Origin of the sequence: Azospirillum palustre (assembly GCF_002573965.1) — a bacterium.
GTDB classification, from domain to species: Bacteria; Pseudomonadota; Alphaproteobacteria; order Azospirillales; family Azospirillaceae; genus Azospirillum; species Azospirillum palustre.
In genome coordinates, this window is sequence record NZ_PDKW01000043.1 from 2348845 (window position 1) to 2462086 (window position 113242).

The window sequence follows — 113242 nt, forward strand, 5'->3', positions numbered from 1 at the left end:
TCGACGCCCAGGCTGTCCGGCGTGACGGTCTCCAGCGGCTTCTTCTTCGCCTTCATGATGTTCGGCAGCGAAGCATAGCGCGGCTCGTTCAGGCGCAGGTCGGCGGTGACCACCGCCGGCAGCTTCAGCTCCACCGTCTCCAGCCCGCCGTCGATCTCGCGGGTCACGGCGACCGTGCCGTCACCGGCGGCGATCTTCGAGGCGAAGGTGCCCTGGCCCCAGCCGAGCAGCGCCGCCAGCATCTGGCCGGTCTGGTTGCAGTCGTCGTCGATGGCCTGCTTGCCGAGGATGACGAGGCCGGGAGCCTCGGCGCCGAGTTCATCAAGGCCTCGGGCACCAAGAAGCCGGTCGTCGGCTTCATCGCCGGCCGCACGGCTCCTCCGGGACGCCGCATGGGCCATGCCGGCGCGGTGATTTCCGGCGGCAACGACACCGCCGACTTCAAGATCGACTTCATGAAGTCGGTCGGCATCGCCGTCGCCGACAGCCCCGCCAGCCTGGGCTCCACCATGCTGAAGGTGTTCAAGGGCTGATCGCCTGCGGGCGTCACGGCGACGTGACGCCCGCGGCCTGATGCCTTTGAAAAGAGGACGCCTTTCGAAGAGGTTGACGGGCGGGACGCTGCGGTGCCCCGCCCGACGCCCCTTCGGCCTATCCTCTTGGACGGTTGGTCCTGGGAACCCATATGCAAGCGTCGGCGGTGCGCACGGCATCCCACCTCGCATCCCACCGGCTCCCCTCGCCGGTTCTTGCACATGGGTATCCATCGATCTCCCGCCCCCTTCATCACTCGCGATCATCTCCCACAGGGAATCGGGCTCACGGCCCGAGGTGAAACCATGTCGGCAAATCTGGAACAGACCTCGTTCCTCTTCGGCTCGAACGCCGGTTACGTCGCCGAGCTCTACGCCAGCTACCTGTCCAACCCGGCCGCCGTCGATCCCAGCTGGAACAGCTTCTTCCAGGATCTGGACGAGGATTCGCGCGCCGTCCTGGACGAGCTGCGCGGCGCGTCCTGGACCGTGTCCGATCTGGAGGACCCCAAGGCCAAGCGCGACCCGGTCGCCGAGAGCTTCATCGTCGCCACCCCCAACGGCGCCGCCACGAACGGCGCCGCCGCGGCGATGAACGGCCCCGGCAACGGCGCCATGCTGTCCCATACCCAGCAGGTCTACGGCGGCATCAGCCCGCAGCAGCTGCGCGCCGCCACGCTGGACAGCATCCGCGCCCTGATGCTGATCCGCGTCTTCCGCGTCCGCGGCCATATGAACGCGCATTTCGACCCGCTGGGCCTGGAGAAGCGCGAGCCGCACCCGGAGCTGGATCCGGCGACCTACGGCTTCGGCCCGGACGACCTCGACCGTCCGATCTTCCTGAACTACTCGCTCGGGCTGGAAACGGCGACGCTGCGCCAGATCCTCGACATCCTGCACAAGACCTATTGCGGGACGATCGGCGTCGAGTTCATGCACATCCAGGATCCGGAAGAGAAGGCCTGGATCCAGGAGCGCATCGAGGGCGGCCGCAACCACACCGACTTCACGGTGAACGGCAAGCGCGCCATCCTGGAGCGGCTGACCGCGGCCGAGGGCTTCGAGAAGTTCCTGCAGCTGAAATACACCGGCACCAAGCGCTTCGGCCTTGAGGGCGGCGAGTCGATGATCCCCGCGCTGGAGCAGATCCTGAAGCGCGGCGGCCAGCTCGGCCTCAAGGAGGCCGTCGTCGGCATGGCCCACCGCGGCCGTCTGAACATGCTGACCAACTTCATGGGCAAGCCCTTCTCCGCCGTCTTCTCGGAGTTCCAGGGCAACCCGTCGAGCCCCGAGGACGTCCAGGGCTCCGGCGACGTGAAGTACCATCTCGGCACCTCGTCGGACCGCGACTTCAACGGCAACATCGTCCACCTGTCGCTGACCGCCAACCCGTCCCACCTGGAATGGGTCAACCCGGTCGTGCTGGGCAAGGTGCGCGCCAAGCAGCAGCAGCGCCGCGACCTTGAGCGCGAGCAGGTGATGGGCGTGCTGATCCACGGCGACGCCGCCTTCGCCGGCCAGGGCATCGTGGCCGAGACGCTGGGCCTGTCGGAGCTGCGCGGCTACCGCACCGGCGGCACCATGCACTTCATCATCAACAACCAGATCGGCTTCACCACCAACCCGACCTATTCGCGGTCGGGCGTGTACTGCTCCGACATGGCCAAGATGGTGCAGGCGCCGATCTTCCACGTGAACGGCGACGATCCCGAAGCCGTCGTCCATGTCAGCCGCATCGCCATCGAGTTCCGCCAGAAGTTCAAGCGGGACGTCGTGATCGACATGGTCTGCTACCGCCGCCACGGCCACAACGAGGGCGACGAGCCGGGCTTCACCCAGCCGATCATGTACAAGAACATCCGCTCCCACGCGACCACGCGCGAGCTGTATGCCAAGCAGCTGGTGGCGGAGAACGTGATCACCCAGTCCGAGGGCGACCAGATCACCCAGGACTTCATGAAGAAGCTGGAGGCCGAGTTCGAGGCGTCCAGCACCTACAAGCCGAACAAGGCCGACTGGCTGGAAGGCAAGTGGGCCGGGCTGGAGGCGCAGGGCGCCAACACCGCCCACCGCGGCGAGACCGGCGTGGAGCTCGACAAGCTGAAGCAGATCGGCTTCAAGCTCTGCGAGTATCCGAAGGACTTCGCGATCAATTCCAAGATCGCGCGCCAGCTGGAAGCCAAGAAGAAGACGCTGGAGACCGGCGAAGGCATCGACTGGGCGACCGCCGAGGCGCTGGCCTACGCCACGCTGGTCGCCGAGGGCACCGGCGTCCGCCTGTCGGGCCAGGATTCCGGCCGCGGCACCTTCTCGCACCGCCATGCGGTGATGTACGACCAGAACACCGAAGAGAAGTACGTCCCGCTCTGCCACGTCAGCCCGGACCAGGCGACCTTCGAGGTCCATGACAGCCCGCTGTCGGAAGCCGCCGTCGTCGGCTACGAATACGGCTATTCGCTGGCCGAGCCGCACAATCTGGTGCTGTGGGAAGCGCAGTTCGGCGATTTCGCCAACACCGCGCAGACCATCATCGACCAGTTCATCTCGTCGGGCGAGTCCAAGTGGCTGCGCATGTCCGGCCTGGTGCTGCTGCTGCCGCACGGCTACGAGGGCCAGGGCCCGGAACACTCGTCCGCCCGTCCGGAACGCTTCCTGCAGATGTGCGCCGAGGACAACTGGCAGATCTGCAACGTGACGACGCCGGCCAACCTGTTCCACGTCTTCCGCCGCCAGATCCGCCGCAGCTTCCGCAAGCCGCTGGTGCTGTTCACGCCGAAGTCGCTGCTGCGCCACAAGCTGTGCATCTCCGACCTGTCGGAGATGGGCCCGGGCAGCACGTTCCACCGCGTGCTGGGCGAGACCGCCAACGATCTGGCCGCCAACGACAAGATCCGCCGCATCGTCGTCTGCTCCGGCAAGGTCTATTACGACCTGCTGCAGGAGCGCATGAGCCGCGGCATCAAGGACGTCGTCATCCTGCGCCTGGAACAGCTCTACCCGTTCCCGAAGGATGCGCTGGCGGCCGAGTTCGCCAAGTATCCGAACGCCGAGCTGGTCTGGTGCCAGGAAGAGCCGGAGAACCAGGGCGCCTGGTTCTTCGCCGACCGCCGCCTGGAAGCCGTGCTGAAGGACGTCGGCCACAAGGCCGGCCGCCCGTCCTATGTCGGCCGCCCGGCCACCGCCTCGCCGGCGACCGGCCTGCTGAAGCGCCACAACAAGGAGCAGGCCAAGCTCCTGGATGAAGCCCTGACGGTCCGCTGACCCTCACCCAAGCGAACAAGAAGACGAACGAGGAATAAGAAATGGCTACCGAAATCAAGGTCCCCACGCTGGGTGAGTCCGTCTCCGAGGCGACGGTCGCCCGCTGGCTGAAGAAGGCCGGCGAGGCCGTCGCCATGGACGAGGCGCTGGTCGAGCTGGAGACCGACAAGGTCACGCTCGAGGTGAACGCCCCGGCCGCCGGCGTGCTGGCCGAGATCGTCGCCGCGGAAGGTGCGAACGTCGAGGTCGGCGCCCTGCTGGGCGTCCTCACCGAAGGCGCCGGCGCTGCCGCCGCCCCGGCCGCCGCCGCTCCGGCCGCTGCTCCGGCTCCCGCCGCCGCCCCGGCCCCGGCTGCCGCCCCCGCTGCTGCCGCCGCTCCGGGCAACATCGCCGCCTCCGGCCCGGCCGCCCGCAAGCTGGCCGACGAGAAGGGCGTCGACACGTCCGCCATCGCCGGTTCGGGCAAGGACGGCCGCATCACCAAGGGCGACGTCATCGCCGCCCCGGTTGCCGCTCCCGCCGCCAAGCCGGCCGCCCCGGCTCCGGCCCCGAAGGTCCAGTGGGCCGCCGGCACCCAGGGCGACCGTCCGCGGGCATCTCAGGAAGAGCGCGTCCGCATGACCCGCCTGCGCCAGCGCATCGCCGAGCGTCTGAAGGAGGCCCAGAACAGCGCCGCCATGCTGACCACCTTCAACGAGGTGGACATGTCGGCGGCGATGGCTCTGCGCGCCGAGTACAAGGACTATTTCGAAAAGCGCCACAAGGTGCGGCTCGGCTTCATGTCCTTCTTCGTCAAGGCCGCCGTCCAGGCCCTGAAGGAAATCCCGGCCGTCAACGCCGAGATCGACGGCACCGACATCGTCTACAAGAACTACTATGACATCGGTGTCGCCGTCGGCACGCCGCAGGGTCTGGTGGTTCCGGTGGTGCGCAACGCCGACCAGCTGGACTTCGCCGGCGTCGAGGGCACCATCGCAGCACTCGGCAAGAAGGGCCGCGACGGCAAGCTGTCGATGGACGAGCTGACCGGGGGCACCTTCACCATCTCCAACGGTGGTGTCTACGGCTCGCTGATGTCGACCCCGATCATCAACCCGCCGCAGTCGGCTATCCTCGGCATGCACAAGACGATGGACCGCGCGGTCGTCGTCGGCGGCAAGATCGAGGTCCGCCCGATGATGTATCTGGCGCTGTCCTACGATCACCGCATCATCGACGGCAAGGAAGCGGTCACCTTCCTCGTCCGCATCAAGGAGCTGATCGAGGATCCGCGCCGCCTGCTGCTGGACGTCTGATCCGACATACCGGGCTTAACGAGGCAAGGGAGGGCAACTGCCCTCCCTTGACCCACCCGTCCAAGGGCTTCCGCCCTTGGAACCCTGAAGGGGCGCCGCAAGGCGCCCTTTTTCTTTTTGCACTCCCTCTCCCGCCCCGGGAGAGGGAAGGGGCCCAAGCGAAGCTTGGGAAGGGTGAGGGGTGATCCAAGGATCGGAAATCCATGTCCGGATCGCCCCTCACCCTCCCCACTTCGTGGGTCCCCTCCCTCTCCCGGGGCGGGAGAGGGAACTCCCGAAAGGTTCGCGCAAACAACAGTTCGCGGAGCGCTCAAATCCTCTTGCCAGAGATATGGTATCTGGTATACCGTATCGATAATGTCAGTGCGACGGCGGCTTCCGGGCCATCGCCGCACCGGCTCCCCCGGTGCCCAATCCAAGAGGGGGCGGGCACCAAGGAGATCGACATGGACGAGAGGACAGCAGCGGGTTCGCCCGCGGTTGTGGATTGCGAACAGCTGGTGGCGGCGATCGGCGATGCCGTCATCGTGTCCGATCCGGCCGGCGCCATCGCCCTGTGGAATGCGGCGGCGGAGCGGATGTTCGGCTTCACCGCCGACGAGGCGATGGGCAAGTCGCTCGACATCATCATTCCGGAACGCCAGCGCCAGCGTCATTGGGATGGGTATGAAAACACCATGGCCACCGGCGAGACCCGCTACGGCCATGACCTGCTTCGGGTTCCGGCGGTCCACAAGGACGGGCACAGCCTGTCGATCGCCTTCACCGTCGCGCTTTTGCGCGGGACCGACGGTGCGGTGACCGGGATCGCCGCCGTGGTGCGGGACGAAACCGCCCGCTGGACCGAAGAGCGGACATTGCGCCGCCGCCTCACCGACCTCGAAGCCGCCGCCAAAGCCGGCGTCGCTGCCGCCGGCTGAGCGCGAGCGGACCACGGGAGCAGGCCCCGAAGATCGAATCGGGGCCGGTCTCCGAAGATCAAATCCAGCAGACAAACTGAAACAACGCGAAATAAGGGAGTGTTGCAGTCATGACCAAGCCGCTCGAAGGCATCAAGATCATCGACTTCACCCACGTGCAGGCCGGCCCCGCCTGCACCCAGCTTCTGGCCTGGTACGGCGCGGACGTGATCAAGGTCGAACGTCCGGGCGCCGGCGACGTCACCCGCAGCCAGCTGCGCGACATCCCGGATGCCGACGCGCTGTACTTCACCATGCTCAACAGCAACAAGCGCTCCCTGACGCTGGACACCAAGACCGCCGAGGGCAAGGAAGTCCTGACCCGTCTGATCAAGGAATCCGACGTGCTGGTCGAGAATTTCGGCCCCGGCGCGCTGGATCGCATGGGCTTCAGCTGGGACAAGATCAAGGAATTGAACCCCGGCATGATCGTCGCCTCGGTCAAGGGCTTCAGCGACGGCCACCATTACCAGGACCTGAAGGTCTATGAGAACGTCGCCCAGTGCGCCGGCGGTGCCGCCTCCACCACCGGCTTCTGGGATGGCCCGCCGACCGTGTCCGCCGCCGCTCTCGGCGACAGCAACACCGGCATGCACCTCGCCATCGGCATCCTGACCGCGCTCATGGCCCGCACCAAGACCGGCAAGGGCCAGAAGGTCGCCGTGTCGATGCAGGACAGCGTGCTGAACCTCTGCCGCGTCAAGCTGCGCGACCAGCAGCGCCTGGACCGCGTCGGCTACCTGGAGGAATACCCGCAGTACCCGCACGGCAAGTTCACCGACGTGGTTCCGCGCGGCGGCAATGCCGGCGGCGGCGGCCAGCCGGGCTGGGTGCTGAAGTGCAAGGGCTGGGAGACCGATCCCAACGCCTACATCTACTTCACCATCCAGGGCCATGCCTGGGCGCCGATCTGCAAGGCTCTGGGCCGCGAGGAGTGGATCGACGATCCGGCCTACAACACGGCTCTCGCCCGTCAGGACAAGATCTTCGACATCTTCGCGATCATCGAGGATTGGCTGAAGGACAAGACCAAGTTCGAGGCCGTCGACATCCTGCGCAAGTACGACATCCCGTGTGCGCCGGTGCTGTCGATGAAGGAGATCGCCGAGGACCCGTCGCTGCGCGCCAGCGGCACCGTCGTCGAGGTCGACCACAAGCAGCGCGGCAAGTACCTGACCGTCGGCAGCCCGATCAAGTTCTCGGACATGACGGTCGAGGTCACCGGCTCGCCGCTGCTCGGCGAGCACACGGACGAGGTCCTGGCCCAGCTCGGCTACAGCAAGGACCAGATCGCCGCCATGCACGGCGCCAAGGTGGTCTGAGGCCGGGTCTGAAGGCCGATTGCCCCCGGCACTCCCCTCTCCCTCCGGGGAGAGGGTTGGGGCGAGGGGGCACCCGGCAGACTTGCGAAAACAAAAACGGCGCCCCATCCGGGCGCCGTTTCCTTTTTCCCCAACCGTCCAATCCTGCCGTCAAATCTTCCGGCCGCGCTCCAGATCGTCCAGGATCTCGTCCGCCCGGCTGGTCAGGGTGTGGGCGAGCCGGTCAAACTGCCCGTTGCCGGTCATGCGGGCGCGCCGGGCGGCTTCCACCCCCAGCCGGGCCAGTTCCTGCGCCATCTTGCGATAGTCCGGAACCATGGTCCACACCGCGTCCGCCGTAGCCACGTGCGGTGCCGCGCCACGACGTTTCGGATGATCCTTCGAAGCCACAGCCATCCCATCCACCGGTGCCAGTGAAGGGGAAATCCTGGCATACCAGCCCGCCCGAACCAACTGACGCTTACGGCAGGTCGGCCACAGCTTTTGGCTGTGCATTGCCTTGCCGAATCGGATAGGACTCCGCCGGCCGTCCCTTCGGGAGCCGGTCAGTCGATCAGCAGGTCCAGCGTCGAGCGCACCACCTGCACGATCTCGCCGCCCTGGGGCGAGATGGCCTGACCGCGGGCATTCACGATGATCGCCAGCTCATGCTCCGTCGTGGGAGCGAAGCGGGCGATCTCCTGCACCAGATCGTCGGCCAGAATGGCGTCGCGCGTCACCCCGGCCTGGGCGGCGGCCTTGTCGCGCCAGCCGTTCAGCGCCGCGGCGATGGCGGCCTCGATCTGCTGCGATTCCTCCTTGCGGCGGAGGTCGGTGAACAGCACCAGCACGCGCCACGCCCCGTCGGCATAGGCGGTTTCGATGCGCTGGACCTCGACCGTCCGCAGGAAGCTGGACAGCTCCGCCTGCGCCTCTTCGGCGGCGGCGTCGGGAATGCTGAAGGTGCGGATCTCGGTGCTCATCGCCCAATCCTGTTGTAAGGGGCCAACCCTGCGGCAAGGCCGTCCTCCATGGTCGGAGCCTACACACAAACGGCGCGTTCGGCAAACCGGGACCCTGCGGCGGAGGTGTTCCGGGACCTTGGGGATACCCCCAATTACCGCGTGTCGATTCACCTCCCCCGCGCGTTGTGGGAGGAGCCGCAGCACGCCCGGAGACGCCCGATGCCCCATCTCGACCCGCAGGAGCCCCCGTCCCAGTCTCAGCCGGACCAGCAATCCGTTTCCCCCCACGCCGGGGAAGCCAGCGCCGCGGAGACGCCGCGGCGCGGCAGGCGGCGCTGGGGAGTGCTGGGGACGGTGCTGATCGCGCCGCTGATGCTGGCCGGGCTGGCGGCGCTGGGGGTGCTGTGGACCGGGTCCATGCTCTACGACCAGCCCTTCGCCTGGTACAATCTGAACCGCATCAACACGGTGGCCGAGCGGGCCGCCCGCCTCCCCGATTCGGTGATGGTGGTGGCGCTGGGCGACACCGCGCTGCGCGACGCCACGCTGGACGAGCGCAGCATGGCGAAGGTCGCCGCCGAGCGTGGCGTGCCCAACCTGGAATTCCTGCGCATCGTCCACCGGCAGGCCCAGTTCGCCGATTTCGAACCGCTGCTCGACCGGCTGATCGCCGTCAAGCCGACGCTGATCCTGATCGACCGCAACCTGCTGACCGCCAGCCGCGGTCCGGTCGACGAACTCCAGCGCTACGGCAACGGCCTGATGCGCCTCTATCGTGGCCAGACCTATGTGCAGGATCAGGTGGCCCTGCAATACCGGCGCGGCTGCGGCCCGACGCCATCGGCCTGGCTGACCGGCGGAGCGCCCGGGGCCGTCGCCGGCTCCAGCGCCACCGAGCGGCAGGTCCGCGCCTTCATCGACCGCGCCTGGGCCGCCGGCATCCGCGTCGCCCTGATCGAGGTGCACAGCCGCCCGGCCCGGCAGGCGCCCAGCCTGATCTCCAGCGCCTCGGCCGCCGAGCCGTCAGCCCAGCCCTCCGCCGCCTCGCTGCCCTTGTGGAACTACGGCAGCACCGCAGCCGTGGAGCCCGAGGACTATGAGGACGCCGCCCCCACCGCCGCCTGCGATCAGGCCAGCGACACCGGCCGCAAGGCCTTCTCGGTCTGGCTGACCGGCGGCATCGCCGGGGCGCTGCGCGGCGCCCAGCCCGACCGCATGCCCGGCCGCGCCCCGGTGACGGAGGCCGCCTCCCTGCCCTGAGCGCCGCTCCCAAAATGACGCAGTGCAAACGTCGCCGTTCTTTCCGCCTTCCGGTTAAACCACTTTTTGTTTATGGTTTTGCCGTCGGGCGAGTCGCAACAGGAGACGGATGCATGGCTTCCATCATGATCAAGAAGGCCGGCGAAGGGCTGGTCTCGCAGGCCCACCGCAACGCCGACGTCGGCCCGACCAGCGGCAGCTCGGTCGTCTATGAAATCCAGAACGTGCCGGGCGGCGTCAGCGTCGACGACGTGATCGCCGCCTTCAAGACCTACCAGCCGGCCGACAAGGTGTACGAGATCGACTGGTCCGCCCTGTCAAAGTAACCAGGGGAGGGGGCAGCCAGCGCCCCCTTCCTCACTCTTCAAGCCTGCAAGGCCGGATAGCGCTTGGCCCACACCTCCAGCTGGGCGACATGCTCGGCCTCTTCGGCGGCGAACTCCTCGGCCATCATGCGGACCTCGGCGTCGGTGGTGGTCTTCGCCACCTCGGCATAGAAGGCCTGCCCGCGCCGCTCGCTGTCGAGCGCCAGCTCCAGCGCGTATTCCACCGTCATCAGATAGTGCGAGCCTTCCATCGAGGCCGCTTCCGGGCTGTCGCCGTCCGGCCACTGGAAGTCTTCCGGCGCCAGATCGGGGATCTTGCGAAAGCCCGACCGTTCCCGCGCCTCGGCCAGATGCAGGCGCGAGAATTTCGCCATCTGGCCGAAGAAGGCCGCGACCTCCTGGTTGCCATAGGTCTTCATCGCCTCCGACAGGTCGGAGAAGCGGTTGGCGGCGTCCTCCTCCAGCGCACAGGCGTGGGCGAGGAACAGGGCGGCGTCGTGGATATCGGTCATGGGTCCCTTTGAGGTGCGAAAAAGCCCGACGACAGCAAAACCATACAGTTTTTAAGGCCATCGGTCGCGACCGCTCTCCCGCTGCCCCACCCCTGCGACCTTTTGGCGCGTGCCGCGCCTGCCGGCACCCGAAAAGCATTGCCTTTCACGCCGGTTCGCGGCAGCAGACTCCCCCCATGAGCAAGCCCGCCTTCCCCGCCCTGCCAATCGATCCCGTCCTGCCCGCCCTCTTGGAGGCGCTGGACAGCCGCGGCACCGCCGTGCTCCAGGCCCCGCCGGGTGCGGGCAAGACCACCCGCGTGCCGCTGGCCCTGCTGGAGGCCGGTTGGCTGAAGGGCCGCAAGATCCTGGTGCTGGAGCCGCGGCGTCTCGCCGCCCGCGCCGCCGCCCGCCGGATGGCGTCGATGCTGGGGGAGGCGGTGGGCGAGACCGTCGGCTACCGCGTCCGCCTGGATACCAAGGTCGGCCCGAGGACGCGGATCGAGGTGGTGACCGACGGCCTGTTCCTGCGCCAGCTTCAGGAGGATCCGGAGCTTCCCGCCGTCGGCGCCGTCCTGTTCGACGAGTTCCACGAGCGCGGCATCGACAGCGACCTCGCCCTGGCCCTGGTGCAGGAGGCGCGCGGCGCGCTGCGCGACGATCTGCGCCTCGTCGTGATGTCGGCGACGCTCGACGCCGCCCCGGTCGCCGCCCTTCTCGCGGACACGCAAGGCCCCGCCCAGATGGTGACCAGCGAGGGCCGCGCCCACCCGGTCGAGACCCGCCACCTCGACGCCCCAGCGCAAGGCACCCGCATCGAGGACGCGGTGGCCGCCGCCGTCCGCCGCGCGCTGCGCGAGGAGCCCGGCAACGCCCTGGTCTTCCTGCCCGGCGTCGGCGAGATCCGCCGCGTCCAGTCCCTGCTCGACCAGTCCGACCTCGGCCCGAACACCGTCATCGCCCCGCTCTATGGCGACCTGTCGGCCGAGGCGCAGGACCGCGCCATCGGCCCCACCCCGCCCGGCCAGCGCAAGATCGTGCTGGCGACCTCCATCGCCGAGACCAGCCTGACCATCGAGGGCATCCGCATCGTGGTGGACAGCGGGCTGATGCGGGTTCCGCGCTTCGACCCGCGCGGCGGCATGACCCGTCTGGCGACGGTGAAGGTCAGCCAGGCCTCGGCCGAGCAGCGCCGTGGCCGCGCCGGCCGTCTGGAGCCCGGCGTCTGCTACCGCCTGTGGCCGGAGGCGACGCACAAGGCGCTGGCCCCCTTCACCACGCCGGAGATCGCCGACGCCGACCTCGCCCCGCTGGCGCTGGAGCTTGCGGTGTGGGGTGTCTCCGACCCCGCCGGCCTGTCCTGGCTCGACCAGCCGCCGGCCGCGGCGATGGCCCAGGCGCGCGAGCTGCTGACCGGCCTCGGCGGTCTCGACAAATCGGGCGCCATCACCCCGCACGGCCGCCGCATGGCCGGCTTCGGCGTGCATCCGCGTCTGGCCCACATGATGCTGGCCGGCAAGGCGATGGGCCAGGGCGCGCTCGCCTGTCTGGTCGCGGCCCTGCTGGGCGAGCGCGACATCGTCCGCAGCCAGCCCGGTTTCCGCGACGCCGACCTGCGCCTGCGCGTCGACCTGCTGCGCGGCGAAGAGCGCGGTGGTCAGGGTGCGGCGCGCGGCCTCAGCGTCGACCGCGGCGGGGCGCAGCAGGCGGTGAAGCAGGCCCGGCAGTGGCGCCGCCAGCTTGGCGTGCGCGACGACGACGCGATGGACTCGCAGGCCGTCGGCCTGCTGGTGGCGCTCGCCTATCCCGACCGCATCGGCCAGCGCCGCCCCGGCGGCCAACCGGGCGGAGTCGCGGCGCAGTACCGCCTGTCGGGCGGGCGCGGCGCCTATTTCCAGCAGGCCGAGCCGCTGTCGGCCGAGGAGTGGCTCGCCATCGCCGACCTCGACGGCGCCGCCCGCGAATCGCGCATCTTCCTGGCCGCCCCGGTCACGCTGGCCGATCTGGAGGAGAGCTTCGCCGACGACATCCGCACGGAGACCATCGTCGCCTGGGACGCGCGCGAGCAGACGGTGCTGGCGCGCCGCCGCCGCATGCTGTTCGCCCTGATCCTGAAGGACGAGAAGCTGGCCAAGCCGCCGGCGGACGCGATGACCGCCGCGATGATCGAGGGCATCCGCGCGCTGGGCCCGACCTGCCTGCCCTGGACCGACGAGCTGCGCAAATGGCGCACCCGCGTGATGTTCCTGCGCACCCGCGAGGGCGACGCCAACGGCTGGCCCGACCTGTCCGACGCCGCCCTGATGGACGGTCTGGAGGAGTGGCTGGCCCCCTTCCTCGACGGCGTGTCGCGCCGCGCCCATCTGGAGCGCATCGACCTGTCGAGCGCGCTGCGCGCCCTTCTGCCCTGGGACCTCAAGACCCGCCTGGACGCCGAGGCCCCGACCCACGTCGAGGTGCCGAGCGGCTCCCGCATCCCCATCGACTATGACGGCGAGGAGCCGGTGCTGGCGGTGCGCTTGCAGGAGATGTTCGGTCTGGCCGAGACTCCGCGCATCGCCGGCGGCCGGGTGCCCCTGCTGCTGCACCTGCTGTCCCCCGCCCGCCGCCCGGTGCAGGTCACCCGCGACCTCGCGAGCTTCTGGGCTAACGCCTACAAGGCGGTGAAGGCGGATTTGAAGGGCCAGTACCCGAAACACTACTGGCCCGACAACCCGCTGGAAGCCGAACCGACCGCGCGGGCGAAGCCGAGGGGGCGGTAACGGCCCACCCCGCACCGCAACGCCCCCAATCCCCTCTCCCCCCTGGGGAGAGGGTCAGGGTGAGGGGGCAGCAAAGGCGCCAGCCTTTGCCAGGGGATTGCGAAGGGGCAGCATGCCCCTTGGCGGCGCGCCGAAGCGCGCCCGTCACCCTCTCCCGCCCCGGGAGAGGGAGGGGACCCGCGCCGAAGGCGTGGGGAGGGTGAGGGGCACCCCGAGAGTCCCGAACCGCATGGCCTCTTGCGCGTCCCTGCCCGCGCGAAGGCAAATGTGATGGCCGCATCCCCTCGCCCAGCGCATACTGAAAGCGCTTCACCGGCCACTGCGTTGAAGACACCAAAAGACGCCAGGGAACCCGAGAATGCGGACCTTGCATGATTTGCGCGACGAGATGCTGGCGGTCGCCCGTGGCACCCGCCCGGTTCCCCCAGTGCAGTCCGTCACCGATGGCGAGGCGGTCTCCGGCCTTCTCGGCCTGTTGACCCCGGCCAACCGGACATTGATGCAACTGATCGCTACCGAACGACCGGAGACGGTGTCCCGCCTCGCTCAACTTGCCAACCGAGCCCAGCCCAACGTCTCGCGCGCTCTGCAAGACTTAGCGAAGCACGGTCTGGTGCGGCTGGTCCGCGACGGCATGAGCATCCGGCCGGAACTGGTCGCGGCGGAGATAGACGTGGATCTGGTGTGCGGAGATTGCCGGGTGGTGCCGATGGTAGTGGGGGCGGAGTAGGCCCCCCCGTGTTAGCGGGAGATATGTCGCCAAGAAGCTGAAGCGAGCTGCTGTTTGTTGGGAGAGGTCCAGGCTTGCAGAGGCTACATATGTTAGATATGGCAGAAGTTGATTGAAAGCGTGTTCCATATCTGCCATGTTCTACTTTTGTTCGGGAGGAAGGGATGACGACGTGGTATCGTGCTCGCTTCCTATTCTGTTCATTTGGGCCGCTTTATCTGTTGCTCTGTATAGGTCTAGCAGTGCAGCACGAATGGATGAAGCAGGGCTTAAAAGGAAACGATGTTATCGTGATGTTAATCGCAGGAATATTTTTTATCCTGTCATTTTTTGTATTCTTAAATTTGCGTAATGGCTTTTCCGCAGCATCACCTTCTAGATATTCAGTAAAACCTTTGGAATCGCTTGATGGAAGCGTGCTAAGTTACATGCTTTCCTATATTCCACCTCTTATGATTGATGATTTAAGCTCAGTCGCCAAGGTTGCGCCAGCAATTGTTTTTTATGCTGTCCTGATCCTTATCATGATTCGAACGGACACCATGTATGTCAATCCCTACTTTTTATTATTCAAATATAGGATTTTCCGGGTTGAGCTACCAAACAGTCGCTCCATAACGGTCATTACGCAGAAACAGGAGATCTTCCCTGAAGAAACTGTTACACTGCACGAAATTCAGCCGTCAAAGTTATACTTCTCTTCGTAATTTGAGAGATGCCATGCCGCTGATAGACGACGCTTTTGCAGCTCTGACCGATATGCGTGTGGCCTTGGACGAACAGGGACGAATCGGTTGCCATGTATTTATTTTTTCGCCCCGCACACGAGATCGACGAAATGATTGGCATAAAATTGCTATGCAAGGGGCGGTGGCAGATCGAATCGCATCTTCCGCTCGAGATGCGTTGCTCAAGTTGGAAAGCCGCGCAACCGATGATCAAGTACTTCAGGAGTTTGATTTTGACGCAATGGCCGACGGCAGTATAGGAATCATATCTCTTACTGACGTACCTGCTATAGCAGCTTGGCTTAACGAAATTCCAGGCGATGATTGGCCTGTTAGATTCGATGGTGATGAGAAAGTAGTAGAGAGAGCACGCTTCTACATCACGCGGCTCAATTTCTCTGATGGTCGCCCTCTTACGCTTGTTCGTGGCTCTCGCGGATTAACGGTCACTCTGCGAGAAAAAGGCATGGTTTCAGCTATTTTCAGTCGCGAGCAAAATGAGATGGTAGCGATCGATGGAGCTGTTGTGAATTTTGATGGTGCCATTGATTTCCTCGCTTGGGAAGGCATGGTATTTATATTGAACTTTCGGACATTTGAGTCCGTCACCAATATTCGTGACGTTACAATTCGAAAGGCCGCCGAAGCATTAGACGCTTTAGCCGTTCGTTTTGGCTTGGGAGAAAATGTGCAAGCCTTGAAAAGCGAAATTGGAAAACGCACTCTATTGGCAAAGAGATTAGCTGCTGCACATCGACACGGAATTATCAATCACATTGATCCACAACGTCTTGTTAATCGGGCCGCAGAAAAACAGCTTCGGCTACGCTGCCATCTGAACGATGGAAACGTACAATTTGAAATAAATCACAACAACCATGGGGAAATTCAAGACTTTGTAGATATCCTTACTGATTTCTTTCTTCAATCCCCTGTCACGGGTCGCGAATGGGAAGCAGTCGTAAAACGGGCGCCTAAAAATAGACGTTAATCTACTGAATTTATACAATCAGAAACCAATATGAACTTCAAACATCGACTAAAAGATGATTTCTTCAAAACCATAGAATAACTGGTAGATTCAAGACAATAGCATGGCCTGTAACTGTATTCGAATCGATTGATGACAACGCGCTGACTTGCGCCATCACCGAAGCCCGTTTGCAGGCTGCGGTTGGTCAAACGATTCACCTGCGCGACATCGCAGACGGGCTCGACAACTGGGGCACCCCCCCAAACACCCAGCCCCATTACAACATTAACCCAAGCCCCAACTCCTATTTCCACCCAACCCTTACCCCCCTCCCCGATCCATGCTACGCTACGCCCTCCCCCACCCGCGGAGGGCACCGCATGCCCCGACAGTGGCGATCCGCCACCTCCGCCCGCTCCGCCGAAGCCGCCCAGCGGCCCGTCCTCCCTCCGTGCGTCCTCCCCCTTCGCGCCCGCCCGCATGGAACACTGAACACACCCCGCAAAACCGTTCCATCCTGTTCCACACGTTCCACGCCCCGCCGGCCCCGCCACCCCGCCCGCCCGCGATGGAACAGTGAACACCCCGCCGAAAAGCGTTCCATCCCGTTCCATCCGCCCCACTTCGCCCCTCGCCGCAACCGCCCGTACGCGCTGCGTGCCCCCCGCCGACACACCATCATTGCGCCCATCCCCTGTCCGCCCTATGTTCCCGGCAAACTCTCGCTTGTTTGGGCCCCGATGACTGACCTCTCGCACATCCGCAATTTCTCGATCATCGCCCACATCGACCATGGCAAGTCGACCCTTGCCGACCGGTTGATCCAGCAGTGCGGCGGCCTCGACGCGCGCGAGATGCGCGAGCAGGTGCTCGACAGCATGGACATCGAGCGCGAGCGCGGCATCACCATCAAGGCCCAGACCGTCCGCCTGCTCTACAAGGCGGAGGACGGCAAGCAGTACACGCTGAACCTGATGGACACCCCCGGCCACGTCGACTTCGCCTATGAGGTCAGCCGGTCCTTGGCCGCCTGCGAGGGCTCGATCCTGGTGGTCGATGCCTCCCAGGGGGTCGAGGCGCAGACGCTCGCCAACGTCTATCAGGCGATCGACAACAACCACGAGATCATCCCGGTCCTCAACAAGATCGACCTGCCCGCCGCCGAACCGGAGCGGATCAAGCAGCAGATCGAGGACGTGATCGGGCTCGACGCCTCGGACGCGGTGGAGATCTCGGCCAAGTCCGGCCTCAACATCGGTGCTGTGCTGGAGGCGGTGGTCAAGCGCCTGCCGCCGCCCAAGGGCGATGCCGACGCGCCGCTGAAGGCCCTGCTGGTCGACAGCTGGTACGACCCCTATCTCGGCGTCGTCATTCTGGTGCGCGTCGTCGACGGCGTGCTGAAGGTGAACCAGAAGGTCCGCTTCATGGCCGCCGGCTCGGCCCACGATGTCGACCGCGTCGGCGTCTTCACCCCGAAGGCGCTGCTGACCGGCGAGCTGCGGCCGGGCGAGATGGGCTTCATCACCGCCGCGATCAAGGACATCACCCAGACCAAGGTCGGCGACACCATCACCGACGAGCGCAAGCCGGCCGCCGAAGCGCTGGAAGGCTTCAAGCCGTCGATTCCCGTGGTGTGGTGCGGCCTGTTCCCGGTCGACGCCGCCGATTTCGAGCGGCTGCGCGACAGCCTGGGCAAGCTGAAGCTGAACGACGCCAGCTTCCATTACGAGGCGGAGACGTCGGCGGCGCTGGGCTTCGGCTTCCGCTGCGGCTTCCTCGGCCTCCTGCATCTGGAGATCATCCAGGAGCGGCTGGAGCGCGAGTTCAACCTCGACCTCATCACCACCGCCCCCTCGGTGGTCTACAAGCTGACGATGACCGACGGGACGGTGCGCGACCTGCACAACCCGGCCGACATGCCCGACGTGATGCGGATCGACCACATCGACGAGCCGTGGATCAAGGCGACGATCATGCTGCCCGACGAGTATCTCGGCGGCGTTCTCCAGCTGTGCACCGAGCGGCGCGGCCAGCAGATCGAGCTGACCTATGCCGGCGCCCGCGCCATGCTGGTCTATCGCCTGCCGCTGAACGAGGTGGTGTTCGACTTCTACGACCGGTTGAAATCGATCAGCCGCGGCTATGCCAGCTTCGACTACCAGATGGACAGCTATGAGGAAGGCGACCTCGTGAAGCTGTCGATCCTGGTGAATGCCGAGCCGGTGGACGCCCTGTCGATGATCGTCCACCGCAGCCAGTCCGAACGCCGCGGCCGCCAGCTGTGCGAACGGCTGAAGGAGCTGATCCCGCGCCAGCTGTTCAAGATCGCGGTGCAGGCCGCCATCGGCGGCAAGATCATCGCCCGCGAGAGCATCAGCGCCATGCGCAAGGACGTGACCGCCAAGTGCTACGGCGGCGACATCAGCCGCAAGCGCAAGCTGCTGGACAAGCAGAAGGAAGGCAAGAAGCGCATGCGCCAGTTCGGGCAGGTCGAAATCCCGCAGAGCGCCTTCATCGCCGCGCTCAAGATGGGCGACGAGTAAGGAAAACGGACAAGGCGGGCTTCGGCCCGCCTTTTTTGTGCAGACCGGCAATTCCGTACAACTTGCGCAACAAAACGGCCGTTCGGGTGTCATCACACCCAGGACGGTGCCGCTCCCGCGCGGCGCCTCCCCTGTTGTGGTTCAATCCGGGAGGATGACATGCGCAAGTTTCTCGCCGCCGCGGTTCCGGCCCTGATGCTGATGGCCGTTGCCGCGCCCGGCCACGCCCAGACCAGCGGGTCGGCCAAGTCCAACGCCGTCGCCAACGGCACGATGGACACCGGCGCCCGCGACGTCCAGGCCAGCCGGGACATGATCGGCAAGCGGGTGGTCCACCGCCATGGCGGCCCCGTCGCCGGCACCATCCAGAACGTCACCACCGGCGCCGACGGCCAGACCATGGTCGAGCTGAAGCTGGCCAAGTCCGGCCAGTCGGTCATGCTGCCCCCGGCCTCCTTCGAGCGGCGCGGCAAACAGGTCGTCGTCATGCAGGACCAGATGGAGCTTCAGCAGCTCGCCCAGTACAGCAGCCAAGCCAACACCGGCTACGGCAGCTCGACCGGCGGCGCCATGGGCGGCCAGATGGGGAGCGGCTCGATGGGCGGCTCGATGAACGGCGGCATGGGCTCCGGTTCGATGAACCAGGGCACGATGAACCAGGGTTCGATGGGCAATGGCTCGATGGGCACCGAGACCATGAATCAGGGCACGATGGGCAACGGCACGATGAACCGCGGCACCATGGCCCCGGCCCAGCCCGGCATGGGCCAGTAAGCCGGGCCTGTAAGCCAGTGCCGGAGGCGGAGGGCCCGAACGGCCCCCGCCTCCGCACAGGCGCGTCTCAGACCTCGATCACCGTCAGTTCGCCGGCCTGCGGCACCGGCATCGCCGCCTTGACCGCCGCGGCGTCCAGCCCGGCGGCGAACAGGCAGACCAACTTGGCGTAGCTGGCTTCCGGCGTCATGTCATAGGCGCCGACCGCCCCCACGGCGCCGAGGCCAGTGGCATAGGCGCCGGGCAGCACCGCGCCGCGCTGCACCTGGGTGTTGTCCATCAGCACGACCCCGGCCCTCACCGCCGCCGACAGCGTGTCGAGGAAGTCCGGATCGGTCGAGCCGTTGCCCTCGCCGTAGGCCAGCACGATCACCCCCTTCGCCGCCGGGCTGGTGCCGGTCAGCATCGCCGACACCGTGCTGGCGCGGATGCCGGGATAGAGCCACAGCATGACGACGGAGAAGGCCGCCAGCGCCGCCGGAAGGGCGTCCAGCGCCGCCATCCGCCTGGCCCGGTTGTCCGGCTCGGCCAGCGAAACGCCGGTGTCCGGCATCGGCAGCCAATGCGGCTCGTTGCGGGCGATCACGCTGCCGATGGTGGCGAGCGGCGGGAAGTTGGGGGAATCGAAGCCGGCGAAGCGGTTGGCATCGACCTTCGACGACCGATTGCCGCGCAGCAGCCTGGTATCGAAATAGACGCAGACCTCCGGCACCGGCAGGGTGCCGGCCGCCACGATGGCGCCGACCAGATTGGCCGGCGCATCGCTCAGCGTGAAGGACAGCGGCACCTGCGATCCGCTGAACACCACCGGCTTCGACAGGCCGGGCAGCAGGAAGGACAGGGCCGACGCGCTGTAGGCCATGCTGTCGGTGCCGTGCAGCACGACGAAGCCGTCATACCGGTCATAGACCGACAGCAGCCGCCGGGCGATGGCGCCCCAGTCCGCCGGCGTCATGTTGGAACTGTCGAGCGTGCGGTCGAACCAGTCCATGGTCCAGGTCAGGTCCGGATAATCCCTCACCCGGTGGTCCGACAGGCCGGGCACCGACAGGGCCAGCTTTTCGAACTCCATGCCCGGCACCGGCGCCAGCGCCCCGTTGGGATTGGTCACGCACCCGATGGTGCCCCCGGTGTACAGCACATAGACCCGCCCCATCGCCCACTCCTGCCCGCATAGTTATCGGCGGCAGGATAGGCTGCGGCCCGCCTACTTCTCAAGACGCTGGCGGCCCGGAGTTGCCAGCGGCGACCGCACCGACGACGGCGCATGCTCCGCGGTCAGCCGATAACCCAACGCGGGCACACCCGACGGCAGCGGGTTGTAGGCAAAGCGGAAGCGCCGCGGTTCCGGCACGGCCGGGGTCGGGATGGCGGGCGGCTCCAGGCGGGCGGCACCGAGAACCGTGCCGGTCCAGGCGGCGAACAGCGACATGATCGGAAACTCCAAAGGGGTCGGAGGCCGACAATGGGGGGTGCGCCAATCCCTTGGAAACGAATAGGCATTATGGTGTCATCACGATTCGTAATGACCGCACCGTTGCGGACGGGCCGGCGCTCTGCTTGAATAAGCGGCAACTTCCGGTTCCCAAAATGCCCGCCAATCTCGACACCGACCTGCTGCGCGCCTTCGTCGCCGTGGCCGACAGCGCCAGCTTCACCCGTGCCGGCGAAAGGCTGGGCCGCACCCAGGCGGCGGTCAGCCAGCAGGTGCGCCGGCTGGAGGACACGGTGGGCAAGCGCGTGTTCGAACGCGACACCCACGGCGTGCGCATGACCCGCGACGGCGAGGTGCTGCTGGCCTATGCCCGGCGCATGCTGACCCTGAACGACGAGGTGCTGGCGCTGATGCACCGCAGCCCGACGGTGGCGAGCGTGCGCATCGGCACGCCCGACGATTACGCCACCATGCTGCTGCCGGAGGTCCTGGCCCGCTTCAACGCCGCCTATCCCGACGTGATGGTCGAGGTCGTCTGCGACAACAGCCCCGATCTGGTGGCGGAGATCGAGAAGGGCCGCTACGACCTGGCGCTGATCACCCGCAAGGCCGGCGAGGCGGGCGGCGAGCTGGTGCGGCAGGAGCCGGTGTCCTGGGTCGCCCCGCCGCTCGACCCCGCATCGCCGCTGCCGGGCTACCGTCCGGTGGAAAGCCTGGACCCGCTGCCGCTGGCGCTGTTCCCCAAGGGCTGCGTCGTGCGCGACATCGCCGTCGCCGCCCTGGACGGGATTGGGCGCGACTGGCGCGTCGCCTTCACCAGCAAGAGCGTCGTCGCCGTCCATGGCGCGGTGATGGGCGGGCTGGGGGTGACGGCGATGGAGGCCTGCACCGTCCCGCCCAGCCTGCGCCGCATCGGTGCGGCGGAGGGCTTTCCCGACCTGCCGGACGTCGACATCGCCCTGCACCGCGCCCGCGGCACGGCGCCGAAGCCGGTGCGGCTGCTGGCCGACGCGATCCACGACCTCGTCGGCGGCCAGTTGCTGGGCCGCCGGAAGCCGCCGCTTGCCTCACAGGTGACTGCCCCACAGGTGACTGCCAAGGAAGCCGCCCAATGATCGCCGTGCCGACCCGTTGCCTCCTTCCGGCGCTCGCCCTTCTCCTCGCCTGTGCCGGCATCGTTGCAGCAACCCCGCCGGCCTGGGCGCAGAGCCCCGTCGCCATCGGCGCCCCGCTGACCGGCGAGGTGGTGCTGAACCGCGACATCGAGGTGCGGATCGGCCCCAGCGAGGATGCCCGCATCGTCATGACGCTGAAGCAGGGCAAGGCGCTCAACGCTCTCGGCACGCCGCGCGGCACCTATTGGACGGAGATCGCCATCGGCGGCCAGCCCATCGGCTATGTCCCTGCCGACTCGCTGGACCCGGCGCTGATGGTCACCGGCCGGCCGGCAATCGGCGGCGAAGGGCCTCGGCCGTCCAAGCCCACCGCCAACCAGCCGGCGGATGCCCCTCCATCCCACCGCAGCGCCGCGGTCGTGCCGCGCGCGGCCTGGGACAAGGCGGCGCAGACCCCGGCGGAGGGCTATGTCGTCGCCGCCGGCCCGATTCCCGCGACCGAGATCCTGGCCAACCGCAAGCGGCGCAGCTTCACCCTGCGCAAGGGCGACGTGGTGGCGCTGATCGGTGCCGCCGATGGCGAGGCCACGCTGGCCCTGCCCGCCGGCACCCGCGCCCTGGCCCCGGTCCAGGGGCTGGTCGGGGTGGCCGCCCCCTATCCGCTGCCGGGGATGCCGCCGGTCGAGCCGGGCATGCTCTACGGCATCAAGCTCGGCGAATATGTCAGCTACGCCGAGGGCTTGCGCGCCTGGAAGGAGTTCACCGCCGGGCCGGGCAGCGCCTATCGCGACCTGCCGCCGATGGTCTGGCCGGTGTTCCGCAAGGGCCGGCTGCTGTACGAGGTCGGCGTCGCCCCTTTCACGCGCTTGCAGGTCGACACCGCCTGCGGCACGTTGGCACAACGCGCGCTCGATTGTACGGTGATCGAGCTGGATACGTTTTGATGAACGACCGCCATGCGGGCCGGCCAAGCCCGTCCTCATGACCCTTTCACGATTGAAGAGCCATGACCGACGCCGACCCGACCGGACCTGAGGACGCCCCCCGCACCGATCCGGCAACCGGGCCGGCCCCCGAGCCGGCCCCCGAGCCGGCCCCCGAGCCGGCCGACGAGGATATGGTCTTCCTCGACGATGCCGCCCCGGAAGATGGCCCCGGAAATGGTCCCGAAGATGCCGCCGCCGGGGAGGCGCCCGGCAGCCGCTGGACCATGCTGATCGTCGATGACGAGCCGGAGGTCCATGCGATCACCAAGCTGGTCCTGTCCGACTTCGCCTTCAAGGGCCGCAAGGCCCGCTTCCTGTCCGCCCATTCGGCGGCGGAGGCCCGGCGGATCCTGGCGCGGGAGAGCGACATCGCGCTGATCCTGCTCGACGTGGTGATGGAGACGGAGGATGCCGGCCTGCGGCTGGTCCACCACATCCGCGAAGAACTGCAGAACCGCAACGTGCGCATCATCCTGCGCACCGGCCAGCCGGGACAGGCGCCGGAACGGGCGGTGATCCTCGATTACGACATCAACGACTACAAGGCGAAGACCCAGCTGACCGCCCAGCAGCTGTTCACCACCACGGTCGCGGCGCTCCGCTCCTACGAGGACATCGTGGCGATCGACGCCAACCGCCGCGGCCTGGAGAAGATCATCGAGGCGTCGTCGTCGCTGTTCCGCGCCCGCTCGATGAAGCTGTTCGCGGCCGGCGTGCTGACCCAGCTGTCGGGCCTGCTGGGGGTGGGGCCGGACGCCATCCTGTGCGTGCAGCGCGGCAGTGCCGGAACCCCGGGTAGCAGCAACCCGGCGGTCGAGGCGGCAACCGGCAACGGCCTCTATGTGCTGGCCGGATCGGGCCGGTTCGAGGATCTCATCAATGAACCCGCCGCCGGCCATGTCGATCCGGCGGTGCTGGCCGCGGTGAGCGCCTGCCTGGAAAAGCGGGCGCATGTCTTTACCGGCGACCATTGCACGCTCTACATCCGCACGCCGAACGACCGGGAAACGGTGGTCTACCTGCGCTCCAACCGGCCGCTGTCGGAGTTGGACCGCAAGCTGATCGAGGTGTTCTGCGGCAAGATTTCCGTCGGTTTCGACAATCTGCACCAGTACGAGCAGCTCTACCGCGCCCAGCGGGGCACGCTGGCGGCGCTGGCCGATCTGGCCGAGCGCGGCCGCGGCGCGCTGACCGCCGACGGGCCTGCCAAGGATGGGGCCGCCTGCACTGACATGGGCGCGGATGCGGCAGAGGACGGGGCAGTGGGCGGGGCGGTGGACGGGGCGGAGGACGACCGGTTCTGCCGGTTGCTGCGCATCGCCGCAATCACCGAACGGATCGCCCGCCGCCTGCATGCCGACGGTCTCTTCGCCGACACGCTGGACGACTCGACGCTGGAGATCATCGGCCTCGCGGCCATTCTGCACGACATCGGCAATGCCGCGGTGAACCCGGCGATCCTGTCGAAGCCCGGCCCGCTCGATGCGGCGGAGCGCAGCGCCATGCAGGCCCATACGGTGGCCGGCGCCAGCCTGCTGAACCAGGCGAGCCATCTGGCCGACGGCCCGACCCATCTTCATCTGGGGGCGGCGGTGGCACGCTGGCACCACGAGAATTGGGATGGCACCGGCTATCCTGACGGCCGCACCGGGGCGGCGATCCCGCTGTGCGCCCGCATCGTCGCCGTTGCCGACGCCTATGACGCCATGACGCGAGACCGGCCCTATCGTCCGGCGCTGGGCCGCGATCACGCCGTGGATGAAATCCGCCGGCTGGCCGGTCTGCGGTTCGACCCGGCGGTGGTCGATGCCTTCCTCGCCGTGCTGCCGGAGATCGACCTGCCCCGTTCCGCAGCAGGACCGGCCACCTGACGGGCCGGTTGCAGCAACCTCACCTTCACTCGGAATAAATCGGCCCTAGCGGCTGCACAGCGCTTCGACCGCCTCGCGCAGCGGCCCGACCTGAACCGGCTTCAGCAGCAGCTCGCAGCCCATGAGCTGGGCCTCGTCGCGGCGCTCGGGCGTGCTGTCGCCGGTCAGGATGATGGCCGGGATTTGCTGCCCGGTTTCGGTGCGGACACGCTCCACCACCTCGCGTCCGGTGCGGCCGGCCGGCAGGTAATGGTCGGCGATGATCAGGTTCGGCACCCGGCCCAACCCACCGAGCTGTGCCTCCAGCGCGGCGGCGCTGAGCGCCTTGACCACCTCGTACCCCCAGCCGTCCAACAGGATCGCCAGCCCTTCGACGATCGAGCGGTCGTCGTCCACCACCAGGATGAGTGGCTTGCCGGACTCCGGTTTGGTTGCCTTACCGTCCGCTGGATCAACCATAGACTTCCCCCGCTTCGTCGCTTGCAGTGTGATGGGCATTCGACTTGCCAAGGCAATGCACGCATCGCCTGTGCCGTAATCGTGACATCGAACACATCGTGGGTCCACCGGGGGCAAACAATCCTGACCCCCAATCTTCCCATAGATCAACGTCCTGGCGTCAAACATTGAATTGCAACAAACAGTCTCAGGGTTTTCCCTTAGCGAATGCACTCGAGATTCATCAATCAGCAATTCATCATATGATTGCGCGGTGAGCTATCGTGAAGGAGCCTTTCGTGAATCCTTCAGGTAGGCCAAACGAAAAGAGCCCCCGCCGAAGCGGAGGCCCTGTCTCTTACATAACGGCGATTTCAACCCCGGAGGGTTTTTCTCAAGCGCGAAGATTTCCTCCGGTCGCCTTGACCACCGCGGCAACGATTTTCTGGCCGACGGCCTCGATCGCCTCATCGGTCAGGGTTGCGGAGGTCGGCTGGTAGGTGACCGACACGGCGACCGACTTGCGACCTTCACCCACTCCCGGCCCTTCATAGACGTCGAAGACTGCGACATCCTTGACCAGCGCCTTGTCGGCGCCCTTGACGGCACGGAGGATCTTGTCGGCCTCCACCTTGCGGTCGACGACGAAGGCGAAATCGCGCTCCACCGGCTGGAAGGCGGAGAGTTGGACCATCGGCTTGGCGGTGCCGCCCTTCTTCTTGGGCAGCGGCACGGCGTCCAGCATCACCTCGAAGCCGACGACCGGCCCCTTGACGCCCAGCGCGTCCAGCACCGACGGATGGATCTCGCCGAAGCGCGCCATCACGGTGGGGCCGAGTCGCAGCACGCCGGAACGGCCGGGATGGTACCAGCCCGGCGCATCGGTGGTGACCTGCAGGTTGCCGGCCGGGGCGCCGACCGCCTCCAGCACCGCCAGCGCATCGGCCTTGGCATCGAACACGTCGACGCCGCGGGCCTTCTCCGACCAATGGTGGGGTACCGCCGCACCGGCGCGGATGCCGGCGGCAACCGTATCCTGGCCGTCCGGCGCCGGGGTGCGGAAGGCCGCCCCGACCTCGAACAGGCGCACGTCGGCGAAGCCGCGGTCGGCGTTGCGGCCGGCGGCCTGGATCAGGTTGGGCAGGACCGACGGACGCATGACGTCGAGATCGCTGCTGATCGGGTTGACCAGCCGCAGGCCCGGCTGTCCGCCGCCGAACAGCCCGGCGACCGGGCCGGACAGGAAGGACCAGGTCACCGCCTCCGACAGGCCACGGGCGGCCAGCGTGCGCTTGGCCAGCGCGACGCGGCGTTGCTTCAACGTCAGGGCCGGGCGGGTCAGCACCGTCTCGCGCGGCAGCGGCGTCGCCGGGATGGCGTCGAAGCCATGGACGCGCAGCACCTCCTCGACCAGATCGGCCTCGCCATGGACATCGGCGCGCCAGGACGGAACGCCGACGACCAGACGGCCCTCGGCATCCTCGCCCTCAAGGGTGAAGCCGAGATCGGCCAGGATCCGCTCCTGACGCTCGCGCGGCAGATCGACGCCGCCCAGCGCGGCGACGCGGCCCGGACGCAAGGTCAGGCTGCGCTTCCAGTTCGGTTCGGCTCCGGCGACCACCAGTTCCGACGGCTCGCCGCCGCACAGTTCCAGGATCAGGCGCGTGGCCCGCTCCATGCCGGCGAACACGGCCGCCGGATCGACGCCGCGCTCGAAGCGGTAGCGCGCATCCGAATCGATGCCCAGCCGGCGGCCGGTCTGCGCCGTGCGCACCGGGTCGAACAGCGCCGCCTCGACGAAGACGTTGACGGTCTGCTCGGTGCAGCCGGTCGGCTCGCCGCCGACGATGCCGGCCAGAGCCTCCGCCCGCTCGTCGTCGGCCACCACGGTCATGGCGGCGTCCAGCGCGTATTCCTTGCCGTTCAGCGCCGCCAGCGTCTCGCCCTCGCGACCCATGCGGACGGTGATGTTGCCCTTCACCGTGTCGGCGTCGAAGACGTGCAGCGGGCGGGCGGCGTCGAAGGTCAGGTAGTTGGTGATGTCGACCAGCGCCGAGATCGGACGCAGGCCGATGGAGACCAGCTTGTCCTGCAACCACTTCGGCGACGGGCCGTTCTTCACGCCGCGGATATAGCGGCCGACGAACAGCGGGCAGGCCTCGGGCACATCGATGCTCACCCCGACCGGGCTGGCGAAGGCCCCGGTGACCGGCGAGGCGTCCAGATGCCCCTCGGTCAGCGGCTTCAGCGTGCCCATGCCGGATGCTGCGAGGTCGCGGGCGATGCCGCGGATCCCGGCGCAGTCGGCGCGGTCGGGCGTCAGGTTGATGTCGATGACCGGATCGTTCAGCCCGGCATAGTCGGCAAAGCCGGCGCCGACGGGGGCGTCGTCCGGCAGCTCGATGATGCCCTCATGCTCGTCCGACAGCTTCAGCTCGCGCTTGGAGCACATCATGCCGTTCGACTCGACGCCGCGGATGACGCCCTTCTTCAGCGTGATGTCGGAACCGGGGACATAGGTCCCCTCCGGCGCGAAGACGCCCTTCATGCCGGCGCGCGCATTCGGGGCGCCGCAGACCACCTGGAGGGTGCCGGCGCCGGTATCGACCATCAGCACGCGCAGCTTGTCGGCGTCCGGGTGCTTTTCGGCCGAGACGACATGGGCGACGCGGAAGGGCTCCAGTTCCTTCGACCGGTCTTGGATGCCTTCGACCTCGAGCCCGAGGGCGGTCAGCTTTTCCGTGATCTGGTCGAGCGAGGCGTCGGTCTCCAGATGGTCCTTCAGCCAGGACAGCGTGAACTTCATGGGTCCGGCTCCTTAGCGCGTCAGGCCGTGGGCGATGTTGGGAATGTCGAGGGCGGCGAAGCCGTAATGCTTCAGCCAGCGCAGGTCGGCTTCGAAGAAGGTGCGCAGGTCGGGGATGCCGTATTTCAGCATCGCCACGCGCTCCACCCCCATGCCGAAGGCGAAGCCCTGGTACTTGGTGCTGTCGATGCCGCAGGCTTCCAGCACGTTCGGGTGGACCATGCCGCAGCCGAGGATCTCCAGCCAGTCGCCGTAATTGCCCAGCTTCAGCTCGCCGCCCTTGCGGGAGCAGCCGATATCGACCTCCGCCGACGGTTCGGTGAAGGGGAAGAAGCTGGGGCGGAAGCGCAGCGGCAGGTCGTCCACGTCGAAGAAGGCGCGGCAGAACTCCACGAGGCAGCCCTTCAGGTGCCCCATGTTGGTCGCCTCGTCGATGACCAGCCCCTCGATCTGGTGGAACATCGGGGTGTGGGTCATGTCGTAGTCGGAGCGGTAGGTGCGCCCCGGCGCGATGATGCGGATCGGCGGCTTGTTGTTCAGCATGGTGCGGACCTGCACCGGGCTGGTGTGGGTGCGCAGCAGCATCTTCTTCTCATCCGCGTCGGGCAGATAGAAGGTGTCGTGCATGTCGCGCGCCGGGTGGCCGGGCGGGAAGTTCAGGGCGGTGAAGTTGTGGAAATCGTCCTCGATGTCCGGCCCTTCGGCGACCGAGAAGCCCATCTCGGCGAAGATGGCGATCATCTCGTCCATCGTCTGGCTGATCGGGTGGATGCGCCCCTCCGACTCGGGCCGGACCGGCAGGGTGACGTCGACCCGCTCGGCCTCCAGCCGCGCCTTCAGGTGGGCGGCGGCGAGGTCGGCCTTGCGCGCGTCGATGGCGGCGGCGATCTCGTCCTTCAGCGCGTTCAGCGCCTGACCGCGCTCCTTGCGCTCGTCCGGCGTGAGGTTCCCCAGCTCCTTCATGAAGCCGGTGATGCGCCCCTTCTTGCCGAGCGCGGAGACCCGCACCTCGTCCAGCGCCGAGAGATCGGCGGCGGCGTTGACCTGCGACAGAAGTTCGTCTTTCAGCGCGTCGAGCATGGCGGTTCCCGGCAAGCGTGGGGAAGAAAACGGTGCAAAAAGAAAAAGGGAGCCGGCCCAGCGGCCCGGCTCCCTTCTCTTACAACTGACGCCGTGACGGCAAGCGTTCCCTGACTTGAGGAAACGCGAGGCGCGTTACGCGGCGGCCTTGGAGGCGAGCGCGGCCTGGGCCTGGTCCACCAAGGTCTTAAAGGCCTCCGGCTCGCGCGCGGCCAGATCGGACAGGACCTTGCGGTCGATCTCGATGCCGGCCAGCTTGATGCCGTTGATGAAGCGCGAGTAGGTCAGGCCGTACTGACGGACGCCGGCGTTGATGCGCTGGATCCACAGGCCGCGGAAATCGCGCTTCTTGTTGCGGCGATCGCGATAGGCATAACGAAGCGCCTTCTCGACCTTCTCGACCGCAATGCGGAAATTCTTGGAATTGCGACCCCGGTAGCCCTTGGCGAGCTTCAGGATCTTGCGGTGACGGGCGTGCGTCGTGACGCCGCGCTTAACACGAGCCATGGTTCAGTCCTTCCGAAATTCTATGATGTGCCGAGATCAGGCGTTGCGCAGCCAGTTCTTCAGCACCGTGCGGGCGTTGGAGTCGCACAGGGTCATCATGCCGCGCGCGTTGCGCTTCATGTTCGGGGACTTCTGTTCCAGGCAGTGGCGCTTGTAGGCGGCCTGAGCGCGGACCTTACCCGTGGCGGTCACCTTGAAGCGCTTCTTGGCGCCGCTCTTCGTCTTCAGCTTGGGCATTTTCGTTTCCTGGGTGGAAATGAGGCGGAATTCCAACGGACGGGTGGGCATGCCCTGAGCCTTCCGGCCCAGCCTCGCCGCCCGTGGAAGGCTGCGCTTATACGCGCGGGGACGGCGCGATGCAAGGGGGATGTGGCGGAGAGGCTTTCTGCAACGCCATGGACCCAAGGCTCATCTTCGGCCTTCGCGGGGATGAGGCGACGTTGGGGCAGTCCCAGTTTTGCCGGCCCCCCCTCCTGCGGACACGCTTTCCGTGCTAGGATTTCAGACCCACCCCATGCGATGGAGCACCGGATGGAACATCGGCGGAAAACTGTTTCACCCTGTTCCATCCCGCATCGGACGGCCGGCCCGCCGCCCAACCGCACCCCGTGGAACAGACACGCAAAACTGTTCCACGCCGTTCCATCGCAGACACCTCCGGCCGGCGCCCCCATCCGCCCTACGCCATTCGCCGCAGCGGCTTCCGCATTGCACGCCCCCGCTGGCGCATGGCCCCTGCCCGCGCTATCTTCCCGGCCATGAGCGACCGCATCCCCGACCCGCAAAAACCCGCGTCCGGTGCCGAAGGCAACTGGTTCGGCTTCACCCCCGTCGATCCGTCCGCCAAGTCCGGGCTGGTCCGCGCCGTCTTCGACAGCGTGGCGACCAACTACGACCTGATGAACGACCTGATGTCGGGCGGCATCCATCGGCTGTGGAAGGACACGCTGATGGAGATGGTGGCGCCCAAGCCGGACATGACCCTGCTCGACGTGGCGGGCGGCACCGGCGACATCGCCTTCCGCTTCCTCAAGAAGGGCGGCGGGGCGGCGGTGGTCTGCGACATCACCGAGGCGATGGTCCGGGTCGGGCGCGACCGCGCCGTCGACCGCAACATCCTGTCCGGCGTGCAATGGACGGTCGGCGACGCGGAACGGCTGCCCATCGCCCCGCGCTCGGTCGACGCCTACACCATCGCCTTCGGCCTGCGCAACGTCACCCGCATCGACGAGGCGATCAAGGAGGCCCACCGGGTCCTGAAGCCCGGCGGCAAGTTCTACTGCCTGGAATTCAGCCACGTCGTGCTGCCGGTTCTGCGCGAGCTGTACGACGTCTATTCCTTCCAGGTGCTGCCCTTCATGGGCCGCGTGGTGGCGAAGGACGAGGCGAGCTACCGCTATCTGGCCGAGAGCATCCGCCGCTTCCCGCAGCAGGCCGATCTGGCCAAACGGATCGAGGCGGCAGGGTTCGGTGCGGTGCGGGTACGCAACCTGTCGGGCGGGATCGCCGCCATCCATTCCGGCTGGCGGATTTAACCTCCCGTGTTCCGCATCCTGCGCAACCTGATCCGGATGGCCGTGATCGGCCGGACGGTCGCCCGTCATGATGCCCTGCCCACCAGCCTGCTCGGCACGGCTCCCGGCCTGCTCTGGCTGTGGCGCCGGGTTGCCCGCAAGGACGTGCCCGGCCGCGAGGGCGAGCGGCTCGCCCGCGCACTGGCCGAACTCGGCCCCACCTACATCAAGCTGGGCCAGCTGCTGTCCACCCGCTCCGATCTGGTCGGCGAGCGGATGGCAGTCGATCTGGCCGAGTTGCAGGACAAGCTGCCGCCCTTCCCCGCCCATCAGGCCCGCGCCATCGTCGAGGCGGAGTTCGGCCAGCCGGTCCAGGCGCTGTTCCAGAGCTTCGACGACAAGCCGGTCGCCGCCGCCTCCATCGCCCAGGTCCATTTCGCCGTCACCGCCGACGGGCAGGAGGTAGCGGTCAAGGTGCTGCGTCCGGGGATCGAGCAGGCCTTCGAGCGCGACATCGACCTGTTCTACCGGCTGGCGGCGCTCGCCCAATGGGTCCTGCCCAGGCTGAAGCGGCTGCGTCTGACCGAAATCGTCGACACCTTCGCCCGCACCTCGCGGCTGGAGATGGATCTGCGGATGGAGGCCGCCGCCGCGTCGGAGCTGGCGTCGAACTTCAAGGACGACGACACTTTCAACGTGCCGAAGGTCGATTGGGAGCGCACCGGCGGCCGGGTGCTGACGCTGGAGCGCATCCGCGGCTTCAAGGTGGACGAGCCGGCGCGCATCTCCGCCGCCGGCTTCGACCGCGATGAGATCCTGGCGATGGCCTCGGCCAGCTTCTTCAACCAGGTCTTCCGCGACGGCTTCTTCCACGCCGACCTGCATCCCGGCAACCTGTTCATCAACGAACAGGGCACCATCACCGCCGTCGATTTCGGCATCATGGGCCGGCTGGACCGCGAGACGCGCTATTACCTCGCCGACATGCTGATCGGCTTCCTGACCGGCGACTACCGCCGCGTCGCGCTGGTGCATTTCGAGGCCGGCTACGTGCCGCGCCACCAGTCCATCGAGATCTTCACCCAGGCCTGCCGCGCCATCGGCGAGCCCTTGCAGAACAAGCCGCTGGCCGACATCTCGGTCGGCCGGCTGCTGGCCCAGCTGTTCGCCGTCACCGAACAGTTCGAGATGGAGACCCAGCCGCAGCTGCTTCTCCTGCAAAAGAGCATGCTGACGGCCGAGGGTGTCGGCCGGCTGCTGAACCCCAACATCAACATGTGGGAACTGGCCCGCCCGCTGATCGAGGAGTGGATGCGCGAGAACCGCGGGCCGGAGGCGCAGTTCATCAACGATGCCGGCGCCATCCTGTCCACCGTCCGCCGCCTCCCCGCCCTGGTCAGCGAGGCGGAGCGGGTGACCCGCGACATTTCGGAAGGCGGCGTACGGCTGCACCCGCAGACCGTCCGCCAGATGCTGAACGGCTGGGAAAGCCGCCGCCGCTCGGACCGCGCCGCCCTGTGGGTGATCGCGGCCCTGCTGGCGGTGATCGCCGTTCAGATGCTGTAAGGGCCGTGACCGCCGATTGAGGGCAGAGAATAACCCTCAGTAGCCCCGGCTGCGGTCCACCAGATTGGGTATCGGCCGGCCTTCACGCAGGGCGGTCACCGCGGTGGCCACCTGCCCGGCGCACAGCGACGGGTGGGTGACCCCGGCGACATGGGGGGTGATGCGGACCCGTGGGTGACGCCAGAGCGGATGGTCCGCCGGCAGCGGCTCCGTCGCGAAGACATCCAGGCTGGCGCCGCGCAGATGCCCGCTTTCCAGCGCGTCCAGCAGGTCCGACTCGACCAGATGCCCGCCGCGCGCCGCGTTGATGACAACCGCCCCCTTGGGCAGGGCGGCGAACAGGCCGGCATTCATGATGCCGCGGGTCTCGTCGGTCAGCGGCAGCAGGCAGACCAGCACATCGCATTGCGGCAGCATCGCCGCCAGCCCGTCGGGACCGGAGAAGCTCTCCACCCCCTCGATGCTCTTGGGGCTGCGGCTCCAGCCCATCAGCCGGTATTCCAGCGTCCGCAGCGTGCGGGCCGATGCCGCCCCCAGCTCGCCCATGCCCAGGATGCCGACCGTCACCTCGGACGCCGGGCGATGATCGAGCTGCTCCCACCGCGCCTCGGCCTGGAGAGCGTCGTAGCGGTCCATCAGCCGGTGCCAGTAGAGCAGCTGGAAGACGACATAGCCGGCCATGTCGGCCGTCAGCCCGTCCGCGACCATGCGCACCAGCGGCACGTCCGGCAGGGTCGGATCCAGCAGGATCGGCTCCACCCCGGCGCCGAGCGACACGATCAGCTTCAGGTTGGGCAGGGTCGCCAGCATGCCGGCTGGCGGCTTCCACACCACGGCGACCTCGATGTCGGCGACATCGCCGGTCTCGGGCCAGACGCGCATCTCCAGCCCGGGAAGATGACGGGCGATTTCCCGGCGCCAATCCTCGGCGCTGTCGCTGGCGGAGCAGAACAGAAGCGTCACGGCCGAACCCCTGCTATCAAGAGATCATATTGGGGTGCGAACGATAGCGCCTTTCCCGAACTCCGCAAGGAAGCAAGCCAGTGCCGCGCCTGATCCTGCTGAACAAGCCCTATGGCGTGCTGCCACAATTCACCGACGACCAGGGCCGCCCGACCTTGGCGGAGCTGGTTCCGGTGAAGGGCGTCTATGCCGCCGGCCGGCTCGACCGCGACAGCGAGGGGCTGCTGGCGCTGAGCGACGACGGCCCGCTGATCGCCCGCATCGCCTCGCCGGCCAACAAGATGCCGAAGACCTACTGGGTGCAGGTGGAGGGCGTGCCGACCGACGAGGCGCTGGAGGCGCTGCGCCGCGGCGTCACGCTGAAGGACGGCCCCACCCTGCCGGCCGAAGTGCGGGGGATTGACGAGCCCGAGTCGCTGTGGCCGCGCGATCCGCCGGTGCGCTACCGCGCCGCCATTCCCACCAGTTGGATTGCGCTCACCATCCGCGAGGGACGCAACCGGCAGGTCCGCCGCATGACCGCAGCGGTCGGTTTCCCAACCCTGCGGCTGATCCGCTGGGCCATCGGCGACTGGACGCTGGACGGGTTGGCGCCGGGGCAGTGGCGGGAGGTCCCCCAACCGCCCGCGACTCCCTCGACTGGGGCAAAGACCCCGGCACCAACCGGCAAGCGCGGCCCGGTCAAGCCGCGCCGAACAGCTGCTCCTCGCTCAGCGCCATCACGCTCGCGGAGCCGTTGACGACGGTCGCCCGCAGCGCCGCCGCCTTCGGCAGCACATGGGTGGCGAAGAAGCGGGCGGTCAGCGGCTTGGCCGACAGGAAGGCGGTGTCGGCATCGCCCTCCGCCAGCCGCTCCGCCGCCACCTTGGCGGCGCGGGCAAGCTGCCAGCCGCCGGCGACCACGCCCATCAGCTCCAGCACCGTCACCGACGCGGCGGCCGGCAGGCGCGGGTCCTGCTTCGCCGTCGTCAGCACCCAGGCAATCGCCTGCCTGGTCTCATGCACCGCGGCGGTCAGCTCCGCCCCGGTGACGCGCAGTGCCTCGTCGGCATGGCCGGACAGCTCGCCGCCCAGCGCCGCGATCTCGTCCAGCAAGCCGTTGGCCGTCGCCCCGCCGTCGCGCAGGATCTTGCGGTTGATCAGGTCGTTGGCCTGGATGGCGGTCGTGCCCTCGTAGATCGTGGTGATGCGGGCGTCGCGCAGGTGCTGGGCGGCCCCTGTCTCCTCGATGAAGCCCATGCCGCCATGGACCTGCACGCCGTCCGACGCCAGCTGCTGGCCGGTCTCGGTGCACCAGCCCTTGGCGATGGGGGTCAGCAGATCGACCAGCAGGGCAGCCCGGCCGCGGGTGGCCTCGTCGGCATGGTGGTGCGCCACGTCGACCGCGGCGGCGGCAGTGTAGAGGATGCCGCGCATTGCCTCGATCCGCGCCTTCATGCCCATCAGCAGGCGGCGGACGTCGGGATGGTTGACGATGCCCTTCGACTGCCCCTCAGTCCAGCCCAGCGGCTTGCCCTGCACGCGGTCGCGGGCATAGGCCAGCGCCTGCTGGTAGGCGCGCTCGGCAATCGACAGGCCCTGCATGGCGACGTTCAGCCGGGCATGGTTCATCATGGTGAACATGTATTCCAGGCCGCGGTTCGGCTCGCCCACCAGGAAGCCGGTCGCCCCGCCCTCGTCGCCGAAGGACAGCACGGCGGTCGGGCTGCCGTGGATGCCCAGCTTGTGCTCCAGCGACACGCACTTGACCTGATTGCGGGCACCAAGGCTGCCGTCCGGATTGACCAGGAATTTCGGCACGACGAACAGGCTGATGCCCTTCACGCCGGGAGGCGCGTCGGGCAGGCGGGCCAGCACCAGATGGACGATGTTCTCCGCCAGGTCATGGTCGCCGTAGGTGATGAAGATCTTCTGCCCGGTGACGAGGTAATGGTCGCCGTTCGGCACCGCGCGCGACCGCGTGGCGGCGAGATCCGACCCCGCCTGCGGCTCGGTGATGTTCATGGTGCCGGTCCACTCGCCCGAGATCATCCGGGGCAGGTAGAGGTCCTTCAGCGCCTCCGAGCCATAGAGCTGAACCGCGTTCACCGCCCCCTGCGTCAGCATCGGGCAGAGCGCGAAGGCCATGTTGGCGGAATGCCACATCTCCTGCACCGCGGTGTTCAGCAGGTTGGGCAACCCCATGCCGCCGCGCGACGGATCGAAGGGCAACCCGTTCCAGCCGCCTTCCACCAGCGCCTGCCACGCCGTCCCCCAGCCCTCCGCCGTGCGGGCGACGCCGTCGGTGCCGAGCTTGGCCCCCTGCACGTCGCCGATGCGGTTCAGCGGCGCCAGGACATTCTCGGCGATCTTCGCCGCTTCGCCCAGGATGCTATCCACCATGTCGGGGCTGGCATCCTCGAAGCCGGGTAGAGCCGCCACCTCGGCCATGCCGGCGAGGTGGTCGAGGACGAAGCGGATCTCTTTCAGCGGCGGGGTATAGGGGATCGCGGCGGCGGTCATGGGGGACCTCTTCGGGTAACGGAGGAAATGAACGAAATCAGAAGGCCTGCTGCAACTCCGGCAGGGCCTTGAACAGGTCGGCGACGAGTCCGTAGTCGGCGACCTGGAAGATCGGCGCCTCCTCGTCCTTGTTGATGGCGACGATGACCTTGCTGTCCTTCATGCCGGCCAGATGCTGGATGGCGCCCGAGATGCCGACGGCGACATAGAGGTCCGGCGCCACGATCTTGCCGGTCTGGCCGACCTGATAGTCGTTCGGCACGAAGCCGGCATCGACGGCGGCGCGGCTGGCACCCACGGCGGCCCCCAGCTTGTCGGCGATGGCTTCCAGCAGGTGGAAGTTGTCGCCCGACTGCATGCCGCGCCCGCCGGAGATGACGATGCGGGCCGAGGTCAGTTCCGGACGCTCCGACTTCGACAGTTCGGCCGAGACGAAGCCCGACAGAGCGGGATCGGCGACGGCGGCAATGCTCTCGACCACGGCGCTGCCGGTGGCGGGTGCCGCCTCGAAGGCGGTGGTGCGGACGGTGATCACCTTGATCGGGTCGGCCGTCTGCACGGTGGCGATGGCGTTGCCGGCATAGATCGGCCGCTCGAAGCTGTCGGCGGCAACCACGGCGGTGATGTCGGAGATCATCGCGACATCCAGCAATGCCGCGACGCGCGGGAGCACATTCTTTCCGGCCGAGGTGGCGGCGGCCAGGACATGGCTGTAGCCGGAGGCGAGCGACTCCAGCAGGGCCGCGACCGGCTCGGCCAGGGCGTGCTCGTAGGCGGCATCGTCGGCGAGCAGCACCTTGGTGACGCCAGCCAGCTTGGCGGCCTGCTCCGCGGCCGGGGCGGCGTTGCGGCCGGCGACGAGGATGTGGATGTCGCCGCCGAGCCCCTTGGCTATCTGTACGGCGGCGGTCACCGCATGGGCGGCGGCGGACTTCAGGCTGGCATTGTCGTGGTCGGCAAGGATCAGGATGGGCATGGGGCGGTTCCTCTGTCGGGCGGGGTGCGGAGAGTGCTGGCACGGGGCCGGCGCTCAGATCACGCGCGCCTCGGTCTTCAGCTTGTCGACCAGCGTGGCGACATCCGGCACCTTGATGCCGGCCTGGCGCTTGGCCGGTTCGGCGACCTTCACCGTCTTCAGGCGCGGCGTGACGTCGACGCCCAGGCTGTCCGGCGTGACGGTCTCCAGCGGCTTCTTCTTCGCCTTCATGATGTTCGGCAGCGAGGCATAGCGCGGCTCGTTCAGGCGCAGATCGGCGGTGACCACCGCCGGCAGCTTCAACGACACGACCTCAAGCCCACCGTCGATTTCGCGGGTGACTGCGACGGCATCGCCCGTCGGGGCGACCTTCGAGGCGAAGGTGCCCTGGCCCCAGCCGAGCAGGGCCGCCAGCATCTGGCCGGTCTGGTTGCAGTCGTCGTCGATGGCCTGCTTGCCGAGGATGACGAGGCCGGGAGCCTCCTTCTCGACCAGGGCCTTGAGGACCTTGGCGACGGCCAGCGGCTCGGTCGTCACGTCGGTCTGCACCAGGATGGCGCGGTCGGCGCCTATGGCCAGAGCCGTGCGCAGCGTCTCTTGGCACCCGGTCGGGCCGACGGACACCACGACGATCTCGGTCGCCGTGCCGGCCTCCTTGAGACGGACCGCCTCTTCGACGGCGATCTCGTCGAAGGGGTTCATCGAGAACTTCACGTTGGACGTCTCGACCCCGGACTGGTCGGTCTTCACCCGGATCTTGACGTTGTAATCGACGACGCGCTTGACGGCGCAGAGGATCTTCATGGCGCAGGTCCCTTTGGAAATGGGCGGCGTGCAGGCATGGGAGGGCGCTGCCCCAGCCTCTCCCCTGTCAGGCGGTGGAGAGAGCGGGCGCTTTGGCCGACATGCAGGAAAGGGTCAGGGAGAGGGCAATGCGCCCCGCCCCCTTAAAGCCCCTCGGTCTGCTTGCGCAGGACGTATTTCTGGATCTTGCCGGTGGAGGTCTTCGGCAGCGGGCCGAACACCACCGTGCGCGGGCACTTGAAGTGGGCCATGTGCGACCGGCAGAAGGCGATGATGTCGGCTTCGCTCGCGGTGGCGCCATCCTTCAGCGTGACGAAGGCGCAGGGCGTCTCGCCCCACTTCTCGTCATGGCGGGCGACGACGGCAGCCTCCAGCACGTCGGGATGCTTGTAGAGCACATCCTCCACCTCGATGGACGAGATGTTCTCGCCGCCGGAGATGATGATGTCCTTCGAGCGGTCCTTGATCTCGACATAGCCGTCTTCATGCCAGACGGCGAGGTCGCCGGTGTGGAACCAGCCGCCGGCGAAGGCCTCTTCGGTCGCCTTGGGGTTCTTCAGATAGCCCTTCATGACGTTGTTGCCGCGCATCATGATCTCGCCCATCGTACGGCCGTCCTTCGGTACCGGCTCCAGCGTGAAGGGGTCGGCAACGACCACCGCCTCCAGCATCGGGCCGCGCACGCCCTGGCGCGCCTTGATCGCCGCCTTCTCGTCCAGCGACAGGCCGTCCCAGCGGTCATGCCAGACGCAGACCACGGTCGGGCCGTAGCATTCGGTCAGGCCGTAGACATGGGTGACTTCCCAGCCCATGCGCTCCATCCCGGCGATGACGGCGGCGGGCGGGGCGGCGCCGGCAACCATCACCTTCACCTTGTGATCGATACCCTGCTTCAGCTCGGCCGGGGCATTGTTCAACATGTTGAGGACGATGGGCGCGCCGCAGAAGTTGGTCACCCGTTCTTCGCGGATCAGCTTGAGAACGGTGTCGGGGCGGACCTGACGCAGGCAGACGGCGGTGCCGGCGGTGACCGCGATGGTCCAGGGGAAGCACCAGCCGTTGCAGTGGAACATCGGCAGCGTCCACAGATACACGGGCGCATCGCCCATGTTCCAGGACAGCGCGTTCGACACCGCGTTCAGATAGGCACCGCGGTGGTGATAGACGACGCCCTTCGGGTTGCCGGTGGTGCCGGAGGTGTAGTTCAGCGCGATGGCCTGCCATTCGTCGGCCGGCAGGATCCAGGGATGTTCGGCACCGACATCGCTGATGAAGGACTCGTAATCGCGGTCACCGATCAGTTCGCCGCCGCTGTAGGTCGGATCGTCGATGTCCACCACCGGGATCGGCGCATCGAGCAGGGCCAGCGCCTTCTTGGCGACGCCGGAGAACTCGCGGTCGACGATCAGGATCTTCGCTTCGCCATGCTTCAGGATGAAGGCGATGGCTTCGGCATCCAGGCGGGTGTTGACGGCGTTCAGCACGGCACCGGCCAGCGGCACGCCGAAATGGGCCTCGAACAGTTCCGGCGTGTTGGCGGCCAGCATGGCGACAGTGTCGCCGGTGCCGATCCCCACATTCGCCAGCGCCGCGGCCAGACGGCGCACGCGGATGAAGGTCTCGGCCCAGGTCCGGCGCACCGGGCCATGGACGACGGCCAGCCGGTCGGGCCACACGGCGGCGGCACGCTCCAGGAAGGTCAGCGGCGTCAGGGCGACGAAATTGGCGGCATTGCGCTCGAGGTCGCGCTCGTACGGATTGGCACAGACATCGGCTGCGGCGGCAGTTTCACTCATCGGACCGTTCTCCCCAGGGGTTCTTTGTTGCACGCCGGCATTGGGCGCGGCGGTGTTGGAAACAGCCTGTACCAGATCAGCTTTGCGCAACTTTCTCAGGATTATGACCAATTGTTATTGAGGGTGTTGCGGCGCAAACGCAGGGGTGGCGCCACTTTCAGCGCAACCAGCTCACGTCGCCGGCGAACAGGTAGCCGGCACCATAGACCGTCTTGATCAGCCGCGGCGTGCGGGGATCCTCCTCGATCTTCTTGCGGATGCGCGAGATGCGGACATCGATGCTGCGGTCGTAGGGAAAATCGTCGCGATCCTGATCAGGACCCTGCAAATGCTCGCGCGACAGCACGCGCTTGGGCGCCTTCAACAGCATCAGCAGAAGCGAGGCCTCCGCCGCCGTCAGGCTTTCCTGCCGGCCGTCGTCGGCGGTCAGAGTCAGGTTGCCGAGATCGAACACCCAGGGACCGAAGCGCGCCCGTGCCGTGTCCTCTGCGGCAGTCGCTCCGGCCAGCTGCTCGCGGCGGCGGATGGCGCTGTTGACGCGGGCGACCAGTTCCCGCGGTTCGAACGGCTTCACGATGTAATCGTCGGCGCCAAGCTCCAGCCCCAGCACCCGGTCGGAGGTGCCGCCGCGCCCGGACAGGATGATGACGCCGAAGCGCACATCCTCCCACAGCTCGCGCACCAGGGTCAGCCCGTCCATGTCCGGCAGGCCGAGATCGACCAGACAGAGGTCGGGGGCCTGACGCTGGATCGCCGTCCGCGCCTCCCGCCCACTGGCCCATCCGGTCACCTCATAGCCGTAGCTCTCCAGCACCTCCGTCACCAGCCGCCGGATGTCGGCCTCGTCCTCGATCACATAGATGCGCTTCTTCTGTCCCACGCGCGTTTCCCCTCGGCACTCGTCGCCCTGATTTTTCCAGGTGCGTTCTATTGGGTGCGTTCTGTTGGCCCAATCCTATCAGGCCGGCGCGGGTTCGGTGGCGTGGCCGATGGCCGCCACCAGGTCCCGCTTGTCCCATGGCTTGCGCAGTATGACGGCATCGGCGGGGACGTCGCCATACTCGACAGCGAATCCGCTGACCAGAACCACCCGCATCGCCGGCCGCAGCAGCCGGGCGCGCCGCGCCAGCTCCACACCGGACAAGCCGGGCATGACGATGTCGGAAACCAGCAGAGACAGCCCGTCGATCTGCTCAACCAGCTCCGCCGCCTCGTCGCCGCTCGCCGCCTCCACCACCGAGAAGCCGAGGTCGACCAGCTGCTGGCGCATCACCTGCCGGACATCGTCATTGTCCTCCGCCACCAGCGCCAGCTGGCCGGACCAGCCGCCGGGCTGCGGGTCGGTCGCTGCCGCCGGGTCGGCCTCCTGCAGGCGGGGCACCGGTTCGGCGCGCGGCAGCAGCAGGGTGACGGCGGTCCCCTCCCCCGGCCGGCTGTCGATGCGCAGATAGCCGCGCGACTGCTTGACGAAGCCGTAGACCATCGACAGCCCCAGGCCGGAACCGAGAGCTTTGGTCGTGAAGAAGGGCTCCACGGCGCGGGCCAGCGCCTCCGGCGTGAAGCCGGTGCCGGTGTCGGTGACGCGGATCTCCAGATAATCGTCGGACCGGACCGGCTCGTCGAAGGACTGGTCGCCTTCCACCTTGCGGATACCGACGGCGATGTCGAGCCGCCCGCCGTTCGGCATGGCGTCGCGGGCGTTGATGGCGAGATTGACCAGCGCGTTCTCCAGCTGGGTCTGGTCGGCGATGGTCCAGCATTCCCGCCCCTCCCCCGGCACGCCGATGGCGATGGAACTGGGGAAGGACCGGCGCAGCAGCACCGCCATGTCGCGCAAGAGTCCGCACAGTTCGATCGGCTCCGGCTTCAGCGGCTGCTGACGGGAGAAGGCGAGCAGGCGGGCGGTGATGTCGGCTCCGCGCCGGCCGGCGCGCTGGGCCGGCTCCAGATAGGCGTCGAGCCCCTCCACCGCCGCGTAGCGGTCGCGCGCTGCCGATAGGTTGCCGATGATGATCGACAGCAGGTTGTTGAAGTCGTGCGCCAGCCCGCCGGACAGCTGGCCGACCGCCTTCAGCCGCTGAGCCTCCACCAGTTGGCGCTCGGTCTGCTTCTCGTCGGTGATGTCGAGGGTCAGGACGAACAGGCCGGTGACCGCGCCCTCCTCTGCCCAGCCATCGCCCCGCCCCTCGCCACGATGGGGAATCAGGGTTGTCTTGGTCACCATGGTGCCGCCATGGCGCGGGAAGGCATATTCGAAGGTCACCACCTCCCCCGACAGGCAGCGGTCGAGATGGGGGGCGAGGGCGGCCATCGCCCGCCGGCCGACGACCGACGCCAGATCGCGGCCGATGACCGCCGCCTTGTCGCGCCCGACAAGTTCGGCCCAGCGCAAATTGGCGAAGGTCAGCCGGCCATCGCGGTCCAGACCGGCGATGCAGGCGGGGATCGCATCCAGGATCACGCGCTGCCGGGTCTCCGCCTCCGCCAGCGCCGCCGTGCGGTCGCGCACCCGGCTGTCCAGCGTGGCGACGGTGTCGCGCAGCTGGCGTACCATGCCGTCGAAGGCCGATGCCAGCAGCCCGATCTCGTCGCCGCGGCGGATGCCGCTCTGGGCGCCAAGGTCGCCGGCCCTCACCTGCACCGCGGTGTCGGCCAGCCGGCGCAGCGGCCGCACCAGCCGCCCGACCGCGATGTAGCCCAGCAGGCTGCCCGCCGCCATCAACGCCATGCCGATGGCAAGGATGCGGTTGCCCAGCACCACCGAAGACCGCCGCAGCTCGTCCACATAGACCGACGAGGCGATGTACCAGTCGAACCCCTCGAAATGCCGGACCCAGCTGATCTTCTCGTAGGCGTAGTTGCCGGGATCGTCGGGCTTGTCCCACAGGTAGGTCAGCGGCTCCCCCTTTGCCGCGGCGACCTTCAAATCCTCGGCGATGGGACGGCCGGTGGCGGAGTTCAGCCGGTCGCCGAAGGCGGTGCCCTCAATGTTCGAATTCGGGTGGATGATCATCCGGTTCGCCGAATCGAAGATGTAGAGATAGCCGGTGCGGGCGATCCGCAGCTTGCGCAGGGCCTGGCGCAGATCCTCGATGGCGTCGGCCTTGCGCCGCTCCACCTCGGCGTCGACGTCGGCCAGATAGGCGCCGGTGCCGACGATGATGCCGCGCCGGGGCAGATCCTTGAAGAAGCTGAGCTTCGGCGCCCGCTCGTCGCCATTGGGCCGCCACCACGGATAGGTCTGGAACCCCTCCCCCTCGCGCTTGGCGGTGGCGACGATGGTGGGCAGGATGTGGCGGCCCAGATTGTCGCGCAGATCGTCGGCCTTGCGCCCCTGATAGTCGGGCGAGGGGTGCGACAGGATCACCGAATCGTAGCCGATGGCCCAGACATAGTCGCCGTTGCCGTAGCGGAAGGCGTGCAGCCCCTCCATCGCCTCGCGCCGCGCCTGCTCCATCGTGATCTCGCCGCGGTCGGCGCGGGCATAGACATGCTCGATATAGCCGACGGCCAGCTCCAGCACGTCGCGCAGCCGGGTCTTGTAGGAGTCGACGGTCGCGACCCGCTGTTCCTCCAGCCCGCCGCGGATGCGGCTGACCAGTTCGAACACGTTGTCGAGGATGGTCCGGCTGGCGTCGCGTTCGATCTCGTAGGCCTTCTCCTCGATGAAGGGGACCGAGAAGACGTAGGCCGCCGCGGAGAACAGCCCGAGCGAGATCAGGATCGCCGAGAACAGCCGGAGGAACAGGGGCGAACGGATCATTTTCCGGGCGGGGGGCGGGATGCAGGGATCGATGCAATCCCCGCCATCATTCCAGCTTCACCGCCGCGGCTCAACGCGAATCGGTGAGATTGTTGCCTGAATTGCACTGAAACAATTCGTCATATTTCCGGGAAATTTGCGAAACAGTGTTTTGTTAGCCGGAAGGGCATAAGCCCAGTCCCATCGATACGGGTCGGGGCACCACAAGGACGTCCAGCGTCTGGAGGAAACATGCACTCCCCCGCCAACACTCCCGTCTACGAGAGGGTTCGCCGGAACCCCAAATTTCACGAGCTGGTGCGCCAGCGCAGCCGGCTGGCCCTGATCCTGTCGGCCGTCGTTCTGGTCGGCTACTACGCCTTCATGATGGTGGTCGCCTTCGCGCCCGACTTGCTTCACAAGCCGATGTCCGACGAGTCGTCGCTCAGCGTCGGCTTCCCGATCGGGGCCGCCATCATCATCCTGTCCTGGCTGCTGACCGGCGTCTATTCCCATTTCGCCAACGGCCGCTTCCAGGACCTGACCGACGAGATCACGCGGGAGACGCTGCAATGACCGCCCGCCGGATCCTCCTTGCTGCCAGCGCCGCCACCCTGTTCGCCGCCCTCGCCGCCGTGCCGGCGCTGGCCGCCGGCGATGTCGGTCAGCTGGAAAAGCAGCCGATCAACCTGTCGGCCATCGGCATGTTCATCGCCTTCGTGCTGATGACGCTGGGTATCACCTATTGGGCGGCCAGCCGCACCCGGTCCACCTCCGACTTCTACACCGCGGGCGGCGGCATCACCGGCTTCCAGAACGGTCTGGCGATTGCCGGCGACTACATGTCGGCGGCGACGCTGCTCGGCCTGTCGAGCCTAGTGTTCGCCAAGGGCTATGACGGCTTCGTCTACACCATCAGCTTCTTCGTCGGCTGGCCGATCATCCTGTTCCTGCTGGCCGAACGGCTGCGCAACCTCGGCCACTTCACCTTCGCCGACATCGCGTCCTACCGGCTGGACCAGGGCAAGATCCGCACCTTCGCCGCCATCGGCTCGCTGACGGTGGTGTGCTTCTACCTGATCGTCCAGATGGTCGGCGCCGGCCAGCTGATCAAGCTGCTGTTCGGGCTGGACTACAATGTCGCGGTGATCGTGGTCGGCGTGCTGATGGTGGTCTATGTCACCTTCGGCGGCATGATCGCCACCACCTGGGTGCAGATCATCAAGGCGGTGCTTCTGCTGGGCGGCGGCATGGTCCTGGCCTTCCTGGCGCTGTCGCGCTTCGGCTTCAGCCTGGAGGCCATCGCCAAGAGCGCCATCGCCTCGCACAAAGACGGCGTGAAGATCATGGGGCCGGGCACGCTGCTGGCCGACCCGGTGTCAGCGGTGTCGCTGTCGCTGGGCCTGCTGTTCGGCACCGCCGCCCTGCCGCACATCATGATGCGCTTCTTCACCGTCCCCAACGCGCGCGAGGCCCGCAAGTCGGTCTTTTACGCCTCCGGCTTCATCGGCTTCTTCTTCCTGCTCGTCTGCATCCTTGGCATGGCGGCGATCACCATCGTCGGCACCGACCCGCAGTTCTTCGAAGGCGGCAAGGTCGGCGGCAAGCTGATCGGCGGCGGCAACATGCCGGTGATGCATCTGGCCAAGGCGCTGGGCGGCGACCTGTTCCTGGGCTTCCTGTCGGCGGTCGCCTTCGCCACCATCCTGGCGGTGGTGTCGGGCCTGGCGCTGGCCGGCGCGTCCGCCATCGCCCACGACCTCTACGCCCGCGTCATCCGCAAGGGCGAGGCGACGGAACGCGAGGAGATGCGCGTGTCCAAGATCGCCTCGCTGGTGCTGGGCGTCCTGGCCGTCGTGCTGGGCATCGCCTTCGAGAAGCAGAACGTCGCCTTCCTGGTCGGCCTGACCTTCGGCGTCGCGGCGTCGGTGAATTTCCCGGTGCTGATCCTGTCGATGTACTGGAAGGGGCTGACCACCCGCGGCGCGCTGGCGGGCGGCATCGCCGGCCTGATCTCCGCCGTCACGCTGGTGGTGCTGTCAAACGCCGTCTGGGTCGTCGTGCTGAACAACCCGGCCCCGATCTTCCCCTACGAGCAGCCGGCCCTGTTCTCGATGACGCTGGCCTTCATCGTTACCATCGTCGTGTCGAAGCTGGACAGCAGCGCGTCGGCCCGTGCCGAGCGCGAGGCCTTCGAAGACCAGTTCGTCCGCTCCCAGACCGGCATCGGTGCCGCCGCCGCGGCCAAGCACTGATCGCCTGACGGCCCGACACTCCAAGGCAAGGCGCTCTTCCCCTGATCCGGGGAAGGGCGCCTTTGCGTTGTCAGCCGGCCGAAACGCTGTTGTCCTTGCGGCGCGACAGCTGGACCTGTCCGTCGAGGCATTTGACGTAGCCTGTCTTGCCCGGCTTCAGCCCGTCCAGGATGGTCACCAGCGCACGGGGGATCGCCGCGAATTCCTTGGAGCCGCGCGACTGGCCGTTGTAGGCGGCGATGTGCTCGCGCAACTTCTCCTTGGACACCGGCTTCCCGTCATTCCCGATCATCTCGTCCGCCTTTCGATGCTCTTGACCGCCGACAGGCTTACGCCGGCAGCCCGTCCACTGCAACCGGCCGGCCGGTGCGGTCGGCGGGGAAGCGGATGGTGGCGGCGGTGCCGCGGCCCGGTTCGCTGTCGATGGACAGGCTGCCGCCATGCAGGGCCATCAGGTCGCGGCAGATCGACAGGCCCAGCCCGGTGCCGCCGAACCGCCCGGAGATGCTGCTGTCGGCCTGCTGGAACGGTTCAAGGATGCGGGCGAGCGCGTCGGCGGCGATGCCGATGCCGGTATCGGACACGGTGATGGCGATCCTGCCATCCCCCTCCCGCACCGCACTCACCGTTACCCGGCCGCCGCGCGGGGTGAACTTGACCGCGTTCGACAGCAGGTTCAGCAGCACTTGGCGCAAGGCACGCTCGTCGGCCAGCAGATTGGGCAGGTCGGGGGGGCATTCGACCGCCAGCGTCACCCCACCGACATCGGCCGGCACCGCAGCCAGCGCCCGGCACGTCTCGATGGCCTCGGCCGCCTCCATCCAGCTTTCATCCAGCGTGTAGCGCCCGGCCTCCAGCTTCGACATGTCCAGCACGTCGTTGATCAGGTCCAGCAGGTGGCGGCCGCTGTTCTGCACATGGCGGGCATAGTCGCGATAGCGGGGGCTGCCCAGCGGACCGAACAGTTCGTGCAGCATGATGTCGGAAAAGCCGATGATGGCGTTCAGCGGCGTGCGCAGTTCGTGGCTCATGGTCGCCAGGAAGGCGCTCTTGGCCCGGTTGGCGGCTTCGGCCTGATCGAGTGCCGTGGCGAGCCGTCCGGCGGCCTCGACCCGCTCGGTGATGTCGCGCGCCTCGACCACCAGCACCGTGACGACGCCCCTGTCGTCGTAGACCGGCTTGATCGTCACATCCATCACGCGGGTGAGGCCATCGGCAACCACATCGGTCTCGTAACGGACGAAACGTCCCGAGGCCGCCTTTTCAATGGACTGGCGGAAGGCCGCCGCCAACTCGTCCGTGCGGGCCCAGCCGCGGAACTCCCAGGCGCGGTGTCCGACCAGCGCTTCGGCAGGCAGGCCGGCCAAGGCGCAGGCCGGCCGGTTCAGCGCCAGCACCCGGCCATCCGGCGCCAGCAGCCCCATGATCTGGAAACTGCTGTCGAACAGCGCCTGCGAGCGCCGTTCGCTGGCGCGCAGCGCCTGAGTCGTCGTCTCCAGCCGGCCGAGCTGCCGCAGCGCCAGCCATGCCAGCAGCAGCACCACCACCGACACCGCGGCGGTTTCCAGAATGCGTTTCCAGCGGTCGTTGTACCAGCCGGCCAGCACGTCCTCGGTCCGGATGCGGACATAGACGTAAAGCGGCCACCCCGCCACACGGCGCACCGTACCGATGCGCTCCCGTCCCTCCGTGGGATCGAGACCGGACAGCGTCCGGGCATTCTCGCCGGCAGGCAGACGCGGCAGCACCGAGGCGAAGAAAGCGCGGTTCTCATCGAGAGCGCGCATTCCGCTCCGCGAATGGGACAGGACCACGCCATTCTCACCGTAAAACAGAATGATGCTGAGCGGGCCGATGTCCTGGGTCGCATAAAGCCGGGCGAAACGGTCGAGATCGAGCACAGCCACCGCCATGGCGCTGCCGTTGGCAAGCGGACGGATCATCGCAGCCCGCCAACCGCCCTCGGCCTCGCGATAAGGCCCGACGAATGCGCGCGACTCCCCCATCAACGCTTCAGCCAACGGGGGATCGGCGACATAGGCAGGCTTGTGCAGACCGGCGGCCTGCCGCACCCGGCCATCCCGCTCAACGATCATCAGAGTCCGCAGAGCCGGCCCAGGACCGGTGGTCGCTCCCGATCCCCCTGCCGTTTCCCCAACCAGATAGGCCGGAATCGTCCCCTCGGCCGCCGTCGCCCGAAGGGCATGGTCCGCCACGACCATGACGCGGCGGGCGTCCTCCTCCAGCAGGGTCGAGAGGTTGGCGGTCTGGCGCAGACCATCATGGATCGCCCGGTTGCGCGCCCGCTCAAGGTCGGCGTAGGCGACCAGCCAGAAGCCGGCGATCACCGCCACAAGCAGGCCGATGCGCAGCGCGGCGACGGGCGGCAGAGACGATAAGCGCCACCACGTCCCGCGTGCGCCACCGTCCGGTTCGGAGAGATCCGTCAAAGGAAATGGTCCGCCGCGTCTGAATGCTGAAGAGGCGTCAAGCCGGAACGGCCGGACGCGACGAACTGTAGCATGCCGGCGCGGACATTTTCACGTTCGCTCACCCCTGATCCGGGCAGGATCGGCGATGCTTCGGCCAACTGCCGTGCCTGGCAAGAGTTTGGGGGAAGAGCTTGGGGAAAAGTTTGCCTCGACAAAGCCCGCAGCCCGCGCTTCTCTGCTCGGCGACGATGTGAAGGAGGATCCCGTCGGGCATGCTGCAGGATTTCATCGATAGCCTGTCCCAGGGGCCGCTCCTGGGGCTGATGCTGTTCCAGGTCGCCATCGTCTGGCCGCTGTCGCGCATTCTGCGGCGGGCCGGGTTCTCGCCGCTGTGGGCCCTGTTCTCCCTGGTGCCGCTCGGGCATGTGGTGCCTATCGGCGTGATGGCGCACAGCCGATGGACGGTGCTGCCGGCACGGCAGGCGCGCAAGGTCAAGGCACGGAGGACGGCATGACGGAGACCGTGATCCAGCTTGGCTTCTGGGAACTGCTGATCGGCTCCATCGTCACGATGTACATGCTGATCGCCGGCGGCTGGGTTCTGGCCAAGGCAGGGCGCAGCCCGCTGTGGATCCTGCTGCTGCTGTTCCCCTACCTCAACGTCCTGGCGGTCTGGGCCTTCGCCTTCATCCGCTGGCCCTTCGTCGACCGCGACCCAGCCCCGACGCAGCCTGAGGAGGGCTGAGCACCGGACCATCGGCAAGGGGGCAGGATCAGACCTCGTCCTCGATCAGGCGGACGATCACGTCGACGCGGGCGACGCGGGTACCGGCGGGGGCAGCCGGAAGGTTCTGCACCGTCAGCCGGTCGGCGGGGATGTCCTCCAGGCGGCCGGTTGACTCGACGAAGAAATGGTGATGGTCGCTGGTGTTGGTGTCGAAGTAGGACTTCCCCGCCTCCACCACCACCTCGCGCAGAAGCCCGGCGGCGGTGAACTGGTTCAGCGTGTTGTAGACGGTCGCCAGCGACACCGGCAGGTCGGCGGCCAGCGCCTCGCAGTGCAGTTGCTCCGCGGTGACATGCCGGTCGCAGCCTTCGAACAGCATGCGGGCGAGGCCGAGGCGCTGGCGGGTCGGGCGCAGTCCGGCACTGTTCAGCCGGTCGAGGGCTCGCTTGAAGGGGCGTTCGGCGGTCATCATGGGCGAGGCCCCCGTACTGTCGACATTGGGATCGGACAAGGAGTCCAAAACAGAACCGCGGCACTAGGCCGCATTCTGTTTAAGAGTAAAACCATTCGGAAAGCTCACGCAAGCCATTGTCGCAGCGACGTCAATGGAGACATGGTTTGGAGAGCCGCCCAAACCGGATGAATGCCAGCAATGGCCCAATGCAAAGGCCGCCGACGGTTTCCCGCCGACGGCCTTGCCCATCCGGTGGATGCGACCGGTCAGTAGCCGGTGGCGATCCGTTCGATCAACTGCTTCACCGTGGGGATGAAGCCGTCGTTGTAGTAAGGATCGCTGGCGAAACGATAGGCGTTGTGCCCCGCGAACATCAGCTGGTTTTCGCAGTCGTCGGTGTGGCTGACCGCCTGAAGCGTCTTCTGGATGCAGAAGGAACGCGGATCGGCGCGCTTGCCCGTCGTGCCTTGCTCGTTCTGCGCCCAGTTGGAGAAGCCGCAGGCCGACAGGCAGCCCATGCAGTCGACCTGATCGTGCAGGATCTTTTCCGACTGCTGGGGCGTGACGAAGACCAGCGTGCTGTCCGGCGTCTTCAGGGCGGTGGTGAAGCCCTGGGACAGCCAGCCCTCGGCGCGTTGCTTGTCGCTTTCGGTCACGTAGACCGGACGGCCGCGCGGACCGACCGGGAATTCGGCCGAATGCTCGCCCACCGGCTTGGACAGATAGGCGACCTGACGCTCGGACCGGGCCATCAGGTCCAGCAGGAAGGGGTTCTTCACCGCCGACGAGTAGAAGCCGGTGGGGGAGAAGCGGTTCAGGAAGACGTCGCCCGGCTGCAGCGCCACCAGTTTGCGCTTCCACGCCATGGAGATCGGGCTCTCCTGGGTCAGCAGCGGACGGGTGCCGAACTGGAAGGCGACAGGTCCCAGGTCGGGGTTGTCGATCCAATCCTCCCACTCCGACAGCCACCAGACGCCGCCCGCCATCACGATGGGGGTGTCGTTCAGCCCGAAGCTGTTCATCATCTGGCGCAGGGCCAGGACGCGGGGGAACGGATCCTCCGGCTTCTGCGGGTCTTCGGAGTTGGACAGGCCGTTGTGACCGCCGGCCAGCCACGGATCCTCGTACACCACGCCACCGAGATGTTCCCGGAACTTGTGGTAGGCACGCAGCCACAAGGCGCGGAAGGCGCGGGCCGACGAGACGATCGGGTAGTAATGGACGCCGTAGCTCACGGCGATCTCGGCAACCTTGTAAGGCATGCCGGCGCCGCAGGTGACGCCGTGGATCATGCCCTGGGCGCCTTCCAGCACGCCATGCAGGATGTGCTCGGCGCCGCCCATTTCCCACAGGACGTTCATGTGGATGCGGCCATTGCCGTTCGACGTCTCGTGCGCGATGCGCGCCTGGGCGATGCCGCCCTCGATGCCGAAGGCGATCAGCTCGTCATGGCGCTCGCGCCGGGTCTTGCCATTATAGATCTGCGGCAGAAGGTTGCCGTTCTCATCATAGCTGTCGGCGTTGACACCTGAGAAGGTGCCAATCCCGCCGGCAGCCGCCCAGGCGCCGGAGCTTTCGCCGTTGGAAACGGCAATACCCTTGCCACCCTCGACGAGCGGCAAAACCTCCCGGCCGGACATCGGCAACGGCTTCAACGCCTTCAACGAACCCTCCAAAGACCGAACGTGGCATCCCGTGGGATGCCGGACCAAAGCGGCGGACTACCGGACGACGAAAAGCTCCGCCGGAATCCGCGTGGGTTCCGGCGGGATCGCCAGTGCGGTTCTATATATGAGGAATTGGCGCGCCCGACGAGCGGATTCATCCCCTCGCGCAAAAAACGTTCAGGAATTGCCGCAGCCGCGAACGGAAGCGTCAGCGTATCGACCGGTCCACCGGCGGAACATCGGGCTCGCCATCAGGCGTCCGCCGCCAGTTCGGCGGCCAGCCGGCCGGGCGCATCGGTGAAGACCGCCGACACGCCCCAGCCGAACAGCGTCCGGGCGCGCTCCGCATCGTTGACGGTGTAGGCCAGCACCGGCCGGCCGGTGGCGCGGTACTCAGCCACGCTGTCGGCCGTCTGACGGTCCTGGTGGATGTTCAGCGTCGCCGCGCCGATGCGGTCGGCGATGGAAGCCCAGTCGGCCGGCGGGTCCCACATCAGGTAGCCGCGCGGGATCTCCGGCCACAGACGCTGCGCCACCTCCAGGCAGGGAACCTCGAAGCTGGAGAGCAGAAGCGGCCGGTCGGACCGCCACAGCGGGCGCAAGGTGTTCAGCGCCACCTCCGCCGTGATCTCCTCCTGCCCCGGATAGGGCTTGATCTCCAGGTTCAGGCCCAGGCCCAGGTCGTGGACCAGCGCCACCGCCTCCACCAGCGTCGGCACGCGCTCGCCGACGAAGGCGGCATCGAACCAGCGCCCGGCGTCGAGCGTCTGCAAATCCGCCAGATCCAGCAGCGGGACGGCGCCGCTGCTGGTGGTGGTGCGGTCCAGCGTGTCGTCATGGATCAGCACAGGGCGCTGGTCGCGGGTCAGCATGACGTCCACCTCGACCCAGCGGGCGCCCTGGCGGGCGGCTTCGCGGATCGAGGCGAGGGTGTTTTCAGGGGCGCTTTCCTTGGCGCCGCGATGGCCGATCAGGCGGGGAAGAGTCGACAGCATGGGTCTCGCAGGAGTAAGAGCGGTCGCTTTCCTACATGACCCATTCCGTCGAAGCGGGAAAGAGCGATGAAGGCCCTGCACAGCGTTTCCGATCTGGTGGCCGCCGGGCTGATGACGCCGGAGGCCGGCGATGCCGTGCGCACGGTCGCCGACCGCTATGCCGTGGCGCTGACCCCGTACCTGCGCGAGACGCTGGCCGGACGCATGGATCCGCAGGATCCCCTCTATGCCCAGTATGTCCCCTCCCCGGCCGAGGCGTACAGCACGCCGGAAGAACTCGAGGATCCCATCGGCGACGTGGCGCGCAGCCCGGTGAAGGGCATCGTCCACCGCTATCCCGACCGGGTGCTGCTGAAGCCGCTGCACGCCTGCGCGGTCTATTGCCGCTTCTGCTTCCGCCGCGAGATGGTCGGCCCGGGCGGCGAGGCGCTGACCGCCGAGGAGATGGATGCCGCCCTCGCTTATATCCGCGGTCACGAGGAGGTTTGGGAAGTCGTCGTCACCGGCGGCGATCCGCTGCTGCTGTCGCCGCGCCGGCTGCGCGGGATCGTCCAGGCGCTGTCGGCCATGCCGCATGTCGGTGTCGTCCGTCTGCACAGCCGCATCCCCGCCGCCGATCCCGACCGTGTCACGCCGGAACTGGTGGAGGCGCTGACCGCCCCGGATCTCGCCACCTGGGTCGCCGTCCACATCAACCATGCCGACGAGTTGACCCCGCCGGTGCGGGCGGCCCTCGCCCGACTGGTCGAGGCCGGCATCCCGCTGGTCGGCCAGACCGTGCTGCTGAAGGGCATCAACGACAGCCATGCCGCGCTGGAGGCTCTGTTCCGCGGGATGGCGCGCAACCGGGTGAAGCCCTATTACCTGCACCATCCCGACCTTGCCGCCGGCACCAGCCATTTCCGCCCGACGCTGGCGGAGGGGCAAGCACTGGTGACCGGCCTGCGCGGAAAGCTGTCCGGCTTGTGCCAGCCCACCTACGTCCTCGACATTCCCGGCGGCCATGGCAAGGCTCCTGCCGCCCCGACCTGGATCGAAGCGGAGGATGAGAACCGCTATCGCGTGACCGACTTCACCGGCCGGGTTCACGACTATCGCGGCTGAGCACTCGCCGTCAGATCGCTTCCGCCCGCATAGCCGCAACCCAATGGGCGACCCGTGCCTTCAGGGCGGCGGCGCGGGCGAAGGCAAGCTCCTCGTCCTCCAGCGGCTCGACGATTTCGAACGCCAGCGACTCGGCGCCATGGGCGTTCCAAGCCGCCTGAAGGCTGCGGTGCGGACAACCGCCCATCTTCAACTGGAACCAGAGACGGTTCTGGATCTTGTCGAGGTCCGGCGCGCCGCCCACCCATACCGTATCGGCGGCCCCGCAACGGACGGCGAAGACGCCGGCAACGCTTTTGCGCTCCTTGTAGGCGGCCAGCGCCGCCTTGCGATTCTCTTTCCCAACCGTGGCCGCCATAGCCTTCGTTCCCTCGCAGGTTATCAGTCCCGACTGGTTATACCCGGGTGATATTCTGCGCAATGTTTTTATCCGGGTATTATCCCCAAAGGGCCGGAGTCCCGAACAGCGGATCGGGGTTGATGAGGGCATTGTGGATGCCGACCACCGAAGCGAAGCCGGTCCACAGGATTAGCGGCGTCCAGATCAGCGCAATGCTGTGGTCATCCCGCCCCACCAGCGCGATGCAGATCGACGTGATGACGAAGAAGGACACTGTCCAAGCCGCAGCGAGGATCGAGCTGCCCAGCGTGAAATAGACGAGGCTGAAGGTGGCGTAGATCACCCAGGTCACCGCCTGGAGACCGATCAGAAGCCCGCGGCTGCGGAGTCGCCGCGCCGGGTCGATCAGGCGGATGTCGCCCCAGATCTGGAAGACATTCAACGTGAACCACGTCACCGGGAAGACCCAGCCCGGCGGCTGCAGGGGCGACGGGTGGTGTCCGGCGAAAGGCTGTCCGCCCCGCTCGACGAAGCCCCAGGCGTTGACAATGATCCAGAACAGCAGGGGTTGCCACCAGCGGACCCGGAAGGGGGCGGGCGGTGGCGCGGTGTAGGTGGCGTCGCTCATGCTCCGCCAGATAGCGCGCCGCCCCCAACGGTCAAGTCAGCGCCATGCTTCAGCGCCGGGCTCCCAGCGAGGCGAGTTGGAACAGAACGCGGGCGCACAGGGTCTCGTCCGGCATGTTGGTGCGCTTGCAGTCGGCCTCGGCATCGACCAGCCGTTCCAGCGCCTGCCGGACATGGTTGGGCGACCAGTGGCGGGTTTGGCGGACCAGCCGGGTCTTCAGCTTGAAGAAGACCGGCGGGCGCAGCGACTCGACGGCGGCCTCCGGCGACTTGCCGGCAGCGACCTGGGCGGTGAGCAGTTGCAGACGCTGGAAATGGCGCTGGGCGCCGCGCAGGATCGGCACCGGCGAGGTGCCCTCGGCGAACAGCCGCGCCAGCGAGCGGTCGAGGGTCGCGAAGTCGCCCTCCGCCGCCGCCCACACCGGCTCGTCCATCGACAGGGCGGCGCTGTCGCCGATGCAGGCCTGGGCATCCTCCAGCCGCACGCGCTTTTCGCTGCCCATGTAGAGCGCCAGCTTTTCCGCCTCGCCGCGGGCGACCATGCGGTCGCCGACGAGATTGCCGGCCAGGAAGCTGAGCACGTCGGGATCGGCGGTCAGCCCATGGCCTTGCAGAATGTCGGCGATGACGCGGCCGAGCGACGCCTCCTCCTCGACATAACAGGGAATGGCGGCAGCGGCATCGTCCCCCTCGAACAGAAGCCGCAGCTTGGAGCGGGCCGAGAGGTCGCCCGACTCGACCACCACCAGACTGTCGCCCGGCGGCGGATTTTCCAGAAAGGCGGTAAAGGCGGCGGTGGCGTTGTCCTCGGCATCGCGGACGCGGATCAGGCGCCGGCCGCCGGTGAAGGAGATCGCCGCCGCCTCATCCGCCAGCCGCGCCGGATCGTCGACGATGGCACGCCCCTGGAACTCGGCGACGCGGAAGGGGTCGGACAGGTCCGGCACCACCGTCCTGCCCAGCGTCTGGGCGCGGTCGCGGACGAGACCCGAGTCGGGACCATAAAGCAGCACCGCCCGAACCTTGCGGTCCGGGCTGCGCAGAAAACCGTCGATCGCCTTGGGTTGGAGCTTCACCCGCGCATCTCCGGCCGGTCAGGACCCGCGGCCGAGAAACATGGCGACGCGGGTGGTGATGTCGTTGGAGATGTCTTCGAGCGCCCGGTCATAGGCGTTCTGCACCGTCGCGATGGCAGCGTAATGCTGCTCCAGCGTGTTGTAGCTGACCATCGAGCGCGAGTTGGACTGGAACACCACCTGCCCGGTCTGGGTGTCGGTCAGCCGGTAGGGAGCGTTGACCAGCAGCTGGGCGCGCACCGCGGTGGCGTCCTTCTGCAAGGCGAGCTTCTGTTCCGACGCCAACAGCGACACGTCCAGCCGGTAGCGCGGATTTCCCGGCCGCTCCGACGGATAGAAGTTGTCGATCAGCAGGTTGCGGAGCTTCTGCCCTTCCCGGTTGGGGATCGACGCGATGTCGACCTCCATCAGCCGCTCGGACGCCGCGGCCCCGATGCCCTTGCCGCCATAGAGCGGCTGGAACCCGCAGCCTGACAGCGACACGGCGGACAGGCCGAGCGCGAAGGCGAAAAGCCCCCGCGCCATGACCTGACGGAGCGGGCTCCGGCGGAGCGAGCCCTGGCGGATCGATCTGGGATCAGACGACGACATTGATCACCCGGTTCGGGACGACGATGACCTTGCGCGCCGGCTTGCCGTCCATGGCGCGCTGGACGTTGACATCGGCAAGCGCCGCCTGCTCCGCCGCATCCTTGTCCATGTCGCGCGGCAGCTCCAGCGTGGCGCGCAGCTTGCCGTTGACCTGGACCGCGACCTTGACGCTGTCCTCCACCACCAGGGCGGGGTCGGCCTCCGGCCAGGGCTGGTCGGCCAGCAGGCTGCTGTGGCCCAGCTGCGCCCACAGCTCCTCGCCCAGATGCGGCATCATCGGACCGACGAGACGGACCAGCGACTCGAAGCCCTCGCGCAGGACCCAGCCCTCGCCTTCGCCCTTGCCGTCCAGCTCGCCGAGCGCGTTGGACAGCTCGCGAACGCGGGCGACCGCCTTGTTGAAGCGGAACTTGTCGAGATCATCGGACACGCCGGCGACGGTCTTGTGGACCAGGCGGCGGGCGGCCTCGGCCTTCGGGCCGAGCGACTCGGGCTTCGGTGCGCCCGCGGCGGGCAGGTCCGCCTCGGTCATCATCCGCCACAGGCGGTTGATGTAGCGCCAGGCACCGTCGATGCCGGCCTCGGTCCATTCCAGATCGCGTTCCGGCGGGCTGTCGGACAGCATGAACAGGCGGGCGGCGTCGGCGCCGTAGGTGCCGATGATGTGCGCCGGATCCACCACGTTCTTCTTGGACTTCGACATCTTCTCGACGCGACCGACATTGACCGGCGCGCCGGTATCGGCCCGGACCCAGTCGCCCTGGTCGTTCTTCGTCAGATCGGTCGGAGCCAGCCAGGCGCCGGTGCCGGAGTCCTTGTAGGTTTCGTGGTTGACCATGCCCTGGGTGAACAGGCCGGTGAACGGCTCGTCCAGGTTCAGGTAGCCGCAGGTCTTCAGCGCCCGCGTCCAGAAGCGGCTGTAGAGCAGGTGCAGGACAGCATGCTCGATGCCGCCGATATACTGGTCGACGCCCAGCCAGTAGTCGACCGCCTCGCGGGTGAAGGCCGCATTCTCGGTCTTCGGCGAGCAGAAGCGGGCGAAATACCAGGACGACTCGATGAAGGTGTCGAAGGTGTCCGTCTCGCGCAGCGCCGGCTTGCCGCACTGGGGGCAGCCGGTGTGCTTCCAGGTCGGATGGTGGTCCAGCGGGTTGCCGGGCTTGTCGAAGGTCACATCTTCCGGCAGCACGACCGGCAGCTGGTCGTCCGGAACCGGAACGATGCCACACGACTCGCAATGGATGACCGGGATCGGGCAGCCCCAATAGCGCTGGCGGGACACGCCCCAGTCGCGCAGGCGGTACTGGGTGGTGCGCTCGCCCTGCTCCGCCGCCTCCAGACGCTTGCCGGCCTCCACCTTCGCCGACTCGGTGTCGAGTCCGTCGAGGAAGGCGGAGTTCCGCAGCACGCCGGGACCGGTGTAGGCCTCGGTCCCGACCTCGAAGGCGGCCGGGTCGGCATCGGCCGGGATCACCACCGGGCGGACCGGCAAACCGTATTTGCGGGCGAAATCCAGGTCGCGCTGGTCATGCGCCGGGCAGGCGAAGATGGCGCCCGTACCGTATTCCATCAGCACGAAGTTGGCGACGTAGACCGGCAGCTCCCAGGACGGATCGAAGGGATGCGCGACAGTCAGCCCGGTGTCGAAGCCGCGCTTCTCCGCGGTCTCGATCACTTCCTCGCTGGTGCCCAGCCGGTTGCATTCGGCGATGAACTCGGCCAGTTCAGGGCTGGACGCGGCCAGCTCGGCCGCCAGCGGGTGATTCGGGGAGATCGCGGCGAAGGAGGCGCCGAACAGCGTGTCCGGGCGGGTGGTGAAGACCTCCAGATCGTCCTCGCGCCCCTTGATCTTGAAGCGGAAGCGGACGCCGGTGGACTTGCCGATCCAGTTCTCCTGCATGATGCGGACGCGCTCGGGCCAGCGGTCCAGCGTCTCCAGGCCCTTCAGCAGGTCTTCGGCATAGGCGGTGATCTTCAGGAACCACTGCGACAGCTTGCGCTTTTCCACCAGCGCGCCGGTGCGCCAGCCGCGGCCGTCGATCACCTGCTCGTTGGCGAGAACGGTGTTGTCCACCGGGTCCCAGTTCACCCAGGATTCCTTGCGGTAGGCGAGGCCCGCCTTCAGGAAATCCAGGAACATCTTCTGCTCGTGGCGATAATACTCCACGTCGCAGGTGGCGATCTCGCGGTCCCAGTCGATGGACAGGCCCATCGTCTTCAGCTGCCCGCGCATGGTCGCGATGTTCTCGCGCGTCCAGGTGGCGGGATGGACCTTCTTCTCAAGAGCGGCGTTCTCGGCCGGCAGGCCGAAGGCGTCCCAGCCCATCGGGTGCAGGACGTTGAAGCCCTTGGCGCGCTTGAAGCGCGCGATCACGTCGCCGATCGTGTAGTTGCGGACGTGGCCCATGTGGATGCGCCCCGACGGGTAGGGGAACATCTCCAGCACATAGTATTTGGGCCGGGAGGCGTCCTCGCGCGCGGTGAAACAGCCCTTGCTGTCCCACACGCCCTGCCATTTCGCCTCGGTTTCCTTGACATTGTAACGCGACATGAGCGCGACGCCGTTTTTCCGTTGTACCAGATGCTCGAAAGGCCGGGATATCAGCCCGGACCGGCCGCCCGCGTCAGCGAGCGGCGGCGTTCTGCGCCACGCGAAGCTGGCGGGCGCGGGTCAGCACCGCGTCCTCCAGGGTGCCGGCGGTTTCCGGCCCGACAGTGATGTCGCGCCAGTCGTTGCCGGTCCGCTGCTGCTTGAACACCGACACCCGGACGCCGTCGGCGCGCAGCTGGCGGTCCATGATGTAGAGGTTGACCTTGAACCGTTCGTTCGGCGAATCGGGCGGGGTGTACCAGTCGGTCAGGATCACGCCGCCGAACGGATCGGCCGAGGCGATCGGCATGAAGGACAGGGTGTCGAGCGAGGCGCGCCACAGGAAGCTGTTCACGCCGATGCCCCCGGCCGTGTCCTGGTCGCCGCCACGCTTGTTCTTGCCGAACAGGTTCAGACCGCCGTCGGTGCCGAGCAGGCTGCCGAACTTGTAGTCCTTGTTCTTCATCTGCTCTTCGACGGTTTCGGTCTTGCCGCCCCAGCTTGCGCAGCCGGCGATCGAGACGGAAGCCGCGAGCAGTACAGGGACAAGGCGAAGGGCGGTCGAACGGCGCATGGTCGGGAACCCGGTTTAGAAAAGGGATTGCCGCGCGCGAGTCACGCGCGGAATGCCGGTGAACAGACCATAAGTGGACGGCACCACGCAACAGCGGAAGCGTCTTTGCCCCGCCCCGTCACAACAGGACGACAACAGGCGAAGCCTGCCGGGTTGCACTGTGGCGGGCTCGCCAAGGGGGTCCTTCTTAGTGTGCTCCGTGCGACACACTGTCCCCCCAATGCAGCAATCCCGGAGATTTGCCGCTTGCTGGCGAGGGCGGGGGTGCGTACGAAAGTCTCAGCCAGGACGTCAACCAGGCTGAAACATCTGCTGCCAGGATGGAGGCAAAAATCATGACCCGTTATCTGCTGGCCGGCGCTGCCGCCGCCGCTCTCGCCCTCGGCGCTGGCGCTGCCAACGCCCAGGCCAAGTTCGAAGTCAAGATCGGCGGCGACGCCTACTTCGAAGCCGGCTACGTCGATCAGGATCTGGACTCCGGCCTGCGTTCGACCGAATTCCGCAACCGCATGCGCATCAACATCATCCCGTCCGCCAAGGCCGACAACGGCCTGGAGTACGGTGCGCGTATGCGTCTGCGTGCCAACGCTGGCACCAACAACGCCCGCAACACCGACGCCGACCGCGCTTACATCTTCGCGCAGGGCTCCTTCGGTCAGGTCCGCCTCGGCGTGACCAACTCGTTCAACGACGAGACCTACACGACTGCCCCGCTCGACTACCTGCCGCTCGGCATCTACGACGCCCTGCCGGCCTGGATCGGCACGACCGCCAACGGTCTGAACAGCGGCGCCGCTTCGACCGTCACCAACGGCAACACGATCATCACCCAGTCGCTGGTGGCGGAAGCCAACTCGACCAAGATCGTGTACTTCTCGCCGCGCTTCGCCGGCCTGCAGGTTGGCGCCAGCTACACCCCGCGTAACGACAGCTCGGCCACCGACGTCAACCGCGTCAAGCCGGTTGGCACGTTCGCCGCTGGCGGCGCTGGCACCTACACCGACATCGTCGAAGTCGGCGCCAACTACAACAACACCTTCGGCGGCGTGACCGTTAAGGCCAGCGCCGGCTACAACTGGGGCCGTGCCGTCGACGACGTCGTCGGTTCGAACTACAAGGATCTGAACGCCTGGCAGGCTGGCGCTCAGGTTGGCTACGCCGGCTTCGCCATCGGCGGCGGCTACATCGACTACGGCAAGTCGGGCCAGAACAAGCGTCCGGGCGTTGCCACCGAGAACACCCGCAACTGGGTTGTCGGCGCTCAGTACACCGCCGGCCCGATCGTTGTCGGTGCCAACTACAAGAACGGCAAGGACGCCGGTTCGTTCTTTACCGCCGGCGACCGCGAGCTGCAGGTCTACGAAATCGGTGTCGGCTACACCGTCGCTCCGGGCCTGACCGTCCAGGCTCAGTACGACCACTTCAAGCTGGACAACGACGCCTCGCTCCGCGACGACAAGGGCGACGTCGTCCTGGTCCGCTCGATCCTGGCGTTCTAATCGATCTTTCGATCGAACGTCCGGCAACGGATGGAAAGGGCGGTGGCTTCGGCCACCGCCTTTTTTCTTGCCCACGCGTTTCCCTTGCCAACTTTGTAGGCAAGCCGCCTGATTTTCATCCCAACCAAAGAGCAAAATTCAGCCACTCTTGGATTTTTTAATTATTCCAACCAGTTATGAGTGTGTTTTTGTTGCAACTGTGTTGCGAATGCGAAAGCGCGCCGCAGTTTGCCTCTTGCCGGAGTAATTGGAGAGCGGTTAAGTCTTGCTTACAAAGACAACCGACCGCTCCCGGCCAAAACGGGGCGTACGCATAAGGATGGATAATCCATGAAGCGCTCTCTCGTCATCGGCTGCGCCGCCGTTGCCCTCGCCGCCGGCTGCGGCACCGCCTCGGCCCAGTCCAAGTCCAAGTTCGACATCCTGCTGGGCGGCGACGCCTTCTTCCAGGGTGCCTATGTCGACCAGGACAACGACAACAACCTGCGCAAGACCGAATTCGCCAACCGTTTCCGTCTGACCGTCACCCCGACGGCCAAGGCTGACAACGGCCTGGAATACGGCGCCCGCCTGCGTCTGCGCGCCTCGGGCGGCACCAACAACAACCGCCAGACCGACGCCGACCGCGCCTACATGTTCGTGAACGGCTCGTTCGGTTCGATCCAGGCCGGTGTCGTGAACGGCCCGTCGGACGACTCGGGCGTCATCGGCCCGAACGTCGACGGCATCTCGGGTAGCCCGGACGGCTGGGTGTTTAACTACTACGGCGTGACCTCGCTGCCGTACGTTGTCGGTTCGCTGCGCACGCTCGAGTCGGGCGACGCCAGCACGAAGATCGTCTACTCGACCCCGAGCTTCGCCGGCTTCAAGCTGACCGCCGCCTACACCCCGACCTACGGCAGCAGCAACACCAACATCGAGCGCCGCAAGAACGTCACCTACAACGACATGGGTGAAGTTCAGGCCTACTATAAGGGCGCCTTCAGCGGCGTCGGCATCGAAGCCAGCGTTGCCTACCAGTTCGCCCAGGCCCCGACCGGCTTCGAAGATCTGTCGTCGGTCCACACCGGCGCCACCATCACCTATGGCGCCTTCGCCATCGGCGGCAGCTACGCCTTCAGCGGCGACAGCGGCTATGCCAAGGGCCATCGTGGCGTTGACGACAACCAGGTCTGGCTGGTCGGTGCCCAGTACACCATCGGCCCGGTCATCCTGGCCGCCACCTACACCGACGCCAAGGGCGCCAACGTCGGCACCGGTGCCGCCACCGCCGCTGACTACGCCCGCGCCCACGTCTACCAGGGCGGTGTGACCTACGCCGTGGCCCCGGGCCTGACCACGGGTCTGGAATACAGCTACGTCGACAACAAGTCCGGCGGTCGCAACAACGACGCCAACATCGTTCTGTGGGACACCCGCTTCTCCTTCTAAGGGACGGGTTCCTGGCAGCAAACGTGAAGGCGGCGGAGAAATCCGCCGCCTCTTTTTTTGTTTATTTTCCAGTCAACAGACGGGCCGGAGCGTGCCGAACGGGGTCACGCCTCAACCTATCCGAAATAGGTAAACCTTTGCTCCAAGGAGCCTGACCGCTACGCTCAATTAATCGACAAGTATTTGATATATGGATTTACATGATCCGGAGTCCCGTGCTTTTCCCGCCACTGTCCTCGGAATGAGCTGACCTCCATCCCTGCCGCCACTTGTCGGAGTGCCGGTAGCGGGACTAAGTCTGGGGTCACAAGATACCGCTCGCGCCCCAACCTGACGGGACGCATGCACCGAGGATGACATCCATGAAGCGTTCTCTCGTCATTGGCTGCGCCGCCGTTGCTCTCGCCGCCGGCTGCGGCACCGCTTCTGCACAGTCCAAGTTCGACATCCTGCTGGGCGGCGACGCCTATTTCCAGGGCGCCTATGTCGACCAGGACGACAACACCGGCCTGCGCAAGACCGAGTTCGCCAACCGCTTCCGCCTGACCATCACCCCGACGGCCAAGGCCGACAATGGCCTGGAATACGGCGCCCGCCTGCGCCTGCGGGCCGCCGGCGGCACCGGCAACAACCGCAGCACCGACAGCGACCGCGCGTTCATGTTCGTCAACGGCGGCTTCGGCACCATCCAGGCCGGCGTGATCAACGGCCTGTCGGACGAATACGGGATCATCGGCCCGAACGTCGAAGGCATCGAAGGTTCGCCGGACGCGCAGTTCCTGAACTACTACGCGAACGCCAACGGCGCGCCCTATGCGCTGGGCAGCCTGCGCACGCTGGAGTCGGGCGACGCCAGCAGCAAGATCATCTACCTGACGCCGAGCTTCGCCGGCTTCCAGGTCGGCGCCGCCTACACGCCGGTCTATGGCAGCAGCAACACCGACATCAACCGCCGCAAGAACAGCACCGCCTATCGCGACATGGGCGAGGTCCAGGCCACCTACAAGGGCGAGTTCGGCGGTTTCGGCCTGGAGGCAAGCGCCGCCTACCAGTTCGCCAAGGCCGCCAGCCAGCTTGAGGATCTGTCCTCGGTCCATGTCGGCGCCAACCTATCCTACGCCGGCTTCAAGGTCGGCGGCAGCTACGCCTTCAGCGGCGACAGCGGCTATGCCAAGGGCACCCGCGGCGTGGACGACCAGCAGGTCTGGATCGTCGGCGCCAACTACGATTTCGGTTCGGTGATCCTGGCCGCCACCTACACCGACGCGAAGGGCATCGACAGCAACTTCGCCGGCCTGAACTCCCGCGCCCATGTCTGGCAGGCCGGTGTGACCTACACCGTTGCGCCGGGCCTGACCACGGGTCTGGAATACAGCTATCTCGACAACAAGGTCGGCGGCGTGAACAACGACGCCAACATCGTCCTGTGGGATACCCGCTTCGCCTTCTGAGCGGCAGGGGTTCAACGGCGGATACGAAAAGGGCGACGGAGCAATCCGCCGCCCTTCGTCGTCTTCCGCGACCCTCTTATTTCTTGGGAGCCGTTTTGGCGTCCTTGTCGGTCGTGTCGCACAGCATGAACAGCACCGACGACTCCAGCGGCGTCCAGACCAGCAGGTAGCGCTCCTTGTCGCGGTCGCCGAGGAAGACGATCGTCTCCGAATCGGTGACGGACTTGGGATGGATCTCACCCAGCAGGTAGCCCATGCGGCCGTAATTCGCCATGGTCCCCTGGAAGATGTAGTCCAGCCGCTCCTGATCGTCCTTCGCGACCTCCCAGCCGAACTGTTCCTGCCGCACGCAGCGGCGGCCGTATTCGTCCAGGACCTTGTCCATGAAGCTGCGATAGGTGCCGTCGTCGGTCAGCGGGTAGGCCGGCTCGCTGAAGCGGACCTTGGTCATCGGCGACCCCAGCATGACCTTGGCCTTGCTTTGCTTGGCACCGGGCTTCGCCGGGGCGGCGGCCTTGGGGGCCTGCTTCGGATGCTCTTCGGCGTGGGCGGGTCTGGCGGCGGGAACGGCGACGCACCAGACGGCCACTGCGGCGGCGAACAGGCCGGCAGGGGCGGCCGGCGTCAGGGCGGAGAGCAGGGAACGAAACGGACTCCGCATGCGGAGGTCTCCTCGATATGCAAAACGGTGACGATACCCGCGCCGGCGATCCGCCGGCGATGTGGATGCGTCGGGCATGGTCGCTTGGGGCGCTTGCGTTTCCGCGGACCGTCCGCTAACACGCCGCGGAAGCGCTGTATACCCGCAGCGACCGGATTGGGGGCGGCCATGACGATGACGCAGGGCACTGGCAAAGATACGCAAACCGGCGCCGAAGCAGGCGGTTCCACGGTGGCGGACAGCGTGACGGCACGGCTCGACTCGGTGCGGCGTGCCATTGCGGAGACGGCATCCGCCTGCGGGCGCGACAAGAATGCCGTGACTCTGGTCGCGGTGTCGAAGACCCATCCGGCCGAAGCGGTGGAGGAGGCGCTTGCCGCCGGCCAGCGCGTGTTCGGCGAGAACCGCGTGCAGGAGGCCAAGGGCAAGTTCCCGGCGCTGAAGGAGCGCTTCCCCGACCTGGAACTGCATCTGATCGGGCCGCTCCAGACCAACAAGGTCAAGGACGCCGTCGCCCTGTTCGACGTGATCCAGACCCTGGACCGCCCGAAGCTGGCCGAGGCGCTGGCGGAGGAAATGGCGAAGTCCGGCCGCCGGCCGCGCTGCCTGATCGAGGTGAACACCGGCGAGGAGCCGCAGAAGGCGGGAATCGCCCCGGCGGAGGTCGAGGCCTTCCTGGCCGACTGCCGCGACCGGCTGGGGCTGCCGGTCACCGGGCTGATGTGCATCCCGCCGGTGGACGAGGAGCCGGCCATGCATTTCGCCCTGCTGGCCGAGATGGCGCGCCGGCTGGGGCTGCCGGAGATCAGCATGGGCATGAGCGGAGATTACGAAACCGCCGTCCGCTTCGGCGCCACCCATGTGCGCGTCGGCACGGCGATCTTCGGTGCGCGTCCCTATCCGGCCCAATAAGGTCCGGACCGGTCTTCGGCTGCATCAGTCACCCGGCTCGGCAACGCTGAGCGCGCTGCCCGGCCCGCAATCCTTCAGCAACCGGAGCATGTCCTCGGGCGCCAGCGCGACGCAGCCCGCGGTCGGCGTCCGGTCGGGGCGGACGAGGTGCAGGAACACGGCACTGCCCATTCCCGGCACCACCGGGTCGTCATTGTGCCCCATCACCACCACGATGTCGTAGACGTGGTCGTCCCGCCACATCTCCTCATGGCTGGCCGGATAGGGGCGGACGACGGGCCGGTTGTAGGCGGGATCCTCCGGCGCGTCGCACCAGCCATCCTGCTCGGCAATGGGGTGGAGCGGCAGCCCGGTCTCCGGCGGCGGCAGCCGGTCGGCGCGCCACAGCACGCGGCGCAACGGGAACCGGCCGACGGGAGTGGCGCCGTCGCCCTCCCGCTTGTCGGTGCGGACACCGCCGCGCCCCAGCACGCACGGCGCCTCGCCGCCCGGCCAGCGCAGGCGGCCGGTGGTGACCGGCCCGACGCCATCGGGTCCGACCTTGCCGGTGCCGGGGCGATCCGGCGTCACACCGATCTCGATGCTCATCCTGAAACCCGCGTGGTGCTGGTGGCCGCCTGCGCCGCTTTGCGCGACTGCTCATACTTGGCCAGATTGCGCATCATCGTCTCCGACAGCATGTCCGGCGTGACCGGAGCCGATCCGGCGGCCGGTGAAGCGGCCGGCGCGACATCCCCCGGCTGGGTGGGGGCCGGCTGCCCGGCGCCGGCGGCCTGCGGCTGGCCGCCATTGGCCGCCGTGGCACCGATGGCGCGGGCGGAGGCGGTCACCGCTCCCGGAACCGGCGCCGCATAGCGGGGGGCGCTATGCTTCGCCAGAGCCGAACTGGCCAGCGGGGTATCGCGCGCCGGCATCTTGCTGGGGTGCGGGGCGGCACCCGCGGCCAGCTGCGCGGTGAGGGCCGGCGAGGCCTCCGCGGCTTTGGCAGCGGCCGACGACGCGGCGGCAAGCCGGATCGGCTGTCCGGTGGCGGCGGGGGCCGGCGACGGTGCCGAGGCGAGGTCCGCCGGCTTGGCGGCGGCCAGCGCCGCGGCAAGCCCGGCGGCAGGCACCTGCTGCGGCTCCGCGGGGGAGCCGGACGCCGCCGGCCCCCCCGAGGCGTCCGCGACGGCAGTGGAGGCGGCGGGATGGTCACCTCCCCCAAAGCCGAGCGAGGCCATGACCGTTTCACCCACATCCTGACCCGTCGCCTGTTCGATCACCGCGTTGGCGATGGACGCCATGCCGCCGATCACGCCGCCATACAGCATGTCGCCCATGATCCGCATGGAGGGCTGGATGGTGTCGCCGGTGATCTCGCGATAGACGGTGCTGACGAGCGGGATGTGCTGCAGCGGGTTGATGATGTCCAGGAAGTCCCAGAAGGACATGTCGCCCTGGATTTCCACCGGGCCGCCATTGTGGCCGTCGTTGATGACCGGCGACGCCTTCTCGCGCGGCATCGCACGCTGAACGGCGCTGCTGTCGATGGTGGTGGCGTCGATGGCCATGGGCGGTCTCCCGGCTCGGTGGTCACGACAGGTACAGCAAGCGCCGTGCCAAGCCCCCATGCCCGAACCGGTGCGGAATCGCCCATTTCGGGAGGATCCGGACGGTCAGCACCCGGAATCCGATTCCCAGCATCGCATGGACGGTCAAAGGGGCGGCAAGAACTGCCGGGCCGGCATGGCGATTCCTGCCTCGCCGGCTCAAGCTGGGCTGAAAACTCAGAACATGTGGCCGCTGCGTTCCGCCTTGGTGCGGAGATAGGCCTCGTTGTGGCCGTTGGCGGGGAAGATATGGGCCACGCGTTCCACCACGGCGATGCCGCAGCGGGCGAGCTGGCGCAGCTTTTCCGGGTTGTTGGTCATCAGCCGGACGGAGTCGAAGCCAAGCTGCCGCAGCATCTCCGCCGCCGGCAGATAGACGCGCTCGTCGGCCTCGAAGCCGAGGATTTCGTTGGCGTCCACCGTGTCGAAGCCGCGGTCCTGGATGCGGTAGGCGCGCAGCTTGTTGACCAGCCCGATGCCGCGCCCCTCCTGCGCCAGATACAGCAGCACGCCGCTGCCCTGCCGGGCGATCTCGGCGATGGCGCCGCGCAGCTGGTCGCCGCAGTCACAGCGCAGCGACCCCAGCAGGTCCCCGGTGAAGCATTCAGAATGCAGGCGGGCCAGCACCGGCTGCGCCGGATCGGGCTCGCCGATGACGATGGCCAGATGCTCCGGCCCGCCATCGGCCGGGCGGAAGGCGTAGATGCGCGTGTTCTCCGACCCGACCAGCGGCACCCGCGCATCGGCGACGCGGCGCAGGGTCCGCACCACATGCACACGGTAATCGGCGACGTCCGACGCCCGCACCAGCAGCAGGTCATGCTCCGCCGCCCACTCCGCGGCGCTGACCGCTGCCCGACCAGAAACCGGCCCACCAGACACCGGCAACGGCAGGTCGGCGGTAATGGCGGCGGGCAGCAGGCGGGCCAGCCGGGCGAGGTCCACCGCCGCGGCCTCGCGGCTGCCGGGGCAGGCCTCGGTGGCGGTCAAGCCGGCCGGCAGCGCATCCTGCGCCTGCGGATATTGTTCGGGATCGGCCAGCGCATGGGCTTGGTCGGCCGTCAGCCCGTCGGGCCGGTCGAGCGTCATGGCGCCGAATGCCTCAGCCGCCGCACCGGGCGCCTGATCGTCGGCAATGTCGCTCGCCGGCGGCGCGGCGCCGGCGGCGGCCAGCCCCAGCACGACGGCGCGGCGGCGGGTGACCGCCAGCCGGGGAGTGCCGCCGGTCAGCGCCTTCAGCCGGTCCACCGTGTCGAGCGCCACCGACTCCACCGAGACCGCGGCGCCGATGGTGCCGTCGGCCGTCTCGATCGCCACCACCTCGCCCCGGCGCAGGGCGGCCAGAGCCCGGTCGACGGCGCGCACGGCGGCCTCGTCGATCGGAGCCGCTTTGGGAGCTGCCGCGGGCGCGGACAGGGTGACCGTGGTGGTGGCGGAGGAGTGTTCGGCTTGCATCGTCAGCGGCTTTGCGTAGCGGGTGCGCCGGCTCCGGCGCGAAAAACGGGACATGGTGCGTTCGGCGGGCGAAGCAAAGCGCAGGTGGCGCGCCCCTGTCCAGCGATTCCCGCGCGCTACACCGTTGCCGAAGGCGCAACGATCCCGCCGGCCTGTCCGGGCCAGGAACCCTTCGGGGCCGGATCGGGACGGAATGCCGGACGGAGGCGGCACCTCCAACGGGCCGCTCCGCCGCCGGAATCCTGGGCGTTAGGATGACTGCCACAGCCCTTCAACCGGGAGCCTTTCCCCCGTGACCACCCGTTCAACGCCCCCTGACCAACCCGCTTCCGTGCATCTCGTGATGCCGGCCGATCTTCCGGCCGACGCCTATGGCCGCCGCATGGTCGAAGCGATGCGCGCCGCCGGGGCCGGCATCACCATCCATGCCCTGCCCGGCCCGCACCCGCAGGTCGACCCGTCGGCGATCCTGGCGGCCGACGTCGCGCTGGCGCGGCTGCCTGACGGCGCTCCGGTCCTGCTGGACGGCAATGCCCTGGCCAATCTCGCCGCCAGCCTGCCGGCCGACAGCCGACGCCTGCGCTTCACCGCGCTGGTCGAGCGCCTGCACTGGGCGGACCCCGTGCTGCCCGCCGACGAGGCCGCGGCCCGCCGCAATCTGGAACAGGGGGCGCTGGCGCTGATGCGCCGCATCGCGGTGCCGGACGACGCGGTCGCCGCCACCGTGCGGGAGCTGGGCATTCAGCCTGACCGGATCGTCCGTGCCGACCCGGATGCGGAGGGGGCGGCGGCACTGCTGGCGGTCCTCTGAGGGCCTTGGCAAGAGCCGCTGCCCCTCTCGCCACAAGCCATCACGACAATCCACTGGCGCCATGCTACTAAGGCGCGGCCCCGGCACTGCCGCCGACGGCATCCGCCTCCCGGTCCCGTGCAGCCCCCATACAGCCCATGACCATCGCAAAGCGCATCCTCCTGGTCGATGACGACACCGCCCTGCGCCAGTCGCTGGCGGAGCAGCTGCGGCTGCTGGAGGAGGTCGAGACCGAGGAGGCGGGCGACGGCGCCGGTGCACTGAAGGCGGTCCGCGCGGCGGCCGGGGCGGGAACCGGCTTTTCCGCCATCCTGCTCGATGTCGGGCTGCCGGACATGGACGGGCGCGACGTATGCAAGCTGCTGCGGCGCGAGGGCGTGCGCTGCCCGGTCATCATGCTGACCGCGTCGGCCAGCGACGCCGATACCATCCTGGGTCTGGAGTCCGGCGCCAGCGACTATGTGACCAAGCCCTTCCGCCTGGGGGTGCTGATCGCCCGCCTGCGCGCCCAACTGCGCCAGTTCGAGCAGACGGAGGACGCGGTCTTCTCCATCGGCCCCTACAGTTTCCGCCCCGGCGCCAAGCTGCTGATGGACGAGGCCGCCAACCGCAAGATCCGCCTGACCGAGAAGGAAACGGCGATCCTGAAATACCTGTACCGTGCCGGCGATCTGGTGGTCGGGCGCGAAACCCTGCTGGGGGAGGTCTGGGGCTACAACGCCGCGGTTACCACTCACACGCTGGAGACCCACGTTTACCGCCTGCGCCAGAAGATCGAGGCCGATCCGTCCAACGCCCGCATCCTGGTGACGGAGCCCGGCGGCTATCGTCTGGTGCCCTAATCCCCGACCGGCTGAGGCCGCCGCTCACCGTCCGACGGGGGCTAGCCCCCGCCGGCTTCCCCGTTCGGCTATGGTGACCTCGCCGGCAAAACCCAGCCAGCGGTGACGCTCACCCGCCTGCGGCTTGGCATTGGGTTTGGCATAAGACTTCGTCTGTTGGTTGCCCAGCCGGGCGGCACCCAGGCCGCAGGCGGACGGACCGACCCACAGCCCGCGGCCGCGCGGCACCACCGGCAGCAGCCGCAGCTTGCGCCCGACAATCGCCATCCGGCGGCGCCAATGGGCGACGTCGTGCGGCGAAACGCCGACCCGGCGCGCGATCTCGCGATCAGACAGCAGCGCGCTGCCGGGATCCTGCAGCAGTTCCAGAACGGCGCGCCGCTTGTCGGTGTCGGCATGGCGGGAGTGCTTGCGCTCCAGCGCCTTGCCCATGTCCCACAGCTTCTCCGCGGTTTCGCGCGCCAGGGTGCGCCAGCGGTCGGCCTCCTCGCGCTGGCGGTCGGCATCGCCCGCCGCCTTGTCGAGCTGCCGGCGCAGGGTGGCGAGTTCCAGCTCCAGATCCTTCACCTGCCGGCGCAGGCCACGGACCAGCTCGTCCGGCGGCGGCGGCGGAGCCGGCGCGGGGGCGGGTTCGGATGGATGGACGGTCGGCGGCGGTTCGGGAGCCGGCGGCACCGGCGTGCGTGCGCGCTCCGCCAGATCGCGGAAGGACAGCCCGGCGCGGGACAGCATGATGCGGGCGGCGCGCAGTGCGGACAGCGCCTCGCCCTGATGCTCCGACTCGGCCATGGCTAGGACTTTGGCGAGCTTGTCAGGATCCATCCGCGTCGGGTTCCGCCGGAGCCGGTCCCCACCCGCGCGGGGACCTGGGAGAAGTCATGCCGCGTACCACGCGACGAGGCCCCAACCTACCACATCTTATGGGTTTGGACAGATGCCCTTCGTAGGGTGACGACTCGTGACATGCCGCGTTCGAAAGCCTTGGCTGTCATCCGTGGGAGTCGCCCGGAAGAGAAAAGGGCGGGAGAGATTTACTAGACTTGGACAAGCTTGGCAGCCACGATGGCGCCGTCATGACCGTTCGTTCCACCATCAATCCCGCGCAACCGCCAGCCCAGGACGGGGCCGGCGGCATCTCCCCCTTTGTCGTGCGCTTCTGGGGGGTGCGCGGCAGCATCGCATCGCCCGGCCCGGCAACCGTACGCTATGGCGGCAACACCGCCTGCATCGAGGTTCGCTGCGGCGGCACCCACATCGTCTTCGATTGCGGCACCGGCATCCGGCCGCTGGGCGAGTCGCTGTCGCGCGAGGGCGGACCGGTGGACATCGACCTGCTGCTGACCCACAGCCATCTCGACCACATCAGCGGCCTGCCCTTCTTCGCCCCGGCCTTCGATCCTGCCAGCCGGATTCGGCTGTGGGCCGGCCATCTGCCGCCGGAACGGCCCTTCCGCACCGTGCTGGCCGACATGATGACGGCGCCGCTGTTCCCGGTGCCGGTCGAGATCTTCCGCGCCGACTGCCAGTTCCGCGATTTCCAGGCCGGGCAGACGCTGGAGCTGGCGCCCGATGTCGTGGTGCGCACCTGCCGCCTCAATCATCCCGACGGCGCCACCGGTTACCGGGTGGAGCATGGCGGCCGCAGCCTGTGCATCCTGACCGACACCGAGCATCCGGCCGAAGGGCGCGATCCGGTGATCCTGGATCTGCTGCGCGGTGCCGATCTGATGGTGTATGACAGCACCTACACCGACGCCGAATACCCGTCGCGCGTCGGCTGGGGCCATTCGACCTGGCAGGAATGCCTGCGGCTGGCCGAGGCCGCCGGAGTCGGCCGCGCGGTGATCTTCCATCACGATCCCGGCCGCAGCGACGACGCGCTGGACGTCATCGCGGCGGAGGCGGAGGCGATGCGCCCCGGCTCGCTGGTCGCCCGCGAAGGGATGGAGTTGTCCCTCTAGGAACCGGCATGGTTCTTACCAGTTGAATCCCCAACAATCCGATCTACCCATCAAAAGCGCTTGTGCGTGTTCAATACGCCACAGGTTGCTTTGTCACACTGGCCTCCTGTGACAATCTTGGTATTAGATCGGTGTGCAACCCCGCCTGGATTGGGGCGGGCGGGGGCGTTGAAGCGTGCAAAGCTCGGGGGAAAGCGATGCGCATGACCGGTCGTGCCTTGGGGATGCTTGCCGTTCTGACCGTCGCGACGCAGCTTGGCGGCTGCGCCACCACACCGCCGCTGGAAAGCGCGAAGCTGGACGGCGCCCCGCGCAGCGTGGTGCTGCACCACCCCGCCAGCGGCGAGACGACGTCCGTCACCTACTGGCGTCCCGGCGACGGATACGATCCGGCCGCGATGCGCGAGATCGCCGCCCTGTTCCGCGACCGCCGCAGCGACGAGGTGATTCCGGTCGATCCGGCCCTGATCGACATGCTGGTGGAACTGCGCCAGCGCGTCGGCGCTCCGCCTGAGTCGCCGATCCGCATCACGTCGGGCTACCGGTCGAGCGCCAGCAACGCCAGCCTCGCCCGCACCAACGCGAACGTCGCCGAGAACTCCTATCACATGCGCGGACAGGCGGCTGACTTCTCCATCGCCGGCATTCCGCCGTCGCGTCTGGCGGAGGAGGCAGCGGCAATGCAGCGCGGTGGCTACGCGATGTACGCCCACACCGGCCATGTCCATGTCGACACCGGCCCCTTCCGCACCTGGACGCCGAAGACCGGCGAGCCGCGCGCGCCGCAGATCCTGGAGGCGCAGGCCCGTGCCCGCGCCAGGGCGCAGGCGCTGGCCCAGAAGAGCGGCGGCAAGGGCCGCGTCCAGCTGGCCGATGCGGGGGCCAAAGCGGACAAGCCTCCGGCGAAGCCGGCCAAGGCTCCGGGAAAATCGGCAGCCCTCGCGCCGCCCGATCTGTCGCGCGTCCGCGTGGCCCTGGCCCAGGTGAAGGAAATGCCGGTGCAGAAGACGGCGAAACGCTAAACTGCCGGCGCATCCCGTCTCCGCGTCCCGGTACCGTCATGACCACCCTGCTGATCCTCCGCCACGGCCCGACCGCCTGGAACGCCGAAGGGCGCATCCAGGGCAGCATCGACGAGCCGCTGTCCGACGCCGGTCGCGCACGGGTCGCCCGCTACCGGCTGCCGCCCGAGTCGGCCGGACTGCGCTGGGTCGCCAGCCCGAAGCGCCGGGCCTGGGAAACCGCCCTGCTGCTCGGCCTCGATCCCAAACCGGAACCGCGAATCGTCGAGATGGATTGGGGCGAGTGGGAAGGCCAGCGCACCGAGGAGTTGCGCGCCGACGGCCGCATGCCGGCCCGCCACGACCGGCTGGGGCTGGACTTCAAGGCACCCGGCGGTGAAAGCCTGCGCGAGGTGCAGGTCCGCCTGCGCTCCTGGCTCGCCGATCTGGCGGCGGAGGGGCATCCGACCGGTGCCGTCGCCCACAACGGCATCCTGCGCGCGCTCTATTCGCTCGCCACCGGCTGGGACATGCGCGACGCCCCGGCGGAGGAACTGCACAACGGCTGCGCCCACCTGTTCCGGTTGGCCAAGGACGGCACGCCGGAACTGCTGCGGTTGAACATCGGCCTGCTCGGGTAAGGCTTTACCGGAGCGAGGGGGCGCGACCGCCCCCTCCCCCCGTCAGGCAGTCAGCCATCAGACATCCAGATCGACGATCACCGGCACATGGTCCGACGGCTTGGGTTCCCAGCCGCGGGCATCGCGCAGCACCTTGATGCCTTTCAGCGCGCCTTCGAGCGGCGGCGTCACCCAGATATGGTCCAGGCGCCGGCCGCGGTTGGAAGCCGCCCAGTCCTTCGCCCGGTAGCTCCACCAGGTGTAGAGCTTCTCCTCGGGCGGAACGAAGCGGCGCAGGGCGTCGACCCAGCCGGCCGAAGCCTGCATCGCCGCCAGCTTCTCGACCTCGATGGGCGTGTGGGAGACCACGGACAGGAGTTCCCTGTGGCTCCAGACATCCTGCTCCAGGGGCGCGATGTTCAGGTCGCCGACCAGCACCATCGGACGGTCGGACGTCCGTTCCGTGCTGAGCCAGTGGGTCATCTCATCCAGGAACTGGAGCTTGTGGGCGAACTTGTCGTTCACCGCCGGGTCGGGGATGTCGCCGCCCGCCGGGATGTAGACGCTGTGCAGCTCGATCCCGCCCGGCAGATGGGCCAGCGCGTGGCGGCAATCCTGCTTGCCGCACCAGTGCTGGACGTCGTGCGAGGAGAAGGGCAGGCGCGACAGGATGGCGACGCCGTTGTAGCTCTTCATGCCGTGGATATGGGCGTGGACATAGCCGCGCTCCGCCAGCGGGGCGAGCGGGAAGTCGGCGTCCACCACCTTGGTTTCCTGCAGGCAGATCACGTCCGGCTGCTCCTCCTCCATCAGGCGGAGGAGCAGGTCCAGACGCATGCGGACCGAATTGATGTTCCAGGTCGCGATGCGCATCGGCGGCGGCTCAGGCGATGGTCAGGGTCAGGGTGCCGACGCCCTCGACCGCACCGGCCAGCACGTCGCCGGCCACCACCGCGCCGACACCCTCCGGCGTGCCGGTGTAGATCAGGTCGCCCGGCTGCAGTTCGACCAGCCCGGACAGGTAGGAGATCGTCTCCCCCACCGACCAGATCAGGTCGGACAGGTCGCCCTTCTGCCGCGGCTCGCCGTTCACCTGCAAAGTGACGGCCCCCTTGGCCGGGTGGCCGATGTCGGCAACGGTGCGGATTGCGGAGCAGGGAGCCGACTGGTCGAAGCCCTTGCCCATGTCCCAGGGCTTGCCTTCCTTCTTGGCGGCGTTCTGCAGGTCGCGCCGGGTCATATCGAGCCCGACGGCATAGCCGAACACATGCTCCAGCGCCCGGTCGACCGGGATGTCGCGGCCGCCGGCCCCAATCGCCACCACCAGCTCGATCTCGTGATGCAGGTTGGCGGTCTTCGGCGGATAGGGGATGGTGGCGCCGTCGGCGACGATGGCATCGGCCGGCTTCATGAAGAAGAAGGGCGGCTCGCGGTCGGGATCGGCGCCCATCTCGCGCGCATGGGCGGCATAGTTGCGGCCGACGCAGTAGATACGCCGCACCGGGAACGGATCGCCGCCCGTGACGGGGACGGCCGGCTGGGACCACAGGGGAATGGCGAAGGCCATGGCATCGGCTCTCTGGTTGGGACACTGTCGAACAGCTAACCCGAAAGCCGGCAACGGACCAAGCGCCCAACCATCCGCCCTGCCCTGCAAAGTGCTCCAACGTACCGGGGCCGAGGTGCAGGGGGCGGCTGGAAACGAAGACGCCCGGTCTGGGGGGGACCGGGCGTCGGAAGCTCCGATTCGGGAACCCGGGCGCGGCAGGGGAAACCGCGGGACGGGCGATCGGCGTCGAATCGGCGTCGATCACTTCTTGACTCTTCAAGATGGAATTTGTGCGCGCTCCCACCAATACGCCAAACGCATATCTGGCATGCATAGCCTGTCGCCTGTGCGGTTCTTGCTGACAAACGAAAGCCATACCCGCATTTTATCCGTTCATCCGACAATTCATCCAAAATATGGCATCCACGGTGACTGACAACGAGCGTTCCACCCCCGCCGACCGGCGGTCGCGTCTGCGGCCCGGAAAGAACGGCAAGCTTGCTCTCGGCCCCCTTCCCGAGCTCGTGGGGTACAACCTGCGCAAGGCTCAGGTCGCGGTGTTCCAGAGCTTCCAGAACGCGGTCGCTCCGCATGACATCACGCCCGGCCAGTTCGGCGTGCTGATCATGATCCGGGAGAATGAAGGCCTGTCGCAGTCCGATCTGGGCACGGCGGTCGGCATCGACCGGTCGACGATGGTCGCCGTGATCGACCGGCTCGAGTCGCGCGGCCTGGTCGTCCGCGCCCCGTCGCCCAACGATCGCCGCTCCTACGCACTGCGCCTGTCGCCGGAAGGCCAGACGCTGATGGACGACCTGATCCCACGCGTCCAGGCTCATGACCAGGGCATGGTCAAGGACCTGTCTCCGGAAGAGCAGACGCAGTTCATCGACTTCCTGCGCCGCGTATCGCGGTCGAAGTAAGGGGCGAGTCCCCTTCCGTTCCAGGCACCGGAAACAACTGACAGCCCGCCCCGCACCGGCAATCGCCAAGTGCAGGGCGGGCTTTTCTATTGTGTCAGGAAACGACTCGGGAAGTATGCCCGCCGCGCTGAACCGGCCGACCGGAGCATTCGGGATCCGACCGCGAGGGGTCAGTCCACTTCGTTCGCAGTCAGGAACATCGCCTTCGACAGGGCGGCGAAGAACTGCTGATAAGGCTCGGCATCCGATACGGCGACCAGATTGTATTGCGCGCTCGCCCGCACCGCCATTTGGGTCTTACCGCGTGGGCGAACCGTAACCGTCATGCCCATGGCATATAGGCCAATAGCCGCTTCTCGACCGTGTTCGGAAGAATTGGGGCAGGCAGGGCCGATTGATCGATTGCGATCTGGGGTTCAGCCTGTTGCATGGACCTTGAAAGTCGGAAGCACTGAAAGTTGCACATCGCGCAATGGGCCACCACCTGAGTTCCCTACAGAGATTATAGGCAATGCAGACCAGCATTCATTGAACGAAAATGGGCCTATCGTGGTTCGGGAAACAAGAACCCGTTACAGCATCCGGAGCGCATCGCCTCTCAGAAGCCCATAGGCGGCGCTCTGGCGGGATTTGGAAGATACAAAGCTACCAGGGTAGCGGCGCTGGAAATGGCCGCCCTATCGAGTCTCCAGGGAGCTTTACGAACACGTCACCGCAAAGGGCCAGATCGGAAGCTCTTACCGTCTGCTGGGGACGAAACGAAGGGGCAAACGTGTGCCCCATCCGTGTACCCTACCGGATTGTTTTTCCCTGCCAACTATTCAGGGAAATCAACCACTTAGCAGGGCTGAAAGTTAGTGGCGGAGGGAGAGGGATTCGAACCCTCGATACGCTTTTGACGTATACACACTTTCCAGGCGTGCGCCTTCAACCGCTCGGCCACCCCTCCGTAGAGGCCCGCGTTATAGCCAGAGGTTTGCGGCGATGCAAGCCTCTGTTTCACGCGGACGACGTTTTTTTAGCGACACGCCGAACCGCTCCGATTTCATCCGCCAAATCCATCCACCAGGGCGCCGACGGTGCGGCACAGCAGGTCCAGATCCTGGGGACGGGACAGGCGATGGTCACCGTCCTTCACCAGCGTGACGCGGACATCGTCGCCGATCAGCGCCTCTGCAATGCGCAGGCTGAACTGCCAGGGGACGTCGGGGTCGCACTGGCCATGCAGCAGGCGGACGGGGCCGTCGAAGGCGATGGGGCCGCGCAGCAGCAGGTGGGTGCGGCCGTCCTCGATCAGGGCGCGGGTGATCGGTTGCGGCTCGGGACCATAGTCCGACGAGCGGTTCCAGACGCCCACCTCCATGATCTGGCGGCGGATGTCGGCTTCGAAGATGTCCCACATCAGGTCTTCGGTGAAGTCGGGGGCCGGCGCGATGCCGACCAGCCCGGCTACCCGCTCCGGCCGGCGAAGCGCAGCCAGCAGCATCATCCAGCCGCCCATGGAGGAGCCGACCAGGATCTGCGGCCCGGCCGTCACCTCGTCCAGCACCGCAAGCGCATCGTCGGCCCACAGGCCGATGGTGCCGTCGGCGAACCGCCCACTGGAAGCGCCGTGGCCCTGGTAGTCGAAGCGGGTGAAGGACAGGCCGCGCGCCACCGCCCAGGCTTCCAGCGCCGTCGCCTTGCCGCCGGTCATGTCGGACATGAAGCCGCCAAGGAACATCACGCCCGGCTTGCCCTGCCCGGACGGGCCGGCAGGGCTGTGGTGATAGGCTATGGTCGCGGCACCGCGCGTTAGGCTATGGTGCGCGCCGCCCGGTTGGGCTGCGGTTTCGGTCATACGGTCACCTTCGACAACGGACACCGGCACGCGGTCGGGCACCGGGCTCGATGGGGCGCCGGCTTGCCGGGCCCCGCGGCCGGTCCCGGGCCGCCCCTTGCGAGCAGCCGGCATCATGGATTTCGACCCCCACCTTACCACCGACCATTCCCCGCGCAACGCGGACGCCCATCAGGACACCCCTGTCCCCGGCTGGCCCGAGCATTGGCCGGAAGGGAGGGCGCCGACGGTGCTGCAGGTGGTGCCGACGCTGGTCACCGGCGGGGCGGAGCGCGGCTGTATCGACATGGCGCTCGCCCTGCAGGCCGCCGGCGGCACGCCGCTGGTGGCGTCCCAGGGCGGGACGATGGTGCGGGAGCTGGACCGCGCCCGCATCGCCCACCTGACGCTGCCGCTGGCCTCCAAGAACCCGCTGACCATCCGCCGCAATGCCCGTCGGCTGGCCGCCGTCATCCGCGAGCACAAGGTGGACATCGTCCATGCCCGCTCCCGCGCGCCGGCCTGGAGCGCGTGGCTGGCCTGCCGCGAGACGGGCGCGCGTTATATGACGACCTTCCACGCGCCCTATAATTTCGGCTCGGGTCCGGTCGGCGGACGGCTGAAGCGCTGGTACAATTCGGTGATGGCGCGCGGCGAGCGGGTGATCGCCATCTCCGGCTTCATCCGCGACCATGTGCTGGGCAACTACCCGGTCGATCCGCAACGGGTGCGCGTCATCCACCGCGGCATCGACCGCGGCGTCTTCGCACCCGACCGGGTCAGCCCGACGCGGCTGGTGACCCTTGCCAAGCAATGGAACCTGCCGGACGACCGGCCGGTGATCCTGCTACCCGGCCGGCTGACCCGCTGGAAGGGCCAGATCGTGCTGATCGACGCGCTGGCCAAGCTGGGACGCAAGGATGTGCTTGCCCTGCTGGTCGGTTCCGACCAGGGGCGCACCGGCTACCGGGAAGAGCTGGAGAACCGCATCGCCAATGCCGGCCTGCGCGGCGTGGTGCGGATGACCGACCATTGCAGCGACATGGCCGCGGCCTATCTGCTGTCGACGGTGGTCGTCTCCGCCTCGCGCGAGCCGGAAGCCTTCGGGCGGGTGATCGTCGAGGCGCAGGCGATGGGCAAGCCGGTGATCGTATCGGCCATCGGCGCCTATCAGGAGACCGTCGTCCCCGGCGAAACCGCCTGGGTGGTGCCGCCGGACGATCCCGACGCGCTGGCCCGGGCCCTGGACGAGGCGCTGTCGCTGACGCCGCGGCAACGGGACGCCATCGGCGCCCGTGCCATGGCGTTCGTCGCCGACCGCTACACCAAGGACCGCATGTGCGCCGACACGCTGGCGGTTTATGCGGAGTTGCTGCAACCACGCTGAGATCGGCCTGTCGACGCAATCCGATCGATGCAATCCGATCCTTATCTTTCCATCAAACCGACCGGACACCATGGCCGACATCCGACAGATTTCCGGCATCGCCGAGGTCATCGACCGCTATGACGGGTTCATCCTGGACCTCTGGGGCGTGCTGCATGACGGCGAACAGCCTTATCCCGGCGTGCCCGACTGCCTGGACCGCATGGGCGCAGCCGGCAAGACGATTTGCCTGCTGTCCAATGCGCCGCGCCGCACCCCCGGCGTCATCGAGAAGCTGGACGGCATGGGGCTGGGGCGCGAGCGCTACCACCATGTCATGACTTCGGGCGAGGCGACCTACGAGGCGCTGCGCGACCGCGACGATCCCTGGCACGCCGCCCTCGGCCGGCGGCTCTACCACATCGGACCGGAGCGCGACATCGATGTCTTCTCCGGGCTCGGCTATCAGGTTGCCGCCACGCCGGAGGACGCGGATTTCGTCGTCAACACCGGCATCGTCACTTTCGGCGAGACGGTGGCGGACTATCAGCCGCAGTTGGATGCCTGCCTGGCCGCCGGTCTGCCGATGATCTGCGCCAACCCCGATCTGGTGGTGATGGTCGGGCCGATGCTGGTGATCTGCGCCGGCACGCTGGCCGCCCGCTACGAGGAGATGGGCGGCGACGTGCGCCAGCACGGCAAGCCCCATGCCCCCGTCTACGAGCGCTGCTTCAAGCTGCTGGGCATCGCCGACAAGAGCCGCATCCTGGCGGTGGGCGACAGCCTGCGCACCGATGTCGCCGGCGCCAATGCCGCCGGAATCGACGTAGCGCTGGTTACCGCAGGCATTCACCAGGAGGAACTGGGCGGTGCAGCCTGGGGGGCTGCGGTCGATCCGGTCAACCTGCGCGCCCTGGCCGACGCGTCGGGCCACATGCCGACTTATGCGGTTCCCAGCCTGCGCTGGTGAAACCCGGCGGACGGGAGCGCATAGACCGCTCCCGTCACACCTGCCCCCGGCATACCCGGTCCCATTCCGCCCGCGTTCGTCAGTCCAGCGGAACGGCATCGTCCATCGCCCTGCGCAGCAGGGGCGACTGGCCGTCCTCCGAAAAACCGCGCTGGCCGATGGCGGTGCGGTAATAGCTGACGATGAAGACGCGGATGGAGGCAGTCAGGTTCGCTTCCCCACGCCGTTCGTCGATCTGGGTACAGATTTCGTTGAGGGTCATCTGCTCCCGCTCACAGATTTCCTTCAGCGAATCCCAAATGTACGGCTCCATTCTTAAGCTGGTTCGGCGGCCGCTCACTTTGACATTGCGGCAGAGCAGCCCCGGTCCGTCTTTACCTCCGCCCGTGCCCTCCATCGGAAACCCCGTTCCCCATCCGTTGCGTGTCCCGATCTCTCGATACGGGGTCAATACATCCATTTGTGTGACCATATTGCAAGTGGCGTGTGGCGTCCAAGTCCAATTCGACCCATGGGTGCGGATTGACGCGACAATCCGGCGCAGGCGGGTATTGCATCCAACCACAGATCAACAGGTTGCCGGGAAAAGCCGCTTCCCTTGGCCGGAACCTTCGCTATACCAGTGCCGGACGGCGGACATTGGACGGCGGACACGGGGGGAAGGATCGGCGATGAAGCGACCGGGAAACGGACGATTCGCGGCCCGCATCGCAGCCGGTGCCGGGCCGGGCTCCGGGGCAGGCCCTAGAGTGAGCCTGGGCGCAACCCTCATCGCCATCTGGGTCGCACTCGGCGTGCCGGTCGAGGCCGCCTGGGCTGCGGAGGCCAGCGCCCCCGCCAAGCTCCCCACGGTCGAGACGATCCCGGACTCCCTCCTGCGTGCGCGGATCGAAGCGCTGCTGCCCGCTCCCTGGCGCATCGAGTCGCTGAGCGTCGAACCGCTGCCGGAACCGCAATCTTCGGAACCGCAGGTGGCGGCACGGGTCAGCGCCAAGCTGGTTCTGGGCGGACCGACCTATCTGGTGGACAGCCGTGAAGGGCCGGTGACCTTCCTGCGCCCGGCGGCGGAGGCCGGACTGAGCAAGAGCTGGGTGGCGACGGCGCTTGCCACCCGCGGCGCCGGCGGCTGGACGGTGGCGCTGACGCCACAGTCCCCCGGCCTGCTCGACGGCATCGGCAAGCCGGCCGCCGAACTGCCCGGCCGTACGGTCGTGCTGGGCACGCCGGAAGCCAGAAGCCTGCGCGAACAGCTGGACCGCGACGCCGCCCAGCGGCTGGCCGAGGACAGCGAACGCCGGCGGCGCGAGGAGGAAAGGCTGGCCCAGCAGACCGCCGCCGCCAAGGCCGAAGCCGCCCGCGCCGAAACGGAGCGCCGGGCGGTCGAGGCGCGCATCGCCCAGGTCGCCGACCTGCGCGGCAAGCTGACCGGCACGGACCGCGCGGCACGGCTGGCCGCCTTCGAAGCCGCGCTGGGCGGCAACGACCCGGCGCTGCGCCAGACGGCGATGGAAGCGGCGCTGCAAAGCCGCGACCCGGTGGTCGCCAACCTTGCGCTGAAGGACTGGATCGCCCGCCACCGCGCCGTCCCGGTCCAGCTCTACGCCACCAAGGAGGATCCGAGTTCCGAGGTGGTGGTGCAGAATCTGGGACCGATGACGCTGGAGATCGACGGGTTCAGCCCGGTCAACGGGGCGTTGGCCGGCAAGCTGGGGGCGCCCGGCTACAGCATCGCGCGTTCGTCCAGCATCATCGGCACGCTGGCGCAGACCGAACTGGCGGTGAACTCCTTCGGTTGCGCGCTGACCCTGCGGCTGGCCGAACACCGGACGCTCGACGGGCTTCTGCGCTGTCAGACGCTGCCGACGCTGATCGCCCGCATCACGCTCGACTGAGGAGGGGGTGATGGCTGGAGCGCGGCTGATCGCCTGGCTGCGGATCGCGACACCGGCCCTGCTGCTGGGTGGGCCGTTCGGCTGCCCGGCCGGCGCGCTGGCGGACAGCGCGGCCGAACGGCTGACCCCGTCGCCCGCCCCCATCGTCGCCCTTCCCCGCCTGACGCCGGCACAGGCGCTTTCCCCACCTTTGACCCCCGGCGTGGTCTGGGAGCATCCCCCGGAAGCTCCCGGTCCCTTGTCGGGTCCGCTCTTACCGACCGGCCCGCACCCCGCTCCGCCCCCGGCAACGGCCGCTGCCGCGAAGGCGCCCGATCCCAAGGCCGCCGAGGCAGCGACGGCCGTCAAGGCTCCACCGCTGCCAGCGATGAAGCCGCAGGTCGAGCTAGCGCCCCAAGCTGTCGCCGAGGAGCCGACTTCACAGGTATCCCCTGCCAAGCAGCCCGCGGCCGTTCCCGCGCAACGGCCTGCGCAACGGCCGATGACCGCCACCGCCGGCATCTACCTGCGGGCGACGCCGGACGCCAAGGGCCGGGTCCTCGACACGGTGGAGAAGGGCGAGCGGGTGACGGCCTTCGGCGCGCCGTCCGACGGCTGGCAACGGATCGGCCGAAGCGGCAAGCCGCAGGGCTACGTCACCAGCGCCTATCTGACCGAAGCCGCGCCTGCGCGGACCGCCGGCACCGAGCCCGCAACCGCCGCGAAGCCCGGCCGCTATGCCAGGGCGGACCGCGAGGACCGCGGCTGCGCCCTGCCCGACGACCTGCCCGGACGGGTACAGCGGCCCAAGCTTTTCGGCGGAACCGTCGCCCGGCTGCGGGCCGCCGGCAATCTGCGGGTCGCCCCGGTCTGCGACGCCAAGGTGCTGGATGTGCTGGAGGCCGGCGAACGCGTCACCGTGCTGGAGGCCATCGGCGGCTGGTACAAGGTGGGGCGGAAAGGCAAGGCGCTGGGCTATGTCGGCGCGCCCCTGCTGGCCCCCGTCGCGCGCTGAAGCGGCCTCCCTCCACGGCCCTCTCCACTGCCCTCTCCATGGCCGGTACGAGGCTACCCGGAAGGACCCGCCCCGGCCCCCCGTGAAGGGGCTTGTTCGGCCGTGAAAAAGGATTCTACAACAAGGGGGAGGCCGAACTTTCGCGGACGAACGGAGCCCCCGACGCGCCCGTTTCCTCCGACGGTTCGGCCACCCCCGCCGGCCATGCGGCGCCGGTCCGGCCGGGCGGGGACGCGAAGCACGACCGGAACGAGGATTCACACGATGTCGACCCAACATAAGCAAGCCATGGACGCGGTCCTGCAGGCCGCCGCGCACGACATCGTCGGCACCCTTCAGGAGCGGGACATCACCGACCGCCACAGCGAGGAAGGGGACCTCGTCGTCCTCGACGTCGCCATCCTGCATGCCTACCGCATCTTCATGCGCATCTGCGAGGAGAACGGCCTGGAGGTCGATGCCGGCTATTTCGCCGACCTCGCCGCCGATCTGGCCGAGGAAGTGGCCCAGGACCAGGATTACGAGGACTGATCCGGCCTCCGCTCGGCCGACACAGCCGGGGGACAGCTCCAGCGATCCGCGGTCGAATCCCGAATGCCCCCGTCCGTCCCGGCGCAGCCACGGGACGGACGGGGGCACTTCCTTTTGCGAAGGCGTCTCCAAGTGCCCCATACCTCCCCTGACGCGGCCCCGGACATGACCCCGGATGTGGCGATCGTCGGCGCCGGCCCCGCCGGGTTGATGGCGGCGGAGATCGCCGCGGCCGCCGGCCTGCGGGTCGCCGTGTTCGACCACACGCCCACCCCGGCGCGCAAGCTGCTGCTGGCCGGGCGCGGCGGGCTGAACCTGACCCATTCGGAGCCGCTGGACCGTTTCCTGCCGCGCTATGGCGCCGCCGAGCCGCTGTTCCGCCGCCTGCTGGCCGGCTTCTCGCCCGACGATCTGCGCGGCTGGGCGGCCGGGCTGGGCATCGAGACCTTCGTCGGCAGCAGCGGCCGCGTCTTCCCGGTGCAGATGAAGGCCTCCACCCTGGTGCGCGCCTGGCTGCGGCGGCTGGACGGGCTGGGCGTAACCCTGCACAGCCGCCATCGTTGGACCGGCTGGGACGCGGCCGGCGCCCTGACCTTCCGCCATGGCGAGCAAAGCGTGACCGTCGCCCCGCGCGCCACCCTGCTGGCGCTGGGCGGGGCGAGCTGGCCGCGCACCGGGTCCGACGGCGGCTGGGTTCCGCTGCTGGAGGGGCTGGGGGTGGAGGTCGCACCGCTAACCCCGTCCAACATGGGATTCGAGGTGCCCTGGTCCGATCACCTGCGCGACCGCTTCGCCGGCCAGCCGGTGAAGAGTGTCGGTCTTTCGGCTACCGGCCGCCGGCTGAAAGGCGAGTTCGTCATCACCGAGACCGGGATCGAAGGCGGGGCGGTCTATGCGCTGAGCGCACCCTTGCGCGATGCCATCGCGGCGGAGGGCTGGGCGACCCTGACGCTGGACCTGCTGCCGGACATGGCGGAGGCCGAGCTGGTCCGGCGTCTGCGCCGCCGCGGTGCGGAGTCGCTGTCCACCTTCCTGAAGAAGTCGCTGTCCCTGACCGGCCCGCGCGCCGCCCTGCTGCGCGAGTTCGCCCCCGCCGCCGACCTGACCGACCCGGTGGCGCTGGCCCGCCAGATCAAGGGGCTGTCGATGGTGCTGACCGGCGTCCGTCCCATCGAACGCGCCATCTCCACGGCCGGCGGCGTCCGCCTGTCGGAGCTGGACGGGCGGTCGATGCTGACCCGCCGCCCCGGCCTGTTCCTGGCCGGCGAGATGCTGGACTGGGAGGCGCCGACCGGCGGCTACCTGTTGCAGGGCTGCTTCGCCATGGGCGTGGCGGCCGGCAAGGGCATGGTGGAGTGGCTGGGCCAGCGGTGAAAGCGCTGCAGTCCTGCGGGGTGCAGGGTACCGGCATCTTTCTATCGGCCTTGAGCAACCAAGGCATCGAGTGATGCAATAATGCGGAGATGCTCGGCGTCGAGGTTGGTGATCGATGGTCCGAGCATCCTGATGGGAATCGCCGCCGTTTGCAGTGGGTTCATCAGCACCCTGATATTCTCGACCGTGAATTCCGGATTCAGCGTCCGATCATGGTAGGAAATCTCGCTGGCCAGGACCAGCGGCACCACCACCCGATCGGAGCGATCCTCCCAACGGTCACTTTGCACGACCAGAAGATATGGAATTGCCGTCCTACTCCGCCCCGGATTGCGATGCACATCGAACTGCGGCATCAGCGGCTCTCGTCTTCCGGCATAAAATCGCTGTTCCATTCATCGGCGAATCGCCCGTGCTTCTCGTCGAATGCATTCCACGCAGCAGCAACTTTGCGGCGATGTTCCAAATCGTTATCGCTCTTCCGGCGTTCATCCTGCATCCAGGCCGCCAACAGGGACTCGATTGTGTCCGACAGGTTGTCGGTGTAGCCCTCGGCGAGCCGCAGTAGATCCTCGTTCAAGGTGATATCGACACGCCGCTTGGATGCATTCGCATCATAGCCCGCGTCCCTCTTGCCGATATGGCTCATGCCATCCTCCGCAGCACTTCCACCGTATGGTGATGCCGCTTTCGCCCGGTGACAAGCGCCGCAATGAAAAAGGGCCGCCCCACAAGGACGGCCCTTCTTCATTCACCCCCGCAACCGCTTAGTAGCGGTAGTGGTCCGGCTTGTAGGGGCCGGCGGCGTTGACGCCGATGTACTCGGACTGCTTGGCGGTCAGCGTGGTCAGCTTGGCGCCGATCTTGTCCAGATGCAGGCGGGCGACCTTCTCGTCCAGGTGCTTGGGCAGGACGTAGACCTTGTTCTCGTAGTTGGCGGCGTTGGTCCACAGCTCGATCTGGGCCAGCACCTGGTTGGTGAAGCTGGCGCTCATCACGAAGCTGGGGTGGCCGGTGGCGCAGCCCAGATTGACCAGACGGCCCTGGGCCAGGACGATCAGGCGCTTGCCGTCGGGGAACACGACCTCGTCGACCTGCGGCTTGACCTCTTCCCAGACCAGATTGCGCAGGGCGTCGATCTGGATCTCGCTGTCGAAGTGGCCGATGTTGCAGACGATGGCGCGGTCCTTCATGGCCCGCATGTGGTCGAGCGTGATGACGTCGACGTTGCCGGTCGCCGTGACGAAGATGTCGCCCAGCGGAGCGGCCTCGTCCATGGTGATGACCTGATAGCCTTCCATCGCCGCCTGGAGCGCGTTGATCGGGTCGATCTCCGTCACCATGACGCGGGCGCCCTGCGAGCGCAGCGAGGCAGCCGAGCCCTTGCCCACGTCGCCATAGCCGGCGACCACGGCGACCTTGCCGGCGACCATCACGTCGGTGGCGCGCTTGATGCCGTCGACCAGCGACTCACGGCAACCGTAGAGGTTGTCGAACTTCGACTTGGTGACGCTGTCGTTCACGTTGATGGCCGGAACCTTCAGCGTGCCCTTCTTCATCATCTCATAGAGACGATGGACGCCGGTGGTGGTCTCCTCCGACAGGCCGCGGACGCCGTCCAGCATCTCCGGATACTTGTCGTGCATGATCTGGGTGACGTCGCCGCCATCGTCCAGGATCATGTTCGGGGTCCAGCCATCGGGGCCGCGCAGCGTCTGCTCGATGCACCACCAGAACTCCTCCTCCGTCTCGCCCTTCCAGGCGAAGACCGGGATGCCGGCGGCGGCGATGGCGGCGGCGGCCTGGTCCTGGGTCGAGAAGATGTTGCAGGAGGACCAGCGCACGGTGGCGCCGAGCGCCGTCAGCGTCTCGATCAGCACGGCGGTCTGGATGGTCATGTGCAGGCAGCCGACGATGCGGGCGCCGGCCAGCGGCTTGGAGTTGCCGAATTCCGACCGCAGGGCCATCAGGCCCGGCATCTCGGTCTCGGCGATGGTGATCTCCTTGCGGCCCCAGTTCGCGAGGCTGATGTCCTTGACCTTGTAGTCCGTGAATTCGGCGGCCATGAGGGATGACTCCTGGTGGGCGGTGACGGTCGGGCAGCGGAATTCCAGGCACGCCGGATCCCCGGCCCTGCCGCTGTCGTTGGCCATGGATGTATCAGCGGTCCCGGAACCATGCAAGCATAAAGATATCTTTATGTTTGTTCGGTAGCGGAAGCAATGGCGGGACTTCGCCCCGTTTGTTCGCTTTACGTTCCATTTTGCCCCGGCTAAGCTGCGGCCATGGACGAGATACGGCGATCCCCGATCAAGGGCCGCGGGGCAGTCAGCAACGCCACCGGGCGGTTCGAACGCGAGACCCGCGTCCTGACCGACGACGGTTGGACCGGCTATGCGGAGAGCGGCAACGAGGCGCTGTCCGATCCGGTCCGCACCACCGTCTCGCCGGCCTCGGCCAAGTCGATCGTCACCGCCAACCAGTCGCCCGACATTCCCTTCGACCGCTCGGTGAACCCCTATCAGGGCTGCGAGCATGCCTGCATCTATTGCTTCGCCCGGCCGACCCACGCGTATCTGGGCCTGTCGCCGGGGCTGGATTTCGAGACGAAGCTGTTCGCCAAGCGCAACGCGGCGGAGTTGCTGGCCAAGGAGCTGCGGGCGAAATCCTATGTCTGCCAGCCGCTGGCGCTGGGGGCCAACACCGATCCCTACCAGCCCATCGAGCGGACGGAGGGCATCACCCGCCGGGTGCTGGAGGTCTGCCGCGACTTCAACCAGCCGGTCAGCATCATCACCAAGTCGGCGCTGGTCCTGCGCGACCTCGACATCCTGGCGCCGATGGCGGCGCAAGGGCTGGCATCGGTCGCGGTCTCGGTGACGACGCTGGACCGCGATCTCGCCCGGACGATGGAGCCGCGGGCCAGCACCCCGCCCCGCCGGCTGGAGGCGATCCGCGCCCTGTCGGAAGCCGGCGTGCCGGTGGCGGTCCTCGCCAGCCCGATGATCCCGGCGCTGAACGACCATGAGTTGGAGGCCATTCTGGAGGCGGCGGCCGGCGCCGGGGCGACTGCCGCCAACTATATCCTGCTGCGCCTGCCGCTGGAGATCGCCTCCCTGTTCGAGGAATGGCTGCGCGTCCACGCTCCCAACCGCGCCGACCGCGTGCTGAGCCTGATGCGGCAGAGCCGCGACGGCGCGCTCTACCGCTCCGGATTCGGCACGCGGATGAAGGGCAGCGGTCCCTATGCCGAGCTGCTGCGCCACCGCTTCAAACTGGCCTGCCGGAAGCATGGGCTGGGCGGCCGGAGCTGGCAGCTCGATTGCAGCCGTTTCCGGGTGCCGCCGGCGGTGGGGGACCAGCTGTCGCTTCTGTGAGGGGATGGAACAGCGTGGAACGGTTTCCGGCGGTTGTTCCATCCACCACCTACCGGTGGCGCGGCAGGGTCGTTGGGTAAGGCGACCGCTTATAAGCCCTCTCCCCCCTGGGGAGAGGGTTGGGTGAGGGGGGCAGCGCGGACGGAACGACCGCGCCAGGGGATTGCCAAGGGGCAGCATGCCCCTTGGCGGCGCGCGGGTCGCGCGCCGGCCCCCTCACCCTCCCCACGCCTGCGGCGCGGGTCCCCTCCCTCTCCCCGGGGGAGAGAGGGCAATCCGCGGTGCCCTCGCACAGGCTACCGGAAAGGTCGTCATCGAGTTCGGGGACGGGCTGACGATCTGGTTGCGTGGTTTGCCGCTTGGAGGCTGGAGTATAGAGGCCGGCGAACAGCCCCAGCCGTTCGGCCAGCCAGCGGACGGTGGCGGGATCGCCCGACGTGACCAGCCGCTCGATCTGCTCGGCGACCAGGATGCGCAGCGAGGACAGGCGCAGTTCGGCCTCGCGGTTCAACGCCTGCCGTTCCCACCACACCCTGTGACGGAAATCCTTGGAGCCGTAATAGGCGCGCCAGAGTGTCGTCCGGCTGCACCCCATGGCGCGCGAGACCTGAAGGAAGCTGTTGCCGCGGGCCAGCATGCCGGCGGCCATGATCCACTGTTCCTCATGGAACTGCGAACCGGGCACCAGCGAGCCTTCGGACGGGGTCGGCGGCTCTTCGGCCCAGCGGGGGAACTGGTCGTTGGTGAAGCTACGGCTGTCGAGGGGCATGGGTCGGCTCCGCAGAAAAATGGGTCTGCGGGAAGCGTATAAGAATAATTTCCTCTTTGACGGATTTTTTGCAACAGCGACCGCCGGTACGGAGGGTCGAGGCATCGGGAGCAAGAGTCACACGGATTTCACGGATTTAGACACGGATTTCACGGATTTTTCTTGAGCTTGGCGGCGCCCAGACATTTTCCGGAGGCTGCGGCTTCGGGACGCCACATCCGTGAAATCCGTGCTGAAATCCGTGAAATCCGTGAAATCCGTGAAATCCGTGAAATCCGTGAAATCCGTGAAATCCGTGTCGATCTTGCCCACCGACTCCAGGGCTTCCCACCCGGACCGACCGCTGTCAGGAGCGGCGGAACATCCTGGTCCACGGCGTCGGCACGTCCGGGGTCTTTGCCTGATCGGATTTCGACAGCGCCGACAGCGGCAGGCGGCCGGTCGCCAGCATCGCCATCACCAGCGCCGGATGCGCCGGGCCGGAATTGTCATGGCCGGTGCCGTCCTGACCGGCCTGCTCCGGCCGATTATCCGGGCCGGGCTCCCCGTTCAGGGCCTCGTTGATGCGGGCGAAGGCTTCGATGTCTTTGATGTGCAGCATGGTCCGTACCCCTCGGCTTCGACTTTTGTGCGTCGCAGCAAAAACGAAGGTAACAGCTCTGCCCTCGAATGGTCTCATGTGCGGCGCTTTGACACAGGCCCTTTTCTAGCGGGCCGGCTCGCGAACCGCCAGCATAAGCCCGAAGCCGATGGCGAAGAAAGCCAGAACCGTCGCCATGCCGGCGCGCTGGCTGGCGAAGGCCTGGGTCGCCAGCCCGAACAGCAGCGGCCCGAAAAAGCCGACGAAGCGGCCGGTCAGCCCATAGAGCCCGAACATCTCGCCCGCCATCCCCGGCGGGGCGAGCCGCGCCATCATCGACCGCCCGGCCGCCTGCGCCGGCCCGAAGAACAGCCCGAGCCCGAGCGCGAAGATCCAGAACCACAGCCGCTCGGTCGCCAGCAGCAGCGGCACCGAACAGGCGGTCATGCCGGCCAGCGCGATCAGGATCACCGGCTTGGCCCCCGCCCGGTCGTCCATCCAGGCGAAGCCGATGGCCCCCGCCCCCGCCACCACGTTGAGCGCGATGGCGAAGACCAGGATCTCCTCGAAGCTCATGCCGAAGGTCCCGGCGGCGAAGAGGCCGCCGAAGGCGGTGATGGTGTTGATGCCGTCCCGGTAGAAGGCGCTGGCGATCAGGAAGCGCCCGACCTCGCGGTAACGCCGGGCGTGGCGCAGGGTGGCGAGCAGCGTCGCCACCCCCTCGCGCGCCGCCCGCAGCAGGCCGTGGCCGGTCGCCGGCTCGTCCGGCACCCACAGGAAATAGGGCAGCGCGAACAGCCCGTACCACGCCGCGGCCAGCAGGGCGGTGGCGCGGATGTTGGCCTGCTGGCCCCAGTCTGCCCATTCCATCCCGAACAGGCCGAACAGCGGGGCCGGTGCCTGGACGAAGCCGACCAGCGCCAGGACGAGGCAGGCCAGCCCGCCGAAATAGCCGATGCCCCAGCCCCAGCCCGACACCCGGCCGAGCAGCCGCGCCGGCACCAGCCCCGGCAGGGTGGCGTTGTAGAAGACGTTGGCCAGTTCGAACGCCACGGTGGCGACCACGACGCAGGCGAGCGCGAAGGCGGCGTCGGCCGGATCGGGACGCACCCACCACAGCGCAGCGGTGAACAGGACGGTGACCAGGGTGAACAGCGCCATCCACGGCTTGCGCCGCCCGGCCCGGTCGGCGACGGCGCCCAGCAGCGGGCTGAGCAGGGCGATGGCGACGCCGGCCACGGTCATCGCCGCACTCCACCGCGCGGTGCCCTCGACCGGGTCGCCGACGACGCCGCGGGCGAAATAGACCGAGAAGACGAAGGTGGTGACGATGGTGTTGTAGGCCGAATTCGCCCAGTCGTAGAGGCACCAGGAGACGATGGCCCGGCGGGAGGGGATGTCGTTGGCGGGACTGTCGCTGGGGGGACTGTCGCTGGACGGGACGGCTTCGCTCACGTCCGCTTACTCCCGCTCACCCCCGGCCAGCCCGTCCACCCCGAAGGAGATCTGGTTGTTGTCGTAGCGGGCGACGATGCGCAGGCGGTCGCCGGCCGACAGCGCGATCGGCTTTTCCAGGAAGGTCATCGCCTGCTTCCAGTGGTTGGTGCGCGACCGGCTTTCCGACTTGTAGACCACCTCGTCGTCCATGAAGAGGTCGAACCAGAAGGCGACGCCGTGGCAGGTGCCGGCGGTGACGATGGTCACGTCGATCACCCGCTCGCCCTCCTCCGGCATGTTGCGGGTGAAGTCGAAATCGAGCGCGGTGAAGGGCTTCGACAGCGGGGTGTGGGCGTCGGCGCCGAGGTCGATCTGCTGGTAGCCGGGCGAGCGGAAGACGTCGAAGCTGCCCATGTCGAAGCCGTCGATGGTCTCCACCGGGTTGATGCGGGCCAGTTCGGGCGTCTCCACCAGCATGGCGTAGACGGTGGAGGCGCGCGGGATGACGGCGCCGCCCGGCTTCACCAGATGGGTGCGGGCATGTTGCAGCACCGACAGCATGCGCGGGGCCAGCATGCCGATGTTGATCAGCTCCGACACGAAGACGTCGGCCTTCTCCGGCAAATCGCCGCCCTCGCCCACCGTCAGCTGGGTCGACAGGCGCGGCACCACGTCGATGCGGTCGCCATAGCCGTTGCGCGCCACGGTTTCCTTGGCGACGCGGGCGAGGATCGGGTTGACCTCGCAGGTCACCACCTTCCCGGCACCGGCGCGCGCCGCCATCATGGCGACGATGCCGGAGCCGGTGCCGATCTCCAGAACCAGCTGGCCGGGCTTCACCGCCCGCTCCAGCGACTGCTTGTAAGCCTCGTTCCGCTCGAAATCGTTGATCATCGGCAGGTGCCAGCCGGGCACCGCGTTGGAATAGATCAGCCGGCGGGTGAACTTCACCATCGGGTGGTCGGGGGCCTGCTCGCGCGCCGCCTCGATCACCTCGATGGCCTCGGCCGCGCGGTCGAGGCTTTGCAGCACATGGGCGAGACCGACCTGGGCCGGGACGAAGCGCGGGGCGGCGGCCAGCACGGTGCGGAACTCCGCCTCCGCCTCGGCCAGCCGGCCGCGGGTGGAGAGCAGCTCCGCCAGGCTGTAATGCACGTCGAGATAGTCGGGCGCCTGGGCCAGCGCGGTGCGGAAATGCTCCTCCGCCTCCTCAAGCTCGCCCAGCTCGCGCAGGGTGGCGGCGAGGAAATGATGCATCTCCGGCGCTTGCGCCCGCAGGTCGAGCGCGGCGCGGAAACAGTCCGCCGCCTCCTCCAGCCGGCTTTGCGCCTTCAGCGCGTTGCCGAGGTTGCCATGCAGCTCCGGCAGCCGCGGGTTGATGGCGAGGCCGGCGCGGAACGCCTCCTCCGCCTCCGCCGGGCGGGCCTGCTGGAAAAGCAGGCTGCCGCGGCTGTTGTGGAAGGACGGGTCGTTGCCGTTCTCCGCGATGGCCTGGGCGAACAGGTCCAGCGCGTTTTCCGGATGGTCGGTGTGGGCGGCGACCAGCCCCAGCAGATGCAGCGCCTGGGCGTTGTGCGGGTCGGTGGTCAGGATCGCCCGGCAGACCTGTTCCGCCCCCGCCAGATCGTTGCTGCGGAAACGCTTGGCCGCATCGAGCAGGGTCGGGGCGGAGGTGTCGGTCATCGCGGCGGCTCCAAAGACGGCGGGATATGGAAGGCGGGAGAGGGGGAACACGGAAAGGTCGCCGCACCATACCGGGAATTGCCGCCCTGCTACAGCCTTTCGATCCGGACAGGACCGTTGTGCCCGCGCGATTATCAGCGCATCCATACTCGCAAAAGGAGAACAAGGAGTCGGGTGCATGACGCGTGGACGAATGAAGGGCGGCGTGACGGGGGCGCTGGCGGCGACGCTGCTGCTGGCGGGCTGCGCCACGGCGGAGATGGGCGGCGCCAGTGCCGGCGGGGGCGCCGATGCCGGCGGGTCGGCGGCGGCGCGGCGGTTCCAGGCGGTGCGGACCAGCCCGCCGGAACTGCGCGCCTTCCTCTACCGCATGCCCAAGGGGGCGGACCTGCACAGCCACCTGACCGGTGCCGCCTATGCCGAGACCTACATGCGGATGGCGGCGGATGCCGGGCTGTGCTTCGACGTCAAGGCGAAGACGCTGGTGGCGCCGACGGCGCAGGCGCCCTGCGGCGACGCCAGGTCGGCCCGGCCGGGCGCCGCGGCAGTGATCGCCGACAGCGTGCTCTACCCGGTGGCGCTGGACGCCCTGTCGACGCGCGATGCGCTGCCGGTCTCCGGCTACAGCCTGCACGACCAGTTCTTCGCCACCTTCGGGCGGTTCCGCGCCGCCGCCACCTCCACCGGCGACCTGCTGGCCGAGGTGGTCGACCGCGCCGGCCGGCAGGGCGAACGGCATGTCGAGCTGATGGTGTCCTTCGGCACCGGCCCTGCCGCCGCCATCGGCAAGGCCTTCGCCTGGACGCCGCAGGCGGCGGCCGACTTGGCCGGAACCGCCGACCGGCTGATCGCCGCCGGGCTTCCGGCCCTGGTCGCCCCGGCCCGGCAGGAGATCGACGCGGCGGAGGCGCGGATGCGCAGCGTCCTTGGCTGCGGCACGTCGGCGGCCCGGCCGGGCTGTACCGTGTCGGTGCGCTACCTCCAGCAGGTGTCGCGCACGCAAAGCCCCGGCCCGGTCTATGCCACCACCCTGTTCAACGCCCTGCTGGAAGCGCAGGAGCCGCGCGTCGTCGGGCTGAACTTCGTGGCGCCGGAGGACAACCCGGTGGCGCTCGACGATTACGACCTGCACATGCGCATGGTGGCGGAGGCGAAACGGCGCCAGCCCGGCACCAACGTCGCGCTGCATGCCGGCGAGCTGACGCTGGGCCTCGTCCCGCCGGAGCGGCTGCGCGACCACATCCGCAAGGCGGTGGAGATCGCCGGCGCCAAACGGATCGGCCATGGCGTCGACGTGATGTACGAGGAGGATCCCCAGGGCCTGCTGCGGACGATGGCCGGGCGCAAGGTGGCGGTCGAGATCAACCTGACCAGCAACGACAAGATCCTGGGCGTCAGCGGCAAGGCGCACCCGCTGCCGGTCTATCGCGCCGCCGGGGTGCCGGTGGTGCTGTCGACCGACGACGAGGGCGTCAGCCGGATCGACCTGACCAACGAGCTGCAACGCGCGGTGGAGGAGTTCGGCTTCGGCTATGCCGACCTCGTCGGGCTGGCCCGCGCCAGCCTGGAGCACAGCTTCCTGCCCGGCGACAGCCTGTGGTCGGCCCCCGGCTGCACGCCGCCGGTGGGCGACGGTATGCGTGAGGACGCCTGCCGCCCGGTGGCCGCCCGCAGCGAGAAGGCGCGGGTCCAGTGGGGGCTGGAAGAGGCTCTGGCCCGCTTCGACCGCGAGATGGCGGGGACGCCGTAACGCGTTCGGCCCGACAGCCCCGCCCGCCGCGATGGAGAGCGGCGGGCGGGGGGAGGATGCCGGCGGGACGGGGGGAACAGCTTCAATGAGGCCGAAGCATTTCTGCTTCGGAAGACTCGAGGAGTCGGCCGGCTATGTCCAGCTCTATGTCCATCTTCAATGAGGCCGAAGCATTTCTGCTTCGGAAGACAGGGAATCGGCGCGGTGGTCCGCATCGACGGTTACCTGCTTCAATGAGGCCGAAGCGTTTCCGCTTCGGAAGACCCGCCTCGTCACCAAGCCCAGCATCGCCGGCTATGGCCTGCTTCAATGAGGCCGAAGCGTTTCCGCTTCGGAAGACGTACGTCGGGACCGCGACCAATGTCATCGTGCCGGCGATGCTTCAATGAGGCCGAAGCGTTTCCGCTTCGGAAGACCCTGGCCGTATCCATAGACCCGATTGGACCGCGGATTGCTTCAATGAGGCCGAAGCGTTTCCGCTTCGGAAGACGACGTGGCCGGATCGCCGGTCAGGACGTCACCTTCCTTGGCTTCAATGAGGCCGAAGCGTTTCCGCTTCGGAAGACAGCCCCGCCGTCATCTCCTTCGGACTCAACGGCAATACGCCGTGGAATCGAGCGGTGCGGAAAGCTGTCGGGGCGGTCAGCTTTTCTGGTTCGCTTTCGTTCTGGACGATGTCAAAGATCCCAAGGAAAACATGGGCCCCGCCTGCGCGAGCGGTCGTCGGGGTTTCGCTTGTGCCGAACCGCTCGCAAGCAACCCAGGCAGCGGCGATGGAAACGGTATCATGGCGCGGGGGACGATGCCACCGCATGCGCCCGCCGCACGGGCTCGACCGCCGCCGACCGCCCCCCTACCCCTCGTCGGCGTTCTCCCAGCCCCAGCGGGTCCAGGCGCCGTCGAGGAAGGCGGTCAGGCGGGGGCCGGCGGGGAGGCCGGGGCAGGACAGCAGCGACGGCGCGATCCGGCCGGCGCCGCGGGTCCACCACAGGCTGGCGTCGGCGCGCAAGGGGCCGGACAGGCGGTCGAGCAGGGCGCGGGTGGCGGGGCTGACCCGCTCCGGTTCCGGCCGGCCGAGGATGGCGAGGCGGGCCGGCAACCCCTCCACGTCGGTGCCGGCGCGGCAGGCGTCGGCGGCGAGGGACTCGGCGCGGGACAGCCAGGCGCCGCAGGCGGCGGGCGCGTCGGCGATGTCGAAGCCGGCGGGAAGGCCGGCGGCGATGGTGAAGGGATAGCGACGGCCGACCCGGTCGGCGCTGGGCATCCAGACCCCGACCAGCGGGGTGGCGCCGCACAGGCCGGCCGACAAGGCGAAGCGCCAGACCGGGGCCTGGGCGAACAGGGGTTCCCATTCGGCACCCAGGCGGCGGCCGGCCTCGCCCAGCGCCGCGGACAGCCAGCGGTCCCAGGGGCCGAGGACTGCCGACGGCAGGCCGTGCCCGATGAAATCGCCGCGGGCCGGCACCTTGCCGTGGAATCCCACCACCGGATCGGCACCTATTCCTCCGACCCCGGCCGCCATGGCGCGCGGCGTGGCGAAATAGCCCATCATGGCTGGGCGGCCCGGCCGGATTGGGCGGAAGAGGCCTGGGGCGTCGATTGCGCCAGCACCTCCAGCACGCGGGCGACCAGAACCTCGTCGGGCGGGACCGGGGCGAAGCCGACGGCGAACAGGGCGGCCAGATGGTCGCCCAGCGCACGGCGCCGCGCCTCGTTGGCCGGGCCGGGCAGCGTGCGCTGCCAGTCGAGCGCCAGCCATTCCGCCATGGCGCCGGCATCCATCGGCTCCGACCCACCGGCCATCTGCCCGCCCGCCATCTGCCCGCCCGCCATCTGCCCGCCGATCATCCGCCCGGTGATCATGCGGTAGACGCGCAGGGTCTGGCGCAGCTGGTCGGGCAAGGCCCAGTCGGCGCGCAGCCGCTCCTCCAGCCGCAGGGCGATGCGGGCCAGGAACTGGCTGCGCAGGGCGCGGCGGTAGGCCTCCTGCGCCGGGGCGGCGATGCGGCCCCCCTGGTAGAGCCCGCCGGCCAGCGCCGGGCCGGCCCACAGCCGGCCTGTCCATATCTCACCGGCCCAAAGCTGCCCGGCCCAAACCTGTCCTGGCCGATCCTGCGCATCGTCGAACGCGAACGGCAGGGCGCGCAGGGCCTCCAGCGCCGGCAGGATCGCCGCGGGGTCGGCATCGTCCACCCGGACCAGCGACCGCGGCGCGGTGTCGAGCGGGCGCAGCGCCGCCTCCACCGCCGCGGCGCCGGCATCGGCGCGCTCCAGCAGGGCGGCGTTGCCGCGGGCGCTGACCAGCCACCAGCCGCCGACGGCCAGGGCGAGCGCCAGCGCGGCGGCGGCGGACAGCAGCGCCCGGCGGCGACGGGCGCGCTCCACCCGCCGGTCGACGCGGGCGAGGTTGGCCTCCGGGAACACCACGTCGGGCAGCAGCCGTTCGAGGAAATAGGTGGAGGCCGGGCTGCCGGTCCCGGGACCGCCCTCGGGACCGCCCTCTGCGCCGCCCTCTGGGCCGCCCTCGGGCGCGAGCAGGGCGAGCGAGGCGTCGGTCTGGGTGGCGCTGGTCAGGTAGAGGCCGCGCAGGCGCGGCGTCTCCTCGCCATGTTCGGAGCCGAAGGCGGTGTCGACGATGTCGGCCAGCGCCGGCTCCAGCTCCGCCACGCGCAGCGGCAGGGCGAAGACGGCGCTGCGGCGGCGGATGTCCGGCTCCTGGTGCAGCCGGTCGAGCAGCCGCTCGTCCAGCCGCCGCACCAGCCCGGCATAAAGCGCGCGGAAGACGGGAAGCGGACCGGCGGAGGAGCCGGGGGCGGAGGTGTCGGGGGCCGGCTCGTCCGCCGGCAGGGTCAGGCCCCAGACCTGCCCGCGCGCCTCGCGGTCGAGCGGGTCGAAGAAGGTGGCGAAGCCGTCGAGCAGGTCGGCCTTGGTCAGCAGCAGATAGACCGGCAGGCGCACGCCCAGCTGCACCCGCAGCTCGTTCAGGCGCTGGCGGATCAGGATGGCGTGGTTGCGCCGCTCGGCGTCGGTCCAGCCGGTCAGTTCCGGGATGCTGACGGTGAGGAGAACGCCGTTGGCGGGCTGGCGCGGGCGGTGCTCCTTCAGGAGGTCGAGCAGGCCGGACCACACCCGGCCATCGACCGCGCGCCGGCTGTCCTGGGTGGTGTAGCGGCCGGCGGTGTCGATCAGCACGGCGCGGTCGGTGAACCACCAGTCGCAGTTGCGGGTGCCGCCCAGCCCTGCCAGAGGCCCCGCCATCGTGCCGTCGGCCGGGCGGGCGGCGAGGCCGGCGTTGGCCAGCGCCGTGGTCTTGCCCGAACCGGGGGCGCCGATCACCAGATACCAGGGAAGCTGGTAAAGGTAGCGCCCGCCCCGGCGCTTGCGCAGCTGGGCCAGCACGCCGTCGAGCCGCTTGCGCACCGCGCCGATCTCCTCCAGCGAGGCCTTCAGCTCCGGGTCGCGGCGGGCGGCCAGCGCCTCCAGCAGGCGGGCGTTGGCGGCACGCTCGCGGGCGTCGATGCGGCGGTTGACGGCGATCCAGCCGGCCAGCGCCAGGACCAGCGGCAGCAGGCGGACGCTCCAGTCCGGCTGGATGGTCGGCAGCAGGTGCGGGGCGAAGGTTGCGGCCAGACGCGGCAGCAGCAACCAGCCGGCCAGCCCCAGCGCCAGAACGCCGGACAGCGACAGCACCCAGCGGCTGCGGGCCGAGCGGTACGGCGACGGAGCGGCGGCGGCGGGTTTCCGGCGCCTGACGGCCGTCTTCGCCGTCGCCGGGGCGCCGGCCTTGGGGGAAGCTGGTTCGGCCATGGCGGGCGCCCTAATGCGGGTAGAGGCGGATGTCGATCCGCCGGTTGGCGTCGCGACCGGCCTGCGTGTCGTTCAGCGCGACCGGCTCCTGGTCGCCATGGCCCTCGGCCGACAGGCGGGCGGGCGGCAGCGAGCGTTCCAGCAGCTTGCGCACCGCCTCGGCCCGGGCGTCTGTCAGGGATTGGGCTGCCAGGGATTGGGCCGTCAGGGATTGCGCGGCGGATAGGCGGCCGCCCGGCGGGGTCTGGTCGTCGGTGTGGGCGACAACCAGCACGCTGCCGGGTTCCGCCGCCAGGGTCTGGCCGACCCGCTCGACGATGGCGCGGTGGCGGGCCTTCACGGCGTCGCTGCCGGTGGCGAACATCGCCGCCGCCGGAATGCGGATGACCAGGGCGCCATCCTCCCCCGCCAGCACCTCGACGGCGCCGGTGCGGATTTCCGGGGCGAGCTGGCCGGTGATGCGGGCGATCAGCGCCGGGCCGGCGGTGGGGGGCGGCGGCGGAACCAGCCGGGCGATCTCGATCGTCCGGTCGGGCAGCAAGGCGGCGATGCGGGCGACCACCGGCTCGGCCTGCCGGTCGAGGGTGCCGGCGAGATGGACGTAGAGGCCGGACAGGCCGAGCGCCACCACCGACCAGACGATCCAGCCCGGCACAGCGCTCAACGGATTGCCGAGCGGCCGGAACGGTTCCGCCACCCCGGTCCAGGCCGGCGACAGCTCCGCCGCCACGTCGCCGCGGGCGCGGCGCAGGATGCGGTACAGCTCGTCGCGCAGGCGGGCGAGGTCGTGGGCGCCGCCGGGCCTGTCGCGGTAGCGGCCCTCGAAGCCCAGCGACACGCAGGCGTAGAACAGCTCCAGCGTGTGGCGGTGGCGGCGCGGATCGACCAGCATGCCGTCGAGCAGTTCGAGGAAGCGCACGCCGGCATCGGGCTCGGCGACCGTGACCCCGCCATGCCCGGCGGCGCGGGCGACGTCGTCCAGCGTCACCGAGAGCGCGATGCGGGCGGCGCGGATGGCGGCGGCGTCGAGGCTGGCCGCGGCGGCGGCGCGGTCGAACCGCTCCAGCGCCGCGGCGGCGGCGGCGCGGGGCGGGTCGCCCAGGCTGCCGTCGCGGAGCGCGCCGACAAGCGCCAGGGCCGGAGCGGCGGCGCTGAGCAGCGGGTTGAGGGAGGAGGCGGGCGGCTGCGGACCCGGGCCGTCCTGCCGGCGGGAGGACGGCGGCGTGGCGGAGGGCGGAGAGTGGGCTGCGGGGGCGGGGGCGGGGCCTTCGGACGCCAGCGCGGCCAGAACGGCGGCGAGCGGACGCTCGTCCTCCTCCGCCTTCGCCCTGTCCGCCTCAGCCACCTCCGGTCCGTCCAATCGCTCGTCCGCCTGCATCTGTCGTCCGCTCTGGAGAAATCCGGGGGGAGGTATAGCAGGGTCGGGGTGCCGGGGGGAACTTGAAGCCCTCTCCCGCCCCGGGAGAGGGAGGGGACCCGCCGCGAAGCGGTGGGGAGGGTGAGGGGCTATCCGAACAGGGATCCCGATCCTTGGCTCACCCCTCACCCTTCCCATGCTGCGCATGGGCCCCTTCCCTCTCCCGGGACGGGAGAGGGTGTCTACCGCACCCCGCTGTTGCTGTAGTCGTACTGCACCCTGGGGGCGGCGCCGGACCCGCCGGCGATCTTCTCGATCAGCGAGCCGATGCCGCCAGACCGGGCGTCGGCGGACGCCACAGGCACCCCTCCCTGCGGCCCGGCACCCGGCGGCAGGATTGCCGGCTGCACGCTTCCCGGCGGAATGCTTCCAGGGGGCGGGGTCCAGGCGGGGGCGCCGTCCAGGCCGGGGAGCGGGCGGGCGGGCTTGCCGGCATGGGCGTCTGTCATGAACTCGCGCCACAGCTTGGCCGGCAGGGTGCCGCCGGTGACCTTCCTCATCGCCTCGTTGTTGTCGTTGCCCAGCCAGACGCCGGCGACCAGATCGGCGGTGAAGCCGACGAACCAGGCGTCGTGATAATCCTGGGTGGTGCCGGACTTGGCCGCCGCCGGGCGGTTCAGCTTCGCGCTGCGGCCGGTGCCGTAATCGAGCACGCCGGTCATCATGTGGGACAGCTGCACCGCATGGGCGGGATCGACCACCGGGCTGCCGCCGCCGCCCTGGCGCCGGTAGAGGACGACGCCGTCGCGGCTCCTGATCTCGGTGATGGCATAGGCCCAGACGGGAACGCCGCGGTTGGCGATGCCGGCATAGGCGCGGACCAGCTCCAGCGGCGTCACCTCGCTGGTGCCGAGCCCCAGCGACAGGTCGCGGGTGAGCGGCGAGGAGATGCCGAGGTTGGACGCGATGCGCCGCACCCGGTCGGTGCCGACCCGGTCGATCAGCCGCGCCGTCGCGGTGTTGGAGGAATGGGCCAGCGCCGAGGCCAGCGTGATGCTGCCGCGGTACTTGCCGTCGTAATTGCCGGGGCTCCAGTTGGCGAGCTGCACGGGAGCGTCGTCGATCATGCTGTCGGGGGTCCAGCCCGACTCCAGCGCCGCCAGATAGACGAAGGGCTTGAAGGCCGATCCCGGCTGGCGCAGCGCCTGGGTGGCGCGGTTGAATTCGCTGCCGTCGTAATCGCGGCCGCCGACCAGCGCCCGCACCGCGCCGTCGGGGCTCATGGCGACCAGCGCCCCCTGGCGGACGTTGGCGGCGGCGCCGGGACCGGCCAGCAGGGCCTCCAGCCGCTGTTCGGCGGCGCGCTGCATCTTCAGATCCAGCGTGGTGCGGACGATCACGTCGCCATGGTCGGGGCCGGCGAAGCCCGGCACCAGATCGGTCACCCAATCGGCGAAATAGCGGCCGTCGCCGCCGGGCTTGCGCTTGGGCGACGGCTTGGCGGCGCGGGCGGCCTCGTACTGCGGCTGGGTCAGGTAGCCGGCGTCCAGCATCGCCGCCATCACCACCCGCGCCCGCTCCGCCGACTCGTCGGGGTTGGAGCTGGGGGCGTAGCGCGACGGTGCCTTCAACAGGCCGGCCAGCACCGCCGACTCGCGCACGTCGACCTCGGTCGCCGGCTTGCCGAAATAGGTGCGGGCGGCGGCATCCACCCCGAAGGTGCCGGCGCCGAGATAGACGCGGTTCAGGTAGGCGGTGAGGATCTGGTCCTTGGTGAAGCGGCTCTCCAGCCACAGCGCCAGCATCGCCTCCTGGATCTTGCGCTTCAGCGATTTTTCGGGCGTCAGGAACAGGTTCTTGGCGAGCTGCTGGGTGATGGTGGAGCCGCCCTGCACCGCCCGGCCGGAGCGCCAGTTGACATAGACGGCGCGGGCCAGACCCAGCGGGTCGATGCCGAAATGGCTGTAGAAGCGGCGGTCCTCGATGGCCAGCACGGCGCCGACAAGATGCGGCGGCAGGTCGCGCACGCTGAGCGTCGTGCCGTGCAGGTCGCCGAAGCGGGCGAACTCGCTGCCGTCGGCGGCCAGCACGGTGATCGAGGCGCGGCGTTCGAACTGCGCCACCTTGGAGATGTCCGGCAGGTCGAGCGCGAACCACGCCAGCACGGCGCCCAGCCCGATGCCGCACCAGATGGCGGCGACGAGGCCCCACTGGACCAGCCGCCTCATCCAGCCGCCGCCGTTTTTCCGGGGCTGCTGCGGCGCCCGGCCGGGGCGGCCGGCGGGCTGGGCCGAGAGCTGCGGGGACGGGGTCTGGCTGCCGCCGGACCGGCGGGCGGGCTGCTTCGGTTTCGGCAAGGAGATCCTTGGAAGGGAGACGGACGGCAGGGTGAAGGACGGCAGGGTGAAGCTGGGCAGGCCGCGGGACCGGCGGCGGGGCGGCTTGTAGGGAGTGGCCGGCGGGGCGGCGGAGGGCGGCGGGGACTTGCGGCGCGGCTTGCCCTTGCCGGCGGCCGCCAGCCGGTCGCGGGCAAGCTCGACCGCCTTGGCGGCGAACAGGCGCGCGAACTCACCGGCCGTCAGCCGGTCGAGCGGCGACGGGTCTTCGCGGGTGCGGATCGGGCGGGGGCCGGCGTAGAGCTGGCTGGCCCTGCGCTGGTCCGGGTCCGTGTGGTGGTCCGGTCGGTCGGCGGTCACGGCGCGCTCGCTGGCCTTGTCAGGTCTGTGTGATGAGTGCGGGAAACGTTCCTGCTTCGATCCTCATACGCTCACAGCCGCCCGGCCGGAAGGCTGGTCGGGGACTGACGATTATTTGTCTCCGGACCGTGGCGAAAGAATGACTCTATCCGAAATTTCGGGGGTGGGCTTGGATGCCCTCTCCCGCCCCGGGAGAGGGAGGGGACCCGCGCCGCAGGCGTGGGGAGGGTGAGGGGTAAGGCAAGGATCGACGTGTATGTTCCTTGGATTGCCCCCTCACCCTTCCCATGCTCCGCATGGGCCCCGAGGTCGCTCGCAAGTCTCGCGACCGCATTCCACCTACGACTGCGTTGCAGTCGTCCGGCCTGCGGCCGTCGGCTCCATGCCCTCTCCCGAGGCGGGAGAGGGAGACTACAGCGGCAGCGTCACCGTGGCGCGCAGGCCGCCGCCCTTGCGGTTCGCCAGCGTCACGTCGCCGCCATGGCCGCGGATGATGCTGCGGGCGGTGGACAGGCCCAGCCCGACGCCGCCGGTGTCGCGCGAGCGGGAGCGCTCCAGCCGGTAGAAGGGAGCGAAGACCTTCTCGAACTCCGCCTCCGGGATGCCGGGGCCGTCGTCGTCGATGTGGATCAGGGCATTGGCGGCGTGGGCGGAGTGGGCGGCGCCGTCCGGGCCGGTCTCCAGCCGGACGGTGAAGCCGCCGCCATATTTTATGGCGTTGTCCATCAGGTTGGCCAGCGCCCGGCGCAGCGCCACGGTGCGGCCCTCCGCCACCGCATGGGCGGGGCCGTCGTAGAGCGCGCGGTGGCCGGCATCGACGCGGTCGTCGCACAGGCTCTGCAACAGGTCGGCAAGGTCGAAGCGGCCGCGCGGCTCGCGCTGGGCATCGTCGCGGGCGAAGGCCAGCGTGGCGGAGATCATCGCCTCCATCTCGTCGAGGTCGGCCAGCATCCGGCGCTGCATCTCCGGGTCGTCGACCAGCTCGGCGCGCAGGCGAAGCCGGGTGATCGGCGTGCGCAGGTCGTGGCCGATCGCCGCCAGCATCTGGGTGCGGTCGGCGACGAAGCGGGCGAGGCGCGCCTGCATCCGGTTGAAGGCGCGGGTGGCGGCGCGCAGCTCGCGCGGGCCTTCCTCCGGCAGGGGATCGGCCTGCCCGTCGACGCTGAGCCGTTCGGCGGCGGCGGCGAAGCCGGCCAGCGGCGCCGTCACCCGGCGGGCGGCGAGCAGCGACACCAGCAGGATCACCGCGACGATGGCGCCCATCCACAGCACGAAGCGGACGATGCCGAAGGGGCCGGGCAGCGGCTCGCCGCCGGTGAAGCTGAGCCAGGAGCCGTCGCCGAGCCGCACCGACAGCCGGACATGCGGCCCCCAGTGCCGAGGCTCGTCGCCCGCCATGAAGGGCGGCGGCGGGCGGGGGTCGTCGCGGGGCGGGCGCTGGACCTCGATCAGGATGTTGCGGTCGGCGGTGTCGAGCTGCTCGCTCAGCCGGCGCTTCAGCCCTTCGAACCGGCCGCCGGCATAGGCGCCGGGCGACAGCGGCGGCGGCCGGTCGGGGCTCAGCTCCACCCGCAGGACCGGGTCGTCGATGGCGCGCACCACCCGCTCGCGCCCCTGCGGCGGCGTGCTCTCCACCAGCTGGACGATGGCGGTGATGCGCTGGATCAGCACGGTGGGACCGTGGATCGGCGGCCCCTCGCTGCGGTCGGTCAGATAGACCAGCGCGCTGATCGCCTGGGTCAGCAGCAGCGCCAGCACCACCGTCAGGGCGATGCGCGCGGCGAGGCTGTCGGGGAAGCGGACGGGAAGCCGGCGGAAGGCGCCGCGGCGGCGGGCGAGCCTGGACTTGGCCGTTTCCGGCTGGGACTTGGCCGTTTCCGGCTGGGCGGTCATGGCGCCACACCGCCGTTACTGACGGTGGGTGTGAAGAGATAGCCGCCGCCGCGCACCGTCTTGATCAGCGTCGGGTCGGCCGGATCGGGTTCGATCTTGCGGCGCAGCCGGCTGACCTGCACGTCGATGGAGCGGTCGAACGGCACCGCCGAACGGCCGCGCGCCAGATCGAGCAGTTGGTCGCGGGTCAGCACCCGCTGCGGATGCTCGACGAAGGCGACCAGCAGGTCGTATTCGCCGGCCGACAGCTGGACCAGCACGCCGTCGGGCGAGCGCAGCTCGCGCTTGGTGAGGTCGAGCGACCAGCCCTCGAAGCGCAGCACCGTGCCGGCCGCCGCAGGCGCGCCCGCCACCGGCGGGGCGGAGACGCGGCGCAGCACCGCCTTGATGCGGGCCAGCAGCTCGCGCGGGCTGAAGGGCTTCGCCAGGTAATCGTCGGCGCCCATCTCCAGCCCGACGATGCGGTCGGTCTCCTCCCCCATGGCGGTCAGCATGATGACGGGGGTCTGCGCCGTCTGCGGCGTCGCGCGCAGGCGGCGGCAGAGCGACAGCCCGTCCTCCCCCGGCAGCATCAGGTCGAGAACGATCAGGTCGACGCGGGCGCCGTCGAGCGTGCGCATCATCTCCGCCCCGTCCCGGACCCCGGTGACCCGGAAGCCATGCTTGGTCAGGAACTGGGCGACGAGGGAGCGGATTTCGCGGTCGTCGTCGACGACGAGGAGGTGGGGCGTGCGGTCCATGGCCCCATGATCGGGCGAGGCGCCGCGGGCGTGAAGGGGAAATGTGTAACGCCCGGTTACGGGGGCGCCCGCGGTTACACTCTGTTACCAAATGACCGGTTTGCGGACATTCGACCGCAACGTTCGGCGCCCATTGTCTGGTCATCGGGACAGCGGCGGCGATGAGGCCTGCACCGTCCCAGCGGAATAAGCCCCCTCCATCCGGGGTTTAGACAGCACCAACACACCGAGGAGTCGACACCATGAAACGCGCCCTTCTGACGTCCGCCCTGCTGGTCGCCGGTCTCGGCGTGGCCGTTCCGGTCTTCGCCCAGGGTGGTCCGCAGCCCGGCGGTCCCGGCCCGGCCGGCGGTCCCGACCGCCACTTCGCCCGCATGTGCGAGGACCAGGAGGCCCGTCTGGCCGGCAAGCTGGCCTATGCGGAGAAGAAGCTGAACATCACCGAGCAGCAGCGCGCCGCCTGGACCAAGTTCGCCGACGCCGCCCGCTCCAGCCTGAAGCCGACGCAGGATCTGTGCGTCAAGTTCAAGGACACCCCGCCGCCGGCAGCCCTGCCGCAGCGCCTTGAACGCGCCGAGCAGATGATGCAGGCCCACCTGCAGCAGGTCCAGACCGTCCGCCCGGCCCTGACCGACCTCTACGCCCAGCTGACGCCCGCCCAGCAGAAGCAGGCCGACCGCATGCTGAACCCGGGACCGGGCGGCATGGGTGGCCATCATATGGGCCCGCACCATGGCGGACCGATGGGCGACCATGACGGTCCGCGCCATGGCATGGGTCCGGGGAAGGGCCCCGGTCCGGGTCCGGCTCCGGCACCGCAGGAGCCGCCCAAGGGCTGACGTAACAGAGAGACTCCCGGCGGCGACCCCAAGCCCCCCAACGCAGCCGCCGTGAGCCCGAGGGCCGCCGACCCCCCAGTCGGCGGCCCTTGTCGTTTTGCAGGGATTGTCCGGTGCCGATTGACTTTACGCCGGTGAGCGCCCAAACTTCCCATAGGCCTTAGAGGTGAGAACCAGCTGCCTCACACGCCTGGAAACAGGTTATTAGCCTTCCCGACGCTTTTGCGGATGCAGGATCGGTGGGCAGGTCAAGAGATCCGGGATAGCGTCCGGCTAAGGCACAAGCCCCCTCCAGCAGGGGGCTTTTTCTTTGCTCAGCTCCCGATGATCAGTTTCAGGCTGCCGGATCGTTTCTTCTTCTCAAGATCCGTTTCGGTGATCAGGTAGGAGGAGCGGACATTGTAATTTCCCCGATCGTTCCGCTCCAGGGAAACGGCAACCAGCATCAGAGGCCTTCCCTCCAGATCGATCCGGCGGATCAGTTCGAAGTTCCGGGCATGGCGGTCGCTTTGCCGCACATACATCGGCTGGCTTATCACCAACTCCAGATTCACGATGCAGATGCTGTAATCGTCGCTGCAGTCGACTGCGATATGGCGATGTGCAATCGAACTGAGCCAGGCGCATCCAACCTCCAGCTCGGTTCCCAGGACCCGGTTGATCGAATCGACCGGCAGTTCGCACAGAAGCCGGGCTGCAAACAACTTTCGATCAACCCTATCCAATGCGGAAAACCCTCTGAACTGGCGCAGCGGAAACCATACGTCCGTGTGGGTTGATCATCAAGGCAGCCGGCGCGCCTTCCGAAGAGGTGGATCAAGCCGATCCTGCCCCATTGACCTGCATGCGATGCGCAGGCCCTTTCCCGGATGGGGCGTGCCGATGTCCCAAACGACTCTTCGGCCAAGCCGCCGCTTGCATTGCGGCCTCGCGCACCCCAAAGCTTAGCCCTATGACGTCCTCTCACGCTTCGGCGGGCGGCGGTCTCGGGCGGGGGGGCCGTGTGGTCGCCGTGCTGGGGCCGACCAACACCGGCAAGACCTATCTGGCGATCGAGCGCATGCTCGGTCACCGGTCCGGAATGATCGGCTTTCCCCTGCGCCTGCTGGCGCGGGAAAACTATGACCGCATCGTCGGGATCAAGGGGAAGAACGCGGTAGCACTGGTCACGGGGGAGGAGAAGATCCTGCCCCCCAACCCGTCCTACTGGGTCTGCACCGTCGAATCGATGCCGCTGGACCGTGCCGTCGATTTCCTGGCGGTGGACGAGATCCAGCTCTGCGCCGATCCCGAGCGCGGCCACATCTTCACCGACCGGCTGCTGAACGCCCGCGGCCTGGTCGAGACCATGGTGCTGGGATCCGATTCGATGCAGCCGATGATCCGCCGGCTGGTGCCGAAGGCGGAGTTCATCAGCCGGCCGCGCTTCTCCCAGCTGACCTATGCCGGCCACAAGAAGCTGACGCGCCTGCCGCCGCGCTCGGCCGTCGTCGCCTTTTCCGCCACCGACGTCTATGCCATCGCCGAGATGATCCGGCGCCAGCGCGGCGGCACCGCCGTGGTGCTGGGCGCGCTCAGCCCGCGCACCCGCAACGCACAGGTCGGGCTCTATCAGGCGGGCGAGGTCGATTATCTGGTGGCGACCGACGCCATCGGCATGGGGCTGAACATGGATGTCGACCATGTCGCCTTCGCCCGCATCGTCAAGTTCGACGGCTTCGCCCCGCGCCGCCTGCGCCCGGCCGAGGTGGCGCAGATCGCCGGCCGCGCCGGCCGCCACATGCGCGACGGCACCTTCGGCACCACCGACGAGGTGGGGGAGCTGGACGCCGACCTCGTCACCCGCGTCGAGAACCACGAGTTCGAGACGGTCAAGGCCTTGTCCTGGCGCAACAGCGAGCTGCGCTTCGACACGCCGGGCTTCCTGCTGAAATCGCTGGAGGAACGCGCGCCGCTGGCGGAGCTGTCCCGCGTGCGCGAGGCCGACGACCATCTGGCGCTCCAGGCGCTGGTGCGCGATCCGGAGATCATGGATCTGGCGCGCGGCCGCGATGCCGTGAAGCTGCTGTGGGAGGTCTGCCAGGTCCCCGACTTCCGCAAGGTGCTGTCGGATGCCCACACCAAGCTGCTCGGCCAGATCTTCCGCAGCCTGCGCACGCCGCTGCGCCGGCTGGACGACGACTGGGTGGCGAAGCAGATCGCCCGGCTCGACCGCACCGAGGGCGACATCGACGCGCTGGTCGCCCGCATCGCCCACATCCGCACCTGGACCTACATCTCCAACCGGCCGACCTGGCTGAAGGACCCGCTGCACTGGCAGGAGCGCACCCGCGCCATCGAGGACCGGCTGTCCGACGCCCTGCACGAGCGGCTGACCCAGCGCTTCATCGACCGCCGCTCCGCCACGCTGGCCCGCACGCTGAAGGACGGGCGCTCGCTGCTCGGCGGCGTGCGCGCCGACGGCGAGGTGGTGGTGGAGGGGCATGTCGTCGGCAAGCTGGAGGGCTTCCGCTTCGTCCCCGACGCGCCCGACCGCTCCGACGAGGCGAAGTCGCTGCTGACCGCCGCCCGGCGGGCGTTGCGCGACGAACTCGCCAAGCGGCTGCGCGCCTTCGAGGCGGAGCCGGACGACGCCTTCGCGCTGGGGGCCGACGGGGTGCTGAGCGCGGATGGCCTGCCGGTGGCGCGGCTGGCCGCCGGCCAGTCGGTGCTGGCGCCGCTGGTGGTGCCGTTCGACGACGGCATGCTGGACCAGGCCCAGCGCGAGCGGGTGCGGGCGCGGCTGGAGCGCTGGCTGAAGGACCACATCGCCGCCCGGCTGAAGCCGCTGTTCGCGCTGTCCGCGGCGCAAGCCCTGTCCGGCGCCGGCCGCGGTCTGGCTTTCCAGCTGGTGGAGGGGCTGGGGGTGCTGCCGCGGCAGCCGGTCGCCGATATGGTCGAACGGCTGGAGCGCGAGGACCGCAAGGCACTGACCGCGCTGGGCGTCCGGCTGGGGGTGTCGCACCTCTACCTGACCGCGCTGGCCAAGCCGGCGGCGGTGACCTTGCGCGGGCTGCTGTGGGCGGTGTCGAAGGGCCACCCCCTCCCCGTCCCGATCCCGCCGCCCGGCCGGGTGTCGGTGGAAGCGCCATTGGGGAAGGAAGGCGGCGCGCCGCCGGCCTTCTGGGAGGCCATCGGCTATCCGCTGGCCGGCGGGCGGGCGCTGCGCGTCGACATGCTCGACCGGCTGGAGACGGAGCTGCTGACCGCGTCCAAGGCCCATGCGCCGATCCGCGAGGTGGCGCTCGGCCAGCGCGTCGGCCTGTCGGCGGAGGAGCTGGGGGCGGTCCTGGCCGGGCTCGGCTATGTCCGCGCGGAGGGCGAGGACGGGGCGGTGACCTGGAAGCGGAAGCGCCCGCAAGGGAACCGGCAGCGGCGCGAGAAGCCGACCAACGAGGATCACCCCTTCGCCAAGCTGCGTCAGCTGTCGGGGATGTAGACGGCATGACGACCATAGGAAGCGAGACCAACAGACGGAAACGCCAATGAGCAACACCGACAGCGAAGACTCCACCCCCGGCCGGCTGCGGATCGACAAGTGGCTTTGGTATGCGCGCTTCTTCAAGACGCGCAGCCTCGCCGCCAAGCTATGCAACGACGGGGGCGTGCGGCTGTCGGGGGCGGTGGTGTCCAAGGCGCATGCGGCGGTCAAGCCGGGCGACGTGCTGACCTTCGCCCAGGGACGGCACATCCGCGTCATCAAGGTGGTGGCGCTGGGCAGCCGCCGCGGCCCGGCGCCGGAGGCCCAGGCGCTGTACGAGGATCTCGCCCCTCCCGTGCCGGAAGAGCGCTTGCAGGACCCCTACCGCGCCCCCTTCCAGCCGCCGGGCGCCGGGCGGCCTACCAAGCGCGACCGCCGGGCGATCGACGCCCTGCACGGCGACGGCCCGATGGGCGATGGACCGATGAGCAATGCTTGGCAAAGTGAGACCGATTAGGCGGCGGTGCTGATTGTTGCTCGAAAAAAGTGAGACCGCCTCTTAAACGGAGGCGGGACCACCCCCATCTGGGAAGGCTGGATAACCGACCAGATGCGACAAGCGAGCACGATCATGAGCGAGAAGACCCGACCTTCGAGCCTTTCCGCCCCCTCTTCAGCGAAGCGCGGCGCCCGCGCTGCGACCGCCGTGGCGGTTGCGCTGGTGATGGCGCTGGCCGCCGGAACCGCCGACGCCCGCGCCGGCAAGAGCAGCTCCTCCGGCAGCCGCGGCAGCCGCACGACCGAGGCGCCGGCCGCCACCTCGACCGCCCCCAACTCCGTGTCGCCGATGGAGCGCTCGACCGCCCCGGCGGCGTCGCCCGGCATGCAGCGCCCCGGCGCCGCGGCCACCGCCCCGGCGGCGGCCCCCTCGCGCGGCTTCTTCGGCGGCGGCTTCATGTCGGGCCTGATGGGCGGCCTGATCGGCGCCGGCATCGGCGCGATGCTGTTCGGCGGCGGCTTCTTCGAGGGCTTGGGCAGCTTCGCCGGCATCCTGGGCTTCCTGCTGCAAATCCTGCTGGTCGTCTTCCTGGTCCGGCTGGCCATGCGCTTCTTCCGCAACCGCTCGCAGACCGCCAACACCGCGGCGTCCGGCGGTCCGCTGGGTGGAAACCGCCCGGCCTATGCCGGCGGCCCGCAGGATGGGCAGATGAACCGCGAGGCGACCGACGCCGGCTACAACCCGATGGGGAACCGCGGTATGGGCGGCGGCAACGCCGGCCCGGCCCAGCGCCGTCAGGCCGCCGACGAGATCGGCATCCAGCCGGCCGACTTCGAGTCGTTCGAGCGTCTGCTCGTCACCGTCCAGACCGCCTACGGGCGTGAGGATGCCGAGGCGCTCCGCGCTGCGACGACGCCGGAGATGTTCTCCTACTTCAACGACGATCTGGCCGAGAACCGCAGCCGCGGCGTCGTCAACAAGGTCAGCGACGTCCGCCTGCTCCAGGGCGATCTGGCCGAGGGCTGGCGCGAAGGGGCGCAGGAGTACGCCACCGTCGCCATGCGCTTCGCGCTGACCGACGTCACGGTGGACCGCGCCAGCGGCCGGGTGATCGAGGGCAACGCCTCGCAGCCGACCGAGGCGACCGAGCTGTGGACCTTCGTCCGCCCGCGCGGCGGCCAGTGGCAGCTGTCGGCGATCCAGCAGGCCAACTGAGGCTTGCGGGTTCAGGAATGCGAAACGCCCCGGCCAATCGGCCGGGGCGTTTTCGTTTGTGCGGAGTGTTCCCTCTCCCGGGGCGGGAGAGGGAACTCAAGCCGTCGGCAGAACCACCGCGTCGGCGGCGCGGAAGCCCAGCCGGGCGGTCTCGCCGGGGACGAAGGCAGGCTCCTGGCCCAGATGCGGCATCTGCACGGTCAGGCCGCCGTCCAGAAAGGCGTTCACGAACGCGCCTTCGAAGTCGCTGTGGCTGACGCGGGCGGTCAGGCTGTTGTCACCCTCGCCCACCCCCGGACGTTCCGGCATCAGACGTTCCGGCCGGACATAGAGGGTGGCGCGGTCGCCGACCGCCAGCCCGCGCGGATTGCGCCCGCGCAAGGCTCCGAAGGCGCTGTCGAGCACCGCCCAGCCGTCGGCCGCCTGCGTCACCCGCCCGGTGAAGCGGTTCGACTCGCCGACGAAGGACGCGACGAAGGCGGTCTCCGGATGGTCGTAGATGGTCTTGCCGTCGCCCACCTGTTCCAGCACGCCGCGCGACATCACGCCGATGCGGTCGGACATGGTGAGCGCCTCGCCCTGGTCGTGGGTGATGTAGATGAAGGTGACGCCGGTGCGCTTCTGCAGCTCGCGCAGCTCGGCGCGCATGTGCTGGCGCAGCTTGAGGTCCAGCGCCGACAAGGGTTCGTCCAGCAGCAGCACCGCCGGCTCCACCGCCAGGGCACGGGCGATGGCGATGCGCTGGCGCTGGCCGCCGGACAGGTCGGTCACCCGCTTGTCCGCCGTGTCGGGCAGCGCCACCAGCTCCAGCAACTCGCGGACGCGGCGCTTGCGGTCGGCCGACGGCACGCCGCGCACCTCCAGCCCGAAGCCGATGTTGTCCGCCACCGTCATCAGCGGGAACAAAGCGAGGTTCTGGAAGATCAGCGCGGTCGGCCGCTTGTTCGGACCGATCCCCTTCATGTCGCGGCCGCCGATGCGGACGGCGCCGTCGGTCGGCTCCATGAAGCCGGAGATCATGCGCAGGATGGTGGTCTTGCCGCAGCCAGAGGGGCCGAGGAAGCTGAAGAACTCCCCGGCCGCGATGGTCAGCGATACGTCGCGGACGGCGACGGTGTCGCCGAACCGCATGGTGACGTGGTCGAGTTGGACGTCTTGGCTCATGGCCCCTGCTGTGTGCGGATCACGCCGCCAGGAAACGATCCTGGTACTCGTTGCGGATGGAGACGTACCACGCCTCCTGGATCGGCCACCACCACAGCTTCTGCAGGGCATCGCCAGGATAGGCGTCGGCGAAGAACTGCTTGTTCAGGTCGGTCAGGTGGGCCTCGGCGCCGACCGCGGTGCTGGAGATGCCGGAATGGTTGGTGTAGAGCGCGCCGGCCTCCGGCGTGTAGAACCAGTTGATCCAGGCATAGGCGTTCTCAAGGTTCTCGGCCTTCTTCGGGATGGCGAAGCCTTCCATCCAGGCGAGCGCACCCTCCTTCGGCGCCACGAAGCGGACCGGCAGCCCTTCCTTGCGGAGCGCCACGGCGCTGCTGTCCCAGGTCTGGCCGATGACGCAGCCATTGGTGCGGAAGGCGCCCTGGGCCTCGTTCTCGTTGGTCCAGAACTGGGCGACCGACTTCTTGTTGGCGGCGGCCACCTTGAGAATGGCGTCGAAGTTGGCGCGCGCCTTCGCCTCGTCCTTGAACTGGTCGCGGACCGGGTGCGGCAGCTTGCCCTGGCTTTCCAGCCACAGCGCGATGCCGATCAGCGAGGAATGGCCGCGCACCGTCACCTTGCCGGCGTTGGCCGGCGCCCACAGGTCGCCGTAGCTGGCGGTGCCGTAGGCGAGCGGCGCCTTCTTCATGTCGTAGGCCAGCGCCTCCGTCCCCCAGTCGGCCGGGGCGAAATAGCGCTTGCCCCCGACGACGCCGCCCATCCCGGCGGAGCCCTCGACCGACGATTTCAGGCAGCCGTCCCACTTCACCTTGGCCTCGTCGATCGGCTGCACCAGCTCGAACTCGACATAGTTCGGCACGCGGTCGACGGTGGGGTGGATGATGTCGAAGCCGGCGCCGCCGGTCGCCTTCAGCTGGTTCAGCAGCTCGTCGTTGGTGCCGTATTCGGTCAGGGTCGCCTTGACGCCGGTCTTCTTCTCGAAGTCGGCCAGCATGTCCGGGCTGATGTAGCCGGCCCAGGAGAAGATCTTCACAGAACCCGACGCCGCGTGGCCCTCGCGCAGGACGAAGGGACCGACCGAGGCGACACCGGCGGCGGCGGCAGCGCTTTGCAGCAGCAGGCGGCGGGTGAAGCTCTTGGCGGCGCGCTGGGTCTCGGCGCTGGACCGCTGGGATTCGGTCTGGGCGTGATCGAGCGTGGTGTGAACGATCTTGGACATGACGTCCGGTCTCCCTGGCTCTTGGATGGCGTTTGGACGGGCGGCGTTCCGGCGCGTTGGCGCAGCCCCGCTCAAGACGAAAAGTGTGCCTGAGATAAAAGCCGTCCGTCCATGGGGGAAGATGAAGCTCCGCCAAACTTCATAGAGCCGTCACATGGCAAAAGGAGATCCCGGGAGGAGGATCGTCACATCACATAGAAGCGCGCCTTCACCGTCACACCCTCGGCGCCGCGGAGCACGGTGCGGTTGCGGCCGCTGCGCTTGGCGAAATAGAGCGCCTCGTCGGCCTGGGTCATCAGGTCGCCGACCGAGACGGTGTCGCGGTCCAGGCACATGCCGATGCTGACGGTGAAGCCGAAGCTGGCGCCGCTGCCGGTCTCCACCGTCAGCTCGGCGGTGGAGCGGCGGATCGCCTCGACCCGCGCCAGCGCCCCCTCAAGGTCGTCCGACGGCAGGCACAGGCAGAACTCCTCCCCGCCCAGCCGGCCGAGGAAGCCGCCGTCGGGCACATGGGCGGCGCAGTGATCGGCGAAACGCTTCAACGCGACGTCGCCGTTGCTGTGGCCATGGGTGTCGTTGATGGTCTTGAAATGGTCGAGGTCGAACATCGCCACCGCCATGGGGGAACCGGTCTCCTTCGCCGCGCGGTAGGCCTGCTCCAGCTTTTCCATG

Annotated in this window: 102 protein-coding genes, 1 tRNA gene, 1 pseudogene and 1 CRISPR repeat array (1 of these 105 cut by a window edge); of the genes and pseudogenes, 46 read left to right on the forward strand and 58 right to left on the reverse strand. The window is 68.4% G+C overall.

Annotated features, from left to right (window positions below):
• On the reverse strand, nucleotides 1-401 hold a 401-nt coding region (locus tag CRT60_RS33435; protein WP_425290430.1), incomplete at its 3' end, for an electron transfer flavoprotein subunit beta/FixA family protein.
• Here CRT60_RS33435 and CRT60_RS37665 point away from each other — a divergent pair.
• The 5 genes and pseudogenes from CRT60_RS37665 to frc all read left to right on the forward strand — a co-directional run.
• Nucleotides 288-533 (forward strand): annotated as a pseudogene (locus tag CRT60_RS37665) (succinate--CoA ligase subunit alpha); the annotation flags it as partial. The gene CRT60_RS33435 and the pseudogene CRT60_RS37665 overlap by 114 nt on opposite strands.
• A 306-nt stretch (nucleotides 534-839) precedes the next feature.
• Nucleotides 840-3794, forward strand: a complete 2955-nt coding sequence (locus CRT60_RS33445) for a 2-oxoglutarate dehydrogenase E1 component (RefSeq protein WP_098740660.1) — start codon at nucleotides 840-842, stop codon at nucleotides 3792-3794.
• 41 nt (nucleotides 3795-3835) lie between these two features.
• Nucleotides 3836-5089: a 2-oxoglutarate dehydrogenase complex dihydrolipoyllysine-residue succinyltransferase gene (odhB, locus tag CRT60_RS33450; RefSeq protein ID WP_098740661.1), complete on the forward strand. Its 1254-nt coding sequence runs from the start codon at nucleotides 3836-3838 to the stop codon at nucleotides 5087-5089.
• A gap of 446 nt (nucleotides 5090-5535) precedes the next feature.
• Nucleotides 5536-6009, forward strand: a complete 474-nt coding sequence (locus CRT60_RS33455; RefSeq protein ID WP_098740662.1) for a PAS domain-containing protein — start codon at nucleotides 5536-5538, stop codon at nucleotides 6007-6009.
• 110 nt (nucleotides 6010-6119) lie between these two features.
• Entirely contained in the window at nucleotides 6120-7370 is a 1251-nt protein-coding gene (frc, locus tag CRT60_RS33460) for a formyl-CoA transferase (RefSeq protein WP_098740663.1), read from the forward strand.
• A 150-nt stretch (nucleotides 7371-7520) separates the two neighbouring features.
• On the opposite strand, the gene CRT60_RS33465 is transcribed toward frc, so the two are convergent.
• Both CRT60_RS33465 and CRT60_RS33470 read right to left on the reverse strand, forming a co-directional pair.
• Nucleotides 7521-7688 (reverse strand): hypothetical protein, encoded by a 168-nt coding sequence (locus CRT60_RS33465; protein WP_244592888.1) that lies wholly within the window; start codon nucleotides 7686-7688, stop codon nucleotides 7521-7523.
• A 227-nt stretch (nucleotides 7689-7915) separates the two neighbouring features.
• Nucleotides 7916-8332, reverse strand: a complete 417-nt coding sequence (locus CRT60_RS33470) for an HRDC domain-containing protein (protein WP_098740665.1) — start codon at nucleotides 8330-8332, stop codon at nucleotides 7916-7918.
• A 201-nt stretch (nucleotides 8333-8533) separates the two neighbouring features.
• On the opposite strand from CRT60_RS33470, the gene CRT60_RS33475 reads away from it, so the two are divergent.
• Both CRT60_RS33475 and CRT60_RS33480 read left to right on the forward strand, forming a co-directional pair.
• Nucleotides 8534-9574, forward strand: a complete 1041-nt coding sequence (locus tag CRT60_RS33475) for a hypothetical protein (RefSeq protein WP_143273434.1) — start codon at nucleotides 8534-8536, stop codon at nucleotides 9572-9574.
• 113 nt (nucleotides 9575-9687) lie between these two features.
• Complete coding sequence (locus tag CRT60_RS33480; RefSeq protein WP_098740667.1) at nucleotides 9688-9900, forward strand: hypothetical protein; 213 nt, start codon at nucleotides 9688-9690, stop codon at nucleotides 9898-9900.
• A gap of 38 nt (nucleotides 9901-9938) precedes the next feature.
• Here the strand turns inward: CRT60_RS33480 and CRT60_RS33485 are convergent, their stop codons facing one another.
• Entirely contained in the window at nucleotides 9939-10412 is a 474-nt protein-coding gene (locus CRT60_RS33485) for a ferritin-like domain-containing protein (protein WP_098740668.1), read from the reverse strand.
• A 176-nt stretch (nucleotides 10413-10588) separates the two neighbouring features.
• Here CRT60_RS33485 and hrpB point away from each other — a divergent pair, with 176 nt between their 5' ends.
• The 6 genes from hrpB to CRT60_RS33510 all read left to right on the forward strand — a co-directional run bounded on the left by hrpB (nucleotide 10589) and on the right by CRT60_RS33510 (nucleotide 18901).
• Nucleotides 10589-13153, forward strand: coding sequence for an ATP-dependent helicase HrpB (gene hrpB, locus CRT60_RS33490; protein ID WP_098740669.1), 2565 nt, complete (start codon nucleotides 10589-10591; stop codon nucleotides 13151-13153).
• 358 nt (nucleotides 13154-13511) lie between these two features.
• Complete coding sequence (locus tag CRT60_RS33495) at nucleotides 13512-13883, forward strand: HVO_A0114 family putative DNA-binding protein (protein ID WP_098740670.1); 372 nt, start codon at nucleotides 13512-13514, stop codon at nucleotides 13881-13883.
• Nucleotides 13884-14047: 164 nt separating this feature from the next.
• On the forward strand, nucleotides 14048-14590 hold the full coding sequence (locus CRT60_RS35950; RefSeq protein WP_143273435.1) for a hypothetical protein: 543 nt from the start codon (nucleotides 14048-14050) through the stop codon (nucleotides 14588-14590).
• A gap of 13 nt (nucleotides 14591-14603) precedes the next feature.
• Entirely contained in the window at nucleotides 14604-15602 is a 999-nt protein-coding gene (locus CRT60_RS33500) for a Kiwa anti-phage protein KwaB-like domain-containing protein (protein WP_098740671.1), read from the forward strand.
• Nucleotides 15603-16324: 722 nt separating this feature from the next.
• The gene (gene lepA / locus CRT60_RS33505; protein WP_098740672.1) at nucleotides 16325-18127 is read left to right on the forward strand and encodes a translation elongation factor 4; all 1803 of its coding nucleotides are present in this window, start codon (nucleotides 16325-16327) and stop codon (nucleotides 18125-18127) included.
• A 159-nt stretch (nucleotides 18128-18286) separates the two neighbouring features.
• Nucleotides 18287-18901, forward strand: a complete 615-nt coding sequence (locus CRT60_RS33510; RefSeq protein WP_098740673.1) for a hypothetical protein — start codon at nucleotides 18287-18289, stop codon at nucleotides 18899-18901.
• Between the two features lie 67 nt (nucleotides 18902-18968).
• Here the strand turns inward: CRT60_RS33510 and CRT60_RS33515 are convergent, their stop codons facing one another.
• The gene (locus CRT60_RS33515; RefSeq protein ID WP_098740674.1) at nucleotides 18969-20057 is read right to left on the reverse strand and encodes an asparaginase; all 1089 of its coding nucleotides are present in this window, start codon (nucleotides 20055-20057) and stop codon (nucleotides 18969-18971) included.
• Nucleotides 20058-20108: 51 nt separating this feature from the next.
• Complete coding sequence (locus CRT60_RS33520) at nucleotides 20109-20333, reverse strand: hypothetical protein (RefSeq protein WP_143273436.1); 225 nt, start codon at nucleotides 20331-20333, stop codon at nucleotides 20109-20111.
• Nucleotides 20334-20491: 158 nt separating this feature from the next.
• Here CRT60_RS33520 and CRT60_RS33525 point away from each other — a divergent pair, with 158 nt between their 5' ends.
• The 3 genes from CRT60_RS33525 (at nucleotide 20492) to CRT60_RS33535 (ending at nucleotide 24308) form a co-directional block, all read left to right on the forward strand.
• On the forward strand, nucleotides 20492-21451 hold the full coding sequence (locus tag CRT60_RS33525) for a LysR substrate-binding domain-containing protein (protein ID WP_244592889.1): 960 nt from the start codon (nucleotides 20492-20494) through the stop codon (nucleotides 21449-21451).
• Nucleotides 21448-22395 carry an SH3 domain-containing protein gene (locus CRT60_RS36340; protein ID WP_098740676.1) on the forward strand — a complete coding sequence of 316 codons (948 nt, stop codon included), beginning with the start codon at nucleotides 21448-21450 and terminating at the stop codon, nucleotides 22393-22395. Before CRT60_RS33525 ends, CRT60_RS36340 begins: the two co-directional genes overlap by 4 nt.
• 62 nt (nucleotides 22396-22457) lie before the next feature.
• On the forward strand, nucleotides 22458-24308 hold the full coding sequence (locus CRT60_RS33535) for a DUF3369 domain-containing protein (protein WP_098740677.1): 1851 nt from the start codon (nucleotides 22458-22460) through the stop codon (nucleotides 24306-24308).
• Between the two features lie 45 nt (nucleotides 24309-24353).
• Here CRT60_RS33535 and CRT60_RS33540 read toward each other — a convergent pair whose 3' ends face one another.
• The 5 genes from CRT60_RS33540 to rpmI form a co-directional block, all read right to left on the reverse strand.
• Entirely contained in the window at nucleotides 24354-24767 is a 414-nt protein-coding gene (locus CRT60_RS33540; protein WP_098740678.1) for a response regulator, read from the reverse strand.
• A gap of 373 nt (nucleotides 24768-25140) precedes the next feature.
• On the reverse strand, nucleotides 25141-27552 hold the full coding sequence (pheT, locus tag CRT60_RS33545; protein ID WP_098740679.1) for a phenylalanine--tRNA ligase subunit beta: 2412 nt from the start codon (nucleotides 27550-27552) through the stop codon (nucleotides 25141-25143).
• A gap of 12 nt (nucleotides 27553-27564) precedes the next feature.
• The gene (gene pheS, locus CRT60_RS33550) at nucleotides 27565-28632 is read right to left on the reverse strand and encodes a phenylalanine--tRNA ligase subunit alpha (RefSeq protein ID WP_098740680.1); all 1068 of its coding nucleotides are present in this window, start codon (nucleotides 28630-28632) and stop codon (nucleotides 27565-27567) included.
• Nucleotides 28633-28767: 135 nt separating this feature from the next.
• Entirely contained in the window at nucleotides 28768-29139 is a 372-nt protein-coding gene (gene rplT, locus CRT60_RS33555; protein ID WP_098740681.1) for a 50S ribosomal protein L20, read from the reverse strand.
• Between the two features lie 36 nt (nucleotides 29140-29175).
• Nucleotides 29176-29376: a 50S ribosomal protein L35 gene (gene rpmI / locus CRT60_RS33560; RefSeq protein ID WP_012975158.1), complete on the reverse strand. Its 201-nt coding sequence runs from the start codon at nucleotides 29374-29376 to the stop codon at nucleotides 29176-29178.
• Between the two features lie 521 nt (nucleotides 29377-29897).
• Between rpmI and CRT60_RS33565 the strand changes: the two genes are divergently transcribed.
• Complete coding sequence (locus tag CRT60_RS33565; protein ID WP_098740682.1) at nucleotides 29898-30674, forward strand: class I SAM-dependent methyltransferase; 777 nt, start codon at nucleotides 29898-29900, stop codon at nucleotides 30672-30674.
• A 6-nt stretch (nucleotides 30675-30680) separates the two neighbouring features.
• Complete coding sequence (ubiB, locus tag CRT60_RS33570) at nucleotides 30681-32219, forward strand: 2-polyprenylphenol 6-hydroxylase (RefSeq protein ID WP_098740683.1); 1539 nt, start codon at nucleotides 30681-30683, stop codon at nucleotides 32217-32219.
• A 36-nt stretch (nucleotides 32220-32255) separates the two neighbouring features.
• Here ubiB and CRT60_RS33575 read toward each other — a convergent pair whose 3' ends face one another.
• On the reverse strand, nucleotides 32256-33182 hold the full coding sequence (locus CRT60_RS33575; protein ID WP_098740684.1) for a 2-hydroxyacid dehydrogenase: 927 nt from the start codon (nucleotides 33180-33182) through the stop codon (nucleotides 32256-32258).
• 80 nt (nucleotides 33183-33262) lie between these two features.
• Here CRT60_RS33575 and CRT60_RS33580 point away from each other — a divergent pair, with 80 nt between their 5' ends.
• On the forward strand, nucleotides 33263-33922 hold the full coding sequence (locus tag CRT60_RS33580; protein ID WP_098740685.1) for a pseudouridine synthase: 660 nt from the start codon (nucleotides 33263-33265) through the stop codon (nucleotides 33920-33922).
• Here the strand turns inward: CRT60_RS33580 and CRT60_RS33585 are convergent.
• The 6 genes from CRT60_RS33585 to CRT60_RS33610 form a co-directional block, all read right to left on the reverse strand.
• On the reverse strand, nucleotides 33864-35684 hold the full coding sequence (locus CRT60_RS33585; protein ID WP_098740686.1) for an acyl-CoA dehydrogenase C-terminal domain-containing protein: 1821 nt from the start codon (nucleotides 35682-35684) through the stop codon (nucleotides 33864-33866). The genes CRT60_RS33580 and CRT60_RS33585 overlap by 59 nt on opposite strands.
• Nucleotides 35685-35721: 37 nt before the next feature.
• Nucleotides 35722-36660 carry an electron transfer flavoprotein subunit alpha/FixB family protein gene (locus CRT60_RS33590; protein WP_098740687.1) on the reverse strand — a complete coding sequence of 313 codons (939 nt, stop codon included), beginning with the start codon at nucleotides 36658-36660 and terminating at the stop codon, nucleotides 35722-35724.
• Between the two features lie 54 nt (nucleotides 36661-36714).
• A complete protein-coding gene (locus CRT60_RS33595; RefSeq protein ID WP_098740688.1) occupies nucleotides 36715-37464 on the reverse strand; it encodes an electron transfer flavoprotein subunit beta/FixA family protein in 750 nt (249 codons plus the stop codon).
• A gap of 143 nt (nucleotides 37465-37607) precedes the next feature.
• The gene (locus CRT60_RS33600; protein ID WP_098740689.1) at nucleotides 37608-39260 is read right to left on the reverse strand and encodes an acyl-CoA synthetase; all 1653 of its coding nucleotides are present in this window, start codon (nucleotides 39258-39260) and stop codon (nucleotides 37608-37610) included.
• A 157-nt stretch (nucleotides 39261-39417) separates the two neighbouring features.
• A complete protein-coding gene (locus CRT60_RS33605) occupies nucleotides 39418-40140 on the reverse strand; it encodes a response regulator transcription factor (RefSeq protein ID WP_098740690.1) in 723 nt (240 codons plus the stop codon).
• Nucleotides 40141-40218: 78 nt separating this feature from the next.
• Entirely contained in the window at nucleotides 40219-43023 is a 2805-nt protein-coding gene (locus tag CRT60_RS33610; protein ID WP_098740691.1) for a cache domain-containing protein, read from the reverse strand.
• A 231-nt stretch (nucleotides 43024-43254) separates the two neighbouring features.
• Here CRT60_RS33610 and CRT60_RS33615 point away from each other — a divergent pair, with 231 nt between their 5' ends.
• Nucleotides 43255-43578, forward strand: coding sequence for a DUF485 domain-containing protein (locus CRT60_RS33615; protein WP_098740692.1), 324 nt, complete (start codon nucleotides 43255-43257; stop codon nucleotides 43576-43578).
• Nucleotides 43575-45257: a cation acetate symporter gene (locus CRT60_RS33620; protein ID WP_098740693.1), complete on the forward strand. Its 1683-nt coding sequence runs from the start codon at nucleotides 43575-43577 to the stop codon at nucleotides 45255-45257. The genes CRT60_RS33615 and CRT60_RS33620 overlap by 4 nt, the downstream gene beginning before the upstream one ends.
• Nucleotides 45258-45327: 70 nt before the next feature.
• On the opposite strand, the gene CRT60_RS33625 is transcribed toward CRT60_RS33620, so the two are convergent.
• Nucleotides 45328-45549 carry a hypothetical protein gene (locus CRT60_RS33625; RefSeq protein WP_098740694.1) on the reverse strand — a complete coding sequence of 74 codons (222 nt, stop codon included), beginning with the start codon at nucleotides 45547-45549 and terminating at the stop codon, nucleotides 45328-45330.
• 37 nt (nucleotides 45550-45586) lie between these two features.
• Nucleotides 45587-47707 carry a sensor histidine kinase gene (locus CRT60_RS33630; RefSeq protein ID WP_244592890.1) on the reverse strand — a complete coding sequence of 707 codons (2121 nt, stop codon included), beginning with the start codon at nucleotides 47705-47707 and terminating at the stop codon, nucleotides 45587-45589.
• Between the two features lie 254 nt (nucleotides 47708-47961).
• Here CRT60_RS33630 and CRT60_RS33635 point away from each other — a divergent pair, with 254 nt between their 5' ends.
• Both CRT60_RS33635 and CRT60_RS36590 read left to right on the forward strand, forming a co-directional pair.
• Entirely contained in the window at nucleotides 47962-48204 is a 243-nt protein-coding gene (locus CRT60_RS33635) for a hypothetical protein (protein ID WP_098740695.1), read from the forward strand.
• A complete protein-coding gene (locus CRT60_RS36590) occupies nucleotides 48201-48434 on the forward strand; it encodes a hypothetical protein (protein ID WP_098740696.1) in 234 nt (77 codons plus the stop codon). Before CRT60_RS33635 ends, CRT60_RS36590 begins: the two co-directional genes overlap by 4 nt.
• Before the next feature lie 28 nt (nucleotides 48435-48462).
• Here CRT60_RS36590 and irrA read toward each other — a convergent pair whose 3' ends face one another.
• The 3 genes from irrA to CRT60_RS33655 form a co-directional block, all read right to left on the reverse strand.
• Nucleotides 48463-48885, reverse strand: a complete 423-nt coding sequence (gene irrA / locus CRT60_RS33645) for an iron response transcriptional regulator IrrA (protein WP_167421918.1) — start codon at nucleotides 48883-48885, stop codon at nucleotides 48463-48465.
• A gap of 251 nt (nucleotides 48886-49136) precedes the next feature.
• Nucleotides 49137-50534, reverse strand: coding sequence for an NAD(P)H-dependent flavin oxidoreductase (locus CRT60_RS33650; protein WP_167421856.1), 1398 nt, complete (start codon nucleotides 50532-50534; stop codon nucleotides 49137-49139).
• Nucleotides 50535-50788: 254 nt separating this feature from the next.
• Entirely contained in the window at nucleotides 50789-51532 is a 744-nt protein-coding gene (locus CRT60_RS33655; protein ID WP_098740699.1) for a glycerophosphoryl diester phosphodiesterase, read from the reverse strand.
• A 66-nt stretch (nucleotides 51533-51598) separates the two neighbouring features.
• Between CRT60_RS33655 and CRT60_RS33660 the strand changes: the two genes are divergently transcribed.
• On the forward strand, nucleotides 51599-52636 hold the full coding sequence (locus CRT60_RS33660) for a lysine-2,3-aminomutase-like protein (RefSeq protein WP_098740700.1): 1038 nt from the start codon (nucleotides 51599-51601) through the stop codon (nucleotides 52634-52636).
• Nucleotides 52637-52646: 10 nt separating this feature from the next.
• On the opposite strand, the gene CRT60_RS33665 is transcribed toward CRT60_RS33660, so the two are convergent.
• From CRT60_RS33665 to CRT60_RS33690, 6 genes are all read right to left on the reverse strand, one after another.
• Nucleotides 52647-52994, reverse strand: coding sequence for a GIY-YIG nuclease family protein (locus CRT60_RS33665; RefSeq protein ID WP_098740701.1), 348 nt, complete (start codon nucleotides 52992-52994; stop codon nucleotides 52647-52649).
• A 79-nt stretch (nucleotides 52995-53073) separates the two neighbouring features.
• On the reverse strand, nucleotides 53074-53604 hold the full coding sequence (locus tag CRT60_RS33670) for a tryptophan-rich sensory protein (protein ID WP_098740702.1): 531 nt from the start codon (nucleotides 53602-53604) through the stop codon (nucleotides 53074-53076).
• A gap of 49 nt (nucleotides 53605-53653) precedes the next feature.
• Complete coding sequence (holA, locus tag CRT60_RS33675) at nucleotides 53654-54679, reverse strand: DNA polymerase III subunit delta (RefSeq protein WP_098740703.1); 1026 nt, start codon at nucleotides 54677-54679, stop codon at nucleotides 53654-53656.
• A gap of 18 nt (nucleotides 54680-54697) precedes the next feature.
• The gene (gene lptE, locus CRT60_RS33680) at nucleotides 54698-55204 is read right to left on the reverse strand and encodes an LPS assembly lipoprotein LptE (RefSeq protein ID WP_098740704.1); all 507 of its coding nucleotides are present in this window, start codon (nucleotides 55202-55204) and stop codon (nucleotides 54698-54700) included.
• A 52-nt stretch (nucleotides 55205-55256) separates the two neighbouring features.
• Entirely contained in the window at nucleotides 55257-57821 is a 2565-nt protein-coding gene (gene leuS, locus CRT60_RS33685) for a leucine--tRNA ligase (RefSeq protein ID WP_098740705.1), read from the reverse strand.
• 73 nt (nucleotides 57822-57894) lie between these two features.
• Entirely contained in the window at nucleotides 57895-58434 is a 540-nt protein-coding gene (locus tag CRT60_RS33690; RefSeq protein WP_098740706.1) for a DUF3576 domain-containing protein, read from the reverse strand.
• 335 nt (nucleotides 58435-58769) lie between these two features.
• On the opposite strand from CRT60_RS33690, the gene CRT60_RS33695 reads away from it, so the two are divergent.
• The 3 genes from CRT60_RS33695 to CRT60_RS33705 all read left to right on the forward strand — a co-directional run bounded on the left by CRT60_RS33695 (nucleotide 58770) and on the right by CRT60_RS33705 (nucleotide 62815).
• Nucleotides 58770-59933 carry a porin gene (locus tag CRT60_RS33695; protein ID WP_098741167.1) on the forward strand — a complete coding sequence of 388 codons (1164 nt, stop codon included), beginning with the start codon at nucleotides 58770-58772 and terminating at the stop codon, nucleotides 59931-59933.
• A 330-nt stretch (nucleotides 59934-60263) separates the two neighbouring features.
• Nucleotides 60264-61364, forward strand: a complete 1101-nt coding sequence (locus CRT60_RS33700) for a porin (RefSeq protein WP_098740707.1) — start codon at nucleotides 60264-60266, stop codon at nucleotides 61362-61364.
• Nucleotides 61365-61726: 362 nt separating this feature from the next.
• Entirely contained in the window at nucleotides 61727-62815 is a 1089-nt protein-coding gene (locus tag CRT60_RS33705; protein WP_098740708.1) for a porin, read from the forward strand.
• A 76-nt stretch (nucleotides 62816-62891) separates the two neighbouring features.
• Here the strand turns inward: CRT60_RS33705 and CRT60_RS33710 are convergent, their stop codons facing one another.
• Nucleotides 62892-63476, reverse strand: coding sequence for a hypothetical protein (locus CRT60_RS33710; protein WP_098740709.1), 585 nt, complete (start codon nucleotides 63474-63476; stop codon nucleotides 62892-62894).
• A gap of 168 nt (nucleotides 63477-63644) precedes the next feature.
• Between CRT60_RS33710 and CRT60_RS33715 the strand changes: the two genes are divergently transcribed.
• Entirely contained in the window at nucleotides 63645-64388 is a 744-nt protein-coding gene (locus CRT60_RS33715) for a YggS family pyridoxal phosphate-dependent enzyme (protein WP_244592891.1), read from the forward strand.
• Nucleotides 64389-64412: 24 nt separating this feature from the next.
• Here the strand turns inward: CRT60_RS33715 and CRT60_RS33720 are convergent, their stop codons facing one another.
• From CRT60_RS33720 to ribA, 3 genes are all read right to left on the reverse strand, one after another.
• Nucleotides 64413-64976, reverse strand: a complete 564-nt coding sequence (locus CRT60_RS33720) for a L,D-transpeptidase family protein (protein ID WP_098740710.1) — start codon at nucleotides 64974-64976, stop codon at nucleotides 64413-64415.
• On the reverse strand, nucleotides 64973-65938 hold the full coding sequence (locus tag CRT60_RS33725; RefSeq protein WP_098740711.1) for a hypothetical protein: 966 nt from the start codon (nucleotides 65936-65938) through the stop codon (nucleotides 64973-64975). The genes CRT60_RS33720 and CRT60_RS33725 overlap by 4 nt, the downstream gene beginning before the upstream one ends.
• A gap of 216 nt (nucleotides 65939-66154) precedes the next feature.
• Complete coding sequence (gene ribA, locus CRT60_RS33730) at nucleotides 66155-67432, reverse strand: GTP cyclohydrolase II (protein ID WP_193548485.1); 1278 nt, start codon at nucleotides 67430-67432, stop codon at nucleotides 66155-66157.
• A 292-nt stretch (nucleotides 67433-67724) separates the two neighbouring features.
• On the opposite strand from ribA, the gene CRT60_RS33735 reads away from it, so the two are divergent.
• Both CRT60_RS33735 and CRT60_RS33740 read left to right on the forward strand, forming a co-directional pair.
• Nucleotides 67725-68243: a glycosyl transferase gene (locus CRT60_RS33735; RefSeq protein ID WP_244592892.1), complete on the forward strand. Its 519-nt coding sequence runs from the start codon at nucleotides 67725-67727 to the stop codon at nucleotides 68241-68243.
• A 137-nt stretch (nucleotides 68244-68380) separates the two neighbouring features.
• Nucleotides 68381-69085: a response regulator transcription factor gene (locus tag CRT60_RS33740; protein ID WP_098740713.1), complete on the forward strand. Its 705-nt coding sequence runs from the start codon at nucleotides 68381-68383 to the stop codon at nucleotides 69083-69085.
• Between the two features lie 24 nt (nucleotides 69086-69109).
• Here the strand turns inward: CRT60_RS33740 and CRT60_RS33745 are convergent, their stop codons facing one another.
• A complete protein-coding gene (locus tag CRT60_RS33745) occupies nucleotides 69110-69907 on the reverse strand; it encodes a hypothetical protein (RefSeq protein ID WP_098740714.1) in 798 nt (265 codons plus the stop codon).
• A 251-nt stretch (nucleotides 69908-70158) separates the two neighbouring features.
• Between CRT60_RS33745 and CRT60_RS33750 the strand changes: the two genes are divergently transcribed.
• The 3 genes from CRT60_RS33750 (at nucleotide 70159) to CRT60_RS33760 (ending at nucleotide 72688) form a co-directional block, all read left to right on the forward strand.
• Nucleotides 70159-71046, forward strand: coding sequence for an MBL fold metallo-hydrolase (locus tag CRT60_RS33750; RefSeq protein ID WP_098741170.1), 888 nt, complete (start codon nucleotides 70159-70161; stop codon nucleotides 71044-71046).
• Between the two features lie 203 nt (nucleotides 71047-71249).
• Nucleotides 71250-72068, forward strand: a complete 819-nt coding sequence (locus CRT60_RS33755; protein WP_244592893.1) for a YcbK family protein — start codon at nucleotides 71250-71252, stop codon at nucleotides 72066-72068.
• Between the two features lie 38 nt (nucleotides 72069-72106).
• On the forward strand, nucleotides 72107-72688 hold the full coding sequence (locus CRT60_RS33760; RefSeq protein ID WP_098740716.1) for a histidine phosphatase family protein: 582 nt from the start codon (nucleotides 72107-72109) through the stop codon (nucleotides 72686-72688).
• Nucleotides 72689-72745: 57 nt separating this feature from the next.
• Here the strand turns inward: CRT60_RS33760 and xth are convergent, their stop codons facing one another.
• Together xth and CRT60_RS33770 are read right to left on the reverse strand one after the other, a co-directional pair.
• Nucleotides 72746-73540 (reverse strand): exodeoxyribonuclease III, encoded by a 795-nt coding sequence (gene xth / locus CRT60_RS33765; RefSeq protein WP_098740717.1) that lies wholly within the window; start codon nucleotides 73538-73540, stop codon nucleotides 72746-72748.
• 10 nt (nucleotides 73541-73550) lie between these two features.
• Nucleotides 73551-74234: a fumarylacetoacetate hydrolase family protein gene (locus tag CRT60_RS33770; protein ID WP_098740718.1), complete on the reverse strand. Its 684-nt coding sequence runs from the start codon at nucleotides 74232-74234 to the stop codon at nucleotides 73551-73553.
• Nucleotides 74235-74644: 410 nt separating this feature from the next.
• Between CRT60_RS33770 and CRT60_RS33775 the strand changes: the two genes are divergently transcribed.
• Nucleotides 74645-75139 (forward strand): MarR family winged helix-turn-helix transcriptional regulator, encoded by a 495-nt coding sequence (locus CRT60_RS33775; RefSeq protein WP_244592894.1) that lies wholly within the window; start codon nucleotides 74645-74647, stop codon nucleotides 75137-75139.
• Between the two features lie 170 nt (nucleotides 75140-75309).
• On the opposite strand, the gene CRT60_RS36345 is transcribed toward CRT60_RS33775, so the two are convergent.
• From CRT60_RS36345 to CRT60_RS33785, 3 genes are all read right to left on the reverse strand, one after another.
• A complete protein-coding gene (locus CRT60_RS36345) occupies nucleotides 75310-75471 on the reverse strand; it encodes a hypothetical protein (RefSeq protein WP_161958145.1) in 162 nt (53 codons plus the stop codon).
• A 526-nt stretch (nucleotides 75472-75997) separates the two neighbouring features.
• Nucleotides 75998-76088 (reverse strand) — tRNA-Ser (locus CRT60_RS33780).
• Between the two features lie 96 nt (nucleotides 76089-76184).
• A complete protein-coding gene (locus tag CRT60_RS33785) occupies nucleotides 76185-76979 on the reverse strand; it encodes an alpha/beta hydrolase (RefSeq protein WP_098740720.1) in 795 nt (264 codons plus the stop codon).
• Nucleotides 76980-77094: 115 nt separating this feature from the next.
• Between CRT60_RS33785 and CRT60_RS33790 the strand changes: the two genes are divergently transcribed.
• A complete protein-coding gene (locus CRT60_RS33790; RefSeq protein ID WP_098740721.1) occupies nucleotides 77095-78345 on the forward strand; it encodes a glycosyltransferase family 4 protein in 1251 nt (416 codons plus the stop codon).
• A 70-nt stretch (nucleotides 78346-78415) separates the two neighbouring features.
• Nucleotides 78416-79294 carry a TIGR01459 family HAD-type hydrolase gene (locus CRT60_RS33795; RefSeq protein ID WP_098740722.1) on the forward strand — a complete coding sequence of 293 codons (879 nt, stop codon included), beginning with the start codon at nucleotides 78416-78418 and terminating at the stop codon, nucleotides 79292-79294.
• Between the two features lie 79 nt (nucleotides 79295-79373).
• Here CRT60_RS33795 and CRT60_RS33800 read toward each other — a convergent pair whose 3' ends face one another.
• Nucleotides 79374-79766, reverse strand: a complete 393-nt coding sequence (locus CRT60_RS33800; RefSeq protein WP_342210693.1) for a ribbon-helix-helix domain-containing protein — start codon at nucleotides 79764-79766, stop codon at nucleotides 79374-79376.
• A gap of 277 nt (nucleotides 79767-80043) precedes the next feature.
• Between CRT60_RS33800 and CRT60_RS33805 the strand changes: the two genes are divergently transcribed.
• The 4 genes from CRT60_RS33805 (at nucleotide 80044) to CRT60_RS33820 (ending at nucleotide 84085) form a co-directional block, all read left to right on the forward strand.
• Nucleotides 80044-81186, forward strand: a complete 1143-nt coding sequence (locus CRT60_RS33805) for a hypothetical protein (protein ID WP_244592896.1) — start codon at nucleotides 80044-80046, stop codon at nucleotides 81184-81186.
• Nucleotides 81187-81196: 10 nt separating this feature from the next.
• Nucleotides 81197-82180 carry an SH3 domain-containing protein gene (locus CRT60_RS33810; RefSeq protein WP_098740725.1) on the forward strand — a complete coding sequence of 328 codons (984 nt, stop codon included), beginning with the start codon at nucleotides 81197-81199 and terminating at the stop codon, nucleotides 82178-82180.
• A 264-nt stretch (nucleotides 82181-82444) separates the two neighbouring features.
• On the forward strand, nucleotides 82445-82711 hold the full coding sequence (locus CRT60_RS33815) for a hypothetical protein (RefSeq protein ID WP_098740726.1): 267 nt from the start codon (nucleotides 82445-82447) through the stop codon (nucleotides 82709-82711).
• Between the two features lie 165 nt (nucleotides 82712-82876).
• Nucleotides 82877-84085 (forward strand): BaiN/RdsA family NAD(P)/FAD-dependent oxidoreductase, encoded by a 1209-nt coding sequence (locus CRT60_RS33820; RefSeq protein WP_167421858.1) that lies wholly within the window; start codon nucleotides 82877-82879, stop codon nucleotides 84083-84085.
• 41 nt (nucleotides 84086-84126) lie between these two features.
• On the opposite strand, the gene CRT60_RS33825 is transcribed toward CRT60_RS33820, so the two are convergent.
• The 3 genes from CRT60_RS33825 to ahcY all read right to left on the reverse strand — a co-directional run bounded on the left by CRT60_RS33825 (nucleotide 84127) and on the right by ahcY (nucleotide 86151).
• A complete protein-coding gene (locus CRT60_RS33825) occupies nucleotides 84127-84441 on the reverse strand; it encodes a CcdB family protein (RefSeq protein ID WP_161958146.1) in 315 nt (104 codons plus the stop codon).
• Nucleotides 84441-84734: a type II toxin-antitoxin system CcdA family antitoxin gene (locus CRT60_RS33830; protein WP_161958147.1), complete on the reverse strand. Its 294-nt coding sequence runs from the start codon at nucleotides 84732-84734 to the stop codon at nucleotides 84441-84443. Before CRT60_RS33830 ends, CRT60_RS33825 begins: the two co-directional genes overlap by 1 nt.
• A 118-nt stretch (nucleotides 84735-84852) precedes the next feature.
• Nucleotides 84853-86151, reverse strand: coding sequence for an adenosylhomocysteinase (gene ahcY / locus CRT60_RS33835; protein ID WP_098741172.1), 1299 nt, complete (start codon nucleotides 86149-86151; stop codon nucleotides 84853-84855).
• Nucleotides 86152-86370: 219 nt separating this feature from the next.
• Between ahcY and CRT60_RS33840 the strand changes: the two genes are divergently transcribed.
• A complete protein-coding gene (locus tag CRT60_RS33840) occupies nucleotides 86371-87462 on the forward strand; it encodes a PA0069 family radical SAM protein (protein WP_098740729.1) in 1092 nt (363 codons plus the stop codon).
• A 49-nt stretch (nucleotides 87463-87511) separates the two neighbouring features.
• Here the strand turns inward: CRT60_RS33840 and CRT60_RS37395 are convergent, their stop codons facing one another.
• From CRT60_RS37395 to CRT60_RS33865, 5 genes are all read right to left on the reverse strand, one after another.
• Nucleotides 87512-88231, reverse strand: a complete 720-nt coding sequence (locus tag CRT60_RS37395) for a hypothetical protein (protein WP_244592897.1) — start codon at nucleotides 88229-88231, stop codon at nucleotides 87512-87514.
• Between the two features lie 117 nt (nucleotides 88232-88348).
• Nucleotides 88349-88543 carry a hypothetical protein gene (locus CRT60_RS33850; RefSeq protein WP_098740730.1) on the reverse strand — a complete coding sequence of 65 codons (195 nt, stop codon included), beginning with the start codon at nucleotides 88541-88543 and terminating at the stop codon, nucleotides 88349-88351.
• A 34-nt stretch (nucleotides 88544-88577) separates the two neighbouring features.
• A complete protein-coding gene (locus CRT60_RS33855) occupies nucleotides 88578-88832 on the reverse strand; it encodes a hypothetical protein (RefSeq protein ID WP_098740731.1) in 255 nt (84 codons plus the stop codon).
• A 105-nt stretch (nucleotides 88833-88937) separates the two neighbouring features.
• On the reverse strand, nucleotides 88938-90266 hold the full coding sequence (locus CRT60_RS33860) for an MFS transporter (RefSeq protein WP_244592898.1): 1329 nt from the start codon (nucleotides 90264-90266) through the stop codon (nucleotides 88938-88940).
• A 6-nt stretch (nucleotides 90267-90272) separates the two neighbouring features.
• On the reverse strand, nucleotides 90273-91931 hold the full coding sequence (locus tag CRT60_RS33865) for a tetratricopeptide repeat protein (RefSeq protein WP_098740732.1): 1659 nt from the start codon (nucleotides 91929-91931) through the stop codon (nucleotides 90273-90275).
• 178 nt (nucleotides 91932-92109) lie between these two features.
• Between CRT60_RS33865 and CRT60_RS33870 the strand changes: the two genes are divergently transcribed.
• A complete protein-coding gene (locus tag CRT60_RS33870) occupies nucleotides 92110-93681 on the forward strand; it encodes an adenosine deaminase family protein (protein WP_098740733.1) in 1572 nt (523 codons plus the stop codon).
• A gap of 78 nt (nucleotides 93682-93759) precedes the next feature.
• A CRISPR array of direct repeats spans nucleotides 93760-94247; the repeat unit is 38 nt; unit sequence TGCTTCAATGAGGCCGAAGCGTTTCCGCTTCGGAAGAC.
• A gap of 287 nt (nucleotides 94248-94534) precedes the next feature.
• On the opposite strand, the gene tagF is transcribed toward CRT60_RS33870, so the two are convergent.
• From tagF to CRT60_RS33900, 6 genes are all read right to left on the reverse strand, one after another.
• Nucleotides 94535-95233, reverse strand: coding sequence for a type VI secretion system-associated protein TagF (tagF, locus tag CRT60_RS37670; protein WP_280177258.1), 699 nt, complete (start codon nucleotides 95231-95233; stop codon nucleotides 94535-94537).
• On the reverse strand, nucleotides 95230-97488 hold the full coding sequence (gene tssM / locus CRT60_RS33880) for a type VI secretion system membrane subunit TssM (protein ID WP_098740734.1): 2259 nt from the start codon (nucleotides 97486-97488) through the stop codon (nucleotides 95230-95232). Before tssM ends, tagF begins: the two co-directional genes overlap by 4 nt.
• 10 nt (nucleotides 97489-97498) lie before the next feature.
• Nucleotides 97499-98833 carry a type IVB secretion system protein IcmH/DotU gene (icmH, locus tag CRT60_RS33885; protein WP_280177259.1) on the reverse strand — a complete coding sequence of 445 codons (1335 nt, stop codon included), beginning with the start codon at nucleotides 98831-98833 and terminating at the stop codon, nucleotides 97499-97501.
• A 254-nt stretch (nucleotides 98834-99087) separates the two neighbouring features.
• A complete protein-coding gene (locus CRT60_RS33890; protein ID WP_098740735.1) occupies nucleotides 99088-101541 on the reverse strand; it encodes a transglycosylase domain-containing protein in 2454 nt (817 codons plus the stop codon).
• Between the two features lie 411 nt (nucleotides 101542-101952).
• On the reverse strand, nucleotides 101953-103434 hold the full coding sequence (locus CRT60_RS33895; RefSeq protein ID WP_098740736.1) for an ATP-binding protein: 1482 nt from the start codon (nucleotides 103432-103434) through the stop codon (nucleotides 101953-101955).
• Entirely contained in the window at nucleotides 103431-104174 is a 744-nt protein-coding gene (locus CRT60_RS33900) for a response regulator (RefSeq protein ID WP_098740737.1), read from the reverse strand. The genes CRT60_RS33895 and CRT60_RS33900 overlap by 4 nt, the downstream gene beginning before the upstream one ends.
• A 242-nt stretch (nucleotides 104175-104416) precedes the next feature.
• Here CRT60_RS33900 and CRT60_RS33905 point away from each other — a divergent pair, with 242 nt between their 5' ends.
• Nucleotides 104417-105013 carry a Spy/CpxP family protein refolding chaperone gene (locus tag CRT60_RS33905; protein WP_098740738.1) on the forward strand — a complete coding sequence of 199 codons (597 nt, stop codon included), beginning with the start codon at nucleotides 104417-104419 and terminating at the stop codon, nucleotides 105011-105013.
• Between the two features lie 314 nt (nucleotides 105014-105327).
• On the opposite strand, the gene CRT60_RS33910 is transcribed toward CRT60_RS33905, so the two are convergent.
• Entirely contained in the window at nucleotides 105328-105717 is a 390-nt protein-coding gene (locus CRT60_RS33910) for a hypothetical protein (protein WP_098740739.1), read from the reverse strand.
• A gap of 248 nt (nucleotides 105718-105965) precedes the next feature.
• Here CRT60_RS33910 and CRT60_RS33915 point away from each other — a divergent pair, with 248 nt between their 5' ends.
• From CRT60_RS33915 to CRT60_RS33925, 3 genes are all read left to right on the forward strand, one after another.
• Nucleotides 105966-108491, forward strand: a complete 2526-nt coding sequence (locus CRT60_RS33915; RefSeq protein ID WP_098740740.1) for a helicase-related protein — start codon at nucleotides 105966-105968, stop codon at nucleotides 108489-108491.
• 46 nt (nucleotides 108492-108537) lie between these two features.
• The gene (locus tag CRT60_RS33920; protein WP_098740741.1) at nucleotides 108538-108990 is read left to right on the forward strand and encodes an RNA-binding S4 domain-containing protein; all 453 of its coding nucleotides are present in this window, start codon (nucleotides 108538-108540) and stop codon (nucleotides 108988-108990) included.
• 114 nt (nucleotides 108991-109104) lie between these two features.
• The gene (locus CRT60_RS33925; RefSeq protein ID WP_167421860.1) at nucleotides 109105-110187 is read left to right on the forward strand and encodes a Tim44 domain-containing protein; all 1083 of its coding nucleotides are present in this window, start codon (nucleotides 109105-109107) and stop codon (nucleotides 110185-110187) included.
• 96 nt (nucleotides 110188-110283) lie between these two features.
• On the opposite strand, the gene CRT60_RS33930 is transcribed toward CRT60_RS33925, so the two are convergent.
• The 3 genes from CRT60_RS33930 to CRT60_RS33940 form a co-directional block, all read right to left on the reverse strand.
• A complete protein-coding gene (locus CRT60_RS33930; protein ID WP_098740743.1) occupies nucleotides 110284-111351 on the reverse strand; it encodes an ABC transporter ATP-binding protein in 1068 nt (355 codons plus the stop codon).
• Between the two features lie 19 nt (nucleotides 111352-111370).
• Nucleotides 111371-112570 (reverse strand): extracellular solute-binding protein, encoded by a 1200-nt coding sequence (locus tag CRT60_RS33935; RefSeq protein WP_193548475.1) that lies wholly within the window; start codon nucleotides 112568-112570, stop codon nucleotides 111371-111373.
• Nucleotides 112571-112755: 185 nt separating this feature from the next.
• Nucleotides 112756-113242: the 3' portion of a GGDEF domain-containing protein gene (locus CRT60_RS33940; RefSeq protein ID WP_098740744.1), read on the reverse strand. 440 nt of this gene lie beyond the right edge of the window; 487 of the gene's 927 nt are visible here — the last part of the coding sequence; its start codon lies off the right edge, out of view; it ends in the stop codon at nucleotides 112756-112758.

Bases quoted from the DNA above. Each gene is read 5' to 3' on its own strand.
- CRT60_RS33930 (WP_098740743.1), bottom strand. From the start codon at position 111,351: ATGAGCCAAGACGTCCAACTCGACCACGTCACCATGCGGTTCGGCGAC.
- CRT60_RS33475 (WP_143273434.1), top strand. From the start codon at position 8,534: ATGCCCCATCTCGACCCGCAGGAGCCCCCGTCCCAGTCTCAGCCGGAC.
- CRT60_RS33585 (WP_098740686.1), bottom strand. From the start codon at position 35,684: ATGACCGCCGCCGCGATCCCCTATACCCCGCCGCTGAAAGAGATCCGC.
- CRT60_RS33465 (WP_244592888.1), bottom strand. From the start codon at position 7,688: ATGGTTCCGGACTATCGCAAGATGGCGCAGGAACTGGCCCGGCTGGGG.
- leuS (WP_098740705.1), bottom strand. From the start codon at position 57,821: ATGTCGCGTTACAATGTCAAGGAAACCGAGGCGAAATGGCAGGGCGTG.
- CRT60_RS33700 (WP_098740707.1), top strand. From the start codon at position 60,264: ATGAAGCGCTCTCTCGTCATCGGCTGCGCCGCCGTTGCCCTCGCCGCC.
- CRT60_RS33620 (WP_098740693.1), top strand. From the start codon at position 43,575: ATGACCGCCCGCCGGATCCTCCTTGCTGCCAGCGCCGCCACCCTGTTC.
- CRT60_RS33760 (WP_098740716.1), top strand. From the start codon at position 72,107: ATGACCACCCTGCTGATCCTCCGCCACGGCCCGACCGCCTGGAACGCC.
- CRT60_RS33740 (WP_098740713.1), top strand. From the start codon at position 68,381: ATGACCATCGCAAAGCGCATCCTCCTGGTCGATGACGACACCGCCCTG.
- CRT60_RS36345 (WP_161958145.1), bottom strand. From the start codon at position 75,471: ATGGGCATGACGGTTACGGTTCGCCCACGCGGTAAGACCCAAATGGCG.
- CRT60_RS33915 (WP_098740740.1), top strand. From the start codon at position 105,966: ATGACGTCCTCTCACGCTTCGGCGGGCGGCGGTCTCGGGCGGGGGGGC.
- CRT60_RS33770 (WP_098740718.1), bottom strand. From the start codon at position 74,234: ATGGCCTTCGCCATTCCCCTGTGGTCCCAGCCGGCCGTCCCCGTCACG.
- CRT60_RS35950 (WP_143273435.1), top strand. From the start codon at position 14,048: ATGACGACGTGGTATCGTGCTCGCTTCCTATTCTGTTCATTTGGGCCG.
- CRT60_RS36340 (WP_098740676.1), top strand. From the start codon at position 21,448: ATGATCGCCGTGCCGACCCGTTGCCTCCTTCCGGCGCTCGCCCTTCTC.
- CRT60_RS33510 (WP_098740673.1), top strand. From the start codon at position 18,287: ATGCGCAAGTTTCTCGCCGCCGCGGTTCCGGCCCTGATGCTGATGGCC.
- irrA (WP_167421918.1), bottom strand. From the start codon at position 48,885: ATGACCGCCGAACGCCCCTTCAAGCGAGCCCTCGACCGGCTGAACAGT.
- CRT60_RS33705 (WP_098740708.1), top strand. From the start codon at position 61,727: ATGAAGCGTTCTCTCGTCATTGGCTGCGCCGCCGTTGCTCTCGCCGCC.
- CRT60_RS33615 (WP_098740692.1), top strand. From the start codon at position 43,255: ATGCACTCCCCCGCCAACACTCCCGTCTACGAGAGGGTTCGCCGGAAC.
- CRT60_RS33655 (WP_098740699.1), bottom strand. From the start codon at position 51,532: ATGCTGTCGACTCTTCCCCGCCTGATCGGCCATCGCGGCGCCAAGGAA.
- rpmI (WP_012975158.1), bottom strand. From the start codon at position 29,376: ATGCCCAAGCTGAAGACGAAGAGCGGCGCCAAGAAGCGCTTCAAGGTG.
- CRT60_RS33920 (WP_098740741.1), top strand. From the start codon at position 108,538: ATGAGCAACACCGACAGCGAAGACTCCACCCCCGGCCGGCTGCGGATC.
- CRT60_RS33925 (WP_167421860.1), top strand. From the start codon at position 109,105: ATGAGCGAGAAGACCCGACCTTCGAGCCTTTCCGCCCCCTCTTCAGCG.
- CRT60_RS33865 (WP_098740732.1), bottom strand. From the start codon at position 91,931: ATGACCGACACCTCCGCCCCGACCCTGCTCGATGCGGCCAAGCGTTTC.
- odhB (WP_098740661.1), top strand. From the start codon at position 3,836: ATGGCTACCGAAATCAAGGTCCCCACGCTGGGTGAGTCCGTCTCCGAG.
- CRT60_RS33810 (WP_098740725.1), top strand. From the start codon at position 81,197: ATGGCTGGAGCGCGGCTGATCGCCTGGCTGCGGATCGCGACACCGGCC.
- CRT60_RS33790 (WP_098740721.1), top strand. From the start codon at position 77,095: ATGGATTTCGACCCCCACCTTACCACCGACCATTCCCCGCGCAACGCG.
- CRT60_RS33905 (WP_098740738.1), top strand. From the start codon at position 104,417: ATGAAACGCGCCCTTCTGACGTCCGCCCTGCTGGTCGCCGGTCTCGGC.
- CRT60_RS33935 (WP_193548475.1), bottom strand. From the start codon at position 112,570: ATGTCCAAGATCGTTCACACCACGCTCGATCACGCCCAGACCGAATCC.
- CRT60_RS33515 (WP_098740674.1), bottom strand. From the start codon at position 20,057: ATGGGGCGGGTCTATGTGCTGTACACCGGGGGCACCATCGGGTGCGTG.
- CRT60_RS33525 (WP_244592889.1), top strand. From the start codon at position 20,492: ATGCCCGCCAATCTCGACACCGACCTGCTGCGCGCCTTCGTCGCCGTG.
- ribA (WP_193548485.1), bottom strand. From the start codon at position 67,432: ATGCAAGCCGAACACTCCTCCGCCACCACCACGGTCACCCTGTCCGCG.
- CRT60_RS33755 (WP_244592893.1), top strand. From the start codon at position 71,250: ATGACCGGTCGTGCCTTGGGGATGCTTGCCGTTCTGACCGTCGCGACG.
- CRT60_RS33445 (WP_098740660.1), top strand. From the start codon at position 840: ATGTCGGCAAATCTGGAACAGACCTCGTTCCTCTTCGGCTCGAACGCC.
- CRT60_RS33715 (WP_244592891.1), top strand. From the start codon at position 63,645: ATGACGATGACGCAGGGCACTGGCAAAGATACGCAAACCGGCGCCGAA.
- frc (WP_098740663.1), top strand. From the start codon at position 6,120: ATGACCAAGCCGCTCGAAGGCATCAAGATCATCGACTTCACCCACGTG.
- CRT60_RS33900 (WP_098740737.1), bottom strand. From the start codon at position 104,174: ATGGACCGCACGCCCCACCTCCTCGTCGTCGACGACGACCGCGAAATC.
- CRT60_RS33670 (WP_098740702.1), bottom strand. From the start codon at position 53,604: ATGAGCGACGCCACCTACACCGCGCCACCGCCCGCCCCCTTCCGGGTC.
- tagF (WP_280177258.1), bottom strand. From the start codon at position 95,233: ATGATGGGCTATTTCGCCACGCCGCGCGCCATGGCGGCCGGGGTCGGA.
- rplT (WP_098740681.1), bottom strand. From the start codon at position 29,139: ATGGCTCGTGTTAAGCGCGGCGTCACGACGCACGCCCGTCACCGCAAG.
- CRT60_RS33725 (WP_098740711.1), bottom strand. From the start codon at position 65,938: ATGGCCATCGACGCCACCACCATCGACAGCAGCGCCGTTCAGCGTGCG.
- CRT60_RS33470 (WP_098740665.1), bottom strand. From the start codon at position 8,332: ATGAGCACCGAGATCCGCACCTTCAGCATTCCCGACGCCGCCGCCGAA.
- CRT60_RS33610 (WP_098740691.1), bottom strand. From the start codon at position 43,023: ATGATCCGTTCGCCCCTGTTCCTCCGGCTGTTCTCGGCGATCCTGATC.
- lepA (WP_098740672.1), top strand. From the start codon at position 16,325: ATGACTGACCTCTCGCACATCCGCAATTTCTCGATCATCGCCCACATC.
- CRT60_RS33480 (WP_098740667.1), top strand. From the start codon at position 9,688: ATGGCTTCCATCATGATCAAGAAGGCCGGCGAAGGGCTGGTCTCGCAG.
- CRT60_RS33455 (WP_098740662.1), top strand. From the start codon at position 5,536: ATGGACGAGAGGACAGCAGCGGGTTCGCCCGCGGTTGTGGATTGCGAA.
- CRT60_RS33600 (WP_098740689.1), bottom strand. From the start codon at position 39,260: ATGAGTGAAACTGCCGCCGCAGCCGATGTCTGTGCCAATCCGTACGAG.
- CRT60_RS33815 (WP_098740726.1), top strand. From the start codon at position 82,445: ATGTCGACCCAACATAAGCAAGCCATGGACGCGGTCCTGCAGGCCGCC.
- CRT60_RS33500 (WP_098740671.1), top strand. From the start codon at position 14,604: ATGCCGCTGATAGACGACGCTTTTGCAGCTCTGACCGATATGCGTGTG.
- CRT60_RS33590 (WP_098740687.1), bottom strand. From the start codon at position 36,660: ATGCCCATCCTGATCCTTGCCGACCACGACAATGCCAGCCTGAAGTCC.
- CRT60_RS33870 (WP_098740733.1), top strand. From the start codon at position 92,110: ATGACGCGTGGACGAATGAAGGGCGGCGTGACGGGGGCGCTGGCGGCG.
- lptE (WP_098740704.1), bottom strand. From the start codon at position 55,204: ATGGCGCGGGGGCTTTTCGCCTTCGCGCTCGGCCTGTCCGCCGTGTCG.
- pheS (WP_098740680.1), bottom strand. From the start codon at position 28,632: ATGCTCGACGCGCTGAAAGACGAACTTCTGTCGCAGGTCAACGCCGCC.
- CRT60_RS33535 (WP_098740677.1), top strand. From the start codon at position 22,458: ATGACCGACGCCGACCCGACCGGACCTGAGGACGCCCCCCGCACCGAT.
- CRT60_RS33895 (WP_098740736.1), bottom strand. From the start codon at position 103,434: ATGACCGCCCAGCCGGAAACGGCCAAGTCCCAGCCGGAAACGGCCAAG.
- CRT60_RS33495 (WP_098740670.1), top strand. From the start codon at position 13,512: ATGCGGACCTTGCATGATTTGCGCGACGAGATGCTGGCGGTCGCCCGT.
- CRT60_RS33485 (WP_098740668.1), bottom strand. From the start codon at position 10,412: ATGACCGATATCCACGACGCCGCCCTGTTCCTCGCCCACGCCTGTGCG.
- CRT60_RS33855 (WP_098740731.1), bottom strand. From the start codon at position 88,832: ATGCTGCACATCAAAGACATCGAAGCCTTCGCCCGCATCAACGAGGCC.
- CRT60_RS33720 (WP_098740710.1), bottom strand. From the start codon at position 64,976: ATGAGCATCGAGATCGGTGTGACGCCGGATCGCCCCGGCACCGGCAAG.
- CRT60_RS33595 (WP_098740688.1), bottom strand. From the start codon at position 37,464: ATGAAGATCCTCTGCGCCGTCAAGCGCGTCGTCGATTACAACGTCAAG.
- CRT60_RS33795 (WP_098740722.1), top strand. From the start codon at position 78,416: ATGGCCGACATCCGACAGATTTCCGGCATCGCCGAGGTCATCGACCGC.
- CRT60_RS33840 (WP_098740729.1), top strand. From the start codon at position 86,371: ATGGACGAGATACGGCGATCCCCGATCAAGGGCCGCGGGGCAGTCAGC.
- xth (WP_098740717.1), bottom strand. From the start codon at position 73,540: ATGCGCATCGCGACCTGGAACATCAATTCGGTCCGCATGCGTCTGGAC.
- CRT60_RS33830 (WP_161958147.1), bottom strand. From the start codon at position 84,734: ATGAGCCATATCGGCAAGAGGGACGCGGGCTATGATGCGAATGCATCC.
- CRT60_RS37395 (WP_244592897.1), bottom strand. From the start codon at position 88,231: ATGCCCCTCGACAGCCGTAGCTTCACCAACGACCAGTTCCCCCGCTGG.
- CRT60_RS33750 (WP_098741170.1), top strand. From the start codon at position 70,159: ATGACCGTTCGTTCCACCATCAATCCCGCGCAACCGCCAGCCCAGGAC.
- CRT60_RS33695 (WP_098741167.1), top strand. From the start codon at position 58,770: ATGACCCGTTATCTGCTGGCCGGCGCTGCCGCCGCCGCTCTCGCCCTC.
- CRT60_RS33565 (WP_098740682.1), top strand. From the start codon at position 29,898: ATGAGCGACCGCATCCCCGACCCGCAAAAACCCGCGTCCGGTGCCGAA.
- CRT60_RS33520 (WP_143273436.1), bottom strand. From the start codon at position 20,333: ATGTCGCTGTTCGCCGCCTGGACCGGCACGGTTCTCGGTGCCGCCCGC.
- hrpB (WP_098740669.1), top strand. From the start codon at position 10,589: ATGAGCAAGCCCGCCTTCCCCGCCCTGCCAATCGATCCCGTCCTGCCC.
- CRT60_RS33540 (WP_098740678.1), bottom strand. From the start codon at position 24,767: ATGGTTGATCCAGCGGACGGTAAGGCAACCAAACCGGAGTCCGGCAAG.
- CRT60_RS33660 (WP_098740700.1), top strand. From the start codon at position 51,599: ATGAAGGCCCTGCACAGCGTTTCCGATCTGGTGGCCGCCGGGCTGATG.
- pheT (WP_098740679.1), bottom strand. From the start codon at position 27,552: ATGAAGTTCACGCTGTCCTGGCTGAAGGACCATCTGGAGACCGACGCC.
- CRT60_RS33745 (WP_098740714.1), bottom strand. From the start codon at position 69,907: ATGGATCCTGACAAGCTCGCCAAAGTCCTAGCCATGGCCGAGTCGGAG.
- CRT60_RS33665 (WP_098740701.1), bottom strand. From the start codon at position 52,994: ATGGCGGCCACGGTTGGGAAAGAGAATCGCAAGGCGGCGCTGGCCGCC.
- CRT60_RS33800 (WP_342210693.1), bottom strand. From the start codon at position 79,766: ATGGTCACACAAATGGATGTATTGACCCCGTATCGAGAGATCGGGACA.
- CRT60_RS33785 (WP_098740720.1), bottom strand. From the start codon at position 76,979: ATGACCGAAACCGCAGCCCAACCGGGCGGCGCGCACCATAGCCTAACG.
- tssM (WP_098740734.1), bottom strand. From the start codon at position 97,488: ATGGCCGAACCAGCTTCCCCCAAGGCCGGCGCCCCGGCGACGGCGAAG.
- CRT60_RS33625 (WP_098740694.1), bottom strand. From the start codon at position 45,549: ATGATCGGGAATGACGGGAAGCCGGTGTCCAAGGAGAAGTTGCGCGAG.
- CRT60_RS33635 (WP_098740695.1), top strand. From the start codon at position 47,962: ATGCTGCAGGATTTCATCGATAGCCTGTCCCAGGGGCCGCTCCTGGGG.
- CRT60_RS33825 (WP_161958146.1), bottom strand. From the start codon at position 84,441: ATGCCGCAGTTCGATGTGCATCGCAATCCGGGGCGGAGTAGGACGGCA.
- CRT60_RS33820 (WP_167421858.1), top strand. From the start codon at position 82,877: ATGACCCCGGATGTGGCGATCGTCGGCGCCGGCCCCGCCGGGTTGATG.
- CRT60_RS33690 (WP_098740706.1), bottom strand. From the start codon at position 58,434: ATGCGCCGTTCGACCGCCCTTCGCCTTGTCCCTGTACTGCTCGCGGCT.
- CRT60_RS33710 (WP_098740709.1), bottom strand. From the start codon at position 63,476: ATGCGGAGTCCGTTTCGTTCCCTGCTCTCCGCCCTGACGCCGGCCGCC.
- ahcY (WP_098741172.1), bottom strand. From the start codon at position 86,151: ATGGCCGCCGAATTCACGGACTACAAGGTCAAGGACATCAGCCTCGCG.
- CRT60_RS36590 (WP_098740696.1), top strand. From the start codon at position 48,201: ATGACGGAGACCGTGATCCAGCTTGGCTTCTGGGAACTGCTGATCGGC.